Origin of the sequence: Nocardia sp. NPDC051833, from assembly GCF_040681225.1 — a bacterium.
Classification (GTDB): Bacteria; Actinomycetota; Actinomycetes; order Mycobacteriales; family Mycobacteriaceae; genus Nocardia.
In genome coordinates, this window is sequence record NZ_JBFAYK010000001.1 from 1,027,996 (window position 1) to 1,143,338 (window position 115,343).

Sequence of the window (115,343 nt, forward strand, 5' to 3'; positions counted from 1 at the left end):
CCGTCGTAGGAGTGGTGCGTGGAGTCCTCGGCGAACGGGATCGCCGGGTCGACCTCGTTGGGTGAGGCCTCGATGTCGACGACGATGTCCAGGCGGCCCAGGACGTGGCCCAGCTCGGCGTAGAAGTCGGCGACCGTGCGCGGGCGCAGGGCGACCATGGCGCGGCGGCCGTCGCTGGTGCGCAGCACGAGTTCATGGTCGACGAAGTCGAATTCGATGTCGAGCAGGCGGCCGTCGACGGGGATCGCCCCGGTCGCCAGCCCGCGCGCGGAGACCGCGAAGGTGACGTTCCACCAGTGGTTCACCAGCGGCGTGCCCGCCATCTTCAGCTTGCCGATGATCTGGGTCCACATGTGCAGGGTGTCGCGGGTGTCGCTCCAGGAGTCGACCCGCAGGGTCGGCCACACGGCTTTCGCGGGAGTCAGGGTCATCGTCGGTCCTCGCTCTCTCGGTGCACGACCGGCGCGGGCGCACCGTTCACTGGCAGCCAGGGAGCTGGCTGACTGGTCAACCGTCCGACACTTTCTGCGATGCCCCATGGTACGTCGACGCAGGTAACAGCCATGAAAAGCGGGAATCACGGACCCGCACAGTTGCCTGAGACTCCGAGTCCCATATAAAGTGAGAGCCGCGCCACCCCCGAAGGAGACACCGCCGATGCTGTCCACCACGCTCAAGAACACCGCGACCGATCCCGAGTACCACGAGATCCTGCGCAACCTGTCCGACGGTTCGGTGAACCGGCACTTCGACCCCTATGTCGATATCGACTGGGAGTCACCGGAGTTCGCCGTGCACTCCGACGATCCGCGCTGGATCATGCCCGACGAGGACCCGCTGGGCCGCCATCCCTGGTACAAGGCCCAGCCCGTCGACAAGCAGATCGCGATGGGGATGTGGCGTCAGGCCGGGATCGCCAAGGTCGGCCTGGATTTCGAGCAGCTGCTGATCCGCGGGCTGATGCAGTACCTGATCTCGGTGCCCAACGGTGACCCGGAGTTCCGCTACGTCACCCACGAGGCGGCCGAAGAGTGCAACCACACGATGATGTTCCAGGAGATGATCAACCGCATCGGCTACCGCGATGTGGTCGGCATGGGCACCATCGACCGCAAGCTGACCATGGCCATCTGGCCCGCCGTGAAGTACTTCCCCGAGCTGTTCTTCACGATGATCCTCGGCGGCGAGGAACCGATCGACCACCTGCAGAAGTCGCTGCTGCGCGCCGGGGTCGACCTGCATCCGATGGTGCAGCGCGTCATGCAGATCCACGTGGCCGAGGAGGCGCGGCACATCTCGTTCGCGCACGAGTACCTGCGCCGCAATGTGCCCGGCATGAACCCGGTCACGAAAGCCGTGCTGTCGGTGGCCTTCCCGATCGCGATGCGGGTCATGCTCGACATGATCATGACGCCGCCCAAGGAGTTCGTCGACAAGTTCGGCATCCCGGACGAGGTGATGCGCGAGGCGTACTGGGGCGGTGAGGAATCGCAGGTCACGATGCGCAATATCTTCGGTGACGTGCGCGCGCTGGCCACCAACAGCGGCCTGATGAACCCGGTCGCCAAGCTCACCTGGCGCCTGCTCGGCATCGACGGCCCGGTCACCCGGTACCGCAGCGAGCCCGCCCGCAAGGTCGCCTGAGCGTGCGTCGGCCCGCCGCGATCCGGCGGGCCGACGGTGGCGCCCCGCTCGACCGCGGATCGGGCGCCGCGACTGTACACACCGATGTACAGTGGACTATGGCCGATTACGAAACTGTGCCGTTGACCGAGTTGCGGGGGCAGCTCGGGAGCGTCTTCGACGGAGTGTCCGCCAGCGGACGACCGGTGATCGTCACCCGGGAGGGGAAGGAGTTGGTCGCGGTGGTTCCCGCCGAAATCCTGCGCCACGGGGCACTGCCCCCCGCGTACTTCAACGACGACCTGCGCGAGCAGATCCTGGGCGGCCTCGACGACCGCATCCAGCAGCACTCCCCCGCCGAGATCGCCGACGCGGAGGCGAAACTCGACAAACTCATGAGCGCCCTGGACGGCACCGACGCGGGCCGCCGGTGAGCGTCGCCGACCACACCGCGCTGACCTCGCTCGCCCTGTCCCCGCTGTTCGGGCAGGTGATCATGCGGCAGTTCACCCAGCAGCGCCGGATCATGGTGGTGCCGACGGTGAGCCTGATGGCCGCGATGCGGGCCGTCGACAACATCGACGAACTCGGCCGCCTGCTCGACAATCGCGTCGCCGTGCGCTGGGCCGAGCTGGACGCGGCCACCGCGATCCGCACCGGCACCACCGTCCCGATGGCCGACGACCACACCGAGTGGCCGCTCGTCGCGCCCGTCGTCTTCACCGCGCAGCACCTCGACATGCCGGTGCTCACCGCCAAGCCGGAGCTGTATCGCGGCTACAAGGTGCAGGTCGCCCCGATGCCGTGAGGCCGGGCCAGTGACGGCGGACACAGTCCGGGTCCGTTACGGTGCACGAGCGAACGATTCACCAGGGAAAGCAGTACCAGGAACACTCGAGGAGAGCTGGTTATGCATCAACTGAGTTTCATGCGTCGCTTCACCACCGCGGTCGCCGCCACCTCGGCCGCCGTCGCCGTCGTCTTCGCCGCCCCCGCGGCCGCCGACCCCGCGCCACAGAGCACCGTCGACGTGGCCGCGGCCGTCGCGAAGCTGCGCACCACGGTCGCGGGCAACCCGGGCGCCCTCGCCGCCCTGGATCAGCTGGTGGACAAGGGCACGGTCGACGTCGCGCTGCCCGCACAGCCCTTCCAGATCCCCGCGACCTCCGACATCGGCCAGAACGGCGGCGGCGCCGGGGTCTACGGCTCGGGCATCGCGCTCGACATCGACGGCTTCCGGCTCGGCTTCTTCGGCGGCCCCGGCACCATCTCGCCCAACCAGGGCGGCGCCAAGCTCGAGGTCATGTGGCTGAACCTGACCAGCGGCCAGAGCGGCACCGCCGTGCTCTCCGAGCACCAGGACGTGCCGGTCGACACCACCATCCGCACCGCCGCGCTGAACACCGGCGCGGGCCTGGTCGTCGCGGCGGTGTACGGCAACCTGTGGCACCGCTGGTCGGTGCCGGTCGACGAGGCGCACCCGGACGGGTACGCCTACCAGCTGGGCACCATCCAGCAGCCGACCTTCGGCGCCGTCACCCGGTAATTCCGCCCGGTCCCGTACCCCGGAATCGCCAGGGTTCCGGGGTGCGTCCGCGTTCGGCGGGAGCATTGCCGCGCAACAGGTCCGGGGTGGCGTAGGTTTGCCGCGTGGATCTGGTCGACCGTCTCGAAGAACTGGAACGGCGGGTTGCCGCCCTGGAGCACTCCGGAAGCGGTGACGCGCAACTGCCGTGGGCGGTCGCGCGCCTGCGGCAGGAGTTCGACGCCGCGGGGGTGCGCAACGGCGGCGTCCTGCTGGCCGGGGCACTGCAACTGCCCACCGGCGAGCGGCTGGACTGGCAGGCGCAGTTCGCCACCGACGCCATCGTGGACGACGTGTGGACCATCGAGACCGCCAATTGTCTTGCGGTCCTGGCTAATCCGGTACGGCTGCGCCTGCTGCGCGAGATCGTCTACGGTCGCCGCACCGCCGCCGACCTGGCCGCCATCGAGGAACTCGGCACCTCGGCCGAGATCTACCAGCATCTGCGCCAGCTGGCCGCGGTCGGCTGGCTGCAGACCGCGGGGCGCGGCCGGTTCGAAGTACCGGAGGGCAGGCTCGTCCCCTTGCTCGCGGCATTGGCCAGCGCGCAACGCTGATTGAGAATTGTCCTAATTGTCCGTTTAGAATTCTGTGATCCAGGGCACATCGACTGCTACCGTGAGCATCCAGGGATCGATGCTGTGGAGGTAGCCGAGTGAACGTGACCCATCTGCTCGAAAGCGTCAAGGCGCTCGGAGTGCTGCGCTCGCGCGGCGTCTCCGACCCGACCAAGCCGCTCGAGACCTTGCGGACCATGAAGGAATCCAAGATCTACGGCCCCCAGGCCACCTTGGTCCGGCACTCCGCCCGCGTCGCGCCCGAGCAGGTCGCGCTGGCCGACGAGCGCGGTGAGCTCACCTACCGCGAGCTCGACGACCAGTCCACGGCGATCGCGCGCGGGCTGCACGACGCGGGCATCACCCAGGGCATGGTCATCGCGGTGCTCGCGCGCGATCACCGCGGGCTGCTCATGTCGATGATCGCCGCGGGCAAGCTGGGCGCGCGGATCGCGCTGATGAACACCGGCTTCGCCAAGCCGCAGTTCGCCGAGGTGTGCGAGCGCGAGCAGGTTCGCGCCGTGTTGCACGACAGCGAGTTCATCGGCCTGCTCGACGCGCTGCCCGCCGAGCTGCCGCGCTTCCTCACCTGGGTAGACGAGGGCGCCGAACTACCCGAGGGCGCGACGACATTCGACGATCTCATCGCGGGCAACTCCACCGAGCCGCTGCCCCCGCCGAGCAAGCCGGGCGGCTTCATCATCCTCACCAGCGGCACGACCGGTCTGCCCAAGGGCGCGCCGCGCACCAAGGTGACCCCGATGGCGACCGCGCAGTTCGTCGACCGGGTCCCCTTCCCCAAGCGCGGCACCATGATGATCGTCTCGCCGATCTTCCACAGCACGGGTCTCGGCACCTGGCTGGTCGGCACGATCCTGTCGAACAAGATCGTGGTGCGCCGCCGCTTCGACGCCGAGGCCACCCTGGCCGCGATCGCCGAGCACAAGGTGGAGATGCTGGTCGCGGTGCCGACCATGCTGCACCGGCTCACCGAACTGCCCGCCGAGGTCAGGGCGAAGTACGACCTGTCCTCGCTGAAGGTGATCCTGTTCGCCGGGTCCGCGCTCTCGCCGGAGCTGTGCATCAAGGCCACCGAGGCGTTCGGACCGGTGCTCTACAACCTCTACGGCTCGACCGAGGTGGCCATCGCGACCATCGCCAACCCCGCCGAGCTCGCCGAGGCGCCGGGCACCTGTGGCCGGTCGCCGATCACCTGCGAGGTCCGCCTCTACGACGAGAACGACCAGCGGGTCGAGACGCCGGAGACCTCGGGCCGGATCTTCGTGCGCAGCGGCGCGCCCTTCGAGGGCTACACCGACGGCCGCAACAAGCAGATCATCGACGGCTTCATGTCCAGCGGCGACCTCGGGCACTTCACCGCCAGCGGCCTGCTCATGGTCGACGGCCGCGACGACGACATGATCGTCTCCGGCGGCGAGAACGTCTTCCCGCAGGAGGTGGAGAACCTCCTGGTGGAGCGCCCCGACGTGAACGACGTCGCGGTGGTCGGCGTGGACGACGTGGAATTCGGCAAGCGCCTGCGCGCCTTCGTGGTGCTCGAGGAGGGCCACAGCACCGGCGCCGCCGAGATCCAGGCGCACGTCAAGGAGAACCTGGCGCGCTACAAGGTGCCCCGCGAAGTGGTCTTCGTCGACGAACTCCCCCGTAACGCGACCGGCAAGATCCTGCGCCGCGTCCTCATCGATTATGAGGTGTCACAGTGAGGTCGGCGGGCTGAGAGACAGAGCACAACCGGCCCGAGATGCTTGCTATTGTTAGCACCAGCACTGGATCTCGATGACGCGGTCCGGCCCCACGGGGGTTCGTCGTGGGATCGGTCTGCCGGAAGGCTGTTCGATGTCTCTGTCTCTGCCCGCGCTCGGTGGAACCGCCCGGCGCGCCGGTGATTTCGCGCTCGGCGTCAAAGTGATGATGGATCGCAAGCTGTTCAATCCGCTGCGCCTGGATCACGCCGCTCGCTCGTTCTTCAACGTCTCCAAGTTCGGCCCGTTCGCCGGTGTGGTCATGCACGCCGCGCAGACCAGGCCGGACGCGGGCGCCATCGTCGACGAGCGCGGTGAACTCACCTTCGGGATGCTCGACGAGCAGTCCAACGCGCTGGCCCGCGGCCTGCGGGCGAGCGGGATCGCCGAGGGCGACGTGATCGCGGTGCTGGCCCGCGATCACCGTGGCATGGTGCTGAGCTTGCTCGCCGCGGGCAAGCTCGGCGTCCGCGCGGTCCTGATGAACACCGGCTTCGCCAAGCCGCAGTTCGCCGACGTGGCCGCGCGCGAGAAGGTCAAGGCGGTGCTGCACGACAGCGAGTTCGTCGACCTCATGAGCGCCATCCCCGCCGACATCCCGCGGGTGCTCACCTGGGTCGACGAGGCGCACGGCGTCGACCCGGCGATCCCGACCGTCGAGTCGGTCTCGGCCGGCCGCTCGGTGACGCCGCTGACCGCACCGAGCAAGCCGGGCGGCATGGTCATCCTGACCAGCGGCACCACCGGAACGCCGAAGGGCGCCCCGCGCGACAAAGTGAGCCCGTTCGCCTCCGCGCAGTTCATCGACCGGGTGCCGCTGCCCAACAACGGCACCATGATCATGGCGGCGCCGATCTTCCATGGCACCGGTCTGTCGCAGTTCACCCTCGGCCTGGCGCTGGGCAACCGGGTGATCTTCCAGCAGCGCCGGTTCGACCCGGAGAAGACGCTGGCCAATATCGTGCAGTACCAGGCGGATTCGCTGATCGTGGTGCCGACCATGCTGCAGCGCATCCTCGACCTGGACGAGCAGATCCTGGCGAAGTACGACCCGAAGACGATCAAGGTCATCTTCGCGGCCGGCTCGGCCATCGCGCCCGACGTGGTGACCCGCACGCTGGACTACTTCAACGACAGCCTCTACAACCTGTACGGCTCCACCGAGTGCGCCGTGATGACCGTGGCCACTCCCGCCGACCTGCGCAAGGCGCCGACCACCGCGGGCAAGGCCCCGGTCGGCATCCGGATCGTGCTGCTCGACGAGAACCGCAAGCCGGTCACCGCGCCGAACGTCACCGGAACCATCTTCGTGGACAACGGTTTCGCGTTCACCGGCTACACCGACGGCCGGACCAAGGAGATCGTCGACGGGATGATGTCCAGCGGTGACGTCGGCCATTTCGACGCCGACGGGCTGCTCTACATCGACGGCCGCGACGACGACATGATCGTCTCCGGCGGCGAGAACGTCTTCCCACTCGAGGTGGAGAACCTCATCGCGGGCCGGGCGGACGTGTTCGAGGCGGCCGTGGTCGGCGTCGACGACCGCGACTACGGCAAGCGGTTGCGCGCGATCGTCGTCCCCGGTCCGGAGTCGGCGCGCGACCCGCAGGAGATCAAGGACTACGTCCGCGAGAACCTGGCCCGCTACAAGGTCCCGCGCGAGGTCATCTTCGTCGACGAGCTGCCCCGTAACGCGACCGGCAAGCTGCTGCGCAAGCCGCTGATCGAGATGGACGCCGAGCAGGCGTGAGCCCGGCCGTTCGATCCTGGTCGGCCGCCCCATACCGGTCGACTATCATCAGCGCGTGATCATCGAGTTCGCGCGGACGTCCGCGCCGTCGCGTGCCGTCGGCGCGCGGCTGCGCGGCGCCTGCGCGGGCTCGATGTCGGGCGCGCTGTCGCTGGCCGCACACGGGCTGGCCTCCGGCGGCGCGCTGCCGGGCAGCACCACGGTCGTGCTGCTCGCCGCGGTCTCGGCCGTGGTCGGCGCGCTGGTCGCCGGCATCGGCTCGCTGCGCGACGGTGCGGTCGGGCTGGCCGCCGTCCTGCTGGGCGGTCAGCTGCTCGGCCACACGACCATGAGCTGGTCGGGGCACGCCCATCACGGTGACGATTCGCTGGGCCTGGGCATGCTCACCGCGCACGCCGTCGCCGCGGTCCTCGCCGCCGTGATCATCCTCGGCGCCGAGGCCGCCTACCGGATCGGCAGCGCCGTGCTGGCGCGCATCCTGCCGCTGCGCTACCGCGCTCCCCGTATTCCCGACCCGGCGCCGCTGCGCCTGGTCCACCGTGACCGCGTCATCCTGCGGATCTTCGCCGCGCAGTCGCTGCGCACCCGCGGTCCGCCGCTCGCGATTCCTTTCTGACTCTTCCTTCACCCGGTGCACGAGCGATTTTCGCCGTGCGCTGTTCGCGCGTCGACGCCAGGAACGCTCCGACCAGAGCGGTACGCACCACGGTGCTGCCGGTCCACGGTCGGCGCTTCGCCATGGCCGCGCGCCGGGTTTCCACACTCCAGAAACGAATCACCATGAGCATCACGGACACCCGTCCGGCCGAGGAACCCACCTCGGCGACCGCCACTGCGGCGGACCGTCCACGCGCCGGCACCCGCCGGGGCTTCCGTCTCTATCCCCTGGCCATGCGCCTGCACTTCTACGCGGGGATCTTCGTCGCCCCGTTCATCCTGATCGCGGCCCTCACCGGAGCGCTGTACGCGATCGCCCCGACCATCGAGGGGATCGTCTCCCGCGATCTGCTCCAGGTCGACACCACCGGCCCCGATCAGCCGCTCACGGCGCAGGTCGGCGCGGCCGTCGCGGCCCGGCCCGACCTGACCCTCGTCGCCGTCGCGCCCGCGCCGGGCGAGGGCGAGACCACCCGCGTGCTGTTCAACGACCCGACGCTCGGTGATTCCGAGCGGCTCTCGGTGTTCGTCGACCCGCACACCGCCCAGCCGGTCGGCGAGGCCGTGGTCTACGGCAGCGCGGGCGCGCTGCCCTTGCGGACCTGGCTCAGCGAGTTCCACCGCAGCCTGCACCTGGGCGAGCCCGGCAGGCTCTACAGCGAGCTGGCGGCCTCGTGGCTGTGGGTGATCGCCCTGTTCGGCCTCGTCCTGTGGGTGCACCGGGTGCGCAAGCGCCGGTCCAAGCGCTCGGCGCAGTGGCTGCTGGCGCCGGATCTGTCCGAACCCAAGCGGCGCAAGCTCAACTGGCACGGCGCGATCGGTTTCTGGATCCTGCCGGTGGTGCTGCTGCTCTCGGCGACCGGTATGACCTGGTCGACCTACGCCGGTGACAATGTCACCAAGCTGCGCGAGGAACTGAGCTGGACCACCCCCGCGGTGAACGTGAAGCTGCCGGGCACGGCCGGTCCGGCCCAGTCCACGGGCGGCGACCATCACAGCGCCGGGCATACCGCGCCCGCCCCGGTCGACCCGGCTGCCCGGATCGCCCAGCTCGACAGCGTGTGGGAGATCGCCGAGGCCAACGGCATCACCCAGGCCGCCGAGATCACGATCCCCGCGACACCGGAGAAGGCGTTCGGCGTCAAGGAGTTGCGCAAGCCGGGCACCTACACCATCGACTCCGTCGCGATCGACGGTGCGACCGGCGCGGTCACCGATCAGCTGGCCTTCGCCGACTGGCCGCTGATGGCCAAGCTCACCAACTGGGGCATCGCCTTCCACATGGGCCTGCTGTTCGGCATCGCCAACCAGCTGCTGCTGCTCGCGGTGGCCCTGGGCCTGTGCGCGATGATCGTGCTCGGCTACCTGATGTGGTGGCGGCGGCGCCCGACCAGGGCGACGAGCCGGTTCGCGGTCGGCGCGCCCCCGCGCCGGGGCGTGCTGCGCAAGACCTCGCTGTGGATCACCGTCCCGCTCATCGCCGCGGCGGTGCTGGTCGGCTGGTTCATCCCGCTGATCGGCCTGAGCCTGCTCGGCTTCCTGCTCGTGGACGTCGCGCTCGGGCTCGCCGCCCGCGCCCAGCCCACGGCCTGACCGCACAGCCCCGCACGAGGCGAAACCGCCTCGCCCACACCTCTTTTCCCGTGCTCGGGTGCCGTCGCGATGACGCCTGCCCGCAGCCGCTCCATTCGATGAAGGACTCAGCTACCCCATGAAGACCACCAAGATCGCGCTCGCCGCTGCCGCCCTGCTCACCGTGGGCACCGTCGCCGCGGGCACCGTGCACGCGGCACCGGCCGCACCGGCGCCGATCACCTTCACCGCCGAAACCGTCGACAGCACCTCGCGCATCACCACCGACGCGGGTTCGCTGGTCGTCGAGGACGGCGTCTTCGAGGTCAAGGCCGCCGACGGCACCACCGTGGCCGCCACTCCCCTGCGGTTCCAGATCGACGATTTCGAGTTCCCGATCGCCGCCGAGATCACCGGCCGCACCGCCACCCTCACCCCGCAGCTGAGCATGGACAAAGCCGTCTACAAGCCGGTCGCCCTGCCGTTCGAGGACAAGGCACCCTGGAAGTCCGAATACGACCGCGAACAGGCCGCCTGGTCGCGGATGACCAGCACCATCTCCCTGGGCGCCTCGATCGGCACCCTCGTCGGTGGACTCGGCGGCGCGGCCGTCGGCTGCGTCCTCGGCGGCATCATCGGCGCCACCGTCGCCTCGGCCACCATCGTGGGACTGTTCGGCCCGTTCCTGCCCGCCGCCGCCGTCGGCTGCATCGGCGGTGTGCTGGCCATCGGAGCCCTGGGCACCGTGGCGGGACAGATCTTCGTGACCGCACCGGTCGCCCTCGGCGCGGCGATCCAGTACTTCACCACGATCAACCAGCCGTTCACCCCACCCGCCAAGTAGGCGAGGGTCCCGTGCAGGCCGGCGGCGTGATCGAGGTCGCGCCGACCCCGGCGGTGGCTCACCGTAGTGGCCACCGCCGGGGCTTCCCCGGCCGACCAGCCATCGCAGCTAGCGATCGGCGCGCTGGAACAAGAGCAGTACAGCGACGCCCGCGAGCACGATGCCCATCAGATTGACACTGAGCTGAGCGAGCGAGCTCAGCGCGATATGCCACTTACCCGCGAAGGCCGCGACGACGGCCAGACCGGCCGCAGGCACGGTCGTCACCGAAATGAACACCCCCACCAGGACCGCGGAGGTGGAGCTGACCACCGCGAGCATGCCCGCCGCACCTGCGAGCAATGCCACCACCAGCGAGAACGGCCCGACCTGATAGATGAAGTCGAAGGCGCGGGCGTCCTCGACATTCGCGACGCCGATCCACCCGAGGCGCACCCACAGCAGTGTCGCCAGCCAGGTGACGACCATCGCGACCGGAAACGAGATCGCCAGGGTGCGCACCGACGTGCGGATGAGCCGGGTGTCCCGGCGTACCAGGCCCACCGACAGCGCCGCCAACGGGAGGAACTCGGGCCCGACCACCATGGCGCCGACCAGCGTCAGCGGTGAGGCCGTCGTCACGCCTACCGCCGACAGCAGAATCGCGATCGCCAAGAACGTCAGGAATGTCGGCGTGAGCCGGGCACCTTCACGCATCTGGTCGAGCAACTGCGCCCACACCACAGTTCGGTCGCGCCGCTTCGGGGCCGCGGTGTCCGCCCGCTCCTTGGCATCGGAGATCACGGTGCCCGACGGCACGAACGAAATGCCGCCCGTCCGCGACAGATCCAGCGCGGTCAGCGCGGCGAGCACATCGTTCAGCGAGCCACGCGCCACCTCCGCCTGGATCACATCGCCGGGCGGGTCGACGGCGGCGGCGAGTCCGAGCGTCACATGGGTCGCACCGGGTTCCCCGCCCAGGATGCGCAGGACTTCGCCACTGCGCTCACTCGGGGAGATGACGCGTAGATGCAACACAGCAGAGTGCCTCCTTCGGCCGGGCAATGCGCTGAGGTTAGAGCAGACCGCGTGCGGCGGCCGGTAGGCCCGTCGATCCACACCCCCGTCGCGCGCCGGCGGGGAAACGGACAGAATCGAGGTGAACTCGGCATTCGGTGACGGTGAAAGGACGACAGGCGATGACGCTGTCCCGTCGGCAACTCCTGCGCTTCGGCGTGGCCGGCTCGGTCGCGGCCGCGGTGGGCGTGTCGGCGGTGAGCAGTGCCCGCTTCGCCGCGCCGCGCACGCTCGGCGAACCGTTCTCGCTCGGCGTCGCCTCCGGGGAGCCCACCGCCGACGGCGTGGTGCTGTGGACCCGGCTCGCGCCCGATCCACTGGCGCCCGACGGCTACGGCGGAATGCCGGTCGACCCGGTGACCGTCGACTACGAGGTCGCCGAGGACGAGCGGTTCACCAGGGTGGTGACCAGGGGTGCCGCCGTGGCGACCCGCGAGCTCGGCCACAGCGTGCATCCCGAGATCGCCGGGCTGGCACCGGATCGGTGGTACTACTACCGCTTCCGGGCAGGTTCGGCGATCTCGCCCGTCGGCCGTACCCGCACCGCACCGGCGGTGGGCGCTCCGACCAGCCGGATGCGCTTCGCCTTCGCCTCGTGCCAGTCCTGGAGCTCCGGGTACTACACCGCCTACGAGCATCTGCGCGAGGAGGACCTGGACCTGGTCGTGCACCTGGGCGACTACATCTACGAGTCGTCCTGGGTGGTCGCCCGGCGCGGCGCGACCCTGCTGCCCCAGCTCGAGGGTGAGGCGGTGAACCTGACGGGGTATCGGCTCAAGTACGCGCAAGCCAAGGCCGAGCTGCCGCTACAGGGCGCGCACGCGGCATTCCCCTGGCTGGTCACCTTCGACGACCACGAACTCGACAACAACTGGGCGGGCGCGCAGCCGGGCCTCGGCCTCGACGTGTACCGGCTGGCCCCGCTGTACCGGCGCCGCAAGGCCGCCGCGTTCCAGGCGATGTACGAGCACCAGCCGATGCGCCTGGCCCAGCTGCCCGCCGGACCGACCGTCCACCTGCACCGGCGGTACCGCTTCGGCGATCTGGCCGAGTTCACCATGATCGACACCAGGCAGTACCGCGACCCGCAGGCCTGCGGCGACGGCACCGCGGTCACCGGCTGCGCGGAACGCTTCGCCACCGACCGCACGATCCTCGGTGCGGCGCAACGAGACTGGCTCGTGGACGGCCTGTCCAGCTCGCCGACGCGCTGGCAGGTGCTGGGCAATCAGGTCGCGATGGCGCAATCCGACTACGACCCGGGACCGGAGCTGCTGCTCGGCACCGACGCCTGGGACGGCTATATCGCCGATCGCAATACGGTGCTCGGCGCGGCGTCCGCGCGCGCGGCGGGCAATCTCGTCGTGATCACCGGCGACCGCCACGAGAACTATGTCGCCGATCTGCGCGGGGACTACGCCGATCCCGAATCACCGGTGGTGGCCACCGAATTCACCGGCACCTCGATCACCACCGGCGGTGACGGCGCCGACCTCACCGACGGGGGCCGGGCGCTGCTCGCCGCCAATCCGGACATGAAGTTCTACAACCGGCAGCGCGGCTACACCCGCGTCGACCTCGACCACCGGGTGTGGCGCACCGACTTCCGGGTGCTGCCGTATGTCACCCGGCCGGGCGCACCGATCACCACCCGTGCGAGTTTCGTTGTCCAGGATGGTGTTCCGGGAGCCGAGCCCGCGTGAGAAGTTCACCGAGCCGAGGCGTCGCGGCGGCGGACACGAGGCTCACGGTACGGCGACCGGACGCAGGCAGCTCTGCAATGGCGTGACGATCGAGCACACCGCGGGTTTGCGGGTCGGGCGGTAGTCCGCCGCCACGCCGTTCGACGCGGTGACGGCCCGTAGCGCCGCCACCGCGTCGGTAGGCCGTCGAGTCAGGCTCGGATCGGTGGTCGCGTCCACCGTGTACAGGCCGAAACGCGGTGCGTAGCTGCCCCACTCGTAGTTGTCGGTGAGGCTCCAGTAGTTGTAGCCGATGACGTCGATACCGTCGAGCTCTGCGCGCTGGATCCAGTACACGGTGTCGCGCAGATGGTCGGCGCGGGTGTAGCCGTCGTGGCGCGGCGCGCCGTTCTCGGTCGGCAACCCGTTCTCCACCACGTAGATCGGCAGGCCGGGGAACTTCTCGGCGTAGGTGCGCAGGTCGTAGTAGATGCCCTCGGGTTCGATCGCGTTCTTCCACAGCTCGTCGCCGAGCAGCGCGGTGGTCGGCGGATGCTGGAGCGAGACACCGTAATAGAAGTCGATCCCGAGGTAGTCGAGCTTGTCCCGGACCCGGTCGACGAACAGCAGATCGGTCAGATTCTGCACGATCGGATACTGCGCCACATTGCTGGTCACCCGCGCACCCGGCTGGCGCTGGTGGATGTGGTCGTAGATCTCCCGGTGCGCCCGCACCAGCCGGTCGAACATCGGCAGGGCGTCGAGCGGCCCGATGTCGCCGATCTTGATCGACTGCGCCACGTATCCCATCGGTTCGTTGATCGTCACCCACAGCGGATCGAACCCCGCGTATCGATCGACGACGCGGCGCATATTGGCCAGCCAGTCGGCGACCATCCCCTGGTTCTTCCAGCCGCCCTTGTCCGCCGCCCAGCCCGGAATCACCCAGTGGTCAAGCGTCAGCATGGGCCGCATCCCGGCCGCCCGGATCTTCGCCAGGACCGCGTCGTAGAACCGGAAGTCGTTGTCGTCCCAGGTCCCGGCGCGCGGCTGTACCCGCGCCCACTCGATGCTGAGCCGGAAGACCCCTACTCCCAGCCCGGCCGCGAGGTCGATGTCTTCGGCATAGCGGCTGTAGAAGTCGACCGAATCGCCGTACCGGTCCCGCGCCTTCCCGGAGGCGGCGTACCGGCTCCAGTTGCTGTCCGGCGCATGGCCTTCGGACTGGAACCCGGACATCGAGACGCCCCACTGGAAATCGGCGCCGAGCGCGGGCACCCGCGTCGGTGCCGCCGACGCGCTGCCGGTACCGGACCCACCGGAGCTCCCCGCCCCACTGCCTGAACCCGAGCTGCCCGAACCCGAGCTCCCGGAACTCGCGCCGCCCTGATCGGCGGGCGCCGCCACCACCGCCCCCGCCCCGCCGCACACGAGGGCGATCGTCGACAGGATCGTGCACAAGATGCGCGTGCGTCTCATATCAGCAGGTACTCCCCAGGGTGTCGAGCGCGACCCGGTGCTGTGGGCCGACGATCCCGGACTTTACTGGTCACCTGTCCAATATGTGGCGGATTCCGCGAGCTACCGATCCGGCGTGAAATCCTCCAGGGTCAGCTCGGGTGTCTCGGGCACCTGGACCGGACGCAGGAACGCCCAGCCGACGAACACGACCGCGACCCCGAGCAGGCCGAGGCCCGCCCACAGATTCACGTCGATGCCCCCGGTCTTGGCCTCCTGGGCGGCGGGGTCCTGCACCAGCGAGGTGATCACCAGGACGACGCCGTAGCAGCCGAGCAGCGCGCCGATGATGGTGCGGATGTCGAAAAGCATGGCCCTGTCTCCTTATCCGACGACGATGTTGAGCGCGATCACCAGCACGAGCGCGATCCCCGCGAGCAGCACCGGGCGCTGGTACCAGGGCAGCGAGTCCGCGTCGGGATCGGTGCGCAGCGCCTTCGGGGTCTCGGAGTAGACCAGGCCGACCAGTTCCGCGGCGGGCTTGGGCCGGGTGACCAGGGTGACCGCCACGCTGACGGCGATGTCGACGACGAAGGCGACGCCCGCCGCGACGAAGCTCGTGCCCTGCCCGGACAGGTTCGTCACCCCGGTCTCGTTGAGCACGAACACGAACACCGCGGCCAGCGTGCCGCTGACCAGACCGACCCAGCCCGCGGTCGGTGTCATCCGTTTCCACAGCATGCCGAGGATGAAGGTCGCGAACAGCGGCGCGTTGAAGAAGCTGAACAGCGTCTGCAGGTAGTCCATCATGTTGCTGAACCCACCCGCGATGAACGCGGTGAAGATCGCCGCGATCGTCGCGCCGACCGTCGCCAGCCTGCCGATCCGCAGGTAGTAGCCGTCGGGCCTGCCCTTGCGGACGTACTGCTGCCACAGATCGAAGCTGAACACGGTGTTGAACGCGGAGACGTTGGCCGCCATGCCCGCCATGAACGCCGCGAGCAGACCGGCCAGGCCCACCCCGAGCAGCCCGTTCGGCAGGACCTCCTTCATCAGGAACAGCAGCGCCTGGTTGTAGGTGACATCGCTCTCGTAGTCGGGATTCGCGGTGACCTGCTGCTTGTACTCGATCATCTGCGGGACCAGCACCGCGCTGATCATGCCGGGGATGACCACGATCAACGGGATGAACATCTTCGGGTAGGCGCCGATGATGGGCGTGCGCTGCGCGGCCGAGATCGAGTGGGTGGCCAGCGCTCGCTGCACCTCGACGAAGTTCGTCGTCCAATAGCCGAAGGAGAGCACGAAGCCGAGGCCGAAGACGATGCCCATGATCGAGGCGAAGTTGTCGGTGAACCCGCTCATCGCGGTGCCCGGCCAGGTGCTCAGCTGATCGGCCCCGCCCGGCGAGGCGGTCACCCTGTCCTGCAAGCCTTCCCAGCCGCCGACCCGGTGCAGGCCGACCAGGGTCAGCGGCAGCAGGGCCGCCACGATCACGAAGAACTGCAGCACCTCGTTGTAGATCGCGGCCGAGAGCCCGCCCAGGGTGACATAGGACAGCACGATCGCCGCCGCCACGATCACCGAGATCCACAGCGGCCAGCCCAGCAGCACGTTGACGATGGTGCCGAGCAGATACAGGTTCACCCCGGCGATCAGCACCTGGGCCAGCGCGAAGCTCAGCGCGTTGACCAGGTGCGCGCCGGTGCCGAAGCGCCTGCGCATGAACTCCGGCACCGACCGGACCTTGGAGCCGTAGTAGAACGGCATCATCACCACGCCGAGGAACAGCATGGCAGGCACGGCACCGATCCAGAAGTAGTTGAACGTCGGGAAGCCGTATTGGGCGCCGTTGGCCGACATCCCCATGATCTCCACCGCGCCGAGGTTGGCGGAGATGAACGCCAGCCCGGTGACCCAGGCGGGCAGGGATCGACCGGAGAGGAAGAAGTCGACGCTGGAGGACACCCGGCGCCGGGCGATCAACCCGATGCCGAGCACGAAGACGAAGTACAGGGCGACGAGCGCGTAGTCGACGGGCGCGGCGTCGAGCCGCAAGGTCGACGACGCGTCGAGCGTGGTGGTGGAAACGGCAAGTGGCACAGCGTGTCCCTCCTGGCCTGGAGCCGGGCGGCGCACGGGCGTCGATGACGACGGCGCGGGCTGCGTCGCCCGCCGAACATTCTCGGATGGATCCACTGTGCGCGCTCGCGCGCCGCGTCACCCGCCGATTCGTTGATGAGTGAACTTTTGTTCAGTCCAGTCTCCGTGCCCCTGCGGCCGGTTCGACGGTGAAGATCCGCGGTGCGGCGAGATCCGCCGCGGCGAATTCCGCCTCGATTCGCGCGGTGACCCGGTCGGTCGCCGCGCGGTCGACCAGCGCCAGCACGCTGCCGCCGAAACCACCGCCGACCAGGCGCGCGCCGTGCGCGCCCGCCGCCAGCGCGGCGTCGACCGCGAGATCGAGGGCGGGCGCCGACACCGCGAAATCGTCGCGCAGCGACCGGTGCGAGGCGGTGAGCAGCGCACCGACGGCCCTGGGGTCGGCACCCGAGCGCAGCCGGTCCACAACGGCGAGCACGCGCGCGTTCTCGGTGACCACATGGGTCGCCCGGCGCCGCAGCACCGGATCGGTGAGCCGGGACAGCGCGGCGGTGGTGGCGTCGCGCAGGGCGGGCACCCCCAGCGCGGCGGCGGCCGCCTCGCACTGCGCCCGGCGTTCGGCGTACGCGCCGTCGGCGAGGTCGTGTGGGTGGCCGGTGTCGGCGACGAGCAGGGCCAGGTCCGCGGCCGGGAGATCGAACGGAATCTGTTCCACCGCACCCGGTTCCGGGCCGTCGGGCGCGGTGTAGGCGCGGACGTCGAGGAACAGCGCGTGACCCGCCGTGCACAGGATGGCGGCGGACTGGTCGAGCACCCCGGTCGGCACCCCGGCGAACTCGTTCTCCGCCGCGCGGGCGATCTCGACGACGGCGCGATCGGTGAGACCCGGCGCGAACAGATCCCGCAGCGCCACCGTCACCGCGCAGCACAGCGCCGCCGAGGACGACAGGCCAGCCCCGATCGGCACGGCGCCGTCGACATCGAGGCGCACCCCGGTGATCGGATGCCCACGGCGCGCGAACTCGACCACGACGCCGAGCGGATACCGCGCCCAGCCGGGCACCCGATCACGCTGCGCGGCAAGCTCGTCCACGGCGACCGCGACGACCTCGCCGGGACGCTGCGCCGAGGTGAGCCGGACCCGGCCGTCGGCGGTGGGCCCGGCCGCGCAGACGACCCCGAGCGACAGCGCGATGGGCAGCACGAACCCGTCGTTGTAGTCGGTGTGCTCACCGATGAGGTTGACCCGGCCCGGGGCGATCCACCTGTCCATCCTGCGGCTCCTCCGTACTCGTCGACGCTGCGGCGATCCCACCACACACCGCGCCGGCGCGGCGCCGGACATCGGGTACCGAATCGGTATCCGGCAATGCCGTCAAGGGCACGACAACCGGGGACCGGACGTGTCATGATCGACTGAGTTGTAAAGGTTTTGAGCGTCTCTCACGTTCGATCGGCGCTCGTCGCGTGCGCAGCAGGATCGAGGGGGGCCGATGACCATCAGCGAGACACGCCAGCGGAGCCCACGCTGGTACGCGCTCGTGCTCGGCGCGGCGGGGGCCGCGCTGCTCGCACCGCTGCTCGGCCCGCGGTCGCTGTCGTTCCTGCTGCTGGTCGTGATCGTCGCGGGCAGTCTGGCCATGATCGGCGTCGGGCTGTACAGCCACCGGCCCGCGCACCGGGTGCCCTGGTATCTGCTGGCCGCGTCCGTCCCGCTGTTCGCCTCGGGCACCGCGATACGCGAACTCGGTCTGCACGATACGTGGCATCCGATCGACGACCTGTGTACCGCTGCCGCCTACCTGTGCCTCGGCCTGGCGGCGGTGGGCTGGCTGCAACCGCGCCGGGTCGCGGGCGCCCGGGATCTGTGGCTGGACTCGATGCTGATCGGGCTCAGCGCGCTGCTGGCCTCGTGGACGTTCCTGATCTCCCCGATCCTGGCCGACCCCAACGGTTTCGACACCGTGCTGGCCGCGAGCTTTCCGGTGATCGACGCGCTGCTGCTCACCGTGCTCGCGCATTCGCTGGCCACCGTGGTCCGCAGCGAGACCGCGCTGCGGCTGTTGCAGGCCGCGCTGATCGCGGTCCTCGTCGGCGGCCTGCTGGAAAGTCTCACCGCCGCGGGCACGGTCCTGGTCGACAGCGGGTTCGCGCTGGTGCCCCAGCAGTGGGCGTACCTGCTGGCCGGACTGGCCGCGCTGCACCCGACCATGGGCGTGACCCACGTGGCCGACGACGCGCACCCGCACCGGTCCCGCAGGCGCGCCGGGGTGATCGCGGTGGCCCTGGTCGCCGCGTCGCTGGTGAGCGTGGTCGGCGCCGATCTCGGTCCGGGCGACCGGGTGGTGATCTGCCTGTTGCTCACCTCCCTGCTGGTCGGGGTGCTGGTGCGCAGTGAACGCGCGATCGCCCGCAGCCTGCGCAGCGAGCGCCGCGCCCAGTACCAGGCCGACCACGATCTGCTCACCGGGCTGTTCAACCGGGCCGCGCTGCTGCGGGCGCCGCACCGGCACCGCCGGGAGTGGGCCGGAAAACCGTTGTGCCTGTTGTTCATCGACCTCGACGGCTTCAAGATGGTCAACGACAGCTACGGGCACGCGGTGGGCGACGAGCTGATCGCCGAGGCCGCCGCCCGCATCCGCCGCACGGCCCGGCGCAGCGATGTGGCGGCCCGCTACGGCGGCGACGAGTTCGTCGTGCTCGCCGCCCGTGGGCGAGCCGAGGCGGCCGTGCTCGCCCAGCAGTTGCTCGGCGCGTTCGTCCGCCCGTTCGACCTGAGCTGCGGCGAGATCCCCATCACCGCGAGCATCGGCGTCGCCTGCGTGAGCACCCGGCCGACCGACTCCACGGTCTACGACCTCATCCGCGCCGCCGACGCCGCCATGTACCACGCCAAGGAGTACCGCCTCGGCCTCGCCTTCCACGACGGCCTGCGCCAGAACACCGGGCCCCGGGTCCTGCGCAGTACCGGAAACCCCACCAGCACAGCGGTATAGAGCTGTGCGGGCGGGACGGTGCTCAGTCTCCTAGTTCGGCGAGGAGCCTTTTGGCCGCCTCCAGTTCGGCCTGCAGCTGGGCGACCTTGGCCTGCTGCGCGCCGCGCGCGGCCTCCAGGATCCCCGCCACGACTTCCTCGACCTCCGGGTGCAGGATCTTGGCGGCCTGGGCGACGGCGCCACTACTCACCGCCAGTCCCTTCACGCTGCGCTTCTTGCCGTTGACCACGTCGACGGTCCACTCGCCGTCGGCGGAGCCGGTGAGGGTGACGGTCACCTCGGGCGCCTTGGGCTTGCGCGCGGCCGGGGTCTTCGCCGCCGCCGGACGCGGTGTCGCCGGCTTGGGCGCGGCGGACTCGTCGGGGACGGGCGCGAGCGACCGAGGAGCGGGCGGCGTCGGTGCGGCGCTCGGCAGGGTCGACGGCTGGGTCACAGTGTGGTCCTTTCGATTGCTCGGCTCGGGGACACTCTCCGGGCGGGTCCGCGAGGATCCGCCCGGCGCTACGGTAGTCGCGCGGGCCGGCTTGGTCAGCGTCACCTCGCTCGGTCCGAACGACAGCACATCTTTGGAGCCGGTGGGCTTCACCTGCAGGAAGTCGCCGTCGGCCGGGTCGCCGAGGGCGACGACCTTGCCCGACTTGCCCTCCGCGACACCGACGGCGGCGGCGGTGAACCACACCATCGGCGGTTTCCCGTCGGCCAGCTCACCCGCGATGCGCGCGAGCTCGGCCTCGGACAGTACCTGCGGGGCGGATCGGCGGGATGCGGACTTGGTGCTCGGCGAGGACATCGTGGACTCCGGAAGGTTGGTGCGTTCTACAGCGTGGTGTGCTGGAGATGATGCCGCACGCCACCGACATGTTCCGGGCGAGCCCACCGTCGCGGCCCGAAAACCCGTCCGATGACGGGCTTCCGGACCGTCCGCGATCAGCCGCGGGTGGCGTTGCCCGCGGTCGTCGGGCGGATGTTCGCGCGCACCGCGGCGACATCGGGATACCCGTTGACCGCCATCAGCAGATCCGCCTCGGCCGCGTAGCTGCGCAGCAGGTGCACCAGCCCGCGGACCCCGCCCAGCGCCAGCCCGTACACGTACGGCCTGCCGAGCCCGACCATGGTCGCGCCGAGGCCGAGCGCCTTGACCACGTCGGCGCCGGAACGCACGCCGGAGTCGAACAGCACCGGCACCCGGTCGTCACACGCCGCGACGACGCCGGGCAGCGTCTCCAGCGCGCTGAGCCCGCCGTTGGCCTGGCGCCCACCGTGATTGGAGCAGTAGATGCCGTCGGCGCCGAAGTCGATCGCCTTGCGCGCGTCCTCGGGATGCGAGATGCCCTTGAGGATGATCGGCAGATCGGTGAGCGAGCGCAGCCAGGTCAGGTCGTCCCAGGTCAGGGAATTGCCGAAGGTCGCGATCCAGTGCAGGACAATCAGCTTCGGGTCGTCGGAGCCGACCATCGCCTGGAACACCGGGTCGCTGGTGTAGTTCTTCAGCACGTGCCCGCGCAGCTGCGGGAAGTTGCCGCTGGACAGGTCACGCGGCCGCCAACCGGGCACCCAGGTGTCGAGGGTGACGGTGATGCCCGCGTACCCGGCGGCCTCGGCGCGACGCACCAGGCTCTCGGCCAGCTCCCGGTTCTTCGGCGTGTACAGCTGGAAGAACGACGGTGTGTCGCCCGCGTGCGGCCGCACGTCCTCGAGCGGGTCCTCCATCAGCGTCGAGAACATCGCGGGCACACCGGTTTTCGCCGACGCCTGCGCCACCGCGATGTCACCGTGGCCGTTCTCACCGACCAGCCCGATCACGCCGACCGGCGCCAGGAACAGCGGGCTGGCGAAGGTGTGCCCGAAGGCGGTGACGGTGAGGTCGCGCTCGGTCGCCCCGACCAGCATCCGGGGCACCAGGCCCCAGTCCGCGAAGGCCTCGGCGTTGCGGCGCTGGGTGAGCTCGTCGCCCGCGCCACCGGCGATGTAGTTCAGCAGGGTATCGGGCAACGCGGCGGTCGCCTTGCGCTCGAGCGTCGCGTAGTCCATGGGAAATTCGGGCAGGTTCCCACCGAGCGCGGCCAGGTAGATCTCGTTCTGATAGTCGGCGAACTGACTCATCGCTGAACTTTCGCATGCGAGCCGTGGTTCACAGAGCCCAGGGGGGATGTAAGGTGCGTCATACTCGTAAGTAGACAGCAGCGTACCCAGCAGCACGTTCCGAGATTGTGAGTGCCCCTGTCGTGACCCTCGTCGAACACTCGGCCGCACCCGCCGACCCGGACGTTCTCCTCGCTCAGCGCATCACCAACGGTGCCATCCGCTACCTGACCCTCCTCGCCTGTGGGCTCTCCCAGGACTCGATGGACCTGCTCACCTCGGTCACCGACCGACTACGGGCTGCCGAGGGTGCTTTACGCGATCCCCTCACCGCCGATCTCGGCTTCGACTGATCACCGCAGGCGCGCGGTGAGCGCGGCCAGGTCCGCCAGCCGGTGCGCACGTGCGATCTCGGCGGGCGTGAACGGTTCGTCGGGGCGGACGAACCCCCAGCGATCGTCGTCGCGTTCGAGTTCGAGCACGGTGCCCTCACCCACATCGCCCGCGTCGGGCGTGCCCGGCGCGAGATAGCGCGCACCGAGCAATTCGGCGACAGCCAAGGGTAATTCGTCCGGATCGCCCACTATGCGGGCCGCGATGGCCAGCGCCTTGGTCTGGCCGTCGATCAGCGACAGCACAGTGGCTGGCCAGACCCGCACGCCCGAACCACCCGCCTGCACCACCGCCGCGGTGAGGCTGTGCACGGTGACCCCCTCGGGCGCGGCGACGACGAGTTCGTCGAGCACCGCGTCCTCGAGTTGATGCACGTGCACGGTCAGGATGTTGGCCTCGCGATGGGCCAGGTGTTTGGCCAGTGTCTCCAGCGCGCCCGGCCGATCCGCCAGCCTGACCCGGATCCGCCACAGTGCCTGCGCCTCGTCGATCCGGTCCCGGTGCCGGAGTTCCGGGCCGTGCAGCCACCCGCCCAGCATGCGCATCGCGCCCGGTTCGACCACCCAGATGACCAGGATGGTGGTGGTGATCGTCAGCAGGGCGACGGTGAGCAGGTAGGGCGGGTGCAGGTGGATCACCAGCGCGTGCAGCGCCAGCTCCACCGGGAACACCGCCGCCAATTTGGCCAGCGCCAGCCGGGTGCGGCGTGGGTGCGGCAGCCGCCCGCACACCTCGCAGGCCAGGGCCGTGACACGGGGTCGCACTGCGATTCGCCACATGCGGGTCAGCGTCACCCGCGCACATGTCGATCTTCGACGTGACACGTAAACGGGGCGTGACAGCCACTCCGAAACCGCTTGACCTGCAACGTCTTCCACGGTGATACCCGCCACGCGCAGCGCGCGGATGTGACCGCGGGCACCTTCGGTCCGGCCGTGACCCGCGATAGGCGGCGACAACGATTGTGACTCGCCTCACTAAAAACGGTTGACAAAGCCACATAATCGGGCATAAAACAACATGAGTACACATTCACCGAAGCGGAGGAACCCATGTACGCCGAGGAACGGCAGCAGGCGATCGCGGCCCTGATCGGGCATCGCGGGCGGGTCTCCGTCGCCGAACTGGCCGACCAGTACGGGGTCACCACCGAGACCGTGCGGCGCGACCTCGCCGTGCTGGACCGGCTCGGCCTGATCCGGCGCGTGCACGGCGGCGCGGTCGGGGCGGGCGCGCTGACCACCATCGAGCTGGGCACCGCCGAACGCGACAGCACCCGCGCCGCCGAGAAGGACCGCATCGCCGTGCTGGCCCAGCGCTTCCTGCCCGCGTCCGGCGGCAGCGTGCTGTTCGACGCCGGCACGACGACGGCCAGGGTCGCCGCCGAGCTGCCCACCGATCTCGACCTCGTCGCGGTCACCAACTCGCTGCCGATCGCCACCCGGCTCACCGGCTTCGCCGGGGTGCGGGTGCATCTGCTCGGTGGGCGGGTGCGCGGGGTCACCCAGGCGGCCGTCGGCGCCGAGACGCTGCGCCTGCTCGGTGAGCTGCGCGTGGATGTCGCCTTCGTCGGCACCAACGCGCTCACCGTCCGGCACGGGCTGTCCACGCCCGACCCCGAGGAGGCCGCGGTGAAGCGCGCGATGATCGCCGCCGCCGACCGGGTCGTGGTGGTCGCCGACGCGGGCAAGGTCGGCCGGGAGGACTTCGTGCGCTTCGGCAGCACCGACGACATCGATGTACTGGTCACCGATACCGATATCCCGGCCACCGCGCACGCGGACCTGGTCGCGGCGGGTATCGAGGTGGTGCTCGCATGATCGTCACCCTGACCGCGAACCCGAGTGTGGACCGGACGGTCACGCTCACCGAGCCGTTGCGGCGCGGACAGGTGCATCGCGCCGCCGGGGTCACCACACAGCCCGGTGGCAAGGGCGTCAATGTCGCGCGGGTCGTCGCCGCCGGTGGCGCGCCGGTGGTGGCCGTGCTGCCCGGGGCCGAGGACGATCCGGTGGTGCGCGGATTGCGCACGGCGGGAATCGGTTTCCGCACGGTGCCGGTGCCGGGCGAACCGCGGGTGAATCTGACGATCGCCGAAACCGACGGCACCACCACCAAGATCAACGCACCCGGCCGCCCGCTGACCGGCCGCGAGCTGGCCGAGCTGACGTCGGTGCTGGTCGAGCTGAGCGCTGAGGCGGCGTGGATCGTGCTGTCCGGTTCGTTGCCGCCCGGGGTGCCGGTCGACTGGTACGCCGAACTGGTCGCCACGCTGTCGTCACTGGGCGCGAACGGGGCGGCCCGCACCCGGATCGCGGTCGACACCTCCGACGCGCCGCTGCTGGCCCTGTTCGCCGAATCAGTACGCACCGCACCCGATCTCATCAAGCCGAACTCCGACGAACTCGCCCAGCTGACCGGGCTCGACCCGGTCGAGCTCAACGACCCCGTAGCCGCCGCCACGGCCGCCGCGAGCCTGATCGATCGCGGAGTCGGCGCGGTGCTGGCGACCCTCGGCGCGGCAGGCGCGGTGCTGGTCACCGCCGAGGACGCCTGGTTCGCCGCGGCCCCGCCGATCGTGCCGCGCAGCACCGTCGGCGCGGGCGACTCCGCCCTGGCGGGCTATCTGCTCGCCGACCTGGCGGGCGCGGACCCGGCCGACCGGCTGCGCGCCGCCGTCGCCTACGGCAGCGCGGCCACCGCGCTGCCGGGCACCGAACTGCCCGGCCCGGCCGACATCGCGCCCGTCGCCGTCACCGCCCGCCCCTTGCCGACCAGCTGACCCGCTCCACCCCCACTCGCGAAAGACACCACGATGGCCGATTCGATCATCACCACCGACCTGATCACGCTCGACGCCGAGCTCGGCGCCGACAAGGACGCGGTGATCACCGCGCTCGCGGGCAAGCTCGCCGCGGTGGGCCGCGCGAGCGACGCCGCCGCCGTGAGCCGGGCGGCGCTGGACCGGGAAGCGCAGTCGGCCACCGGACTCCCCGGTGGCATCGCCATCCCGCACTGCCGATCGGCGGCCGTCACCAGCGCGTCCCTCGCCTTCGCCCGCCTCTCCCCCGGCGTCGACTTCGGTGCCCCCGACGGCCCCGCCGACCTGGTGTTCCTGATCGCCGCCCCCGAAGGTGCGGGCGCCGAACACATGAAGCTGCTGTCCTCCCTGGCCCGCGCGCTCGTCCGCCCCGCCTTCGTCGCCGACTTACGATCGGCGGCGACACCCGCCGACGTCGTCGCCTTGGTCGACAGCGTCATCAACCCACCGCCCGCCCCGGCCACCACGGCACAGCAACCCCCAGCGACCACAGCCGGTGTCGCGGCCGGTGTCGCGGCCGGTGGCGACGCAACGGCCGCTGGCTCCGCAGCGAAGGGCGCCGGCGAGGGAAGCGGTGTCGGCGCAGCTGACAGCGCCGGAGCCACCGAGGGCACGGCAACAACCGACACTGCACAGGCGAAGAGCCCGGCAGGAGCCGGGGCCGCGCCAGCAGGCAATGCCACTGCCATCGGTGCGGCTGCGGCCGACAGCGTTGCAGTGGGCGGGGGCGCAGCAACCACCAATGCCGCAGCCGCTGGTGAATCCGGAGCAGACGCCGATGCTCGCGGTGCGTCGACCACCCCGAGCTCCGCAGCCGGTGGTGTGGCGCAGGCAGGAACAGCTACGACTGCCGGAACAGGCAGTGCCGCAGAGACTTCCGTCGGAAGCGTGACCGGAGGACGGCGGCGGCGGATCGTCGCGGTGACCGCCTGTCCGACCGGCATCGCGCACACCTATATGGCCGCCGACTCCCTTGTCGCCGCCGGTGAGCGCGCCGGGGCCGACGTGGCCGTCGAGACCCAGGGGTCCAGTGGCGGCGACAAGCTGGACCCCGCCACGATCGCAGCGGCCGACGCGGTCATCTTCGCCACCGATGTGGGGGTGAAGGATCGGGGCAGGTTCGCGGGCAAGCCGGTCGTCGAGTCGGGCGTCAAGCGCGCCATCAACGAGCCGGACACGATGATCGCAGAGGCGGTCGCGGCGAGCACGGCCCCGGGTGCGGCGACGGTGGGCGGCGCGGCACCGGTCCCGGCGGCCTCGGCGGCCAAGGGCATCGGCTGGGGCACCCGGCTGCGGCAGATCCTGCTCACCGGGGTCAGCTACATGATCCCGTTCGTCGCGGCGGGCGGGCTGCTGATCGCGCTCAGCTTCCTGCTCGGCGGGTACGAGATCTCCGACAGCGCGAAGGACATCGTGCTGAACAACTCGATCACCGATCTGCCCGACGGTGGCCTCGGCACCTACTTCGGCGCGGTCCTGTTCCAGATCGGCGCGCTCGCGTTCGGCTTCCTGGTGCCCGCGCTGGCCGGGTACATCGCCTTCGCGATCGCCGACCGGCCCGGTCTCGCACCGGGTTTCACCGCGGGCGCCATCGCGGTGTTCGTCGGGGCGGGATTCCTGGGCGGTCTGGTCGGCGGGCTGGTCGCCGGGTTCGCGGCGCTGTGGGTCGGCAGGCTGCCGGTGCCGACGTGGGCGCGCGGCCTGATGCCGGTGGTCGTGATTCCGCTGCTCGCCTCGCTGATCGTCGGCGTGGCCATGTTCGTGCTGCTCGGCAAGCCGCTCGCGGCCGTGACCAGCGGACTCACCGACTGGCTCAACGGCCTGTCCGGCACCTCCGCGGTCGCGCTCGGTGTCATCCTGGGCGTGATGATGTGCTTCGACCTGGGCGGGCCCGTCAACAAGGCCGCGTACTCCTTCGCCGCGGCCGGCCTGTCGGTGACCGATCCCGCGACGCTGCGGATCATGGCCGCGGTGATGGCCGCGGGCATGGTGCCGCCGCTGGCGATGGCGCTGTCGACCACCGTGCGCCCGCGCCTCTACACCGAGGCCGAGCGGGAGAACGGCAAGGCCGCCTGGCTGCTGGGCGCCTCGTTCATCTCCGAGGGCGCGATCCCGTTCGCCGCGGCCGACCCGCTGCGCGTGCTGCCCTCGATGATGCTCGGCGGCGCGGTCACCGGCGGCCTGGTGATGGCCACCGGCGTGACGCTGAGCGCACCGCACGGCGGCATCTTCGTGTTCTTCGCGATCGGCCACCTCGGCTGGTTCGTGCTGGCGCTGCTGGCGGGCACCGTGGTCGCCGCGCTGAGCGTCACCCTCGCCAAGGAGTTCACCCGTACGCAGTCCGCGTCCCCCGTCCTAACCACCGCGTAACCCGTTCACACACAAGGAGATATCCCATGGCCAGCACCACCGTCACCGTCGGCTCCTCGGTCGGCCTGCACGCCCGTCCCGCCGCCCTGATCGCCGAGGCGGTCGGCGCGGCCGGGGTTCCGGTCACCATCGCGCTGGTCGGCGGCGACCCGGTCGACGCGGGTTCGGCGCTGATGATCATGACCCTCGGCGCCGGTCAGGGCGCCGAGGTGGTGATCACCAGCGACGACCAGCCGACCCTGGACAAGATCACCGAACTGGTCGCCAGCGACCTCGACGCCTGATCCCTCGCGGCCACCCGCGCGTCGGGTGGCCGCGGCGTGCGCCCGCCTTCGCCGACAGGCGTGATCGCGGGACCCCCGGGTACATTCGAGGAGCTCGTACTTCAGTTCTCTCGAAAGGCCCTCCGCCCTATGGGTACTCGCTGGCTACGTCGCCTTTCCCCCGCCCCCGGCGCGGAATCCCGGAAGTTGGTCTGCTTCCCGCACGCAGGCGGTTCGGCCCTCGCGTACGGGCCGCTGGCCAAGTCGATCGGCGCCGACTTCGACGTGCTCGCCGTGCAGTACCCCGGGCGGCAGGACCGGCGGCAGGAACCGCTGGTGGACAGCATCTCCGGCCTCGTCGACGGGCTGCTGCCCGAGCTGATCGAGGCGCTCGACGGCGACGAGAACTTCTTCGCCTTCGGCCACAGTATGGGCTCCGTGGTCGCCTTCGAGACCTGCCGGCGGCTGGAGCAGGCGGGCTCGACGGCGCGCGTGCTGTTCGCCTCCGGCCGCCGCGCCCCGTCGGCCCCGCAGCCGGGAACCGTGCATCTGCTGGGCGATCGGGAACTGGCCACGCAACTGCTCGAGTTCGGCGGCACTCCACCGGCGCTGCTCGCCGATCCCGAGTTCCGTCAGCTCATCCTCTCGATCACGCGCAACGACTACCGCGCCATCGAGACCTACACGTGCGCCACGGAGACCACGGTGGCCAGCCCGATCGTCGCGCTGGCGGGCGCGGACGACGCCGACGCCCAGCTCGCCGACATCCAGGCCTGGGGCACGCACACCACCGGCGACTTCACCGCGACCACGTTCCCCGGCGGCCACTTCTACCTCGACGCGAACCTCGACGGCATCGGCGGCCTGATCCGCGAGCACAGCGCACGGGCCCTGGCCCGCTAGCCGGGTGGCCGGGTGCGCACCGCGCTCACCCGGCCACCCGGTTCAGGACTCCAGCCAGTCCTCGATGGCGGCGGCCGCGTCGGCCGAACCGCTCTCCAGGACGGTGAAGTGGTCGGCCTCGACCGGCACCACCGTGTGCGCCGGGTCCCAGCCCCTGGCCTGCCAGTCCGGCCGCTGCGCCGGGTCCGCCAGGAACGACTGCGCGCACTGGACGAGCAGCGCCGGGGTGGTGACGGAACCGGGCACCATCTCCTGCATCAGCTGGACGTACCAGCCCATGCCGGACAGCCGGGCGGCGTCGAAGCGGCCGAACTCGGCCTCCCGCGACACCATGTGCTCGGCCATCTCCCGCAGCAGCCATTCGCCGCCGTCGTGCACCCGGTAGGTGTCGATCATGGCGACGCCCTCGGGCACCGGACCCTGGGCCGCTTCGAGGTACTCGGTGACGAGGTAGGCCAGCAGGCCACCCGAGGAGTACCCCAGCAGGACGAACGGTTCGCCCTGCGCGGCCTCGAGCACACCGCACGCCAGCGTTTCCAGTGCCGCCTCGGGCGTGGCGGGCAGTGGCTCGTCGGCCGCGAAGCCGATCGGCGGCAGCACCACGACCTCGCGGCCGGTCCGCAGGTGCGCGGTGACCCTGGCGTACTGGTGCGCGCCACCGGTGGCCAGTGGCGGGTTGACGCAGATGATCCGCGGGAGGTCGGACCCCGACGCGAGCCGGGTCGGCACCGGCAGCTCGTCCAGATCGGCCGCCGAGGCGAACCGCTCCCGCAGCTGCGCCGCGACCCGCAACAGGTCGAAGCCGGTGCGGGCGCGCCCGTTCTGCACCGCACCGCGGAACATCCCGTACAGCGACTCGTCGGTGCCCGATCGCTGCCCCGGCTGCGCGACCGCGGCGAGTTCCGCGCGCAGGTAGCGGGCCAGCCCGGCCGGTGTCTTCTGGTCGAAGATCGCGGCGGTCGGCAGGGTCAGCCCGGTGGAGGCGTTGAGCGTGGTGCGCAACTCCATCGCGGCCAGCGAGTCGAAGCCGGATTCGAGGAAGTCCCGCTCGGCGTCGAGCGCGTCGACGCTCTCGTGCCCGAGCAGCCGCGCCGCGGTCTCGAGGATGTGCGTCTGGAGCCACCGCTCCTGCTCCGCCTCGGACAGGTGTGCCAGCTGCCTGCGCACCGCGCCCGGGTCGGGCGCGCCGCTGCTCTGCCTGCGTCCGGCGCGCCGGACCAGGTCACCGAGCACCGGCGGCACCGACTCCCTGGTCCGCAGGACGGCCGCGTCGATCTCGACGAGCACCTGCGCCGGACGATCGGCCGCCACCGCGGCGTCGAACAGGGCCAGCGCCTTGTCCGCCGCCAGCGGTGGCAGGCCCTGGCGACGCATCCGCTGCCGGTCGGCCTCGCCGAGCCACTGCGCCATGCCGGTGTCGATGCCCCACAGCCCGTAGGCGAGGGAGGTGGCGGGCAGGCCGACGCCGTGGCGGTGTGCGGCGAGCGCGTCGAGGAACACATTGGCCGCCGCGTAGCCGCCCTGGCCCGCGGGCAGGATCGACCCGGCCACCGAGGAGATCAGCACGAAGGCCGACAGTTCGGTGTCGCGGGTCAGCTCGTGCAGATGCCAGGCGGCGTCGGCCTTGGCGCCGAGGGAGACATCGATCTGCGCGGGGGTCATGGCGTCGACGAGGCCGTTGTAGGCCGCGCCCGCCGCGTGCACGATCGCCCCGAGCGGACGCTCCGCCGGGATCGCGGCGAGCAGCTCGCGCAGGGCCGCCCGATCGGTGACATCGCAGGCGACGACCCGGGCCTGGGCGCCCAGGGCCGCGAGCTCGTCGACGAGTCCCGGCGCGGCGTCCGGTCCGCGCCTGCCGACCAGCAGCAGGTGCCGCACACCGTGTACCACCACCAGGTGTTCGGCCAGGAGACGGCCGATCCCGCCGGTGCCGCCGGTGATCAGGACGGTGCGGTCGGGATCCCACGGTGCCGTCCGGTCGCCGGTCGGGGCGACCGCGCGGACGAGCCGCGGCACCCACGTCCCGTCCGCGCGCACGGCCAGTTCGGGTTCGCCGGTCGCGACGGCGGCAACCAGCTGTTCGGCCGGCTGGTCGGCGGCGGCTTCGACGAGCACGATCCGACCCGGGTGCTCGGCCTGTGCCGCCCGCGCCAGACCCCAGACCGCGGCCGCGGCCGGATCGTCGGTGCTGTCGGTGACCAGCGCCAGCGTGCTGGCGGCGTACCGCTCGTCGCTCAGGAACTCCTGGACGACACCGAGCGTGCCGTGCAGCGCGACGCGCAGCCGCTCCGGCACCTCGGCCCGGTCGACCGTGACCCGGTGGACGACCACGGCAGCAGGCTGCTGCGCCTCCCACTCGGCCCAGGACGTGTCCGCGGCGCCCAGCGCCGGACCGGGTCGCCAGCTCAGCTCGTACCGCGCGTCGCGTGCACGGGACGGCGCGGAGAGCAGTTCGGCCGACATCGGGCGCAGGGCCAGCGACCCCACCGACAGCAGCGGAGCGCCACCGGCATCGGCCATGGTCAGGGTGACGGTGCCCTGGTTCAGCCAGCTCAGCCGAACCCGGACCCGCCGTGCGCCGTCGGCGTGTACCCGCACCGACGACCACGCGAACGGCACCAGTGTCGGGCGTTCGGCGGTCTCGTCCACGCCCTCGGGCAGCCCGAAGGACAGCGCGTGCATGGCCGCGTCGAGCAGCGCCGGGTGCACGCCGTAGCCCCGCGCCGAGGTCTGCTCGGGCAGGGCGACCTCGGCGAACAGATCCGCACCGCGCCGCCACAGCGACTCCAGCCCTTGGAAGGCGGGGCCGTAGTGGTAGCCGTGGTCGGCGAGTTCGGCATAGGCGCCGTCCAGCCGGACCTCGGTGACGTCGGCGGGTGGCCACTGGGCGAAGTCGGTCCAGTCCGGCTCTTCGCGGGTCTCGACGGCGGGGCGCACGGTGCCCTCCGCGTGGTGGGTCCACGGGACCGTCGGATCGTCGTCGTCGCCGCGCGAATAGACGTCGACTCGGCGGTGCCCGTTCTCGTCGCCGTCACCCACGATGACCTGGATGTGCGCGCCCGCGTGCCCGTCGAAGACCAGCGGGGACAGCAGCGTGAGTTCCGCCAGTTCCGGGCAGTCGACGAGATCGGCCGCGTAGGTGGCCAATTCGACGAAGCCGGTGCCGGGCAGCAGCACCACACCGAGCACGTCGTGGTCGGCCAGCCACGGGTGCGTGGCCGTGGACAGCCTGCCGGTGAGCCGGAGACCGCCGCTCTCGGGCTGCGCCACCAGCGCGCCCACCATGGCGTGTTCGGTGCCGCGCAGGCCGAGGGTGTTGGCCTCGCCGGTTCCCAGCGGGCTGGTGGCCCAGAACCGGCGGTGCTGGAAGTCGTAGGTCGGCAGCTCCGTCCGGGTCGCCCCGGTGCCGGCGAGGTAGCGCATCCAGTCGACGGTTCCGCCCGCGACGTGGAGCCGGGCCAGGCCGGTCACCAGGGTCGTGGGGTCTGCCTTGTCGCGCCGGGTCAGCGCGAGGGCGGTCGTGGTGTCCAGGGTCTGCGCGACCATCGGTGTCAGGACGGCGTCGGGGCCGACCTCGGCGAACCGGGCCACGCCCAGCTCCGCCATCGTGGTGACGGCATCGGCGAACCGCACCGTGGCCGCGACCTGTCGCACCCAGTACGCCGGATCCGACATCTCGTCGACGACCCGCGCTCCGGTCACCGTCGACACCAACGGCAGGCGCGGACGCTCGAAGGCCAGACCTTCGACCACCGAGCCGAATTCGGCCAGCATCGGGTCCATCAGCCCGGAATGGAACGCGTGCGAGACCCGCAGTCGGTGTGTGCGCCAACCGTTCTCGGCACACGCCTCGGCCACGGCCTGGACCGCCGCCTCGACACCAGAGAGCACCACCGACGACGGACCGTTCACCGCCGCGATCGACACCCCGTCGACGAGCAACGGCAGCACGTCCGCTTCCGGCGCGCCCACCGCGATCATCGCCCCGCCCGCAGGCAGCGCCTGCATCAACCGGCCACGCGCCGCCACCAGCACACACGCGTCATCGAGCGACAGCACACCCGCGACATGCGCGGCCGCGACCTCGCCGATCGAATGACCGGCCACCACGTCGGCCGTCACGCCCCACGACTCGAGCAGCCGGAACAGCGCCACCTCGTAGGCGAACAGCCCGGCCTGCGCGAAGACCGTCCGGTCGATCAGCGCGTCGTCGGCCAAGGCCGCCGTGAGCGGAACAGGCTGTCCGAGACGCGGTTCCAGCCGCGTGATGATGTCGTCGAACGAGTCGGCGAACACCGGGTACACCCGGAGCCCGGCGGCCATGTCCGCCCATTGCGCGCCCTGACCGGAGAACACGAGACCGGTCGACCCAGCGACCACTCGGCCGCTCACCACACCGGGAGCACCGTCGGCCACCGCCCGCGTGCCCGCGAGGAGCCTGTCGCGGTCGTCGGCGAGGACCACCGCGCGATGATCGAACACGCCCCGGGTGGCGACCAGGGAGAAGGCGACATCGAGCGGGTCCTGGCCGTGGTCGGCCACCTGGTCGGCCAGCCGGGCGGCCTGACCGGTGAGCGCCGCGCCACTGCGCGCCGACACCACCCACGGCACGACCCCGCCGACCGGCGCGGTCTTCACCGCAGGTGCCGAATCCGACACCGGCGGTGCCTGTTCCACGATGACGTGGGCGTTCGTCCCACTGATACCGAACGAGGACACGCCCGCACGCCGCGGCCGATCCACCTCCGGCCACGCCACGGCCTCGGACAGCAGCCGCACATTCCCCTGCGTCCAATCCACCTTGGTGCTGGGCTGATCCGCGTGCAGGGTGCGGGGCAGCACGCCGTGCCGCATCGCCATGATCATCTTGATCACGCCGCCCACACCGGCCGCCGCCTGCGCGTGCCCGATGTTCGACTTCAACGAGCCCAACCAGAGCGGACGGTCCTCGGCGCGATCCTGGCCATAGGTGGCCAGCAGTGCCTGCGCCTCGATCGGATCACCCAAAGTCGTTCCGGTGCCGTGCGCTTCGACGACATCCACCTCCGCCGGAGCGACCCCGGCATTGGCGAGGGCCTGCCGGATCACCCGGCGCTGCGACGGACCGTTCGGCGCGGTGAACCCGTTGGACGCGCCGTCCTGGTTGACCGCCGAACCCGCCAGCACCGCCAGCACCTGATGACCGTTGCGGCGGGCATCGGAGAGCCGTTCCAGCACGAGCACGCCCGCGCCCTCGGACCAGCCGACACCATCGGCGGTGTCGGAGAACGACTTGCATCGCCCGTCCGGCGACAAGCCGCGCTGCCTGCTGAACTCCACGAACGTCTCCGGGGTCGCCATGACGGCAACACCACCGGCCAGCGCCAGATCACACTCGCCCGAGCGCAGCGACTGCGCGGCCAGGTGCATCGCCACCAGCGACGACGAGCACGCCGTATCCACCGACACGGCGGGACCTTCCAGACCGAGCGTGTAGGAGATCCGGCCCGAGACGAGGCTGCCGGTGGCATTGCCGCCGTTGCCCTGCGCGTAGTCGTGGTACATCACGCCGGTGAACACCCCGGTCGAACTCCCGCGCAGCACAGCGGGATCGACCCCGGCGCGTTCGAGCGCCTCCCAGGATGTCTCCAGGAGCTGCCGCTGTTGCGGGTCCATCATCGTCGCCTCGTTGGGCCCGATGCCGAAGAAGTCGGCGTCGAAGTCGGCGGCGGTGTGCAGGAAGCCGCCCTCGCGGGTGTAGGACTTGCCCGCCCGGCCGGGTTCGGGATCGTAGAGCCCGGCGAGGTCCCAGCCACGGTCGGTGGGCAGCGGCGTGACCGCGTCCCCGCCGAGCCGGACCAGTTCCCAGAGGTCCTCGGGCGAGCGGACGCCGCCGGGGTAGCGGCACGCCATGCCGACGACGGCGATCGGGTCACCGTCGGCGGACCGGCTCGCGGTGACCGCCACGTCCTGACCGGTCCCGGCGAACTCCGCGGCCAGGTAGTCGGCCAGCGCCTGCGGCGTCGGGTAGTCGAACACCAGGGTGGCGGGCAACGGCAGACCCGTCACCGCCTTGAGGGCGTTGCGGAACTCGATCGCGGTGATCGAGTCGAAACCCAGGTCACCGAACGCCTTGTCGGCGGCGACCGCGTTCAGGTCCTGATGTCCGAGCACCGTGGCGACCTGGCCGCGCACGATCTCGACGAGCACACCCGCACGTTCGCCGTCGGGTGTGCCCGCCAACCGGGTACGCAGGGCGGTCGCGGCGCCGGAGGCCGCCTTGCGGCGGTGCGGGACCAGGCCGGTGAACAGGGCGGGCGTGGCGAATCCGGCGCCGCGCAGGGCATCCAGATCCACCCGCGCGAGAACCGGTGCGGCCGTGTCGGTCCGGAGGGCGGCGTCGAAGAGGGCCAGGCCCTGCTCCGCCGCCAGCGGCAGCAGGCCCGAGCGGGCGATGCGCTGCCGGTCGACCTGGCTGAGTTCCCCCGCCATGCCGCCGTCCCACATGCCCCAGGCCAGCGACGTCCCCGCCAGCCCGATGCCGCGGCGATGCGCGGCCAGCGCGTCGAGGACGGCATTGGCCGCGGCGTAGTTGCCCTGGCCCGGGTTGCCGAAGACTCCGGCCACCGAGCTGAACAGCACGAACGCCGTCAGCGGGAGATCAGCGGTCAGCTCGTGCAGGTGCAGGGCGGCGTCGACCTTGGGCCGCAGGACGGTGGCCATGCGGTCGGGGGTCAACGAGCCGATGGCACCGTCGTCGAGAACACCCGCCAGGTGGAACACGCCGGACAAGGGTTGTGCCGCGGGGATATCGGCGATAGCGGCGGCCAACGCGGCGCGGTCGGCGACATCACACGCGACGAACGAGACCTCGGCACCCGAATCCTCCAGCGCCGCCCGCAATTCGGCGGCACCCGGACCGGATTCGCCACGCCTGCTTAGCAAGAGCAGTCGACGGACACCGTGTTTGTCGACCAGGTGCCGGGCGAACAAGCCACCCAGCGCACCGCTCGCACCGGTGAGCAGAACCGTCTCCTCCGGCCCGAACAGCTCGTCCACGGTGGAAGTTCCTGCCGGAGGGGCGGATCGGGCGAGACGCGCGGCGTACACGGCACCGTCGCGCACCGCGACCTGCGGTTCACCGGCGACCAGGAGTCCGCCGATCAGACTGTCCGGCAGCGCATCGAGGGCGGCGGTGTCGACCAGAATGATCCGGCCCGGGTTCTCCGACTGCGCGGACCGCACCAGACCACCGATCGCGGCGCCGGCCAGGTTCGTGATGTCCTCGCCCGCCACCGAGATCGCGCCGCTGGTCCGGACGATCAGCACCGATTCCGCGTAGGCGGGCTCGGCGATCCAGGACTGGAGTACCCCGAGAACGTCCCGGGTGGCGGCGTGGATGACGGCGGGGTCGATGCCCACCGGGCAGTCCAGGATCACCGCCGGGGGCACCGGCTCCCCCAGTTCCGGCCAGGTGACCGTGGCGATTCCGGTGTCCGGCAGCGTGATCGGCGTCCATTCGACCCGGAACAGCGCCGACCGGGCGATCTCGGTGCCGGTGGTGAGCTGGGCGGGGTCGATCGGCCGGGAGGCGAGGTGCCGCACGGTCGCGACGGGCGCGCCGGTCGCGTCCGCGAGATCGATCGAGACCCCGCTCGTCCCGACCCGGACGAGGCGAACGCGCAGGGTGTCGGCCCCGTGCGCGTGGACGGTGACCCCCGACCACTCGAACGGCAGCGCGATGCCGGTGCCCGGCGAGGCCGGTTCGCCCGCGACGCGCAGGGCGTGCAGGGCGGCGTCGAGCAGTGCCGGGTGCAGCCCGAATCGCGGTGCCTCCGCGCGGGCCTGGTCGGGCAGTGCGAGTTCGGCGTAGATGCCCGCGTCGTCCCGCCAGGCGGCGGTGAGCCCGCGGAACACCGGTCCGTAGTGGTAGCCCTGCTCGTCGAGGGTGTCGTAGGCGCCGTCGAGGTCGACCACGGTGGCACCGGTCGGGGGCCACTGGGTGAGGTCCACCGGCACGGTGTCGCTGTCCGCCGCGAGCACGCCCTCGGCGTTCAGGGTCCACGACGCCGCGGCGCTGTCGGGGCGCGAGAAGATCCGCACGTCGCGGCGGCCCGGCTCGTCCTCGGCGCCGACGACGACGCGCACCGCGACGCCCGCCGGGTCCGGCAGCGTCAGCGGGGCGCGCAGGATCAGCTCGGCCAGGGTCGGGCAGCCGACCTCGGCACCCGCCTGCAGGGCGAGTTCGACGAACCCGGTGCCGGGGAACAGCACCGTGTCCAGCACGGCGTGGTCGGCCAGCCAGGGGTGCGTCCGCGCCGAGAGCCTGCCGCTCAGCGCGACGGCATCGGACTCGGGCTGGGCGACCACCGCCGAGACCAGCGGGTGGTCACTGGCGACGAAGCCGAGGGCGCGGGCGTCGCCACCGGCCGTGCTGTCCGTCAGCCAGTAGCGCTGCCGCTGGAAGGCGTAGGTGGGCAGGTCGACCCGGCGCGCGCCGGTCCCGGCGAACAGTGCCGCCCAGTCCAGGTCGGCGCCGGACACGGACAGCCCGGCCAGTCCGGCCGTCAGGGTCGGCGCGTCGGCGTTGTCCCGGCGGGCCAGCGCCACCATCGTGGTGGTCGTGTCTCCGGCCGCCTCGGTGATCTGGCTGATCATCGGGACGAGCACGGCGTCCGGCCCGACCTCGGCGAACCGGCTAACCCCCGCCTCGGTCATGGTGGCGACCGCGTCGGCGAAGCGCACGGTGCTGCGCACCTGACCGACCCAGTAGGCCGGATCGGACATCTCGTCCCCGACCCGGGCACCGGTCACCGTCGACACCAGCGCGAGGGTCGGACGCTCGAACGTCAGACCCGCGACCACCGCGGCGAATTCGTCCAGCATCGGCTCCATGAGCCCGGAATGGAACGCGTGCGAGACCCGCAAACGGTGTGTCCGCCAGCCCTGCTCGGCACATACCTCGGCCGTTGCCTGGACCGCCGCCTCGATACCGGAGAGCACCACCGACGACGGACCGTTCACCGCCGCGATCGACACCCCGTCGACGAGCAACGGCAGCACCTCGGCTTCCGGCGCACCCACGGCGACCATCGCGCCACCGGCGGGCAGCCCCTGCATCAACCGGCCACGGGCCGCCACCAGAACACACGCGTCATCGAGCGACAGCACACCCGCGACATGCGCGGCCGCGATCTCACCGATCGAATGACCGGCCACCACCTCGACCCGCACACCCCACGACTCGAGCAGCCGGAACAACGCCACCTCGAAGGCGAACAACCCGGCCTGCGCGAACACGGTGTCGTCGACCCGAGCGGGATCGGCGAGCGCGTCGGTCAGCGATACCGGCTGCTCCAGCAGCGGATCCAGCTGCGCGACAATCGCATCGAAGTGTTCGGCGAAGACCGGATACGGGCGCAGCCCGGCGGCCATCCCGGCCCACTGCGCCCCCTGACCGGAGAACACCACGCCCGTCGACCCGGCCACCACGCGACCGGTGACGACGCCCGCGCGGGTCTCGCCACGGCCCAGCGCCGCGGCATCGGCCAGCAGACCGTCCCGATCGGCGGCCAGCAGCACGGCCCGATGGTCGAATCCGGTGCGCGAGGTCACCAGCGAGTAGCCGATGTCGACCGCCGCCGAATCACGCGCTGTCACCAGCGACGCCAGGCGGCTCGCCTGATCCGCGAGCGCCGCTGCGCTCCGCGCCGACAGCACCCAGGGCAGCACACCACCGACGGGAGCCATCGGGTCCGTCGACGCGGGCGGCACCGGCGCGGCCTCCACGATGACGTGGGCATTGGTCCCGCTGATACCGAACGACGACACACCAGCCCGACGCGGCCGATCGACCTCCGGCCACGCGACCGCCTCGGTCAGCAGGCGCACATCGCCCTCGGCCCAATCCACCTTCGTGGAGGGCTCATCCACGTGCAGCGTCCGGGGCAGCACCCCGTGCCGCATCGCCATGATCATCTTGATCACGCCACCCACACCGGCCGCCGCCTGAGCATGACCGATATTGGACTTCAGCGAGCCCAGCCACAGCGGCCGGTCCTCGGCACGATCCTGACCGTAGGTGGCCAACAGGGCTTGCGCCTCGATCGGATCACCCAAAGTCGTTCCGGTGCCGTGCGCTTCGACCGCGTCGACCTCGGCCGGGGACACTCCGGCATTGGCCAGGGCCTGGCGGATCACCCGGCGCTGCGACGGACCGTTCGGCGCCATCAAACCGTTGGACGCGCCGTCCTGGTTGACCGCCGAACCGGCGAGCACCGCCAGCACCTGGTGCCCGTTGCGGCGGGCGTCGGAGAGCCGTTCCAGCACGAGCACACCCGCGCCCTCGGACCAGGCCACCCCGTCGGCCGCCTCCGCGAACGACTTGCACCGCCCGTCCGGCGACAGCCCACGCTGACGGCTGAACTCGATGAGCGTCTCCGGCGTCGCCATCACCGCGACACCACCGGCCAGCGCGAGATCGCACTCGCCCGACCGCAGCGACTGCGCCGCGAGATGCATCGCCACCAGCGACGACGAGCACGCCGTATCCACCGACACCGCGGGACCTTCCAGTCCCAGGGTGTAGGCGATCCGGCCCGAGACGAGGCTGCCGGTGACATTGCCGCCGTTGCCCTGCGCGTAGTCGTGGTACATCACGCCGGTGAACACACCGGTCGAACTCCCGCGCAGCGCAGGCGGATTCACTCCGGCGCGTTCGAGGGCCTCCCACGACACCTCCAGCAGCAGACGCTGCTGCGGATCCATGGCGGTGGCCTCGTTCGGGCTGATCCCGAAGAACTCGGCGTCGAACTCGGCGGCCTCGTAGAGGAATCCGCCGCGGCGGGTGTAGGTCTTGCCCGGCGTGCCGGGGACGGGATCGTAGATGCCGTCGATGTCCCAGCCGCGATCGTCCGGCAGTTCGCCGCTGGTGTCGGTGCCCGCGGTGACCAGGTCCCAGAGGTCCTCGGGCGAGGCGACACCACCGGGGTAGCGGCAGCTCATCGCGACCACGGCGATCGGATCGTCGCCGGCGGCCCGGCTGGCGGTGACCACGATGTCGTGGCCGGTCCCGGTGAACTCCTCGGCCAGATACCGGGCGAGGGCCTGCGGTGTCGGGTAGTCGAAGACGAGGGTGGCGGGCAGCGGCAGCCCCGTCGCGGCCTTGAGTCCGTTGCGGAACTCGATGGCGGTGATCGAGTCGAAACCGAGTTCGCTGAACGCCTTGTCGGCCGCGATGGCGGTCAGGTCCTGGTGCCCGAGGATCGCGGCGACCTGTCCGCGCACGATCTCCTCCAGCACGCCCAGCCGTTCGCTGTCGGGCGTGTTCGCCAGCCGGGTACGCAGCGCGGTCGCCGTCCCGGTGACGGCCCTGCGGCGCTGGGAGATCAGACCGGAGAACAGGGCGGGCAGGGCGATGCCGTGGCCGCGCAGCACCTCCAGGTCGAGCCGGGCGACCAGCGGTGCGGCGACATCGAGGCCGGTCACCGCGTCGAACAGCGCGAGGCCCTGGGCATCGGTCATCGGCAGCATGCCCGAGCGGACCATCCGCTGCCGCTCGGCCTCGCCGAGCTCGCCCGCCATGCCGCCTTCCCACATGCCCCACGCCACCGAGGTGCCGACCAGACCGGCGAACCGGCGGTGGGTGGCGAGCGCGTCGAGGACGGCATTGGCCGCGCCGTAGTTGCCCTGACCGGGGTTGCCGAAGGCCCCGGCCACCGAGCTGAACAGCACGAACGCCGTCAACGGGAGATCAGCGGTCAGCTCGTGCAGGTGCAGGGCGGCGTCGACCTTGGGCCGCAGGACGGCATCCATGCGGTCGGGAGTCAGTGCGGCGACGGCGCCGTCGTCGAGGACACCGGCGAGGTGGAACACACCCGACAGTGGTTGCGCCGCAGGGATATCGGCGATAGCGGCGGCCAGCGCCGCACGATCGGCGACATCGCACGCGACGAACGAGACCTCGGCACCCGAATCCTCCAGCGCCGCCCGCAATTCGGCGGCACCCGGACCGGATTCGCCACGCCTGCTCAGCAACAGCAGTCGACGGACACCGTGCTTGTCGACCAGGTGCCGGGCGAACAGTCCGCCCAGCGCACCGCTCGCACCGGTGAGCAAGACCGTCTCCTCCGGCCCGAACAGCTCTTCCACGGTGGACGCCGGGGCGGGGATTCGGGTGAGCCGTGCGGCGTGCACGACCCCGGCGCGAACCGCCACCTGCGGTTCGGCCGCCGCCAGGATTCCACCGACGGGGATGTCCGCGGAATCGGTGTCGAGCAGGACGATCCGACCCGGGCTCTCGGCCTGGGCGGCACGCACCAGGCCGCCGACGGCGGCACCGGCCAGGTTCGTGATGTCCTCGCCCGCGACCGACACCGCGCCGCCGGTCCGCACGATCAGCACGGAGTCGGCGAAACGCGCCTCGGCGGCCCAGGCTTGCAGCGCCTCGAGCACGCCGTGGGTAGCGGCGTGCACGGCGGCGGCATCGTTACCGCTCGGGCAGTCCAGAATCACCGCAGGGGGCACCTGGTCACCGAGGTCGGCCCACGTCGCCACATCGATCTCGGTGTCGGACAACGAGATCGGCGACCAGGTGACCTCGAACAGTGCCTGCGGAACGGTGGCCGAACCGGCCGTGAGCTGCGCGGGATCGATCGGCCGTGAGGCCAGGTGCCGGACCGTCGCGACGGGGGCGCCGGTCGGGTCCGTCAGCTCCAGCGCGACCCCGTGATCGCCGACCCGGGTGAGCCGCACGCGCAGCGCGTCGGCCCCACTCGCGTGCACGGTCACTCCGGACCACTCGAACGGCAGGGCCAGGCCGCCCGCCACCGTGGCGTCACCGGCCAGGCGCAGGGCGTGCAGGGCCGCGTCGAGCAGGGCCGGGTGCAGGCCGAACCGCTGGGCCTCGGCCCTGGCCTCCTCGGGCAGTTCGACCTCGGCGTAGAGCAGGCCGTCGGCGCCGCGCCAGGCCGAGCGCAGCGCCCGGAACATCGGGCCGTAGTGATAGCCCTGTTCGTCGAGGTCGTCGTAGACGCCCTCGATCGAGAGAGCGGTCGCGTCGGCGGGTGGCCACTGGGTGACCTCCGCCGGGGCGCTGTCGCCGTCCGGCGCCAGCACACCGTCGGCGTTGAGGGTCCAGGCGACGGCATCGTCGTCCTCGGGGCGGGAGAAGATCCGCACCGCCCGCCTGCCCGCCGCGTCCTGCGCGTCGACGACGACGCGGACCGCGAGTCCACCGGACCCCGTCAGCGCCAGGGGCGCCCGCAGCGCCAGCTCATCCAGGGTCGCGCAGCCGACCTGATCGCCCGCGTGCAGGGCGAGTTCGACGAATCCGGTGCCGGGGAACAGCACCGTGTCCATCACCCGGTGGTCGGCGATCCACGGCTGCGACTCGGTCGAGAGGCGGCCGGTGAGGGTCACCGCGTCGGAGTCCGGCTGCGCGACGACCACCGACGCCAGCGGGTGTCCGGTGGCGACGAGGCCGAGGGCTCTGGCGCCGGTTCCGGTGGTGCCTTCGGTCAGCCAGTAGCGGCGGCGCTGGAACGCGTAGGTGGGCAGGTCGACGCGACGGGCACCGGTTCCGGCGTACAGCGCGGCCCAGTCGACCTCGGCGCCAACGACATACAGTCCGGCGACCGCGCGCAGCACGGCGGCGGCATCGGCGGCATCGCGGCGGGCGGTCGCCACGACGGCGCCGTCCTCGACACTCTGGGTGATCATCGGCACGAGCACGGCGTCGGGTCCCACCTCGGCGAACCGGGTGACCCCCGCGGCGGCCATCGTGGCGACGGCGTCCGCGAAGCGCACGGTGTCGCGCACCTGGCCGACCCAGTAGGCCGGATCGGACATCTCGTCCCCGACCCGGGCACCGGTGACCGTCGACACCAGCGCGATGCTCGGTGCCCCGAAGGTCAGACCCTCGACCACCGTGGCGAATTCGGCCAGCATCGGCTCCATCAGCGCCGAGTGGAAGGCGTGCGAGACCCGCAAACGGTGTGTGCGCCAACCACGCTCGGCACACCCCTCGGCCACGGTCGCCACGGCCGCGCCGACGCCGGAGAGCACCACCGCGGACGGACCGTTCACCGCCGCGATCGACACCCCGTCGATCAGCAACGGCAGCACCTCGGCTTCCGGCGCACCCACGGCGACCATCGACCCGCCCGCGGGCAGCGCCTGCATCAACCGGCCCCGCGCCGCCACCAGAACACACGCGTCGGCGAGCGACAGCACACCTGCCACATGGGCGGCCGCGATCTCACCGATCGAGTGCCCGGCCACCACCTCCGCCCGCACACCCCAGGATTCCAGCAGCCGGAACACCGCCACCTCGAAGGCGAACAGCCCCGCCTGCGCGAACACGGTGTCGTCGATTCGGGTCTCGTCGGCCAACGCCTCGCTCAGCGATACCGGCTGTCCGAGCAGCGGTTCCAGCTGGGCGACGATGCCGTCGAAGTGTTCGGCGAACACCGGGAACGCGCGCAGTTCGGCGGCCATGCCCGCCCACTGCGCGCCCTGACCGGAGAACACCATGCCCGTCCGGCCCGCCACCACCCGGCCGGTCACCACGCCCGGCGCGGACTCGGCCCGGCCCAGCGCCCGCGCGCCGGCGAGCAGATCGGCCCGATCGGTCGCGAGCAGCACGGCCCGATGGTCGAACGCGACCCGGGCCGTCACCAGCGACGAGCCGACGTCGACCGCATCCGAATCATGTTCTGTCACCTGCGAGACGAGGTTCGCGGCCTGGTCGGCGAGTGCCGCCGCCGTCCGCGCGGACAGCACCCAGGGCAGCACGCCACCGGCCGGGGCAGTGGTCCGCACCGGCACCGAGTCCACCACGGGCGCCTGCTCGACGATGAGGTGCGCGTTGGTGCCGCTGAGCCCGAACGAGGACACACCCGCGCGACGCGGCCGATCCACCGCGGGCCACGGCGTGGCTTCGGTCAGCAGCCGGAGGTGGCCCTCGGACCAGTCGACCTTCGTACTCGGCCGGTCGATGTGCAGCGTCTGCGGCAGCACCCCGTGCCGCATCGCCATGATCATCTTGATCACACCGGCCACACCGGCCGCCGCCTGCGCGTGGCCGATATTGGATTTCAGCGAGCCCAGCCACAGCGGGCGGTCCTCGGCACGGTCCTGGCCATAGGTCGCCAGCAGGGCCTGCGCCTCGATCGGATCACCCAGAGTCGTTCCGGTACCGTGCGCTTCGACCGCGTCGACCTCGACCGGCGAGACCCCGGCATTGGCCAGCGCCTGCCGGATCACCCGGCGCTGTGACGGACCGTTGGGCGCCGTCCAGCCGTTCGAGGCACCGTCCTGGTTGACCGCCGATCCGGTGATCACGCCGAGCACCTGGTGACCGTTGCGCTGCGCGTCGGACAGTCGCTCCAGCACCAGCACACCGGCGCCCTCGGCCCACGCGACACCGTCGGCCCCGTCGGCGAAGGACCGGCACCGGCCGTCCGGCGACAGACCACGCTGACGGCTGAATTCGAGGAACATATCCGGGGTCGACATCACCGCCACACCACCGGCCAGCGCCAGATCGCACTCCCCCGACCGCAGCGACTGCGCGGCCAGATGCAGTGCCACCAGCGACGACGAGCACGCCGTATCGACCGTGACCGCGGGCCCTTCCAGCCCGAACACGTACGACACCCGGCCGGAGACCAGGCTGCCGCCCGCGCTGTTGCCGGTCCCGGCACCCTGCGCGTAGTCGTGGTACATCACGCCGGTGAACACCCCGGTGGCGCTGCCGCGCAGGGCGGCCGGGTCCAGCCCGGCGCGCTCGAGCGCCTCCCAGGAGACCTCGAGCAGCACGCGCTGCTGCGGGTCCATCGTCAATGCCTCGTTCGGGCTGATCCCGAAGAATTCGGCGTCGAATTCGCCTGCGGAATAGAGGAATCCGCCCTGCCGGGTGTAGGTCTTGCCCGCCTTGCCCGGCTCGGGATCGTAGATGTCGTCCAGGTCCCAGCCGCGATCGGCGGGCAGTCCGCCGGTGGCGTGGCCGCCCGAGACGACCAGTCGCCACAGGTCTTCCGGTGAGGTGACGTCACCCGGGTAGCGGCAGCCCATGGCGACCACCGCGATCGGCTCGGCGTCGACCGTCCTGGTCGCGGTGACCGCGACCTCCTGCACGTCACCGGTGAGCTGGGAGTCGACGAACTCGGCGACCGCCTGCGGGTTGGGGTGATCGAAGACGAGGGTGGCGGGCAGCCGCAGACCAGTCGCCGCGGTGAGTTTGTTGCGGAACTCGACGGCGCCGAGCGAATCGAAACCGAGCTGCTGGAAGGCCTGCTGCGGCGGGATCGTCTCGATCGTCGCGTGCCCGAGCACCTCGGCCGCGACGGTCTGCGCCAGCGTGAGCAGGGCCGCGCGGCGGTCGGCCTCGGACAGCCCGGCCAGCCGCTGCGCGAACGCCCGGCCCGCGGGCGTCCTGCCGGTACGGCGCACCGGGATCGGGGCGATGCCGCGCAGCAGCGCGGGCACCTGGTCACCCCGCGCGCGCAGCACCGCCGGATCGACCCGCGCCAGGACCAGCTGCGGGGTGTCGGTGGCGATCGCCGCGTCGAACAGGGCCAGCGCGTCGGACTCGGACAGCGGCGGGAAGCCCTGCTTGGCCATCCGCTCGAAGTCCTCGGCGGACAGGTCGGCGCCGAGGCCGCTGGCCCGCTCCCACAGTCCGTAGTCGAGCGAGGTCGCGGGCAGGCCGACGCTGTGCCGGTAGGCGGCCAGACCGTCGAGGAAGACATTGGCGGCGGCGTAGTTGGCCTGGCCCGCGGTGAGTACCAGACCGCCGACCGAGCCGAGCAGGACGAACAGCGACAGCGGCCGGTCCCTGGTGAGTTCGTGCAGGTGCCAGCCCGCGTCGACCTTCGGACGGAACACCCGGTCGAACCGCTGCGGGGTCATCGACTCGAGCACGCCGTGATCGGCGACGGCCGCCGAATGCACCACCCCGACGAGCGGCCGGTCGGCCGGGATGCCGTCCAGCAGGGCCGCGAGCGCGGCCCGGTCGGACACGTCGCAGGCGGCGAGGGTGACCTCGGCGCCGAGGTCACGCAGTTGCTCGGCCAGCTCGGTGGCGCCGGGGGCGTCCGCGCCGCGCCGGGAGGTCAGCAGCAGGTGCCGCGCGCCGTGCGCGGTGACCAGATGCCGCGCGACGACCGCGCCGATGCCCGCGGTGCCACCGGTCACCAGGACCGTGCCCGCCGCGATCGAGCGCACCAGCGCGCCGGGCGCGTGCCGGGTCAGCCTAGGCACAAGCAGGGTCTCCCCCCGCAGCGCCGCCTCGGGTTCCGCCGCGGCGGCGAAGGCGGCCAGGGCACGCGGCTCGCGCGCGGTGTCGACGTCGAGCAGCTGGAACCGGCCGGGATGCTCGGCCTGGGCGGCACGCAGCAGACCCCACACGGGCGCCTGCGCGGTGTCGACCTGGTCGGTGTCGCCGGTCCGCACGGCCGAGTGGGTGAGGACCACCAGCCGGGCGGCGGTGAGGCGCGGTTCGGCCGACCAGCGCTGGACGGTGGCGAGCACCTCGGCGAGCACGTGGCGGGCGGCGACGGGCGGCGCGGCCTCGGGGGCGACGCAGTCGAACAGGACCAGGTCGGGGGCAGGGTCGTCGCCCAGATCAGCGAGCAGCGCGTCGATGTCGGCGAAGACAGGTGTGTCACCGGTGTTTTCGGAGGTTCCGAGCACCACCACGGAGCCGGGGTGGGCCGTGGGCGGCGCGATGGTGTTCCACTCGATGCCGAACAGCGCGTCGGCGATGCCGTCCGCACCGAGCCGGTCCGCCGAGACGGGCCGGGACACCAGGGCGCCCACCGACAGCACCGGGTTGCCGTCGGTGTCGGCGATCTGCACCACGTGCCGACCCTGCTGCCTGGCGATCCTGACCCGGACCTCGGCGGCGCCGGGCGCGTGGATCTGCACCTGGTTCCAGCTGAACGGCAGTTCCGGCGCGTCGATTTCGCCCTGCCTGCGGGCCTGGAGGATGCCGACGTGCAGGGCCGAGTCGAACAGGGCGGGGTGGATGCCGAAGCCCTGCGCGTCACGCCGCTCGGGCAGGGCCACCTCGGCGAACAACTCGTCACCGCGCTGCCAGGCGGCCTGCATGCCCTGGAAGAAGGGGCCGTATTCGTAACCGGCGTCGAGCAATTCGTCGTAGGCGCTGTCGATGGGCAGGGCGACGGCGCCGACCGGCGGCCACGCGGCGAGCTCCATCGGGGCGGCCGGTTCGGCGGGCGCGAGCAGGCCCTCGGCGTGGATGGCCCACGGGCCGCCCGCGATCTGGCGGGAGTGCACGCTGAGCCTGCGGCGGCCGGTCTGGTCGACCGCGCCGACCATCACCTGGACCGAGACGCTGCCCTCGACGGGCAGGGTCAGCGGGGTGTGCAGGATCAGCTCGTCGACCATCGGGCAGCCGACCAGGGCACCGACCCGGCAGGCCAGTTCCACGTACCCGGTGCCGGGCAGCAGCATGACGCCGAAGACGCTGTGGTCGGCCATCCACGGCACGGTGTCCACCGACCAGCGGCCGGTGAAACTCACCGCGTCCGATTCCGGGTGCGGCACCACGGCGCCGAGCAGCGGATGGTCGACGCTGTCGAGCCCGACCGAGGTCACGCCACCGAGTTCGGCACCCAGCCACGACCGGGCCAGCACCTCCTTGGCGTCGAGCCAGTAGCGGACGTGCTGGAAGGCGTAGGTGGGCAGGTCGACCCGCCGGCCGCCGCCGGCGACGGCCGCCCACTCCACGGGCGTGCCCGCCACGAACAACCCGGCCACCGCGGCCAGCAGCGCGGCCGGGCTCGCCTGGTCCTTGCGCGCCATCGGCACGATCACCGGCGCGGGGCCCTGCGGGTCGGCGGTCGCGTCGACGATCTGGGCGATCATCGGGGTGAGGACGGCGTCGGGGCCGATCTCGGCGAAGCGGGTGACGCCCAGCTCGGCCATGGTGGCGATGGTGTCGGCGAAGCGGACGGTGCCGCGCACCTGGCCCGGCCAGTAGACCGGATCGGTCATCTCGTCGGTGACGCGGGCGCCGGTCACCGACGACACCAGCGGCAGGCTCGGCCGGTGCAGCGTCAAACCCCGCACCACCGTGGCGAATTCGGCGAGCATCGGGTCCATCAGCGCCGAGTGCGACGCGATGGAGATCCGCAGCCGGTGGGTGCGCAGCCCGCGCTCGCGGCACGCCTCGACCACGGCGAGCACCGCGTCCTCGACCCCTGACAGCACCACCGACGCCGGGCCGTTGACCGCCGCGATCGCGACCTGCCCGGCGCTGTCGAGCGCGTCGATCACGGAGCGCGCGTCGGCCTCGGTCGTGCCGACCGCGACCATCGCCCCGCCCGGCGGCAGCGCCTCCATCAGGCGGCCGCGGGCGGCCACCAGCGCGCAGGCGTCGGCCAGGTTCAGCACGCCCGCGACGTGCGCGGCGCCGACCTCGCCGATGGAGTGGCCGGTCACCACATCGGCGCGCACACCCCAGGATTCGAGCAGGCGGTACAGCGCCACCTCGAAGGCGAACACGCCTGCCTGGGTGAACACGGTCCGGGCCAGCACCTCGTCGTCGGTCAGCGCCTCGGTGAACGAGACCGGCTGTCCCAGCAGCGGTTCCAGCTCGGCGACGATGGCGTCGAAGTGTTCGGCGAAGACCGGGTACCCGCGCAGTTCGTCGGCCATGCCCGCCCACTGCGAGCCCTGGCCGGTGAAGACGAAGCCGGTCGAACCGGGCACCACCCGGCCGGTCACCACCCCGGGCGCGGCGGTGTCGGCGGCGAGGGCGCGCGCGCCGGCCAGCAGGGCGGCACCGTCGGTGCCGAGGAGCACGGCGCGCTGATCGAACAGGGTGCGGGTCGTCGCCAGGGAGAACCCGACATCCCGTGCGTCCGTATCGTTCTCGGTGACGTGGGCGGCGAGCCGGTCGGCCTGCTCGGCGAGTGCCTCGGCGCCGCGCGCCGACACCACCCACGGCAGCACGCCGCCCACCGGGGCCGCGTCCGGTTCCGGTTCGGGGTCGGCGGGCGCCTGTTCCACGATGAGGTGCACATTGGTGCCCGCGACGCCGAACGAGGACACCCCGGCGCGGCGCGGCCGATCCACCGCGGGCCACGGCGTCGGTTCGGTCAGCAGCCGCACGTGGCCTGCCGACCAGTCGACCTTGGTGGTCGGGGCGTCCACGTGCAGCGTCTTCGGCAGCAGGCCGTGGCGGATCGCCAGCACCATCTTGATCACGCCGCCCACACCGGCGGCGGCCTGCGAGTGCCCGATATTGGACTTCAGTGAGCCGAGCCAGAGGGGCCGGTCGGCGTCGTGTTCCCGGCCGTAGGTGGCCAGCAGGGCCTGGGCCTCGATGGGGTCGCCCAGGGTGGTGCCGGTGCCGTGCGCCTCGACGGCGTCCACGTCGGCCGCGGTGATGCCCGCGTTGGTCAGCGCCTGCTGGATGACCCGCTGCTGCGAGGGCCCGTTGGGCGCGGTCAGGCCGTTGGACGCGCCGTCCTGGTTCACCGCGGAGCCGGTGATCACTGCCAGCACCGGGTGTCCGTTGCGTCGGGCGTCGGACAGCCGCTCCAGCACCAGCACACCGGCGCCCTCGGCCCAGCCGAGACCGTCGGCGGCATCGGCGAACGCCTTGCTGCGCCCGTCGCGCGCCATACCGCGCTGCTTGCTGAATTCCACCAGGGTCTCCGGCGACCCCATCACCGCGACACCACCGGCCAGCGCCAGATCCGATTCGCCCGCCCGCAGCGACTGCGCGGCGGCGTGCAGCGCGACCAGCGACGAGGAGCAGGCGGTGTCGACGGTGACCGACGGCCCCTCCAGGCCGAGCACATAGGAGATGCGCCCGGAGGCGACCGCGCCGGAGTTCGCGTTGGCCGGATAGTCGTGATACATCATGCCGACGTAGACGCCGGTCCGGCTGCCGCGCAGCGAGGCGGGTGCCACCCCGGCGCGTTCCAGTGCCTCCCATGAGGTTTCGAGCAGCAGGAACTGCTGCGGGTCCATCGTCGAGGCCTCGTTGGGGCTGATCCCGAAGAAGCCGGGATCGAATTCGCCCGCCGAGTGCAGGAATCCGCCCTCGCGGGTGTAGATGCTGTTGGGCGCCTCCCCCGTCGGGTCGTAGAGGCGATCAGCGTCCCAGCCGCGGTTGACCGGCAGCTCCGACACCGCGTCGACGCCCTCGGCGACCAGCCGCCACAGATCCTCGGGCGAGCCGACCCCGCCCGGATACCGGCACGCCATCCCGACGATCGCGATCGGCTCCCGCTGGGCGGCGTCGAGCTGACGGTTGCGGGTGCGCAACCGCTCGGTCTCCTTGAGCGAGCTGCGGAGCGCCTCGGTGAGCTTCTGGATTTTGGCGTCGGGCTGGGTCATGCGTCTATCGCTTCCTGCGGTCGCCGGAACACTCCGGCGAAATGTCTATCGGGAGGCTGTCTTTCGATGCGGGTTACATCTCGGTCAGTCCTCCGAGTGGAAGGCCAGCTCGATCAGATCGTCGAGGTCGAGATCGTCGATCGCGTCGGCCGGGTCGGCCGGGTCGTCGCCGCCGGGGTCGTCCGGTCCCTGCGTCAGCTGGAGCAGGGCGTCGAGCAAGCCCGCCTCGCGCAGCCGCGCGAGCGGGATGGTCTGCAGGGCGCGGCGGATCTCGTCGTCCGGCTGGTCGGCCCCGGGGTCAGCGGCCGGGTGGTCGGTGAGTTCCGCGTGCAGGTACTCGGCCAGCGCGGCCGGTGTCGGATAGTCGAAGACCAGCGTGGCCGGTAGGGCCAGTCCGGTCGCGGCTTGCACGCTGTTGCGGAATTCGAGCGCGGTGATCGAGTCGAAACCCAGATCGCTGAACGCCTTGTCGGGATCGATCACGGTCCCGTTCCGGTGCCCGAGGGTCGCCGCGCCCCGGTCGCGCACGAGCTCGACCAGCACCCCGAGCCGTTCCCCGGCCGGAGTGCCGGCCAGGCGGGCGCGCAGCGCGGCGGCGGTGCCGTCGGCCGCCTTGCGGCGCGGCGTGGTCAGCCCGGCCAGTAGCGCGGGCGCGAAGCCCGCGTCGCGCATGACGTCGAGGTTCATCCTGGCCAGGATCGGCGCCGCGATGTCGAGCTGGGCCGCGGCGTCGAACAGCGCGAGACCGTGGGCCCGCGAGAGCGGCAGCATGCCGGTGCGGGTCATCCGGAGCCGGTCGACGTCGCCGAGTTCCCCGGCCATGCCGCCGTCCCACAGACCCCAGGCCAGCGACTGCCCCGGCAGGCCCGCCGCCCTGCGCCGGGCGGCGAGCGCGTCCAGGCAGGCGTTGGCGGCCGCGTAGTTGCCCTGGCCGGTATTGCCGAAAGCGCCCGCTGCCGAACTGAACAGCACGAACGCCCGCAGCGGCCGGTCGGCGGTCAGCTCGTCCAGGTGCAGGGCCGCGTCGACCTTGGGGCCGAGGACCGTGTCGAGCCGGTCCGGGGTCAGCGAGGCGATGGCGCCGTCGTCGAGCACACCGGCCAGGTGGTACACCCCGGCCAGCGGATGCCCGGCCGGGATGTCGGCGAGCACGCGGGCCAGGGCGTCCCGATCGGCGACATCGCAGGCGGCGAAGTACACCTCGGCACCGGATTCGGCCAGCTCCGCGCGCAATTCGGCGGTGCCGGGCGCGGTTTCGCCCCGCCTGCTCAGCAACAGCAGCCGCCGGACGCCGTGCGTGGCGACCAGGTGCCGGGCGAACATTCCGCCGAGCAGACCACCGGCGCCGGTGATCAGCACGGTCTCCGCCGGGTCGTAGGCCGGGGCCTGCGCGGAACCGAGGGCGGTGGTGGCGATGCGGCGCAGCCGCGCGGCATGCACCGTCGCGCCGCGCACGGCGACCTGCGGTTCGCCGGTGGCGAGGATGCCTCCGAGCAACGGGCCGGGGTCGGTGTCACTGTCGACCAGGACGATCCGGCCCTGGCTCTCGGACTGCGCGGCCCGCACCAGGCCACCGACGGCGGCGCCCGCCAGGTCGACGCGGTCCGTGTCGGCGACGGCGGCGGCACCGGTGGTGCGCACGACGAGGACCGAGTCGGCGAATCGCGCGTCGGCCAGCCAGGACTGCACTGCGTGCAGCACCCGATGGGTCGCGGCCCGCACCGTGGCGGGATCGTCGCCCGCCGGGCAGTCCAGGAGCACCGCGGGCGGGACGGTCGCGCCGAGCCGTTCCCACGCCACCGTCTCGATCGTGTTCTCCGCCACCGTGATCGGCGTCCAGCCGACATCGAACAGCGCGGACCCGACGACGGAGGCACCGGCGACGAGTTGCGCCGGGTCCATCGGCCGGGACGCGAGCCTGCGCACCGTGGCGACGGGGGCACCCGACGGGTCGGCGAGGTCGAGCACCACACCGTGGTCGCCGACCCGGGTCATCCGCACCCGCAGCGCGGTGGCGCCCGCGGCGTGCACGGTGACACCGGACCAGTCGAACGGCAACGCGAGCGCCGCTCCCGCCGTGGGCAATTCCCCGGCGAGCAGCAGCGCGTGCAGCGCCGAGTCGAACAGGGCGGGGTGGAGGCCGAACCCGTCGGCGAGCCGGGGTTCGGGCAGGGCGACCTCGGCGAACACCTCGTCGCCGCGGAGCCACGCCGCCCGCAGGCCCTGGAAGACCGGGCCGTAGCCGTACCCTGCCGCGCGCAGTCCGTCGTAGCCGTCGTCGATCGGCAGCGGCAGCGCGCCCGCGGGCGGCCACGCGGCGAGGTCGGCACCGGGCGTGCTCGGGTCCGTGCCGACGGTGCCTTCGGCGTTCAGGGTCCACACCGTGTCGCCGTCGTCCGGGCTGGAGTAGATCCGGATCGGGCGACGGCCGGTGTCGTCCCGGTCGCCGACGACGACGCGCAGCGCCGCGCCACCGGACTCCGGCAGCACCAGCGGCGCCCGCAGCACCAGCTCGTCCAGGGTTGTGCCGCCGACCCGGTCGGCGGCGTGCAGGGCGAGTTCGACCAGGCCGGTCCCGGGGAACAGCACGGCGTCGTGCACCCGGTGATCGGCCAGCCACGGCTGGGTGGCGGTCGACAGGCGGCCGGTGAGCAGCACCGTGTCGGAGTCCGGCTGGGCGATCACCGCCGAGATCAGCGGATGCCCGGTGGACACCAGGCCCATCGATCGTGCGTCACCACCGCCGGTCGACCCTTCGGTCAGCCAGTACCGACGGCGCTGGAAGGCGTAGGTGGGCAGGTCGACCCGGCGCGCCCCGGTCCCGGCGTACAGGCGGGCCCAGTCCACTGTCGTGCCCGTCACGAACAGCCGGGCGAGGCCGGTCAGCAGGGTCGCGGGCGTCCCGTCGCCACGCACGGTCAGCGCGACCGCCGTCGCGGTGTCGAGGGTCTGGGCGACCATCGGCGTGAGGGCGGCGTCGGGCCCGACCTCGGCGAAGCGGCTCACCCCGAGCGTGGCCATGGTGGTCACCGCGTCGGCGAAGCGCACGGTGTCGCGCACCTGACGCACCCAGTAGGCGGGATCGGTCATCTCGTCGGTGACCCTGGTACCGGTCACCGTGGAGACCAGCGTCAGCGTGGGCTTGCCGAAGCTCAACCCCGCGACGACAGCGCCGAATTCGGCGAGCATCGGTTCCATCAGCGCCGAGTGGAAGGCGTGTGACACCGTGAGCCGGTGGGTGCGCCACCCCTGCTCCACGCAGCGTTCGACCACGGCGGTGACCTCGGCGTCGCCGCCGGACAGCACCACCGAGGCCGGTCCGTTGACCGCCGCGATCGACACCTTCGCATCGAGCCGCGCGGCCACGTCCAGCACCTCGGCCTCCGCCGCGCCGACGGCCACCATGGCGCCACCGGCGGGCAGCGCCTGCATCAACCGGCCCCGCGCCGCGACCAGCACACACGCGTCGTCGAGCGACAGCCCGCCAGCCACGTGCGCGGCGGCGATCTCGCCGATCGAGTGACCGGCCACCACCTCGGCTCGCACACCCCACGATTCGACCAGCCGGAACAGCGCCACCTCGAAGGCGAACACGCCCGCCTGGGTGAACACCGTCCTGGCGAGCAGATCTCCGTCGCCGAGGGCGTTGGCCAGCGACTCCGACTGTCCCAGTAGCGGTTCCATCCGGTCGACGATGCCGTCGAAGTGCTCCGCGAAGATCGGGTAGGCCGCGCGCAGCCCGGTGGCCATGTCCGCCCACTGCGCGCCTTGACCGGAGAAGACGAAGCCCGTCGACCCAGGTATCACCTTGCCGTGCACCATGTTCAGCGTCTCGATGCCGTCGGCCAGTGCCCGTAGCTCCGCCGACCGGTCGCCGGTCAGGACGACGGCCCGGTGCTCGAAGACGCTCCGCGTCGCCAGCGAGAAGCCGAGATCGATCGGGTCGAGGTCGCCGACCGGGGCCGCCAGCAGTGCGGCCTGATCGGCCAGCGCCGCGCCGCTGCGGGCGGACAACACCCACGGGGTCGACTCGCCGAGCGGTGCGATCGGGGTGGGCGAATCCGGTACCGGCGGTGCCTGTTCCACGACGACGTGGGCGTTCGTCCCACTGATGCCGAACGAGGACACACCCGCACGCCGCGGCCGATCCACCTCCGGCCACGCGACCGATTCCGTCAGCAGTCGGACATGGCCCTCGGACCAATCCACCTTCGTACTGGGCTGATCCGCGTGCAGGGTCCGCGGCAGCACCCCGTGCCGCATCGCCATGATCATCTTGATCACGCCACCCACACCGGCCGCCGCCTGCGCATGACCGATATTGGACTTCAGCGAACCCAGCCACAGCGGACGATCCTCAGCCCGTTCCTGACCGTAGGTGGCCAGCAGGGCCTGTGCCTCGATCGGATCACCCAAAGTCGTTCCGGTACCGTGCGCTTCGACCGCGTCGACCTCCACCGCCGTCACCCCCGCATTGGCGAGCGCCTGGCGAATCACCCGTTGCTGCGACGGACCATTGGGTGCGGTGAACCCGTTGGACGCACCGTCCTGATTCACCGCCGACCCCGCCAGCACCGCCAGCACCTGATGACCATTGCGGCGGGCATCGGAGAGCCGTTCCAGCACCAGCACGCCCGCACCCTCGGACCAGCCGACACCATCGGCGCTGTCGGAGAACGATTTACACCTTCCGTCGGGCGAGAGCCCGCGCTGACGACCGAATTCGAGGAACATGTCCGGCGTCGCCATCACGGCCACACCCCCGGCCAGGGCGAGTTCGCACTCCCCCGAGCGCAGCGACTGCGCGGCCAGATGCAGCGCCACCAGCGACGACGAGCACGCCGTATCCACCGTGACCGACGGACCCTCGAGCCCGAACACGTACGACACCCGGCCGGAGACCAGGCTGCCCGCGGCGCTGCTGCCGGTCCCGGAGCCCTGCGCGTAGTCGTGGTACATCACGCCGGTGAACACACCGGTCGAACTCCCGCGCAGCACCGCCGGATCCAGACCGGCCCGCTCCAGCGCCTCCCAGGAGACCTCGAGCAGCACGCGCTGCTGCGGGTCCATGACGGTCGCCTCGTTCGGGCTGATGCCGAAGAAGTCCGCGTCGAATTCGGCGGCCTCGTAGAGGAATCCGCCGCGCCGGGTGTAGGTCTTGCCCGCCCTGCCGGGTTCGGGATCGTAGATGCCGTCCAGGTCCCAGCCGCGATCGCGCGGCATGTCCCCCGTGGTGTCCCCACCCGAGGTCACCAGCTGCCACAGGTCCTCCGGCGAGGCGACGCCGCCCGGGTAACGGCAGCTCATGGCCACCACCGCGATCGGATCGTCGTCGGCGCGGACCCGGCCGACCACCCGCTCCTCGGTCGTCACCGTGCCGGTGAGCTGGGAATCGAGGAACTCCGCGACGATCCCCGGGGTGGGGTAGTCGAAGATGAGGGTGGCGGGCAGGTGCAGACCGGTCGCGGTGTTGAGCTTGTTGCGGAACTCCACGGCGCCGAGCGAGTCGAAGCCGAGCTGCTGGAACGGCCGATCGGCGACGACGGAGTCGGCCGAGGCGTGGCCGAGGATGTCGGCGGCCACCGATCGGACCAGCTCGAGCAGCGCACCGCCGCGGTCGGCGTCGGACAGCCCGGCCAGCTTGCGCAGGAACGCCTGGCCCGCCGCCGTCCGGGTGGGACGACGCGCCGGTGCCGGGGCGATCGCGCGCAGCAGCGCGGGGATCTGCGCACCACGGGTCCGCAGCACGGCCGGGTCGACCCGCAGCGGCACCAGCTGGGCCGCGTCGGTGGCGATGGCCGCGTCGAACAGCGCCAGCCCCTCCGCCTCGGTCAACGGCGGGAAGCCCTGCCTGCGCATCCGGTCGAAGTCGGCTTCCGACAACTCGGTGCCCAGGCCGGTGGCCCGCGCCCACATGCCGTAGTCGAGCGCGGTCGCCGGCAGTCCGAGCCGGTGCCGGTGCGCGGCGAGGGCGTCGAGGAAGACATTGGCCGCCGCGTAGTTCGCCTGACCTGCCGGCAGGACCAGGCCACCCGCCGAGGACACCAGGACGAACAGCGACAGCGCGGACGGCGCGGTGAGTTCGTGCAGATGCCAGGCGGCGTCGGCCTTCGGCCGCAAGACCTGTTCGATCCGCTCCGGGGTGAGCGCCTCGATCAACCCGTTGTCGGCGGTGCCCGCCGCGTGCACCACACCGACCAGCGGATGCTCGGCGGGCACGGTGGCGAGCAGGGCGGCCAGCGCGGCACGATCGGACACATCGCACGCGGCGATGGTCACCTCGGCGCCGAGTTCGGCTAGCTCGGAACGCAATTCGGCCGCACCGGTCGCGGCCGCGCCACGCCGGGAGGTCAGCAGCAGCCGACGGACGCCGTGCGCGGTCACCAGGTGCCGCGCGAACACCGCGCCCAGACCGCCGGTGCCACCGGTGATCAGGACCGTACCGGTGTCGATCGACCGCGCGACCGTGCCGGGCGTGGCCCTGGTCAGGCGCGGGACGAGCAGGTCCGAACCGCGCAGCGCCGCCTCGGGTTCCCCTGCTGCCACGGCCGACGCGATCCGGATCGGATCGGGCTCGGCGTCCAGGTCGAGGAGCTGGACGCGGCCCGGGTGCTCGGCCTGCGCGGCGCGCAGCAACCCCCACACCGGCGCCTGCGCCAGGTTCACCTCGTCGGCGTGCACCGCGTGCCTGGTGATCACGACCAAACGCGCACCGTCCCAGCGCGGATCGGCCAGCCATCGCTGCACCGAGTCGAGGACCTCGGCGAGCACATCGCGGGCCGCTTCCGGCACCGCGCCCGGGTGATCCGGCGCGACGAGCAGAACGACATCGGGGATCACCGGCTCCGGGGTCGCCTCGAGGTCGGCGACCAGGGCCGCCAGATCCGCGTACCCGGGCACCTCGCCCGCGCCCGCGGCACCGACCAGCGCGATGCGGACCGGCTCGACCACCGCCGCCTGCGCCGCCACGGGCACCCAGTCGATCGCGAACAGCGACTCCGCGATCCGGTCCGCGCCCAGCCGTTCGGCCGAGACGGGCCGCGAGACCAGCGCGCCCACCGACAGCACCGGCTGCCCCTGGTCATCGGCGAGCTGGAGGGCATACCTGGTGCCCTCCAGCACGATCCGGACGCGCACGGCGGCGGCGCCCGGCGCGTGCACGACGACCTGGTTCCAGGTGAACGGCAGCGCCGGGAAGCCTTCGACACCACCACGCAGCCCGTGGATGATCCCGGCGTGCAGGGCCGAGTCGAACAGCGCGGGATGGATGCCGAAGCCCTCGGCATCGCGCGGATCGGGCAGCGCCACTTCCGCGAACAGTTCGTCGCCACGCTGCCAGGCCGCCTGCAAACCCTGGAAGAACGGGCCGTATCCGTACCCGACATCGAGCAATTCGTCGTAGGCGCTGTCGACGTCGATCGGCTCCGCGCCGGCCGGTGGCCAGGCGGTCAGCTCGAAGTCGGCGGGGGTCGCGGTCGGCGCGAGCACACCTTCGGCGTGCAGGGCCCAGGGTCCGTCGGCGGTCTGCTGGGAGTGCACGCCGAGCCGCCGGCGACCGGCGTCATCGGGGGCGGCCACCACGACCTGGACCGCGACACCGCCGTCGGACGGCACCGTCAGCGGCGTGTGCAGGACGAGTTCGTCCACCATCGGGCAGCCGAGCAGACCGCCGACATACCCGGCCAGTTCCACGAAGCCGGTGCCCGGCAGCAGCACCACGCCGAGCACGCTGTGATCGGCCAGCCACGACACGGTGTCCACGGACCAGCGGCCGGTGAAGCTGACCCCACCCGACTCCGGGTGCGGGACAACGGCACCGAGCAGCGGATGGTCGACCGCGTCGAGGCCGACCGCGGTGACGCCGCCCAGCTCGGCACCGAGCCACGACTTCGCCAGCGCCTGTTTGGCGTCGAGCCAGAACCGCTCGTGCTGGAAGGCGTAGGTGGGCAGGTCGACACGGCGCGCGCCGGGGAACAGCCCGGTCCAGTCCACGGCCGCGCCCGCGACGAACAGGCCGGCGACGCCGGTCAGCACCGACGACGCGTCGGCCCGGTCGCGACGGGCCAGCGCCACCACGGTCGCGGCGGGGTCGTCGATGATCTGGGTGATCATCGGGGTGAGGACGGCGTCGGGTCCCACCTCGGCGAACCGGGTCACGCCCAGTTCGGTCATGGTGGCGACCGCGTCGGCGAACCGCACCGTCGCCCTGACCTGGTCGACCCAGTAGGCCGGGTCCGACAGCTCGTTCTCGACCCGGCGGCCGGTGACCGTCGACACGAGGTCGATGCTCGGCCGCGTGAAGGTCAATTCGCCTACCACCGTAGCGAATTCGGCCAGCATCGGTTCCATCAGCGCCGAGTGGAAGGCATGCGAGACCCGCAGCCGATGGGTGCGCCGGCCACGCTCGGCACACACCTCGGTCACGGCCGTGACGGCGTCCTCGGGACCGGAAAGCACCACCGCCGCAGGGGCATTGACCGCGGCGATCGACACCGCGTCACCCAGCAGCGGCAGCACCTCGGCTTCCGGCGCACCCACCGCCACCATCGCGCCACCCGCGGGCAGCGCCTGCATCAACCGGCCGCGCGCCGCCACCAGGGCACACGCGTCACCCAGCGACAGCACCCCCGCGACATGAGCGGCGGCCACCTCACCGATCGAATGACCGGCCACCACGTCCGGACGCAGACCCCAGGATTCGAGCAGCCGGAACAGCGCCACCTCGAAGGCGAACAGGCCCGCCTGCGCGAACACCGTCCGGTCGACCGAGTCCGCGGCCGAGAGCGCCTCGCTCAGCGACACCGGCTGTCCCAGCAGCGGATCCAGCCCGGCCACGATCTCGTCGAAGGCCGTGGCGAACAGCGGATAGGTGGCGCGCAGCTCGGCCGCCATACCCGCCCACTGCGCGCCCTGACCGGAGAACACCAAGCCTGTCGTGCCCGCCACCGCCCGGCCGGTCACCACCTCGGGCGCCGCCGAACCGGCGGCCAGCGCCGCGATTCCCGCACGCAGGCGATCCGGGTCGCCGGCCAGGACCACGGCGCGGTGCTCGAAGACACCGCGCGTGGAGACCAGCGAGAATCCGACATCCCTCGACTCGACGGCGAATTCGCCGAGGTGCGTCTCCAGCCGTGCCGCTTGGGCGGCGAGGGCATCGTCACCGCGCGCCGACAACACCCACGGCAGCAGTCCCGTGTCGCCATCCGTCGGCGTCGAATCCGCGACAGGCGGCGCCTGTTCCACGATGACGTGCGCGTTCGTGCCACTGATGCCGAACGAGGACACCCCGGCGCGACGCGGCCGATCGACCTCAGGCCACGCGACGGCCTCGGTCAGCAAGCGGAGGTGTCCCGCGGACCAATCCACTTTGGTACTGGGCTGATCCACGTGCAGGGTGCGGGGCAGCACGCCGTGGTGCATGGCCATGATCATCTTGATCACGCCACCCACACCGGCCGCCGCCTGCGCGTGCCCGATATTGGACTTCAGCGAGCCCAACCACAGCGGGCGGTCCTCGGCACGGTCCTGGCCATACGTCGCCAGCAGGGCCTGCGCCTCGATCGGATCACCCAAAGTCGTTCCGGTACCGTGCGCTTCGACCGCGTCGACCTCGACCGGCGAGACCCCGGCATTGGCCAGCGCCTGCCGGATCACCCGGCGCTGCGACGGACCGTTCGGCGCGGTCAGACCGTTCGATGCGCCGTCCTGGTTGACCGCCGAGCCGGCGACGACCGCCAGCACCCGGTGACCATTGCGCTGGGCGTCGGACAACCGTTCCAGCACGAGCACGCCGACGCCCTCGGACCAGGCGACACCGTCGGCGGCATCGGCGAAGGACTTGCTGCGCCCGTCCGGTGCCAGCCCGCGCTGACGGCTGAACTCCACGAAGGTCTCCGGGGTCGCCATCACGGCCACACCACCGGCCAGTGCCAGATCGCTCTCCCCCGAGCGCAGCGACTGCGCGGCCAGATGCAGGGCGACCAGCGACGACGAGCACGCGGTGTCGACGGTGACCGACGGCCCCTCCAGACCGAAGACATAGGACACCCGCCCGGAGGCGATGGAGCCGGAGTTCGCGTTGACCGGATAGTCGTGATACATCATGCCGGTGAAGACGCCGGTCGCGCTGCCGCGCAGCGTCGCCGGGTCCACGCCCGCCCGCTCGAAGGCCTCCCACGAACTCTCCAACAGCAGGAACTGCTGCGGGTCCATCGCGGCGGCCTCGTTGGGGCTGATGCCGAAGAACGCGGGGTCGAATTCGCCCGCGTCGTGCAGGAATCCACCCTCGCGCGTGTAGGTGGTGTTCGGTTTCTCGCCGGTGGGGTCGTAGATCCGCGCGGTATCCCAACCGCGGTTCACCGGGAACTCCGAGGCCGCGTCGACGCCGTCGGCGACCAGCCGCCACAGGTCCTCGGGCGTGCTGACGCCGCCCGGGTACCGGCAGGCCATGCCGACGATCGCGATCGGATCGCCGTCGACCGCGCGTCCCGCCACGACGTCGATATCGGTGGCCGTGCCGAGGAACTCGTCGGCCAGGTGCTCGGCCAGCGCCTGCGGTGTCGGGTAGTCGAAGACGACCGTGGCGGGCAGGGCGAGACCGGTGACGGTCTTGAGCCGGTTGCGCAGCTCGACCGCGCTCAGCGAATCGAAGCCGAGATCCTGGAAGGCGCGAGCGGGATCGATCGCGGACACACTGTCGTGCCCGAGCACGGCCGCGATGTGGGTGCGCACGGTGTCGAGCACCAGCTGCCGCCTGCGGTCGGCGTCCACGCCCGCGAGCCGAATCCGCAAGTCCGACACCACTGTCGAGGTGGCGGTCCGGCGGGTCGCGGGCGCCAGGTCACGCAGCAGTGGCGGCAGCAGTCCGGCCTCGGCCTGGGCCCGGATCGCGGCGGTGTCGAGAACGGCGATCACGGCGTGCGGGGTGCCGTGGACGAGGGCCGCGTCCCAGCCCGCGAGCGCCTGTTCGTCCGGCATGGCGGTGAATCCGGTGCGGCGCATCCTGGCCACGTCGGTGTCATCGAGCTGTCCGGACATCCCGCTGGAGCGAGCCCACAGACCCCACGCGAGCGACTGACCCGCCAGCCCGGTGGCTCGGCGATGCGCCACGAGCGCGTCGAGGAAGGTGTTGGCGGCGGCGTAGTTGCCCTGCCCGGGACCGCCGACGGTGCCCGACGCGGAGGAGAACACCACGAACGCCGACAGATCCAGGTGGGCGGTCGCCTCGTGCAGATACCAGGCGGCATCGGCCTTCGGCGCCAGCACACTGGCGATCCGCTCGGGGGTCAACGAGCCGATGACCCCGTCGTCGAGCACACCGGCGGCATGGATCACCCCGGTCAGCGGCGATTGCTCGGGCACCTCGGCCAGCAGCGCGGTCACCGCGGCGGCATCGGTGACGTCAGCCGCCACCACCCGCACCCGCGCACCGGACTCGGCCAGCTCGGCGACCAGCGCGTCCACGCCTTCGGCCCGCGGACCCCGGCGACTCACCAGCAGCAGTGACCGCACCCCGTACCCGGCCACGAGGTGCCGAGCGATCACCCCGCCCAGACCACCGGTACCACCCGTGATCAGGACAGTCCCGTCCCCGAAGCCCGCGGCCGCGGTCGAGTCGGTGACCGCAGCGTTCGCTCCGGGAGCGCCGACTCCTGCTCCGGGAGCCGCAGCACCTGTGCTGACGGCGGCAGCATCCGCACCAGTACCCGCAGCGCCCGCACCCGTAGTGGCAGCCCCCGCGAGGCCGGCGGTAGCCCCCGTGCGGCTGTCCGGGCGAGTAAGGCGGGCGGTGTGAATGACACCGTCGCGGACGAGGACCTGCGGTTCGCCCACGGCCAGAACGATGGCCGCCAGGCTCGGGTCGACGGCGGCGTCGGTGTCGACCAGGACGATGCGGCCCGGGTCCTCGGACTGGGCGGAACGCACCAGGCCCCAGACGGCGGCACCGGGGAGGTCGTCGCCGGGGAGCGCGACCGCGCCCCGGGTGGCGATGAGCAGGGTGCTGGTGGCGAAGCGCTCCTGCGCCAGCCACTGCTGGATCACGGTGAGAACGCGGGTGACCTCGGCGTGGGTGGTGGCCACCACGTCCGGGTCGGTGGTCGCGGTCCAGCCGGATCCGGCCTCGACGACGACCACCGGCGGTACCGAGGACTCCGCGTCCAGGTCCTCCCACCGGCCGAGGGCCGGGAGCGCCGTGGCGGGTTCGGTCGTGACCGGTGACCAGGTCAGTGCGAGCAGTGGCGCGGCGGGCTTCGCCACGCCGGCGGTGAGCTGGTCGAGTGGCGTTCGCCGGGTCGTCAGCGTGCCCGACAGCACCGGTCGGCCCTGGTCGTCGGTCGCGGTGCAGGAGACCGACGACCCCGTCGAGGCCAGCCGCACGCGCAGGACGGACGCTCCGGCGGCGTGCAGCGCGACCGACTCCCAGGAGAAGGGCAGCACCACCTGTCCGGCCGGGATGGTGAACGGTGACTCCGGCGCGCCGTCCAGCACACCGGCGAGCAGACCGGCCTGCATGGCCGCGTCCAGCAGGGCCGGATGGATACCGAATCCTTCGGCCCGGACACCGGTTTCGGTGTCGAGCGCGACCTCGGCGAACACCTCGGCGCCGCGTCGCCACAGCGCTCGGACACCCTGGAAGGCGGGACCGTAGTCGTAGCCGCGGGCCAGCAGCGCCGTGTAGGCGGCCGCGACATCGATGCCGGTCGCGGCGGGCGGCCAGGTCTGCGGGGCGGCGTCGAGCGCCGCGGACTCCCCGGCGAGCAGACCGCGCGCGTGCAACAGCCACTGACCGTCGCGGTCGTGTTCGCCACGCGAGTAGATCGCGACCGACCGGCGCAGCGCGTCGTCGCCGGTCCCGCCGACCACCACCTGGATCTGCACCCCACCCGCGGCGGGCAGGAGCAGCGGCGCCTGCAAGGTCAATTCCTCGACCACCGGATACCCGGCCTCGGCACCCGCGCGCAACGCCAGCTCGACGAACCCGGTGCCCGGCAGCAGGACCACACCCGCGACCACGTGGTCGGCCAGCCACGGCTGGGTCGCGACCGACAGCCGTCCCGTCAGCAGGACACCGCCGGACTCCGGTTCCGACACCACCGCACCCAGCAGCGGATGCCGCGCCGCGCCCAGCCCGGCCCACTCGACATCGGCGGCGCCGACGGAGGTCTCGAGCCAGTAGCGACGGCGCTGGAAGGCGTAGGTGGGCAGCGGCACCCGGGCGACCGGCCGCGAGGCGAAGAACGCCGCCCAGTCGACCTCGACCCCGGCCACCTCGGCGGCGACGACGCACCGCACGAACTGCTCGACCTCGGCCTGCCCGCGCCGCGCGCCCGCGACCACCAGCGACTGCGCCTCGATCTCGTCCGGCAGGCACTGCCGCGTCATCGCGGACAACACCGCGTCCGGACCGATCTCGACGAACCGGCGCACACCCGAGGCCACGAGCGTGTCAACGCCACGGGCGAACCGCACGGCCTCCCGGACCTGCCGCACCCAGTAGGCGGGGTCCAGCAGCTCGTCGCCTGCGAGCTCACCGGACAGGTTCGAGACCAGTGGGAGCTGCGGACGCTGGTAGGTCACCTCCCTGGCGACGGACTCGAACTCGGCCAGCATCGCGTCCATCCGGTGCGAGTGGAACGCGTGCGACACCGTCAACCGCGAGGTCTTGCCGCCGCGCTCGGTGAACAGCCGCTCCAGCGCCGTGACCGCGTCCTCGTCACCGGAAACCACCACGGAGGTCGGCGAATTCACCGCGGCGATCGACACCGTGCCCAGGTGCTCCGCGAGCGCCTCGGTGACCTCGGCCTCGCTCGCCGCGACCGCCAGCATCGCGCCGCCTTCGGGCAGCTGACCCATGAGGCGGCCGCGCGCCGCCACCAGCCGGCACGCGTCCGGCAGCGACCACACGCCGGCCAGATACGCGGCGGCCAGCTCACCGATCGAATGGCCGAGCAGGACATCCGCTGTCACACCGAACGATTCCCACAGCCGGTACTGCGCGACCTCGTAGGCGAACAGGGCGGGCTGGGTGTACTCCGTGCGGTGCAGCGCGGCGTCGCCGCCGTCGAACATCAGCTGCCGCAGCGAGATGCCAAGCAGCGGGTCGAACTGCGCGCAGACTTCGTCCAGCGCGGCCGCGAACACCGGGAACGCCGCGGACAACGCGCGTCCCATGCCGTGCTGCTGCGCGCCCTGGCCGGTGCACAGGAACGCGGTCTTGCGCAGCACCGCCTGGCCCGTGGTCACCCCACCGGCGGGCGACGACTCCGCCAGGGCGGTAAGCCCGGCGAGCAGTCCGTCCCGGTCGGCGGCCACGAACGCACCGCGCCACTCCAGCCGGGCACGCGTGGTCGACAACGAATAGCCGATGTCGTCGACGCCGAGTTCGGGGTGGCCGGTCACCCACCGCAGCACCTTGGCGGCCTGATCCCGCAGGCCCGCTTCGGTTTTCGCGGAGACAAGCACCGGGGCGATGCCGAGCGCCACGGCCGGCGGCGCGTCGTCATCCTGCGGTGCGGCGGCCTCGACCGCGGCCGGGGCTTCCTCGAGAATGACGTGGGTGTTGGTGCCGCTGGCGCCGAACGAGGACACACCCGCCCGGCGCACCCGCTCGCCCGCGGGCCACGGCTCCGCCTCGGTGAGCACCCGCACCGTGCCCGCCGACCAGTCCACATGCGGGGTCGGGGCATCGACATGCAGTGTCGCGGGCAGTGTTTCGTGGCGCAGCGCCTGCACCATCTTGATCACGCCGCCGACGCCCGCCGCGGCGGAGGTGTGACCGATGTTCGACTTGAGCGACCCGATGCGCAGCGGGGCACCGGTGCGGTCCCGGCCGTACGCGGCGATCAGGGCCTGCGCCTCGATCGGGTCGCCGAGGGTGGTTCCGGTGCCGTGCGCCTCGACGGCGTCGATATCGGCGGGCGTCAGACCGGCATTGGCCAGCGCCTGCGCGATCACCATCTCCTGCGAGGGACCGTTGGGCGCGGTCAGCCTGCTGCTGGCACCGTCCTGATTGACGGCCGTACCGCGCACCACCGCGAGGATCGGGTGGCCGTTGCGGCGCGCGTCCGAGAGCCGCTCGACCACCAGCATGCCGAGACCCTCGGAGAAGCCGGTGCCGTTCGCCCCGGCCGCGAACGCCTTGCACCGGGCATCCGGCGACAGCGCGCGCTGGCGGCCGAAGGCGATCAGCAGGGTGGGATCCGACATCACGGTCACGCCGCCGACCAGGGCGAGCGAGGTATCCCCCTGGCGCAGCGCCTGGCACGCCAGGTGCAGGGCGACCAGCGAGGACGAGCAGGCGGTATCCACCGACAGCGCCGGGCCCTTGAGGCCGAACGTGAACGACACCCGTCCGGACAGCACACTGGCCGAAACGCCGGGGTAGGCATGGCCTTCGGCCTCTGCGGTCAGGCCGGGCGAGCCGACGCGCGGCCCGTAGTCCTGATGGATCACGCCCGCGAACACTCCGGTGTCGCTGCCGCGCAACGACACCGGGTCGATGCCCGCGTCCTCCAGTGCCTCCCACGCGGCTTCCAGGAACAACCGCTGCTGCGGGTCCATCGCCTCGGCGGCGCGCGGCCCGATCCCGAAGAACGCCGCGTCGAAATCGCCTGCCGCGTCCAGGAACCCGCCCTCGCGGGTATAGATCGCGCCCGCCGCGTCGGGGTCGGGATCGAACAGGCGCTCGAGGTCCCAGCCGCGGTCGGCCGGGAACGGGCCGACCGCGTCGGTGCCGGTCGCGACCAGATCCCACAGCTGGGCCGGGGTCTCGACGCCACCGGGATACCGGCAGCTCATGCCGACGATCGCGATCGGCTCGGCGGCCCGCTCCTCGAGCTGGTCGATGTGCTTCTTGGCGGCGCGGAGGTCTCCGGTGAGCTTGCGCAGATACCGGCTGAGTCGTTCCTCGTTACTGGTGCCGGGGTTGCTCATGCTGGGCCAAACTCCTCGTCGATCAAATCCAAGAGCTCACTGCCGGAGGGCAGGTCGAGATCGTCGTACTCGCTGTCGGGCCAGCGGCCGGACAGGTAGGTGCGCAGGCGGTTGTTGACGCCGCGCAGGCCGGCGACGGTGTCGTCGTCATCGCCCGCGGTGGCGATGATCCGGTCGAGCAGCGATTCCAGCCGGGCGATGTCGTCGGGTGTCACCGCCGGGGTGGCCGGTGCGACGACGGTGGTCCGCGCCAGCAGGTAGTCGGCGAGGTCACCGGCGGTCGGGTAGTCGAACGCCAGGGTCGACGGCAGCGACAGGCCCGTCAGGGTCGAGAGACGGTTGCGGAACTCGACGGCGCCGAGCGAATCGAAGCCGAGTTCGTCGAAGCCGCGATCGGGGGCGATGTCGTCGGCCGAGCCGTAGCCGAGCACGGCGGCGACGGTGTCGCGCACCAGGTCCAGGACCAGACCGCGCCGCTTCGGCTCGGCCACGCCGTGCAGGCGCTCGCCGAGCGAGGGTTCGTTGCTCGGGGCCGCGCCCGCCCGGTCCCTGGTGCGGACGAAGCCGCGCAGGGCACCGGGCACCGGGCCGGTGTGCGCTTCGACGCGGAGCTTGTCAGTGTCCAGGTGGACCAGGGCCTGCACCGGGTCGGCGGTGGTCAGCGCGTCGTCGAACAGGCGCAGGCCGTCGGCGCGGTCCAGCGGAGCGAGGCCGAGTCGCTCCATCCGGCTCAGGGCGAGCCGGTCCACGGTGCCGGTCATGCCGATGTCTTGCTGCCACGGACCCCAGGCCAGCGACAGCGCGGGCAGTCCTTCGGCCCGGCGCCGAATCGCCAGCGCGTCCAGGAAGCTGTTCGCGGCGGCGTAGTTCGCCTGTCCGGCCGAGCCGAGCACGCCGGCGATCGAGGAGAACAGGACGAACGCGGACAGGTCGAGATCGCGGGTGAGCTCGTGCAGGTGCCAGGCCGCCTCGGCCTTCGGCGCGAACACCCGATCGACCTGCTCGGCGGTGAGGGCGTGGAAAGTACTGTCCGCCAACAGCCCCGCGGTGTGCACGACGCCGGTCAGCGGATGCTCCGCCGGGACCTCGAGCAGCAGGTCACGGAGTGCGTCCCGGTCGGTGACATCGCACGCGGCGATCCGCACCTCGGCCCCGAGCCCGGTCAGCGCCTCGGCGAGTTCCGCCGCGCCGTCGGCGCTCGCGCCGCGCCGCGACACCAGCAGGAGCTGCCGCACGCCGTGGGCGGTCACCAGATGCCGGGCCAGCAGGGCACCCAATCCGCCGGTGCCGCCGGTGATCAGCACCGTGCCCCCGCCGAAGGCGACGGGGTGGGTGACCGCGGTGGTCACCGGCTCGAGACGCGGGGACAGGACGCGGTCGCCGCGCACCGCCACCTGCGGCTCACCGGTCGCGATGGCGGGACGGATCGCCTCCGCCGACACGGGCGTCGCGTCGGCGTCGACCAGCACGATCCGTCCGGGGTACTCGGTCTGCGCGCTGCGGATCAGACCGGTGACCGCCGCCGCCGCGACATCCGGCGTCTCCTCGGGCAGTCCGGCCGCGCGCCGGGTGACCACGACCAGTCGCGATCGGGCGAACCGGTCGTCGGCCAGCCAGCCGCGCACCGTCGCCAGCGCGGTCTTCACCCGATCCCCCGGCGACGACTCCTGGTGCGGTGCCGCGGCTTCGGACCAGACGACGAGGTCGGGCACCGAGCCCGCCGCCAGTGCCGCCAGATCCGGGTGGTGCTCATCGATCCCGAGGACCGGGGCGGCGCCGAGGACGGCGGCGCTGCCCGCCTGCGCGAGCCCGTCCGGCGTGCCGACCGCCGTCCAGCGCACCCCGTAGCGGGCCGCGCGGCCACCGGCCAGATTGGCGCGGAACTGCTGGACGTCGTAGGAGCGCATGACCACTTCGTCGATGGAGACGACCGGGTTGCCGTCCTGGTCGACGGCAACGACCGTGATGGTCTCGCTGTCGCGCTGAATGGCCATCACCCGCAGCGAGGTCACCTTCGCGGTGGTGTGGAAGCGGGTCGCGCCCCAGCGGAACAGCAGCTTGCCCTCGGCCGGGTTGTTCGCTTCGTCGGACCAGATCAGGCAGACCAGTCCGGCGTGCATCACCATGTCGAACAGCGCCGGATGCAGCTGGAACCGGTCGGCGGGCACCTCCTGGCTCAGCGTGACCTCGGAGAAGATCGTGTCGCCGGTGCGCCACGCGCCGTCGATGCCGTAGAAGGACGGCCCGTATTCCAGTCCGGCCACCCGGCCCACCTGGGCGGGAATCCAGGCGGGATCGACCGGTGCCGCGCCGACCGGCGGCCACGGCTCGGCGCGCAGCATCTCCATCAGCCCGATATCGGTGAGCTGATGACCGCTCAGCACGCCGCTGGCATTGCGCGTCCACTCGGTGTCGGCCGCGTCGGCGAGCCGGTAGTGGAAGGTGAACGACCGGCGCCCCGCGGCATCCGGTTCCCGGACCAGGACCTGGAGTTCCACCGCGCCCTCCGGGGGCGGGAGGATCGGCGACTCGAGGGTGAGCTCCTCGACCGCGCCGCACCCGATGCGCGCGCCCGCGACCAGCAGCATCTCCATGAGCGCCGCGCTCGGGACGAGCACGACGCCGTAGGTCATGTGGTCGGCGATCCACGGATGGGTGCGCAGCGACAAGCGACCGGTGAACAGCCACTCGTCCCGGTCGGCCACCCGCACCACGTCGGTGAGCAGCGGATGTTCCGCCGAGGTCGCGCCGGTGCCGACCGGCGCGGCGTCGAGCCAGAACCGCCGGTGCTCGAAGGCGTAGGTGGGCAGGCCGACTCGCGCCACCCGGCCCGCGGCGAACAGCCCGGTCCAGTCCAGCGTCGCTCCGGCGGTGTGCGCGGTGGCGAGCATGGTCAGGAACTGGGCGACCTCGTCGTGGTCGCGGCGGGCCGCGGCGGCGACCGTGGATCGCTCCTCGATCTCGGCGGGCAGGGTCTGGCGCGTCAGCGCCGCGAGGACCGCGTCGGGACCGATCTCCAGGAATCGGCGCACACCCGAGGCCACCAGGGTCTCGATGCCCGGCGCGAACCGGACCGCGCCACGCACCTGCGCGACCCAATACGCCGGAGCGAGGATCTCGTCACCGGCGACCGCACCGGAAACGTTGGACACCAAGGGAATTCGTGGGGCGTGATAGGTGACGCCCGCCGCCACCGCCTCGAACTCGGCCAGCATGGGCTCCATCCGGTGCGAGTGGAACGCGTGCGAGACCCGCAGCCTGCTGGTCTTGCGGCCCTGCTCGGCGAACCGCCGATCGAGCGCGTCGACGGCGTCCTCGTCGCCGGAGATCACCACGGCGGCGGGCGCGTTCACCGCGGCCACCGACACCCGATCGGCGAATTCCGTGACGGCCGTGGTGACTTCGGCCTCGGTGGCGGCGACGGCCAGCATCGCGCCGCCTGCGGGCAGCGCGTCCATCAGCGCGCCGCGCGCGGCGACCAGGCGGCAGGCGTCGTCCAGGGACCACACACCCGCGACGTGCGCCGCGGCCAGTTCACCGATGGAGTGCCCGATCACCAGATCCGGGACGAGCCCGAACGATTCCACCAACCGGTACAGCGCCACCTCGAAGGCGAACAGCGCGGGCTGGGTCAGCCGGGTGCGGTCCAGGATCCCGTCCGCCGCGACGCCCTGATCGTCGAGCAGGTGTCCGGTGACTATCGCCTGCTTCAGCGAACAGCCCAGCAGCGGGTCGAACCGGGCGCACACCTCGTCGAGGGCCGTCGCGAAGACCGGGAAGGCGTGCGCCAGCTCGGCACCCATCCCGACCCGCTGCGCGCCCTGGCCGGTGAACAGGAACGCGGTCTTGCCGGAGCCCACCGTCCCGGACACCACGCCGGTCGACGGGGTCCCGGCGGCCAGCTTGCCCAACCGGTCCAGCAGGTCGTCGCGGTCGCCGCCGAGCACCGCCGCGCGGTATTCGTGCTGCGCGCGGCTCGTCGCGAGCGAGTACGCCACATCGGCCGCATCGGCATCGGGGTGGTCGAGCAGCCAGGTCCGCAGGCGCGCCGCCTGGGCCGCGAGCGCGGTCCGGCTCTTGGCCGACACCAGCAGCGGCACCGTGCGCGGACCGTCGGCGGCCCGCTCCGCGACGACCGATCGGGCGGCGGGCGCTTCCTCGAGGATGGCGTGCGCGTTGGTGCCGCTGACACCGAACGACGACACACCCGCCCGGCGCACCGGCCCACCCGCGCGCCACGGTTCCGGCTCGGTCAGCAGGCGCACCGACCCCGCCGACCAATCCACGTGCGGGGACGGCACTTCGGCGTGCAGCGTCGCGGGCAGGGTCTCGTGGCGCAATGCCTGCACCATCTTGATGACGCCACCGACCCCGGCCGCCGCGACCGTGTGCCCGATATTCGATTTGATCGAGCCGATGCGCAGCGGTTCGCGCTCGCCGCGATCCTGGCCGTAGGCGGCGATCAGCGCGTTGGCCTCGATGGGGTCACCCAGCGGGGTGCCGGTGCCGTGCGCTTCCACCGCGTCCACGTCGGCGGGGGTGAGTCCGGCGCTCGCCAGCGCCTGGGCGATCACCCGCTCCTGGGACGGGCCGTTCGGCGCGGTCAGCCCGTTGCTCGCGCCGTCCTGGTTGACGGCCGTGCCGCGCACCAGGGCCAGCACGTCGTGTCCGAGGCGGCGGGCGTCGGAGAGCCGTTCCAGCACCAGCACGCCGACGCCCTCGGCGAAGGCGACGCCGTCGGCCGCGTCGGAGAACGCCTTGCAGCGCCCGTCCGGCGAGAGGCCGCGCTGCCGGGCGAAGTCGACGTAGAGGTAGGGACTCGCCGCGACGGTGACACCGCTGGCCAGCGCCAGCGAGCTCTCGCCCTGCCGCAGCGCCTGGCAGGCCAGGTGCAGGGACACCAGCGACGACGAGCACGCGGTGTCCACGGTGACCGCTGGACCTTCCAGCCCGAGGACGTAGGCCACGCGCCCGGAGATCACGCTGCTGGTGGTGCCGGTGAGCCGATAGCCCTCCAGGTCACCGACCACGCGATCGACATAGCCCGAGGCGCCCGCGCCGGCGAACACACCGGTATCACTGCCGCGCAACGAGATCGGGTCGATGCCCGCGTCCTCCAGCGCCTCCCACGACACCTCGAGCAGCAACCGCTGCTGCGGGTCCATCGCCGATGCCTCGCGCGGGCTGATCCCGAAGAAGCCGGGATCGAAATCGCCCGCGTCGTAGAGGAATCCGCCGCGATTGGTGTACACGGTCCCCGGCTTGTCGGGGTCCGCGTCGAACAGGCGGGGCAGATCCCAGCTTCGATCGGCGGGGAACTCGCCGGTCGCGTCGACCCCGGCGGCGACGAGATCCCAGAGCTGCTGCGGTGATTCGACGCCGCCGGGGAACCGGCAGGCCATGCCGACGATCGCGATCGGCTCGTCGGCCCTGACCCGGCGCACGGTCTTGGTGACGGGCGCACCGGTCGCCGGGGTGACGCGCGACTGCACCAGCGCGGCCACCGCCGCCGGGGTCGGATGGTCGAACACCAGGGTCGACGGCAGTTGCAGGCCGGTGGCCTTGCCGAGCCGGTTGCGGAACTCCACGCCACCGAGGGAGTCGAAGCCGATCTCGTCGAAGCGCTGGTCGGGCCGGATATCGCTGCCCGACTCGTGGCCGAGCACCGCGGCGGCCTGGGCCAGCACCACGTCCAGGATCAGTTCGGCGCGACGTGCCTCGGGGACCTCGGCCAGCTGGGCACCGAGGGAGCCCACCGGCGCCGCGGTCGCCGCGTGCGCCGGGCGGGTCGAGCGGCGCACGTAGCCGCGCAGGACGGCGGGAACTGCGGCGGGATCGGTCTCCCGGCGCAGCGCGCCCGCGTCGAACACGGTCGGCGCCAGGCACGCCGCCGGGTGGGCGAGCGCCTCGTCGAACAGGCGCAGGCCGTCGGCGTTCGCGAGTGGGCTCGTGCCCAGCCGGTCCCAGCGGGCGAGGGCGGCGCGATCCAGGCCACCGGTCATGCCGCTGCCCTGGTTCCACGGCCCCCAGGCCAGGGAGGTGGCGGCCAGCCCGGCGGTCCGGCGACGCCGGGCGAGCGCGTCGAGGACACCGTTGGCGGCGGCGTAGTTGCCCTGCCCGGCCGTGCCGAGCACGGTCGCGATCGAGGAGAACAGCACGAACGCCGACAGCGTCCGGTCCATGGTCAGCTCGTGCAGATGCCAGGCGCCGTCGACCTTCGGGGCCAGGACCCGGTCCACCTGGTCGTCGGTCAGCGTGGCGACGGTGCCGTCCGCGAGCACCCCGGCGGTGTGCACGACGGCGGTGAGCCCGGTGCCGATGCCGTCGAGAAGCGCGCGCACCGCGTCCCGGTCGGCCACATCGCAGGCCACCACGCGCGCCGCGGCACCCAGCCGCGCGAGCTCGGCCACCAGTTCGGCGGCGCCCGGTGCCTCGGGGCCACGACGGGAGGTCAGCACCAGCTCGCGGACGCCGTGCGCGGTGACGAGGTGGCGGGCGAACAGGGCACCGAGCCCACCGGTGCCGCCGGTGATCAGCACGGTTCCGTCGCCGACGGACATCGGTGCCGGGTCGGCGGTGGCCGCGCGCACCAGTCGCGGTGTCAGCAGCCGGTCACCGCGGATCGCGACCTGCGGTTCGCCGGAGCGCACCGCGGCCGCGATCCGGTCGGAGTCGAGTGGTGTGGCCGGGTCCTCGTCGATCAGGACGAAGCGATCGGGGTGCTCCGACTGCGCGCTCCGCACCAGACCCCAGATCGCGGCGGCGGCGAGATCGGGTGTCTCACCGGGCATTCCCACGCCGTCCGTGGTCACGACGAGCAGCCGGGTAGCGGCCAGCCGTTCCTCGGCGAGCCAGTGCTTCAGCGTGGCCGAGGTCTCGTGGACAGCCGTGCGCACCACTTCCGGGCCCTCCGCGCCCCGCGCACCGGGTCGCCACACCACGACGGGCGGAACAGATTCCGCCGCACCGAGATCCGCGACCGACGCGAACGCGAGGTCGATCCCCGGCACGATCGTGGCCGCGAGGGTGGCCGTCGCCGCCGCGGTGGCGGGCCCGGCGGTGTCCGTGGCCGGCTCCCAGCGCACCTCGTAGAGGCTCGCCTCGGCACCGGCGACCGTGCTCCGGAACTCCTTGACGTCGTAGGGACGCATCACGACCGCGTCGACCGAGATGATCGGCGCGCCTTCGGAATCGATCGCCGCGACCGAGAGGGTCTCCGGGCCGGACGCGACCGCGACGACCCGCAGCGAGGTCACCTCCGGTGGCACCTTCCCCGGTGTGTGGAAGCGCGCACCGCCCCACCGGAACAGCAGCCGGCCCGTGTCCGGATCGGGATTGCCCTCGCCCCAGAGCAACTGGGCGAATCCCGCGTGCATGACCATGTCCAGCAGGGCCGGGTGCAGCTCGTGGCGGCCTGCTTCGGGTGCCGCGTCGAGGTTCAGGGCGATCTCGGAGAAGACGGCGTCGTCGCGCTGCCACACGGCGCGGACGCCGAGGAACGCCGGACCGTACTCGAGCCCCGCGGCCCGGGAGATCCGCCCCGGAAGTCCGTCGCTGTCAACTGTTTCGGCATCGGCGGGCGGCCAGTCCTCGTCGCGCAGCCGCTCCATCAGGGCCGCGTCGCCGTCCCAGCGGGCGGCCAGCGCGCCGGTGGCGTTGTGCACCCACTCCGACTCGGGCGAGGTCCGGAAGTAGAACTCGAACGGGCGACGTCCCGCCGCGTCGGCGGCCTGGACCAGGACCTGGAGCTCGATCTCGGTGTCGGCGGTCGGCAGGATCGGCGCCTGCAAGGTGAGTTCGTCGACGACCTCGCAGCCGATCCGCGTGCCCGCGGCGAGCAGGAACTCGATCAGGGTCGCGCTCGGCACGACCACCACGCCGTAGGTCATGTGATCGGCGATCCACGGCTGGGTCCGCAGCGAGAGCCTGCCGGTGAGCAGCCATTCGTCGGTGCCCGCCACCCCGACCACGCCCGTCAGGATCGGATGATCCGAGGCACCGGTCGATGCGCCGTGGTCCGGTTGCAGCCAGTGACGCCGACGCTGGAAGGCATAGGTGGGCAACGGGATCCGAGGTACGGGCCGATCCGCGAACAGCGGTGCCCACGTCACCGGCACACCCGCGACCTGCAACCGGGCCAGCGCGGTGACGAACTGCGTCACCGCGTCGACGGACCGCCGCGACAACGCCACCACCGTCGACACCGACTCGATCTCCGGTGTCTCGGCCAGGCACTCCCCGGTCATGACCGTGAGCACCGCGTCCGGGCCCAGCTCGACGAACCGCCGCGCGCCCGCCGCGACCAGGGCGGCCACGCCCGGCGCGAACCGCACGCAGCCACGCACCTGCCGCACCCAGTACTCGGGATCGGTCACCGTCGCGTCCGCGAGCTCGCCGGACTCGTTCGACACGATCGGCACCCGCGGCAACGCGTAGGTGATACCGGTTGCCACCGTGCGGAATTCGGCCAGCATCGGCTCCATCCGCGCCGAATGGAAGGCATGGCTGACCCGCAACCGGCTCGTCCGCACCCCCTCGGCGGTGAGCTGCCGCTCGATCTCCTCGATCGCGTCGGCCTCCCCGGACAGCACCGAGGACGACGGACCGTTCACCGCCGCGATCGACACCCGGGTACCGAGACCCGCGACGATCTCGCCCGCGCGCTCGGCGGTGACCGCCACCGCGAGCATCGCGCCGCCCACCGGCAGCGCGCCCATCAGCCTGCCCCGCGCCGCCACCAGCGCGCACGCGTCCGGCAGCGACCACACCCCGGCCACGTACGCGGCCGCCAGCTCGCCGATCGAATGGCCGATCAGGAAATCCGTTGTCACACCGAAGGATTCGACCAGCCGGCACATCGCCACCTCGAAGGCGAACAGGGCGGGCTGGGTGAACTCGGTGCGGTCGAGCAGACCGTCGGCGTCGGTGAACATCACCTCGCGCAGCGACCGCCCGAGCAGCGGATCGAAGACGGCGCACAGCTCGTCCAGCGCCGCAGCGAACACCGGGAACGCGCGGTACAGGTCCGCGCCCATGCCGACGCGCTGCGCGCCCTGACCGGTGCATAGGAAGGCCGTGCGCTCCGCGGTCGCCGTCGCCGTCAGCGCGCCGGGCGCGCCCGGCGCCAGCTCGGCCAGCCCGGCGAGCAGTTCGTCGCGGTCCCGGCCGACGACCGCGCCGCGCCACTCCAGCAGGGCCCGCGAGGTCGTCAACGCGTGCGCCACCTCCCGGACATCGCGGTCGGGATGGCCGATCAGCCACTGCCGCAGGCGATCCGCCTGGGCGCGCAGGGCGTCGCCGGACTTGCCGGACAGGATCAGCGGCACGACCTCCGGCCCGACCGGGGTCGCGACCGGCGCGGCCTCGTCGTCGACCGGCTCGGCGGGCGCTTCCTCGAGGATGAGGTGCGCGTTGGTGCCGCTGGCCCCGAACGACGACACCCCGGCCCGCCGGGTCCGCTCCCCCGCGGGCCACGGCGCGTTGTCCCGCAGCAGCTCGACGGTGCCCGCCGACCAATCCACGTGCGGTGTGGGCGCGTCCACGTGCAGGGTCTTCGGCAGGACACCGTGGCGCAGGGCCTGCACCATCTTGATCACGCCGCCGACACCGGCCGCCGCCGAGGTGTGCCCGACATTCGATTTGAGCGACCCCAGCCGCAGCGGCGCGCCCGCGCGCCGCGCGCCGTAGACGCTGATCAGCGCCCGCGCCTCGATCGGATCGCCGAGCATCGTGCCGGTCCCGTGCGCCTCGACGGCGTCGATGTCGGCGGGCTCGAGACCCGCGTTCGCCAGCGCCTGCGCGATGACCCGCTCCTGCGACGGACCGTTGGGCGCGGTCAGGCCGTTGCTCGCGCCGTCCTGGTTGACCGCGCTGCCACGCACCACGGCCAGCACCGGGTGTCCGAGGCGCCGCGCGTCCGACAGCCGCTCCAGCACCAGCACGCCGAGGCCCTCGGAGAAGCCCGTCCCGTCCGCGGCGGCCGCGAACGCCTTGCAGCGCGCGTCCGGGGACAGGGCGCGCTGCCGCGCGAACGCGATCAGCAGGGAGGGATCCGACATCACGGTGACGCCACCGGCCAGCGCGAGGGTGGCATCACCCTGACGCAGGGCCTGGCAGGCCAGATGCAGGGCCACCAGTGAGGACGAGCAGGCGGTGTCGACCGAGATGGCCGGGCCCTTGAAGCCGAACGAGTACGCGATCCGCCCGGACAGCACACTGTTCGAGACACCGAGGTAGGCATGGCCTTCCGTCTCGGCGCTGATGGCCGCCGAGCCGATGCGCGGCCCGTAGTGCTGGTGGATGACACCCGCGAAGACTCCGGTATCGCTGCCGCGCAAGGACACCGGGTCGATCCCCGCGTCCTCGAGCGCCTCCCAGGACGCCTCGAGCATCAGCCGCTGCTGCGGGTCCATCGCGGCCGCCTCACGCGGCCCGATCCCGAAGAACGCCGCGTCGAAGTCACCGATGGCGTCGAGGAATCCGCCGTCGCGGGTGTAGACGGTGCCGGGCGCGTCCGGGTCGGTGTCGAAGAGGCGCTCCAGGTCCCAGCCACGATCGTCCGGGTAGGCCCCGACCGCGTCCACCCCGTCCGCGGTCACCCGCCACAGGTCCTCGGGTGACCGCACGCCGCCGGGGTACCGGCAGGCCATGCCGACGATGGCGATCGGCTCCTGCGACCGATCGGTGAGCTCACGGAGCTGCTGCTTGGTCTCGTACAGCTCTTTCGCGGTCTTCTTCAGATACCGGCGTAGCTCGTCGTTGTCGGCCATCGGTGGAACTCCTGCTCGTTCAGCTCAGCTGAGGTTGTCGATGAAGTCGAATAGCTCGCGGTCGTCCGCGTCGTCGAGACCGTCGAGGTCGATCTCGCCGGGGTCTCGGTCCGCGAGCCTGCGCACCAGGGCGGCCAGCTTGTCGGCGATGCCGGACCGGTCCGCGGCGGACAGGTCGGCCGCGTCGAAGCTGCGGGCGAGTGCGTCGACCTCGTCGGCGATCCGCCGCGCTGGGTCGTCGACCGGGGCGATCTCCCGGCGGACGAACCCGGCCAGCGCCTCCGGCGTGGGGTGGTCGAACATGGCGGTCGCGGGCAGCTGCAGGCCGACAGCGGATTTCAGCCGGTTGCGGAATTCCATGACGCCGAGCGAATCGAACCCGAGATCACTGAACGGCTTGTCCGGTGCCGTCGCGTCCGCGCTCGCGTGGCCGAGAACGGCCGCGGCCTGGGCCCGGATCACGTCGAGGACGAGCCGGTCCTGCTCGGCGACCGTGCGGCCGACCAGGCGTGCCGCCAGGGACGCGGCGTCGGACGACGTCGTCGCCCCGGTGGCTTCGCCCGCCCGCCGCCGGGCAGGCCGGGCCAGGGCCCGCATGACCGGCCGGACGTCGGTGGGATCGACCTCGCCGAGCGCGGCCGGGTCGACCCGCACGGCGACGAACGCGGACCGGCCGCCCGTCAGTGCCGCGTCGAACAGCGCCATGCCGTCCTCGGCGCCCAGCGGGAGCAGACCTTCGCGCCGCAGGCGGACGAGGTCGGCCGCACCGAGGCCGCTGGTCATGCCGCTGCCCTGCTGCCACGGCCCCCACGCGACCGAGGTCGCGGGCAGGCCGCGCACCTGCCGGTGCTGGGCCAGCGCGTCGAGGAAGACGTTGGCGGCGGCGTAGTTGGCCTGCCCCGGGTTGCCGATCACGCCGGAGACGGAGGAGTAGAGCACGAACGCCGACAGGTCCAGGTGGGCGGTCGCCTCGTGCAGGTTCCACGCCGCGTCCACCTTCGGCCGCAGCACCTGGGCGAACTGGTCGGCGGTCATGGTGGCCAGGAGACCGTCGGCCAGGACGCCGGCGGAGTGGACGACGGCGGTCAGCGGATGGTCGGCCGGGATCGCCGCCAGCACCGCGTCCAGGGCGGCGCGGTCGGCCGCGTCGCAGGCGACCACGTCGACGTGCGCGCCGAGTTCGGTGAGCTCGGCGACGAGTTCGGCCGCGCCGGGCGCGTCCGAGCCACGCCTGCCCGCGAGGACGAGCCTGCGCGCACCGTGCGTGGTGACGAGGTGGCGGGCCGTCACCGCACCGAGTCCACCGGTGCCGCCGGTGATCAGGACGGTGCCCTCGGGCCGCAGCGGTGTCGGCACGGCGAGGACGTTCTTGCCGATTCCCCGGGCCTGGCTGAGGTACCGGAACGCCTCCGGTGCCCGGCGCAGGTCCCACGCGGTGGTCGCGGTCGGCGTCAGCGCGCCGCGATCGAACAGGTCGACGAGCGCGGCCAGGATCTCCCGGAGCCGGTCCGGTCCCGCCTCCATGAGCATGAAGCTCGCGTACCGCACGCCCGGGTGGGCGGCCGCCACGGCGGCGGGGTCGCGACGATCGATCATGCCCATCTCGACGAACCGCCCGCCGCGCGGCAACAACCGCAGCGACGCGTCGACGAAATCGCCCGCCAGCGAGTCGAGCACGATATCGGCGCCGCGACCGCCGGTGCCGGCGTGGAACTTCCGTTCGAAGTCCAGGGTGCGCGAATCACCGATCTGTTCGTCGTCGAAACCCAGCTCCCGGAGCACATTCCACTTGGGCCTGCTGGCGGTGACCAGCAGCCGCAGGTCGAGGTGCCGCGCGAGCTGGATCGCCGCCATGCCGACGCCGCCGGTGGCCGCGTGCAGCAGCAGGGTCTCCCCCGGCTGCGCGGCGGCCAGGTCGACGAGACCGTAGTAGGCCGTCGCGTAGACGATCGGCACGGCCGCGGCCTGGGTGAACGACCAGCCGCGCGGCATCGGCGCGAGCAGCCGCTGATCGGTCACCGCGACCGAGGCGACGCCGGGGGTGAAGCCGAACACCCGGTCGCCCGGCGCGAAGGCGGTGACGTCGGGCGCGACCTCGACGACGATGCCCGCGCCCTCACCGCCGATGCGGCCGTTCGGGTCCGGGTAGGTGCCCAGTGCCATGAGCACGTCCCGGAAGTTGAGTCCGGCCGCCCGCATGCTCACCCGCACCTGGCCCGGAGCGAGCGCGGTGCCCGGGCGCTCGACCAGCGCGAAATTGTCGCTGGACAGCGTGCCCTTGTCGAGCGGGGTCAGCGCCCACTCGGCGGCGTGCGACGGTGCCACGAGCGCGCCCGCGCTGGGGTTCAGCCGGGGCAGGTAGGCGGTTCCGCGCCGGACGGCCACCTGGGATTCGCCCGCGATCGCCAAGGCCGAGGCCACGGCGGCCCGGTAGTCGGCCCAGGAATCGGTGTCGACCAGCACGATCCGGTCCGGGTTCTCGCTCTGCGCGGTGCGCAGGAGTCCCCAGGCGGCCGCCGCCGACAGATCCACCGGCTCGCCGGGATGGGTGGCGACGGCATGGCCGGTGACGACGACGATGCGCCCGTCGTCGGCCAGCAGCCGCCGCACGCGGGAGGCCAGTGCTGTCACCGAAGTACGCACCGCGGCGGGCAGATCGGCGTCGGTCGAGGTGTCGTCGAGGCGTACCACCGTGGTGGTGCGGCCGTCGATCGTGACGGTGTCACCGTCGGCGCCGGGGCGCCAGTCGTCGACGGTGATGTCGCCGGTGGGCTCGGCGGCGGTGATCCAGTCGAGCTCGTAGCCGAGGCCGACCCGGCGCCGGCCCGCGCCGAGCGCGTCCGTCGACAGGGATCGCAGCGTCAGAACGCCCACGTCCGCCACGGGCGCGCCGGTCCGGTCGGCGAGGGTCAGCGCGATTCGCGTACCGCCGGACCCGGTGCCGGTCGAGGTGGCCCGCACGCGCAGTGCGGTCGCACCGGCGGCGCGCAGGACGACGTTCTCCCAGGCGAACGGCACGGCCACGGTACCGGCGGACTGGTCGGGCACCAGGCCGCCGAGCAGGATCGCGTGCAGCGCGGCATCGAGCAGGGCGGGATGCAGGCCGAACGACCCGGCGTCCGCGCGTACCGACTCGGGCAGGACGACCTCGGCGAATACCTCGCCCTCGCCGACCCACAGGGCGGTGAGTCCCTGGAAGGCCGGGCCGTACCCGTAGCCACGCTCGGCCAAGCCCGGGTAGGCGTCCGCGAGCGCGATCGGGGTGGTGTTCGGGGGCGGCCAGGCCACCAGATCGGCTCCGGCGGTGGTGTCCCCGGCGGTCATCGTCGCGACCGCGTGCCGGGTCCACCGGTCCGCGTCGTCGCCGGTCGCCCGCGAGTACACCGAGATCGTGCGGGCGCCCGCGTCATCCGGTCCGCCCGCCACCACGCGCAGTTCGGCGGCGGAGTCCGCCGAGATCGGCAGTGGCGCCTCGATCACCAGCTCAGCCAGCACCGGGCACGCCACCACGGTTCCCACGTGCAGGGCCAGCTCCACCAGTGCGGCGCCGGGCAGCAGCGCCACCCCGGCGACGGCGTGATCGGCCAGCCAGGGGTGCGCGGACGGCGACAGCCTGCCGGTGAACACCACCTCCGCGGAATCCGGCAGGCGCACCATCGCACTCAGCAGCGGGTGGGCCGCGTCGTCGAGGCCCGACTGCCGGACATCGGCGGCCTCGACCGGCCGCACCCAGTACCGCTGATGCTGGAAGGCGTAGGTAGGCAGGGTCACTCGCCGAGGGGTGTGCCCGGCGAACACCGGCGTCCAGTCCACCGGCAGACCCGCCGTGTGGGCCTGGGCCAGCGCCGTGACGAATCCGGCCGTCTCCGCGACGGAGCGCCGCGACGACGCCAGCACGGTCGACTTCGCCTCGAGCTCAGGGTGTTCGGCGAGGCAGGACCGGGTCATCGCGGTGAGCACCGCGTCGGGACCCACCTCAACGAACCTGCGCACCCCGGATTCGATCAGCGTGGTCACCCCGGGCGCGAATCGCACGCACCCGCGCACCTGCGTCACCCAGTACTCCGGGTCGAGGACCGCGTCGCCCGCCGGGGCACCGGTCACGTTCGACACGATCGGCAGCAGCGGCGCTCGATACGTCAAACCTTCTGCAACGGTGCGGAACTCGTCGAGCATGGGGTCCATCCGGGCCGAATGGAACGCGTGGCTGACGCGCAACCGGTGCGTCCGGCCGCCGCGCTCGGCGACCCGTCGCGCGAGCTCGTCGACGGCGTCCTCGTCGCCCGAGAACACCACCGCCTCCGGGCCGTTCACGGCGGCCACCGCGAGGCGATCGCCGTAGCCTGCCACCAGTTCCCGCGCCTCGTCTTCGGACACCGCGACCGCCAGCATCGCGCCGCCCTCGGGCAGCGCGCCCATCAACCGGCCGCGCGCCGCCACCAGCGCACACGCGTCCGCGAGGGACCAGACCCCCGATACGTAGGCCGCCGCCAGCTCGCCGATCGAGTGACCGGCGACGACATCCGGGACGACACCGCATGATTCGAGCAGGCGGAACATCGCCACCTCGAACGCGAACAGCGCGGGCTGGGTGAACTCGGTCCGGCTCAGCCCCGCTTCGGGGGCGTCGAACAGCACCGTGCGCAGCGATCCGCCGAGGTGGCGATCGAGCTCGGCGCAGACCTCGTCCAGCGCCGCCGCGAACACCGGGAAGTCCCGGTACAGCTCGGCACCCATGCCGGGACGCTGCGCGCCCTGCCCGGTGAACAGGAAGGCGGTCTTCCCCTGTCCGGCAATGCCTTCGACCACCGAGGACGAGCCGGTCCCGGCGGCGAGGGCGGCCAGTCCGGCCAGCAGCTCGGCCCGGTCACCGCCCAGCGCGCCGCCGCGCCACTCCAGCAGCGCCCTGGTCTCGAGCAGCGCCGCCGCCACGTCCAGCGGGTCCACCGCCGGATGGTCGATCAGCCACTGCCGCAGCCGATCCGCCTGCGCCCGCAGCGCCTGCTCGGACTTCGCCGACACCAGCAGCGGGACGGTCCCGGCAGGAGCGGTCACCGCGGGCGCGGCAGGAGCCGCCACGGGTGGCTCCTCGAGGATCACGTGCGCGTTCGTGCCGCTGATCCCGAACGAGGACACGCCCGCGCGCCGTGGCCGCGCACCGGCGGGCCACCGTTCCGCCTCCGACAGCACCCGCACCGCCCCGGCCGACCAGTCCACATGCGGCGACAGGGCATCCACGTGCAAGGTCTTCGGCAGGGTGGCGTGGCGCATGGCCTGCACCATCTTGATCACGCCGCCCACGCCGGACGCGGCCTGCGAGTGTCCGATATTCGACTTGAGCGAGCCGATGCGCAGTGGCTCGTCCCGCTCCTGACCGTAGGCCGCGATCAGGGCCTGCGCCTCGATCGGATCGCCGAGGGTGGTGCCGGTGCCGTGCGCTTCGACGACATCCACGTCGGCCGGGGTCAGGCCCGCGTCGGCCAGCGCCGCCGCGATCACCCGCTCCTGCGACGGACCGTTGGGCGCGGTCAGGCCATTGCTGGCACCGTCCTGGTTGACGCCGGTCCCCCGCACGACGGCGAGGACATTGTGCCCGAGCCGCTGGGCGTCCGAGAGCCGCTCCACGACCAGCACGGCCGCGCCCTCCGACCACGACACACCGTCGGCGGCCGCCGAGAACGACTTGCACCGTCCGTCCGAGGCCAGCCCGCGATTGCGGGAGAACTCCAGGAACACCATCGGCGTCGCCATCACGGTCGCGCCGCCGACCAGCGCCAGCGAACTCTCCCCCTGGCGCAGGGCCCGGCACGCCACGTGCAGGGCCACCAGCGAGGACGAGCACGCGGTGTCCACCGTCATCGCCGGGCCCTCCAGACCCAGCGCGTAGGACACCCGGCCGGAGGCCACACTGCCCACGGCCCCGGTCACCACATAGCCCTCGACCTCGGGGGTCTGCCGGGTCAGCGTCTCGTAGTCCTGGTACATCACGCCCGAGTAGACGCCGGTATCGGTGCCGCGCAACGACATCGGATCGATGCCCGCGTGTTCGAGCGCCTCCCACGACACCTCGAGCAGCAGGCGCTGCTGCGGGTCCATCGCGATCGCCTCGCGCGGCGCGATCCCGAAGAATCCCGCGTCGAAGTCGGCCGCCTGGGTGAGGAAGCCGCCCTTGCCGGAGTAGGTCGTGCCGACACGATCGGGGTCGGGATCGATCAGCCGATCCAGCGCCCACCCGCGATCGGACGGGAAATCGCTGATGGCGTCGGTGCCCGCGGACACCAGCTCCCACAGCTCGTCGGCGGAGCCGACACCACCGGGGTACCGGCAGGCCATACCGACGATGGCGATCGGCTCGTCCGCCCGCACGCGCCGGACCGGCCGCGCGGACGGCGCGCCCGCCGCCGTCGGCGCGACCCGCGCCTGCACCAGTGCCGCCACGGCCGCCGGGGTCGGATGGTCGAAGACCAGGGTCGACGGCAGGGTCAGGCCGGTGGCCTTGCCCAGTCGATTGCGGAATTCCACCGCGCCGAGCGAGTCGAAACCCAACTCCCGGAACGGCTTCCCCGCGTCGACCGACTCGCCCGAATCGTGGCCGAGGACCGCGGCCACCTGGTCGCGGACCACCGCCAGCACCACGGCGGCGCGTTGCGCTTCGGGCACGCCCGCCAGTCGTGCCGCCAGCGAACCCGCGGGCTGCGTGGTCGGCACGGTGACCGGCGCCGGGCGACGGAGGTAACCGCGCAGTACCCCGGGGATCGTGTCGACGTCGGTTTCGCGACGCAGGACGGTCGCGTCGAACCGGATCGGGACGAGTCGCGCGTCCGGACGGGCGAGCGCGGCGTCGAACAGGCGCAGGCCCTCGTCGTCGCCGAGCTGCCCCAGGCCCAGCCGATCCCAGCGCGCGACGGCGACGCGATCCAGCGCGCCGGTCATCCCGCCCGCCTGGTTCCACGGACCCCAGGCCAGCGCGGTCGCGGGCAGGCCCGCCGCCCGTCGCTGTTCGGCCAGGGCGTCCAGGACGCCGTTCGCGGCCGCGTAGTTGCCCTGTCCGGCCGTGCCGAGCACGCCGGACACCGAGGAGAAGACGATGAAGGCCGACAGCTCGCCGGTCAGCTCGTGCAGGTGCCACGCGCCGTCGACCTTGGGCGCCAGGACCCGGTCGACCTGGGCGTCGGTCATCGACTCGACGATGCCGTCGTCGAGGACGCCCGCGGTGTGCACGACGGCGGTCAGCGGGCCGTCGGCGGCGATGGTGTCGAGCAGGAACCTGACCTCGTCGCGGTCGGCGACATCGCAGGCCACGACCCGCACGTCGGCGCCCGCGCGGGTCAGCTCGTCGGCCAGGGCGGCCGCGCCGGGCGCCGCGAGCCCCCGGCGGGAGGTGAGCACCAGGCTGCGCACCGCGTGCGCGGTCACCAGGTGGCGGGCGAACAGCGCGCCGAGGCCACCGGTGCCGCCGGTGATCAGCACCGTGCCGTCGCCGAACGACGGGGTGGCGGTGGTCGCCGGTGCGGACGCGCGCGTCAGCCGGGGTACCAGGAGTTCCGGGCCGCGCACCGCGACCTGGGGCTCCGTCGTCCGGATGACGGCGGCGATCCGGTCCGCGTCCAGTGACGCGGCGGGATCCTCGTCGACGAGGACGAATCGCCCCGGGTTCTCCGACTGCGCGCTGCGCACCAGACCCCACACGGCGGCGGCGACGAGATCGGGCGCCGCGCCCGGGAGCGCGGCACCGCCGGTCGTGAGCACCGCCAGCCGGGGCAGTTGTTCGTGGGCGAGCCAGGACTTCAGCACCGCCAAGGTGTCCAGGACACCGCTGCGCACGGCCTCGGGGGTCGTGCCGGTGGGCACCCGCCACACCACCACGTCCGGAACCTGTTCAGCGACAGCCAGATCGGCCACCGTGGTGGCGGCGTCGATCCCCGGCACCACGGTGTCGGCGAGGACTGCCATGGACGGGGTCGCGCCGCCGGGGACCACGGTGGGTTCCCAACGCAGTTCGAACAGCTGCGCGGCGTCGGCCAGGGAGTTCCGGAACGCCGTGACGTCGTAGGGACGCATCACCACCGCGTCGACCGACAGGACCGGGGTGCCGTCCGGCGCGACGGCGGCGACGGACACCGCGTCCGGGCCGGTCGCGACGGCGAGGACGCGCAGCGACGGGAACTCGGGCGCGCTGTCGACGGTATGGAGACGAACCCCGCCCCAGCGGAACAGCAGCTTGCCGGTGGCCGGGTCGGCGGCGGCATCGCGCCACACCAGCTGGGCGAGTCCGGCGTGCAGGGTCATGTCCAGCAGCGTGGGATGCAGGACGTAGCGTCCCGATTCCGCCGCCGGATCGGTCACGAGGGCGATCTCGGCGAAGACCGCGTCATCGCGCAGCCACGCGGCGCGCACGCCGGTGAACGCCGGGCCGTACTCGAGGCCCGATCCGTTCGACATCCGCACCGGAATATCTTCGGCCACAACGGCTTCCGCGCCCTGCGGAGGCCATGGTTCGTCACGCAGACGCGCCAGCAACGCCGACTCGCCGGACCCCGCCGACAGCGCGCCGGTCGCGTTGCGCGCCCAGTCCGCATCCGGTGCGGTCCGGAAGGAGACCTCGAACGGACGCGACCCCGACGCGTCGGGTGCCCGCACGAGCACCTGCAGCTCGACCTCGTCCGTACCGGACGGCAGGATCGGCGCCTGCAGGGTGAGTTCTTCCACCACCCCGCAACCGATCCGGGCACCGGCGGCGAGCAGGAACTCGACCAGGGCCGCGCTGGGCACGACCACCACGCCGTAGGAGGTGTGATCGGCGATCCACGGCTGCGCGCGCAGGGACAGACGACCGGTGACCAGCCACTCGTCGGTCCCCGCCAGGCCGACCACCTCCGTGCGGACCGGATGATCCGCGGGGGCGCCGGGCGCATCCTCGACCGGCCGCAACCAGAACCGGCGATGCTGGAAGGCATAGGTGGGCAGCGGAATCCGGCGTGCAGCGCGGCCCGCGAACATCGGCGACCAATCCACGCGCACACCGGCGACATGCGCCTGCGCCAGCCCGGTGACGAACTGCGTCACCTCGTCGGCCGCCCGCCGGGAGGTGGCGACCACCGTCGACTCCGGTTCGATGTCCGGGTGCTCGGCCAGGCTGGTGCGGGTCAGTGCCGACAGCACCGCGTCCGGACCGACCTCGACGAACCGGCGCACGCCACCCAGGGCGAGGGCGTCCACGCCCGGCGCGAACCGCACACAGCCCCGGACCTGACGCACCCAGTACTCCGGGTCGGTGACCTCGGCGCCGGCGATCGCACCGGTCAGGTTCGACACGATCGGCGTGCGCGGCGACGCGTAGGCGATACCCGCTGCCACGGCACGGAATTCGTCCAGCATGGGTTCCATGCGGGCCGAATGGAAGGCATGGCTGACGCGCAGCCTGCTGGTCTTGACCTCGGCGGCCGCGAGTCGCCGCTCGATCTCCTCGATCGCGTCGTCGTCGCCGGACAGCACCGTCGACGACGGGCCGTTCACCGCCGCGACCGCGACCCGATCGCCGAACTCCGCGGCGATCTCGAGCGCCCGCGCTTCGTCGATCGCCACGGCCAGCATCGCCCCGCCCGTGGGCAGGGCGCCCATCAACCGCCCGCGCGCCGCCACCAGCGCGCAGGCGTCCGGCAGCGTCCACACTCCGGTCACATAGGCGGCGGCGAGCTCACCGATCGAGTGGCCGATCACCACATCCGGTGTCACACCGAAGGATTCGAGCAGCCGGTACAGCGCCACCTCGAACGCGAACAGGGCGGGCTGGGTGATCTCGGTCCGATCCAGCACCGCGGGGTCGCCATCGAACATCACCTCGCGGAGCGCGAGGTCGAAATGCGCTGACACCGTGTCGATCTCGGTCGCGAAGACCGGAAACGTCTCGTACAGACCGGCGCCCATGCCGATCCGCTGCGCGCCCTGTCCGGTGAACAGGAACGCCGTTCGTCCCGCACCGGCGACGCCCTCGATCACGCCGGCGCCGGATCCCGATTCGGCAAGGTCGGCCAGCCGGGCGAGGATCTCGTCGCGGTCGCGTCCGAGCACCACGCCCCGCGAATCATGCTGCGCGCGTGTCGATATCAGCGCATGCGCAACGTCGGAGAGGTCGACCTCGGGATGTTCCGACAGCCACCCGCGCAGTCGCGCGGCCTGCGCGCGCAGGCCCGGTTCGCCCTTGCCCGACACCAGCACCGGGGTCAACGTCGTCGGCCGCGCTGGCGCGTCGTCGATGTCCTGGGCGACAGGCGCTTCCTCGAGAACGACGTGCGCGTTGGTGCCGCTGATCCCGAAGGAGGACACCCCCGCCCGCCGGACCCGCTCCCCGGCGGTCCACGGTTCCGGTTCGGTCAGCAGACGCACCGCGCCCGCCGACCAATCCACATGCGGTGACGGCGAATCGAGGTGCAGGGTGCGCGGCAACCGCTCGTGCCGCATCGCCTGCACCATCTTGATCACCCCGGCCACACCGGCGGCGGCCACGGTATGACCGATGTTCGACTTCAGCGCACCGATCCGCAGCGGCTCCCGGTCACCCTGGCCGTAGGCGGCGATCAGCGCCTGCGCCTCGATCGGATCACCGAGGGCCGTGCCGGTTCCGTGCGCTTCGACGACATCCACGTCGGCCGCGGTGATGCCCGCGTTGGCCAGTGCCTGCGCGATCACCCGCTCCTGCGAGGGTCCGTTCGGCGCGGTCAGCCCGTTGCTCGCGCCGTCCTGGTTCACGGCGCTGCCGCGCACGACCGCCAGCACCCGGTGACCGAGTCGCTGGGCGTCCGAAAGACGTTCCAGTACGAGCACACCCGAGCCCTCAGACCACGCCACGCCGTCGGCGGCGGCCGAGAAGGGCTTGCACCGGCCGTCCGGTGCCAGGCCGCGCTGACGGGCGAAGTCGACGTGCAGGGTGGGGCTGGCCGCGACGGTGACGCCGCCGGCGAGCACCAGCGAGCTGTCCCCCTGGCGCAGCGCCTGGCACGCCAGATGCAGCGCCACCAGCGAGGACGAGCAGGCCGTATCCACTGTGACCGCTGGCCCTTCCAGGCCGAACACGTAGGCGATCCGGCCCGAGATGACGCTGTGCGAGGTTCCGGTGAGCCGGAATCCCTCCAGCTCACCGGTCACCCGACCGGCGTAGCCCGACTCGCAGGCGCCGACGAAGACGCCGGCGTCACCGCCACGCAGCGAGGTCGGGTCGATGCCCGCGTCCTCCAGCGCTTCCCACGCGGTCTCGAGCAGCACCCGCTGCTGGGGGTCCATCGCCAGCGCTTCGCGCGGACTGATGCCGAAGAAGCCGGCGTCGAAATCGCCCGCGCCGTCGAGGAATCCGCCGTGCCGGGTGTAGACCGTGCCCGGGGTGCCGGGGTCCGGGTCGTACAGCCCGGCGAGATCCCAGCCGCGATCGGTGGGGAACTCGCCGATCGCGTCCCGCCCGGCGATCATCAGGTCCCACAGGTCCTCGGCGGACGCCACGCCACCGGGGAACCGCGCGCCGATACCGACGATCGCGATCGGCTCGTCGGTGGTCGCCCGCCGCGTCACCCGGCGCTGCTCCCGACCGCCGCCGGACACCCGCGCCCGCAGCAGTGCCGCCACCGCCGTCGCGGTCGGATAGTCGAAGACGAGGGTGTCGGGCAGCGTGACACCGGTGACCTTGGTCAGCCGGTTCCGCAGCTCCACACCGCTGATCGAGTCGAAACCGCCATCGGTGAACGGCTGGTCGGCATGAACCGCTGCCGCCGAGTCATGACCGAGGACGGCGGCGGCTTGCTCCCGCACGAGGTCGAGAACTATGGCGTCGCGCTGGAATTCGGGCGCTTCCGCGAGCACCCGAGCCAGGTCGCTGTCAGCCCGGAGACCGATCTGACCCGGGTCACCGTGCTCCTCGGCGCCACTGGCCGCGAAGTCGCCGTCTGCATGGCTGTGCTGCGCGGCAACCTGCGCCGCGGGGTCGAACACCGTCGTGTTACGCCCACCGCCGCTGCGCTGCGTGGCGCCGTGCCCCGGTCCCCTGAGCGGCGTGACTCCGCGTCCTGCGGCACCGAACTCCTCGGCATCGCGACCATCTGCGCTGACCTGTGTGGCATCGTGCCCCGCTGCGTCGGCGTCGGTGGCATCGTGACCATCGCCGCCGTGCCGCGATGCACCGCGCTCCGCACCGCTGAGCGCCGCGACTTCGTGTGCTGCGGCGCCGGAATCGATGGTGGTGGGGAAGGTGGCCTCGGCCAGGGCTGTCGGCGTGCCGGTCCAGAAGTCGCGGCGCTGGAATGCGTACGGCGGCAGGTCGACCCGCGCGCCGCCGGTGACGAGCGCGTCCGGGCGGACCGGCAGACCGGCGCAGTAGGCCTGGGCGAGCGAGGCGACGAACCAGTCCGGACCGTCCTCGCCGAGACGGCGCGATCCGATGACCGTGACACCGTCCGATGCGGCCGCGGCGAGGTCCGGGGTGAGCACCGGGTGGGGGCTCATCTCGACGAATCCGGTGATGCCGTCGTCGATCAGCGCGGTCACCATGTCGGCGAACCGCGCGGTCTCCGGCTGCGGGCGATGCCAGTAGTCGGCGTCGAGTCGCGCGGTGTCGACGCGGTCGGCGGACACCGTCGAGAAGAACGGCACCGACCCCGAGCGCGGTCGGATCGCCGCCAGATCGTGCTCGGAGCCGAAACGCCCTCCACCACGGCCCGATCGGCCGCTGCCCTCGGCCGCGCTCCGTGAAAGAGCGGCCACCACCCGCGCCGCGTCGGCCAGCGACAGTCCACCGGCGATGTACGCGGCGGCGATCTCGCCCAGCCCGTCACCGATCACCAGGTCCGGTACGACACCGGCGGCCTGCCACCGCCGGGCCATGGACACCATGACCGCGAACAGCACCGGTGCCGCCACATCCAGACGATCCGCCGACGGCGCGTCCTCGTCACCACGCAGCACCGCGTCCAGCGACCAGTCCACGTACGGCGCCAGCGCCTGCGCGCACTCCGCGATCGACTCGGCGAACGCCGCGTCCGACGCCAGCAGCCCCAGCGCCAGACCGGCCCAGCGGCTCCCCCGCCCGGGGAAGACGAACGCGACCCGGCGCGGCGCCGCCCGCCCGACCGTCGACCCGGGTGCGGCCACGGCCGCCAACGCGGTCAGCAACTCCACACGATCGCGTCCGGCGGCATAGCCGCGCCATTCCATGGGTACTCGCGTGGTCAGCAGCGACTGCGCGACATCGACGACACCCACATCCGGACGCCCGACCATCCACTCCCGCAACCGCGCAGCCTGCGCGCGCACACCGTTCTCGCTGCGTGCCGAGAGCACCAGCGGCACCACACCGACACGATCGGGCCCGGGGCGCGCGGCGGCAGCCGAACGTACGGGAGAGGTAGACCGGTCGCCTCGACCGATCGCGGCGGGCTCGCCGTCCACAGCCCCTGCCGCGACACCGAGAACGGGAGGTGCGATCCCTGCCGGCCCACCATGACCATCGGGCGCCGACACCGCCGCGCCAGCGCGAACGACAGCCGCAGCGCCATCAACGGCAGGCCGGCCACCGTGAACGGCTGGCTCAGCCCCGCCCGACGCGGCAGGGGCAACGCCGACAGGCGCCTGCTCCAGGATTACGTGGGCGTTCGAACCACCCATGCCGAACGAGGACACCCCGGCCCGGCGCACCGTCTCCGCCGACCATTCCTCGACGCCGGTGACGACACGTAGACCCAGGTCGTCGAGCGGAATCCGAGGGTTCGGAGCCTGGAAGTTCAGGCTGGGCACCAGACCACCGCGACGCAGGCAGAGCGCGGTCTTGATCAGGCCCGCGATCCCCGCGGCGCCCTCCAGATGCCCGATGTTCGTCTTGACCGAGCCGACGGCCAGTGGCGCGCCCGGCGCCCGGTCGACGCCGTAGCTGTCGCCCAGCGCCGCCGCCTCCACCGGATCACCCGCGGGCGTTCCGGTGCCGTGCAACTCGACATACTGCACCGACGACGCCTCGACCCCGGCCGCATGCAACGCCGCCGTGATCGCCGCCGCCTGCGCCGCCCGGCTCGGCGCACTGAGCACCCGGCGTTCGTTGCCGGTGGTGACCGCGCTGCCCCGGATCACGGCATGGATCCGGTCCCCGTCGGCCATCGCTCGGTCCAGTGGTTTCAGCACCACCATGCCGCCGCCCTCGCCGCGCACGAACCCGTCGGCCCTGGCGTCGAAGGTGTAGCAGGCGCCCAGCGCCGACTGCGCGCCGAACTGTTCGATCCGCGCACCGCTGGACGGTGACAGGATCAGGTTCAGGCCGCCGGCCAGCGCCACCTCGCTCTCGCCGCTGCGCAGGCTCTCGCACGCCAGGTGCACCGCGACGAGCGAGGACGCCTGGGCGCTGTCGACGACGAGACTAGGTCCGCCGAAACCGAAGTGGTTGGAGACCCGGTTGGCGATGATGCCGCGCCCGGCACCCCACAGCGAGTGCCTGCTGACGCCGGGACCACCGCGCGAGGCCATCAGCTCGGCGAAATCGCTACCGGTGCTGCCGAGGAAGACGCCGTACCGCCGCGGCTCGTCCGCCGCAGCCGCCAGCCCGGCATCCTCGAGCGCTTCCCAGCTCAGCTCCAGCGCCAGCAGCTGCTGCGGATCGACCGCGCGCGCTTCGACGGGCGAGACCCCGAAGAAGTCGGCATCGAAAGCACCGACAGTGTCGAGGAATCCGGCCCGCTCGGTGATCCCGTCGCGCCCGGCCGGCGCGGTGCCGATCGCGGCGCGCCCGGAACTGAGCAGCTGCCAGAAACCCTCGAGATCGGCGGCACCCGGCAATCTGCAGGACATACCGACAATCGCGACATCGAACGTCGAACCGGTCACCTCTGAACATCCTTCCGCGAAGCACGTTATTTCCCCCCGTAGCCCCCTACCGAGTGAATGTCGGGGTTACCAGAGCGCGGAGCTGGTCATGTCACCATCGATTCGTAGTGCTGACTGATGAGGTCGACGACTCAGACGATTCGTGCGTCAACACAACGAATCTCGATGCGGTCGAGCAGAGGGGTGCGGAATATCGTCCGCGGATAGCCGTAGCCGCGCAGTCGGGGCGGGCCGGGCGCGGCGGGAGTCAGCCGTTCGGCCGGAAAGCTGACGCGCTACGTCGCCATTCCGGCGGCCAGAGGCGCGGGTCTGAGGGCGTCTCGACCGGGCGAACCGGCGCGGCGATCCCTCTCGAAAGGTTCGAACGGCAGAACAGGACTCATTGAACTGCACAGTATTTGGGGTATCTCGAGCTTGTCAACCGTCCGGTTTCTTCCCATTCATCGTGCTGATTACTCACAAAGCTTCCCACGTTCCTGGCCGCTTCGCAGTGTTCGGTGGCTGGGATGTTGCCCGGTGCTGGTACCGTTCGACCGTTCCGCGCCGGTCGCGCGTCAACCCCGCATCGACCCCGCCGATCGCGCTCGTGCTCCGCCGGGGCCCCACCGCCCTCTCGATGTCGCATTGCCCTGCGTATTCCGGGCTTCGTGCCCGATGGATGGAAGGTGTGATCACTGATGCGTCGAGCCTGGTCCGGACTGGTCGCGGCAGCACTGACCGCGGCGACCGTCGCCACGAGCAGTCCCGCCGTGGCCGACGAGTGGTGGCCGTTCGGCGTCCTGCCCGAGGGGCTCAGCTGCGCGGCGCTCACCCTGCCCGGCCGGGCGGGAGCTTGGCCGCTACCGATGCACTTCCCCTCCGTCGGGATCGGTTTGCTGACGATGCCGTTCGCGCCCGCGGGCATCGTCGATCGGCTCCCCGCCCGCGTCGAGTTGCGGACGCCGCGGACCGGTTTCAACGAGGCCTGGCAGTTCGCGCTGCTCGACGGCAACCTCTACCTGAAGGCTGCGGTGGGCGAATCCGGCTGGCGGACAGCGCCACTGCCGAACTGCCTGCGCGGGCAGATCTCGGCGATCTCGGTGGATCGGAGCAGGTTGGTCGCGCTGGTGCCGGGCGGGCGGGTGTTCACGCTGGAGTCGGCCGACCAGACGCCCGAACTGTGGTGGTGGACGGCACGATTCGGGTCCCCGATCTGGCTGGACCCGACCGGGACGAGGGTCCGGCCCGCGTCCAGGGCGTGGAGCCTGTCCTGGCTCGACCCGGAGTACGTGCAGCTGATCCCGTTCCGGCAGCAGGGCTTCTGGACCGATCCGACGGGCAAGCAGCAGCCGGTCGGCGGCGCCGGGGTGACGACGGTGTTCGTCCTCTCGCCGGAGGGCAACCGGATCGTCATCCTCGATCCCTGGCTGCCCGGCAGCGATCCGCTGAAGATCAGCGATCCCGAGTTCGCCGACGACTACAGCTACGAGCTGCCCGGTCCACTCGACGGGCGTTTCCAGTCGATCAATCTCAGCGCCTCGGGCTCGACGACCTTTCTGATCAACGAGTACGGCGACATGTACACCCGGCTCTGGGACTTCGACATCTCCGGCGCCGACACCCTGTTCTTTTCCTATACCTATGGCGACAAGCCCGATCTCGCCGAGGCGCCGACCAACTTCGACGCCTGGGTCGGCCAGTTCGAGTTCCTGCGCCCGTTCTTCCCGCAGTACACCGGCATCCATCTGCCGTCGCCCGCGTGGGTGCGTCAGCCCAAGATCCCGGGCGAGATCACCTCGACGATCAGCATCCACACCACGGGCGGCCGGTCCGAGCAGCGGGAGCTGCGCGTGGAGGGGCGCCACGGCGGCCGGACCGGCTTCTGGCACAAGCCCGTCGAGGCCGGCGACTGGTCCTTCACCGTCAACGACCGTCCGCTGACCGCCGAGGTGCTCGACAATCGTCCCGGCGACACGTCAGCCCTGACGATGGTCGGCGCGACCGGCGTCGACTACGACTACCGTGATCCGGCCGGCTGGACGATGGGCCTGCGCGACTACGACTACGCCGACGATGTGATGCCGGTCCGCGTCTGCACGGCCGACAACGCCTGCACCGACCTGAGCCTGTTCCTCGCGAGCACCCCGCGCTTCGGTTGGCAGCCCGAGGGCCTGTCCGCGACGCCACGCACCTATCACGGTCTGCTGCAATCCCCCGAGTCCGACTGGAACGCCATGCCCGCGGGGGTGCGCGCCGTCGTCGAGCGCATCACCGGCGCCGATCGCGCCGCCAATGTCGTCGCCACCTCGAACACCGGTGAGTTCACGCTGAGCACCACCGAGGGCTTCCAGGTCGTCCTCCGGCGCTCCTGAGCGGGCAACGCGGGAGGACGTCACGCCGGGGCGGGCCGCGGGGCGGAGGTCGCGGAGGTGGTGGCGAGGTGGCGGGCGACCAGCATCGCGGCGAAGGCCGTCACGAGCATGGCGATCAGGACGGCGATCGAGGCCCAGAACATGGTGTCGTAGAGGGCGATGTCGGCGCGGATGACGACACGGCGGGCGAAGGTCATCGGGGCGATGTCGGTGAAGGGACGGAACGCGGGCGGGGTCGTGCCCGCGGGGAAAACCCCGCCGAAGGCGAAGATCTGGAACATGTAGAAGGCGAAGGCGGCGATCGAGCCCGTGACGCGGCCGAACACCACGATGAACAGCTGCGTGGTGACCGCGGCCACCGCGCCGACCAGGACGATCACGGCCGCCATGACCGGCCACTGCTCGGGCGACCAGCCCGCCGAACTGCCGTAGCCGGCGGCCAGCGCGGTCAGGACGACGACGCCGACCACGCCGACCGCGGAGCCGCGCAGCAGCGGTACGGCGGTGCGCCGCCACAGCGTGGTCCCGCTCGCGGCGCCACGCCACGGGCGCACCAGCATCCAGAGCACGATGGCGGCCAGGAACGCCCCCATGACCACCAGGACGGGGCCCGCGCCGCCGGCGATCTCCTTGGTGCTGCGGTCACCGCCGCGTACCAGCTGGCTCGGCTCCTGGTTGCGGACATCCATGGCGACGGGCTGGGCGATCACGTCCGCGGAGGCGGTGGGGTCGGTGATGTGCGGGGCGGCGGTGGCGCCGTCGCGGAGCCCGCTGTCGAGCTGTGCCGCACCGTCGTCCAGCTGGGTGGCGCCGTCGCGGAGTTCACGGCCACCGGCGGCGAGCTGACCGAGGCCGGTGGAGAGTTCGGCGGCGCCTGCGCCGAGTTGGCCCGCGCCGTCGCGGAGTTGTCCGGAGCCGTCGGCGAGGGCCAGGACACCGGCGCGGTATTCGGCCGTGGGGTCGGTCAGCTGGCGAGCCAGTTCCGCGGTGCCGTCGCGCAATTGGGCGAGCTGGCCGACCAGCGAATCGGGGTCGGTGGGGCCGACCTGCCCGAGCAGGTCCTTCAGCTGGACAGCGGCGTCGGCCAGGGCCGGGTCGGCGTTCCTGCTCAGCTCGTCGAGCAGCGGGTTCAGCTGGGTCGCGAGTTGTCCGGCGGGCGCGAGAGCGTCGAGCAGGGGCGTGATGATCTGGTCGACGCCGTCGCGGATCTGGGTCGCGCCGGTGCCGAGCTGGTCGGTGCCGGTCACCAATTCGTCGGCACCGCCGGCGAGTTGCACGGTGCCCGCGTGGAGTTCGCGGGCGCCAGCCACCAGCTGGGACGCGCCGAGGGCGGCCTCGTCGAGACCGGCCGAGAGTTGGCCGGAGCCGTCGGCGAGCTGGGCGGTGCCCTGCGCCAGCTGCGTCGCGCCCTGCGACGCCTCACCGATGCCCGCGCCCAGACTGTTGACGCCGACCAGGACCTGCGAGGCGTAGCCGCGGCCGATGGTGGCGGCGATCTGGTGCCGGGCGTCGGCGATCACGCTGTTGGCGACGGCGGGACCGAGGGTTCCGTTGAAATCGTTGTACCAGACCGCGATTCGGGCACGCTGCGGCACGGGGTCGGTCACGCTCAGCACATTGCGGGTGAAGTCCGCGGGGATGACGACGGAGAAGGCGTAGCGGCTCTCGCGCAGGCCCTGCACGGCTTCGGCGCTGCTGACCCGATGGAACTTCAGCTCGCCGCCGGACACCAGGGTATCGAGGATCTCGGTACCCATGTTCTGGGCCTTGCCGTCGGAGACGCCGCCGACGTCGTCGCTGGCGACGGCCACCGGGATCTGCTTCAGATACAGCTCCGGGTCCCACATGATCCACATGTAGACCGCCGAGATCAGCGTCGGCACCACCAGGAACAGCACGACGAGCACGCGCAGCGGTCCCGCAGCCCGGCGCGAGCGGAGCAGCTCGCCGACGCGAGTGCGAAGGGATGTCGATCTGTCTGCCATGGCGGAACCCCGATACTGCCCAGTGAACGTTGGCGCCCAAGCTAGTTGGTCACCCGTCCAGCATGGGCGGAATCGGGCAAATTGTCCTGCCGAGTCGGCGCATCGCCGCATCACCCCCGCCCGGCGCCGCCGCGCGAGAGCACCCCGGCCGCACCGAGACCGCACGCCTAGAAGGCCGGGATCGACCGATGCGCGACCAGCCCCCGCAGGCAACGCAAAAGGCCCGGAACCTGATGGTTCCGGGCCTTTTCTTTGTAGCGGGGACAGGATTTGAACCTGCGACCTCTGGGTTATGAGCCCAGCGAGCTACCGAGCTGCTCCACCCCGCGTCGGTGAATACAACATTACACACGGGTTAGCTCGGATGCCAAATCGTCAGGTCAGTGCCGGTTTTCGGGGAGTTGCCCGCGATCTTCGGCAACGGCCGGAGCGACGCGGAACCCAGAGGTGTGACCGGCGTCATACCCACGCGCCACCCGGCACGGCGGGCCGAATTCCCGTGACGGGGGTCACTATTTCGACGTGATCTCACGCACATAACGGACCAATAACAGACCGACCGGGATCTAGGCATTCCCCCGCGCTATGCAGCGTAAACATTGGTAAGACGGCTATTTCATTCATACAATTGTCTCGTTATCAAGATGTGATCGTCATGGATTTCTTGGTTAGCGTCTCCCCCATGACTGAGACCCGGAAATTCCGCACCCGTGCCCTTGGCGTCGCCGCCATCACCGGCGCCCTGGTTGCCGTTCCGTTCAGCCTGGCCACCGGCACCGCCTCCGCCGCGACCCACAACTGGGACGGTGTCGCGCAGTGCGAGAGCGGTGGCAACTGGGGTATCAACACCGGTAACGGCTACTACGGTGGCCTGCAGTTCTCGCAGAGCACCTGGGCCGCCAACGGTGGCCAGGGGTCGGCGCACAACGCCAGCAAGGAAGAGCAGATCCGCGTCGCGGAGAACGTGCTCGCCAGCCAGGGTGTCGGCGCGTGGCCGCACTGCGGCCGCTACCTGCAGGCCGGCACCTCCGAGCCCGAGCCCGCCGTGGTCGAGGAGCCCGCCGTCGAGCTGCCCGCGCAGACCGATACCGAGGTACAGTCCGCCGTCGACCAGGCCAAGGCCGCTGGTCAGGCCCTGGCCGAGCAGTACGGCGTCGCGGGTCAGTACCAGGACCTGCTCAACGCCAGTGCCCCGCTGATCGCCTCGATCGGCGGCTGATCCACCGTTCCCCCTGCACGAGAAAGGCCCCGCCGTCCGGCGGGGCCTTTCTTGTGCAGTCGTACCGTCGGCTACCGGCCGCCGGCGTCCTGGTACGCCTTCACCGCGGCGTCCAGTTCCTCGAGCGCCCTACCGAAATCGGTGAAGTTGCCCGTCCGCATCGCCGTGCGGACCGCCTCGATCTTGCGGCTGAGCTCGGCGGCCGCGGCCTCCTGGGCGGTCGACCCCGGCGGGGTGGTTGTCCCGGCGGGCGGGGTCGTGCTGCCGTTCGGCGGCGTGGTGGTGCCCTGGTCGACCGGCGGGGTGACGCCCGGCTTCGGCTTGACCGCCGGATCGCCACCGAACGGCGTCGCCAGCGCGCCGGCACCCGGCATGACCTGGTTCAGCGCCTCGGCCAGCGTCGCCGCGTAGCCGACCTTCACGCTGCCCGCCGCGTCGCGGTAGCTCACCAGCACGCGCAGCAGCTGCGGGAACGTCGATGACCCGGTGTTGCGTTCGTTGTAGAACGGCTCCACGTAGAGGATGCCGCCGTCGGCCACCGGCAGCGTGAGCAGATTGCCGTAGCGGATCTTGTTGGAGTTCGACAGCAGGGTCTTCTCCCGCGACACCGCGTCGGCGGTGGTCATCGAGTTCTGCGTCTGCTGCGGACCCTGGGTCTGCGTCTCCACCGGCAGCTGCAACACGGTGAACTTGCCGTACCCGTCGGGGTCGGAGCGCACCGAGATGTAGGCCGACAGGAACTGCCGGTTGTAGCCGACCATCGCCGAGGTCAGGTTGAACACCGGCTTGTTCGTCTTCGGATCACCCAGCAGCACGTAGTACGGCGGCTGGTTGAAGGTGCCGCCCTCGATCGTGGGATCGCTGGGAACCGACCAGAACGCGTTGTTGGTGAAGAACTCGCGCGGGTTGTCCACGTGGTACTTGGTGAGCATGTCGCGCTGGACCTTGAACAGGTCCTCCGGGTAGCGGAAGTGCGCCCGCAGCTCCGGCGAGATGTCGCTCTGCGGCTTCACCGCGTTCGGGAACACTCCGCGCCAGGCCTTGAGGACCGGGTCGGTGGTGTCGGTCTCGTACAGGGTGACGGTGCCGTCGTAGGCGTCGACGGTGGCCTTCACCGAGTTGCGGATGTAGCTGACCTCCTTGCGCGGGATGACGCGCCCGGTCTTCTTATCGATGCTGTCCTCGACCGCGCCGTCGAGCGAGGTCGGCTGGGCGTAGGGGTACTTGTCCAGCGTGGTGTACGCGTCGACGATCCAGACGATGCGCTTGTCGATGACCGCCGGGTAGGCATTGCCGTCGGTGGTCAGCCACGGCGCGACCTTCTGCACCCGCTCGCGCGGACCGCGGTTGAACAGGATCTTGGAGTCGTCGCTGATCGCCGAGGAGAACAGGATGTTGCGCTCGGCGTACTTGGCCGCGAAGGCCAGGCGGTTGAACCAGTTGCCGATCGGCACGCCGCCGCTGCCCTCATAGGTGTAGGAGGCCTGGTCGGAGTCGTACTCACGCGGCGCCTGGCCGTCGGCGGCGCCGACGATGGCGTAGTCGGGATCGGACTGGGCGATCAGCTCGCCGTAGTAGATGCGCGGCTGGTCGACCTTGATCTGCTGGTCGTCCACCTTGGTGAACAGGTCGCTCACCATGAACAGCGGATAGCCGGAGTCGCTGCCGCCGACCACGCTCGGCGCGTCGGACTGCGGCTTGTTCACCCGGTTGGCGGGCGCGGCGACGAAGCCGTTGCCGTGGGTGTAGACGGTGTGCTGGTTGATCCAGTCCTTCTGGTTGCCCGAGAGCGCTTCCGGATGCAGCTCGCGCGCGGCGACGATGTAGTCCTGGGTGTCGCCGCCGAGGGTGTAGCGGTCGATGTCGAGCGACTCGGGGAAGCCGTAGAAGTTCTTCCGCTGCTGCAGCTGGGTGAAGGTGGGCGAGAGGATGTTCGGGTCGAGCAGCCGGGCGTTGCCGATGGTCGCCGCGTCCGCGGGCACCTCGAGCGGGCTCTTCTTGCTCTCGCCCTGATAGTCCTGATATTCGACCTTGTCGTCGGTGATGCCGTACGCCTGGCGCGTCGCCAGGATGTTGCGCTCGATATAGGGGCTCTCCTTGTCGGCGGCGTTCGGGCGCACCGAGAACTGCTCGACCACCATCGGCCACACCGCGCCGACCAGGATCGAGGAGAGCACCAGCAGGGCGGCCGCCATCGCGGGCACCCGCAGATCACGCAGCACGATGCCGGCGAAGAACGCGATCGCGCAGATCACCGCGATCGAGAGCAGGATCAGCTTGGCGGGCAGCACCGCGTTGATGTCGGTGTACGACGGGCCGCCGAAGGTCGGCTCCTTGCGGGTGCTCGACAGCAGGTCGTAGCGGTCGAACCAGTACGCGACCGCCTTGAGCAGCACGAAGATTCCGGCGATGACGGCGAGCTGCACGCGCGCGGCCCTGGTCAGCGTGCCCTCACGCCCGGCCAGCCGCAGCCCGCCGAACACGTAGTGGGTCACCAGGTTCGCGAAGAAGGCGATCACCACGGCGACGAACAGCCAGTTCAGCACCATCCGGTAGAACGGCAGATCGAAGGTGTAGAAGCCGATGTCGAGATGGAACTGCGGGTCCTGCTGGCCGAACTCACCGCCGTGCAGGAACAGCTGCACGGTCGCCCAATTCGACTGCGCGACCAGGCCCGACAGCAGACCGAGCAGCACCGGGATGCCGACGCCGAACAGCCGCAGCCTGCCCATCACGGTGGTGCGGTAGCGCGCGATCGGATCGTTGGGCCCGGCGACGGGCACGAACACCGGCCGTGACCGGTAGGCCAGCAGCAGCGCGGCCCACACCACGAGGCCGACGAACACCGCGACCACGACGAACAGGATCAACCGCGTGCGCAGCACACCCAGGTACACGCTGCGGTAGCCGACCTCACCGAACCACAGCCAGTTGGTGTAGGCGTCGGTGAGCCGTGGCCCGAGCAGCAGCAGCGCCGCGAGGACGACTGCTGTCACCAGCAGCACCCGGCTGCGTCGGGACAACGAAGGTAAACCGGTGGGGGGCCGCATGCCCACGGTGCCACTCTCCAAGGGTCCGGCGGCTACCACGCCGGTGATCGGCGCAGCACCGCAGTCCGATGTTGCGGATGGTCCGTTGCCGGACCGTTGGCGCCCACTCTACGGAAATCGGACACCGTGCAAGCGTCTGGGCCGAAAATGATTGGATGGGCGGGTGACCGATGACCAGCACGCCGAAGTCGTCCTCGCCCGCTGTGTGCGCGAGGTCGTCGAGTTCGCCGACGCCGAGGGCTGGGGTAACCCGCCGCAGATGTTCGCCCTGGTGCCGACCGCCGACCTGGTCGCGGCCGAACCCGACCTCGAGGATCAGCTCGACGACGGCAGCGAGCTCACCCCCATCGCGCAGGAAGCCTTCCCCGACGACATCACCGGCGGGTCGATGGCGCTCGACGAATTCCTCGCGACCACCACCTGGCCGCCCGCCGTCGAGGGCTGCGTGCTCGTCCAGGAGATCGTGGTGCTCCCGCCGGACGCCGAGAGCGATCTCGACGAAGCGCTCGTCCCGCTGCTCGCCGACGACGACGCCGCCGACGCGGCCGGGCGCGCCGCGGCGCACGCCCACCCCGGTCGCCGCGACGCCCGGCTCATCGCCGGTGTGCTGCGCCAGGGCACGTCGCTGTGCCTGCTGCAGATCCGCCCCGAGGACGACGACGGCTTCGGCGATCTCGACCTGCGCACGTACCCGAATCTGGCACCGGGCCTGGTCGAGGCCCTGCACCACACGCTGGAGTGATCAGCCGCAGCTGACGGCCTCGCGGCCTGCGTCGATGTCGGCCAGCGAGGTCACCGCGCTGTCGAGCGTGTCGACCCGCACCAGGCGCAGCCCCTCCGGCGCCCGCTGCCTGGCCTCGTTGCAGTTGTCGGCCGGGACCAGAAAGGTCTCGGCACCCGCCTCGCGGGCGGCGATCATCTTGTACTGGATGCCGCCGATCGGACCGACCTTGCCCTCCTGGTCGATGGTGCCGGTCCCGGCGACGAACCGGCCGCCGTTGAGTTCACCGGGCGAGAGCTTGTCGATCAGGGCCAGGCTGAACATCAGGCCGGCCGACGGCCCACCGATATCGGCGAGGTTGAACTCGACCTGCAGCGGCGGACGACCGCCCTCACCGGGCGTGATGCCGAGGTAGCCCTTGGTCGAGTCGTCGGGGCGGGGCGCGAGGGTGATCGGCGTGGTCTGCTGCGCGTCGCCACGGCGGTAGACGACGGTGATGGTGGTGCCCGGCCCCTTGGTGGAGACCAGGTCGATGACGTCCTTGGGCGTGGTGATCGGCGTGCCGTCGATGCTGATCAGCTCGTCGCCGACCTGCAGCACGTCCTTGGCCGGGCCGTTCTCGCCGAGTCCGCGCACCAGCACGACCGTCGGCAGCTTCAGGTAGTGCAGCGCGGCGACCTCGGCGTTGCTCTCGGAGTCCTTGAAGTCCTGCTGGTTGGACTTGTCGACCTCCTCGCGCGACACACCGGGCGGGTAGACCTCGGCGCGCGGGACAAGGCCGTGCTCGCCGCTGACCCAGAAGCCGAACGCCTCGAACAGGTTCAGCCCGTCGCGGACCGAGACCGTCGTCATATTGAGGTGCCCGCTCGTCGGATCCAGGGGTGCGCCCGTGACGTCCACCACCTGCTTGCCGTCGACCTCGCCGAGGGTGTCGAAGGTCGGCCCCGGCCCGAGCGCGACGAACGGCACGGTGACCACGCTGCCGACCACACCGAGCACGAGCACGGGTACCAGGGCCACGATCAGGGTGAGGATCCGACGATTCACTCCGACCACAGTAGTGATCACCGGCCGCCACCGACGGCAGTGGCACGCTTTTACCGGGTGTGCGGCCGGATCGATTTCGCGATGCGCGAACACCGTGGCCCCCTGGTGTCCGCGTAACGTATGAGGTATGAGCGATCTCCCCTTCGGCTTCTCGAACCGCGACGACGACGAGTCCGGCAAGCGGCGCGACGAGGCGAACGGCCCCGGCGGAAACGATCCGTTCGGGTTCGCAGCTGCGGGCGCGGGCGGTTTCGACCCGTCGCAGCTGGGGCAGATGCTGACCCAGCTCGGGCAGATGATCAGCGGCATGGGCCAGGCGGGCCCCGGCGGTGCGCAGGCCGGGCCGGTCAACTACGACGTGGCCAAGCGGCTGGCCCGCCAGCAGCTGGGCGCCACCGTCACGCCGATCACGGCGAAGACGACCTCCGCGGTGACCGACGCGGCGCACCTGGCCGAGCTGTGGCTCGACGGCGCCACCACGCTGCCCGCCGGCGCGACCAGGACCGTCGCCTGGACGGCCAACGACTGGATCGAAGAGACCCTGCCCACCTGGAAGCGCCTGTGCGACCCGGTGGCCGAGCAGATCTCGGGCATGTGGACCGCGCAGCTGCCGGAGGAGGCCAAGCAGTTCGCCGGGCCGATGGTCGGCATGCTCGGGCAGATGGGCGGGCTGGCGTTCGGCTCCCAGCTCGGTCAGGCGCTCGGTCAGCTGGCCAAGGAGGTGCTGACCTCCACCGACATCGGCCTGCCGCTCGGCCCGGCCGGTACCGCCGCGCTGCTGCCGACCGCGATCTCGGCGTTCAGCGAGGGGCTCGAGCAGCCCGAGAGCGAGATCATGGTCTTCCTGGCGGCCAGGGAGGCCGCCCACCAGCGGCTGTTCGCGCACGTGCCGTGGCTGCGCCCGCAGGTGCTCGGCGCCGTCGAGGACTACGCGCGCGGCATCAAGATGGACTTCTCCGCGCTGGAGGAAGCCGCGCAGAACATCGACCCGATGTCGCTGAGCGACCCGTCCAAGCTCGAGGAACTGCTGTCGCAGGGCACCTTCGAGCCGCAGACCACGCCCGAGCAGAAGCAGGCACTCGAGCGCCTGGAAACCCTGCTCGCGCTGATCGAGGGCTGGGTCGACGTGGTGGTCACCGACGCCGTCGGCGAGCGGCTGCCCGGCGCGGGCGCGCTCTCGGAGACGCTGCGCCGCCGCCGCGCCACCGGCGGGCCCGCCGAGCAGACCTTCGCCACCCTGGTCGGCCTGGAGCTGCGCCCGCGCAAAGTCCGCGAGGCCGCGGCGCTGTGGCGGCGCCTCACCACCGACGCGGGCATGGAACGCCGCGACGGCGTGTGGGCGCACCCCGACCTGCTCCCCGACTCCAGCGACCTCGACTCCCCCGCCGGATTCATCGACTCCGTACTCGGCGGCGGCACCGGCGCTTTCGACGATCCGCTGGCCCAGCTGGCCGAGACCGAGGCCCGCGAGCGCGACGAGGCCGAGCGCGGCAAGACCGATCCCGACGCCGATCAGTCCTGATCTGAGCTCTCGCGCCACCACGACCGCGGAAAATCTGCGAATCGTGGTGGCGCGACACGCTTTCCGGAGTGTCGCGCTCCGGGAAACCCCGTCGCGACCTGCGGGACGCGAGTTGTCCACAGGCTGATTCCATATTCGCGACACGCCGAAAACCTGTGGATAACCAGGCTTTCCACGCCCGGTCGGCCGTCGGCGCGAGCCGATACTTGCGCCATGACGACCACGACGCCACTGCGCGGACCGATGTTGCACCCGCGGGTGATCACCCTGGTTCGGCCCTCCGGGACCGTGCAGCTGGGGTGGGACCCGGAACGAGCGCTGCTGCTCGAGACCACCGAACTCGACACCGGCACCGTCCTGGCCTTCCTTCGCCTGCTCGACGGCTTGCAGTCGCTGCCCCAGATCGTCTGGCGGGCGGGCGAATTCGGTATCGCGCCCGCGCGTACCGTCGCCCTGGTCAGCGCGATCGACGAGGCCGGGCTGCTGCTGCAACCGGAGCGCAAACAGGGCACGGTGCGCGGTGTCGCCGTGCACGGGCTCGGACCACTGTCGGACGCGGTGACGATCGGTTTGCGGCGCATGGGCATCCGGCCGGCCCGATCCCGGGAGTACCGGCCGGGCACCGCGGTCGGGGCGGGGTGCAACCTGGTGGTCCTCACCGACGCGCTGATGGTCGACCCGCGCCTGTCGGTGGACCTGGTGCTGCGCCGGGTACCGCACCTGCAGGTCCGGATCCGCGACGGCATCGGCGTGGTCGGCCCGCTGGTCCTGCCGGGCCGGACCAGTTGCCTGCGCTGCGCCGATCTCACCCGCACCGGGTTCGACGCCGACTGGCCGCACCTGGCCGCCCAGCTGCTCGGCCGCACCGGGCACGCCTCACCGGCCGGGATCGCCGCCACCACCGCGCTGGCACTGGGCGAGCTGGAGACGATCGTCGCCTGTTCACCCCGCCAGGACCCGGGCACCCTCGACGCCACGATGGAGCTGAACCTCGACACCCACGAGGTGCACCGACGCCCCTGGCCACCGCATCCCGACTGCGGCTGCCGCACCATGGCCACACCGGAATCGGACGCGGGCCGGTGAGTACTCACACCGCACGGTGTGAGCATTCTTATGGCACACCAGCGGCAAGTTCGGCCATGATGGGTAGCGTGTCCGAGATCGTGCGCCGCAGTTCCAGCCGCAATGCCAAGTTGGCCAAGATTCCGCTCGGTATTGCCGGACGAGCCGCCGTCGGTTTCGGCAAGAAGCTGGTCGGGGGTGACAAGCAGCAGATCAACGCCACGCTGAACCAGAAGGCCGCCGAACAGCTGTTCACCGTGCTCGGCGAGCTCAAGGGCGGCGCGATGAAGTTCGGCCAGGCGCTGAGCGTGATGGAGGCCGCGGTCCCGGAGGAGTTCGGCGAGCACTACCGCGAGGCACTCACCAAGCTGCAGGCCGCCGCGCCGCCGATGCCCGCCGAGACGGTGCACCGGGTGTTGGACCAGCAGCTCGGCACCAAATGGCGCGAGCGCTTCCAGTCCTTCGACGACACCCCGGCCGCCTCGGCCAGCATCGGCCAGGTGCACCGGGCGGTGTGGTCGGACGGACGCGCGGTCGCGGTGAAGGTGCAGTACCCCGGCGCCGACGAGGCGCTGCGCGCCGATCTCAAGACCCTGTCGCGGATGACCGGTCTGCTGTCCTCGGTGATCCCCGGCGCCGATGTCAAGCCGCTGCTCGCCGAGATCACCGAACGCACCGAGGAGGAGCTCGACTACCGCATCGAGGCCGCCAACCAGCGCCGCTTCGCCGCCGCCTTCGACGGCCACGCGCAGATCGTGGTGCCGCGGGTGGTCGCGGGTGCCCCGAAGGTGATCGTCACCGAATGGCTCGACGGCACCCCGGTCTCGGCGCTCATCGCCGCGGGCGCGGCCGACCCGGACGGCACACGGACGCAGCGCAACCGGATCGCCGAACTGATGGGCACCTTCCACTTCTCCTCCCCGGAGCGGGTCGGCCTGCTGCACGGCGACCCACACCCCGGCAATTTCCTCGTGCTCACCGACGGCAGGCTCGCCGTGCTCGATTTCGGCGCCTGCGCGCCGATGCCGGACGGGTTCCCCGAGGTCCTGGGCCGGATGCTGGCCCTGGCCGTCGCGGAGGACCACGCCGAGCTCACCGAACTGCTCTACGAGCACGGCTGGGTGATCCCGGGCCGCACGGTCACCCACGAGGAGATCGAGGCGTACCTGCGCCCGTTCAGCGACCCGATCCGCACCGACACCTTCCACTTCACCCGCTCCTGGATGCAGCGGGTCGCGGGCAAAGCCTCGGAGTTCACCAGCCCCGAGATGAAAACCGCACGCGCCCTCCAGCTTCCGGCCGAATACCTGACGATCTTCCGGGTGCTCGGCGGTTCCGTCGGCATCCTGGCCCAGCTCGACGCGGAACTCGGTTTCATGAACCTGGTCCGCACCTGGGTCCCCGGTTTCCGCGCCGAACGCGCGTCCTAGCCCCGGCCCGCACCCGAACAACCGCGAAAGACAAACGAACCGCTCACCAGGACTCGGTGAGCGGTTCGTTTGCGGTACAGGCCTTTTCCGGGGTTCATGCCGGGATCGCGACCTTGCGCGGACGGCCACGCGGGCGCTTGCGGGCGATCACGACACCCTGGTCGAAGATCTCGCCACCCCAGACACCCCACGGCTCGGCGCGGTCGATGGCCGCGGTCAGGCAGCCCTTGCGGATCGGGCAGGACGCGCACAGTTGCTTGGCCTGCTCGAGGTCGTTCGGGCTCTCGGCGAACCACAGATCAGGGTTTCCGGCCCGGCAGGGCAGGGACGCCACGGTTCGGCATGTCACGTCAGCAGTGGCCGTCGGCCATTCCTGGGCGGTGAACACGTCGTTCTCCTTCAGCTCGTTTGCAGCGGTTGTTCGTTCGGTGTGCGAACCCGGTGCCAACGGCTGAGGAGCCGAAAGAAAATGGCCACGGATTTCGCTTCTCGCGATCCGTGGCCAGGAGGTCTGGGAGGAGTTTCCCTACCTAGTTCGACATCTCTGCCGAGACCTGATCACGGTCGCTGGGTGGACACGGAGGCGGATTGCGCCGGCGAATTCGGGTGCGTATCCGAAATCGACGGCCGGTGCTGCCGGGGCCTCGATGGCCGTCGGCTGCCAACCCACGCTGGGCTTGTCCTGGAGACGAATCGGGGTGTGCTGATGGACGACAGTCATCGGCACAGCGGTGGTATCGACGCCGGACAGACCGGTCCCCTGCAGAGCGAGGACCCCCCGGGAGGCGGACACCATGGACGCGTTCACCAGGACGCGATTGCCCATCGCGTCGAACGTGGTGTTGCTGTTCATCTGACTGCCTCCCTCCTGAACTCGTGTGCTGATAGAAACCCGCGCCGAGATCACTCTCGGTGCGTGTTCTCCACCATAGGCAATGATCGAGAACCGAACAACCTATTTTCTACCTGCGGTTTTGTGTCGTGGCCCGCATTCGGGACGCGACGATGGCGAGCACGTCCGCGCCGTACTGCTCGATCTTCTTCGGGCCGATGCCCGCGATCGCGCCCAGCGCCGCGTCGTCGGCGGGCAGCTGCTCGGCGATCGCGGTGAGCGTCGTGTCGGTGAAGACGACGAAGTCGCGCACCCGCAGGACCTCGGCCTTCTCCGCCCGCCACTCCTTCAGCGCGTCCAGCAGCTGCGGGTCGAGTTCGGCCGGGCAGCGGCGGCACCGGCCGAGCATGGTGGCGTAGGTGCCGATCAGCGGTTTCGCGCAGACCCGGCACAGCGGGCGCTTGCCGTCGGTGTCCTTCGGACCGGTCGCGGTGGCGGCGATCCGGGAGGCGGGCGAGTCGTCGGGGACCAGGCCGTTGAGGAACCGTGAGCGCCTGCGCACCCGCCTGCCGCCCTCGGTCCGCGCCAGCGCCCAGGACACGGCGAGATGTTCGCGCGCCCGGGTGACACCGACATAGAGCAGCCTGCGCTCCTCTTCCAGCGCCGCCTGATCGGACGGGCTGCCGTCGTCTCCGAGGACGTGCTGGATCGGCAGCGTGCCGTCGGCGACGCCGACCAGGAACACCGCGTCCCATTCCAGGCCCTTGGCCGCGTGCAGCGAGGCCAGGGTGACGCCGTCGACGGTCGGCGGGTGCTTGGCCTCGGCCCTGGTCGCGAGCTCGCGCAGCAGTCCGGTGAGGTCGATCTCCTCGTCGTGGCCGACCAGTTCCTCGGTGAGCTGCACGAGCGCCAGCAGCGAGGACCAGCGTTCCTTGGCCTGAGCGCCCGCCGGTTCCTCGGCGGTGAGCCCGACCGGGGCGAGCACGGCGCGCACCAGCGTGATCAGCTCGGCGCCGCTGCGCGATTCGTCGGGCAGGTCGTCGCGCGCGTCGGCCTGGCGCAGCGCCTGCACCGCCTGGCGCACCTCCTGCCGCTGGAAGAAGCCCTCGCCGCCGCGCACCTGGAAGGGGATGTCACGGGCGTTGAGTGCCTGCTCGAACGGTTCGGACTGGGCGTTGATCCGGTACAGCACGGCGATCTCGGCGGCGGGGGTGCCCGCGGCGATCAGCTTCTTGATCCGGCCCGCCACGGCCGCCGCTTCGGCGGGCACGTCGGGGTATTCGGCGAACTCGGGTTCGGGCCCGTCGGGCCGCTGGCCGATCAGCGCGAGTCTGGTCCCGGCGATCCGGCCGCGCGCGGCGCCGATCACCCGGTTGGCCAGCGACACCACCTGCGGGGTGGAGCGGTAGTCGCGTTCGAGCCGGATGACGGTGGCGTCGGGGAAGCGGCGGGAGAAGTCGAGCAGGTAGTTCGGGGTGGCGCCGGTGAAGGAGTAGATGGTCTGGTTGGCGTCGCCGACGACGGTGAGGTCGTCGCGTTCGCCGAGCCAGGCGTCGAGCACCCGCTGCTGCAGCGGGGTGACGTCCTGGTATTCGTCGACCACGAAACTGCGGTAGCGCCCACGGAATTCGTCGGCGACGGCCGGATAGTCCTCGAGCGCGGCGGCGGTGTGCAGCAGCAGGTCGTCGAAGTCGAGCAGCAGGCCGTCGGCGGAGGTCTTCATCGATTCGTAGCCCGCGTAGACCTGGGCCACCCTGGTCACCTCTACTGGCGCGTCCCGGTGGTGCCTGGCCGCGGCGGCGGGATAGTCCTCCGGCGCGATCAGCGACGCCTTGGCCCATTCGATCTCGCTGAGCAGGTCGCGGATCAGTTCGGTCGAGGTGCCCAGGCCCGCCCGGTGCGCGGCCTGCGACACCACCGGGAACTTGCTGTCGAGCAGCCGCCAGGGCACGTCACCGACGACCTGCGGCCAGAAGTACCGCAGCTGCCGCAGCGCCGCGGCGTGGAAGGTGCGGGCCTGGACCTGCCCAGCCTCGCCACCGAGCCCCATCGAGCGCAGCCGGTTGCGCATCTCCCCCGCCGCCCTGGCGGTGAAGGTCACCGCCAGCACCTGGTCGGCCTTGACGTGCCCGCCCGCGATCAGGTGCGCGATGCGGTGGGTGATCGTCCTGGTCTTGCCGGTGCCCGCACCGGCTAGCACGCACACCGGACCCCGTGGCGCCCGCACCGCGGCGGCCTGTTCCGGGTCGAGGGCGGTGAGATCGAGTGCTGGCACGGGCACCATCATGACAGCGCCCGCCGACAACCGGACCCGACGGCCGCCGACCTGGGCTTACGGCGCGCCGTCGCGCAGCGAGCACAGCGCGCGGGCGAAGCCACCGACGCCGGCGCCCAGCGGCCCGAAGAACGTCCGGTCGCACGCCTCCACGGCCACGACGGCGCGGTTCGCCAGCGCTACGCCGTCGGCGGTGGCCACCAGGGCCCTTGCCCTGCGGTCGTGCGGGTGCTCGCGCCGCTCGATCAGGCCCTTCTGTTCCAGCGCGCGCAGCACCTGCGAGGTCATCATCGGGTCGGTGGCGGCGTGTTCGGCCAGCTCACGCTGCATCACCGGTTCCGCGCCGCGGTGCCCGAGGTAGGTCAGCGAGGCGAGCAGCACGAACTGCACATGGGTGAGGTCGAACGGCGCCAGGGCGGCCCGCTGCGCCGCCTGCCAGCGGTTGGTCACCTGCCACAGCAGCAGGCCGGGGCTTTCCTGCGCGTCGCCGAATTCGGTGCGCAGGCCCTCGCTCACGCGCGGCCCGCGGTCGCGGCGTCCCTGGCCTCGGCGCGCGCGATCAGCGCGGCCAGGTCGGGCCGGACCGACTTCGCGATGTCGGTGCCGAGGATCAGGTTCCACAGCGGCCGCAACGGCCCGGTCAGCTCCACCCGCACGCCGACCGACACCCGGCCGTCGGCGACCGGGGTGACGGTGTGCGCGAAGGTCAGCCTCGCCCCGAGCAGGCGCGAGACGTCGTCGAACTCGGTCGCGGTGAGCTTGGCGACCTCGAACCGCACCGCCGGGCCGCCCTTGGGCTTGAGCTTGCCCGTCACACCCTGCGCGAAAGGGCCGTCCAGGCGGACCCAGGCGGTGTCGGCGTTCCATTCGGGCCAGCTCTCCATCTCACCCCAGATAGCGAACAGCGTGGCGGGCGCGGCAACGGTCTCGGCGGAAGCCTCGGCGAGAATCATGAATAAAGTATGCGCGCTTACTACTTGTCGTGCAACCGGGCCAGGAACACCACGCCCACCTCCGACGTTGCACATCCCGTGACTGAAGCAACCACTGATCTGACGATGTACTCGACCACCTGGTGCGGCTACTGCCGTCGCCTCAAGACCCAGCTCGACGAGGCGGGCATCACCTACACCGTGATCGACATCGAGGACGACCCCGCTTCGGCCGAATTCGTCGGCAGCGTGAACAACGGCAACCACGTCGTGCCGACCATCAAGTTCCGCGACGGCTCGACGGCGACCAACCCGTCGCTGTCGCAGGTCAAGCAGGCTCTGGCCGCGCTGGCCTGAGCTCAGCGCGCCGGCTACTCGGCCCAGGATTCGATGATCGTGCGAGCGATCGAGATGGACCCGGGCACCAGTAGCCGCGCGCCCTGCTCGCGGGCCGCCGCCCAGTCGCCCGCCCGCAACGCCGCGCGGACCTCGTCGCGGGTGAACCAGTGCGCCTCGGCGATCTCGCCGTCGGAGAACACCAGCTCCTGCTCCGGATCGCCGACAGCGGCGAAGCCGACCATCAGCGAGCGCGGGAACGGCCACGGCTGACTGCCGAGGTAGGTGACCTCGCGCACGTCGACGCCCACTTCCTCGCGGATCTCCCGCTCGACACAGTGCTCGAGCGACTCGCCCGCCTCCACGAAACCGGCCAGCAGCGAGAACATGGTCTCGGGCCAGCTGTGCTGCCGGGCCAGCAGCACCCGGTCGGCGCCGTCGTGCACCAGGCAGATGATGGCGGGGTCGATCCGGGGGAACTCCTCCTCGCCGCTGGCGGTCAGCCGAGACCAGCCCCCTCGCGACGAGGTGGTCGAGGTGCCGTCGCTGCCGTGGAACCCGGCCCGGTCGTGCCAGTTGAGCAGCGCGTAGGCGGTGGCGAGCAGGTCGGCGGTGAAGTCGTCGACGGCGCCGAGCGCGCGCAGATCCTTCAGTGTCCCGTCGAGCTCGGGCTCGCGCACGGCCCACAGGTGACTGTCCTCGGCGACGCCGAGGAACACCGCGCCCGCCCCCGGCTCGGCGGCGATCGTGACGGCCGCGTCCAGCACGACGCCCGCGTTCTCCACCCGCACCCGGCCGCGCGCGTCGACCCGCAGGACCTTGGCCTTGCCCCAGCCCTCGCGCAGGGCGTCGGGATCGAGCCGGACGTGCTCGGCTCGATCGATCGTGGAACGCGACAGCAGCGGAACGTCTTTCAACCGGAACGACACACGACCGAGCCTAGCCGGTCGACGAGTCCCGGATCACTTGCCGGTGTGCCGGATGTAGAGCAGCTTGTCGGCGGCCTCGAGCGCGTCGACCTCGGGTTCGCCCACCCGGATCAGGTTCCCGTCGCGCACCACGCCGAGCACGATGTCGCTCAGATGCCGCGGCGAGCCACCGATCTCACCCGGTTCGACCTCGCGTTCGGCGACGGCGAAGCCCTGCTCGGGCGTGAGCAGATCCTCCATGATCTCCACGACGGTGGGCGTCGTGGTCGCGATGCCGAGCAAACGGCCCGCGGTCTCCGACGACACCACGACCGAGTCGGCGCCGGACTGGCGCACCAGGTGGGTGTTCTCCGCCTCGCGGATGGCAACCACGATCTTGGCGGTCTTGTTCAGTTCGCGGGCGGTGAGCGTCACCAGGGTGGCGGTGTCGTCCCGGTTGGTGGCGACGATGACCGAGGCGGCCCGCTGCACGCCGGTCAGCCGCAGCACATCGGACTTGGTCGCCGAACCGTGCACGGTGACCAGGCCCGCGCTCGCCGCCGCTTCCAGCGCGACCGCGTCGGTGTCGACGACGACGATGTCGGCCTGCTGCGCGCCGTCGGCCAGCATGGCGTCGATCGCGGTGCGCCCCTTGGTGCCGTAGCCGACGACGACGGTGTGATTGCGCACGGTGTGCCTCCATCGCTGAATCTTGAACGCCTGCCGCGACCGTTCGGTGAGCACGCTGAGGGTGGTGCCGACCAGCACGATCAGGAACAGGACACGCAGTGGCGTGATGACGATCGTGTTGATCAGCCGCGCCGAGGGAGTGATCGGCGCGATGTCGCCGTAACCGGTGGTCGAGAGCGAGACCGTGGCGTAGTACATCGCGTCCAGGAACGACAGCTCGTCGCCGGAGTTGTCGCGGTAGCCGTCACGGCCGATGTACACCACGGTCGCCGCGGCGAACAGCAGCGCGATCGCGAACAGGACGCGGCGGGTGAGCGATACCCACGGACTGGTCTGCACCGCGGGGATCCGCAAGAGACCGACCAGCGCGTAGTCCGGGCTGCTGCTGAGCCCGACCGGGCCACGTGTGTCCCCTGGCATCGCCCCCTCCTTTCGCTCGGCCCGGCACCGAGTCCACCGGCTCCGGCACAAACCGGGAGCCTACTGCGTGCGCGCGTCGCGGGCTCATTCGACATCCGGGACCGGAGCCGCGTCGCGCAGGAGCTGTTCCAGTTCGCGCGGACCGGCCAGGTCGGTGGGCGCGATGGTGCGTCCCGACCGGACGTAATGGAATGCCGCGCCGACCCGTTCGAGCATCCGAGCCTCGTCGGTGCCGGTGCGCGCGGCCATCAGCCGTGCCCAGGCGAGCCGGTAGACGGCCAGCTGCACCGCCACGGCGGCTTCGTCGGCGGGGCCGGGCTCGGCGCCGGTCTTCCAGTCGACCACCACCCAGCGGTCACCGGGTTCGGCGAAGACGGCGTCCATCCGGCCGCGGATGACGGTGCCCGCGATGCTCGTCTCGAACGGCACCTCGACGTCGATCGGGTTGCGATGCGCCCACGGGGAGCGGCGGAACGCGGCCTGCATGGCGGCGAGTTCACGATCGGCCCGGCCCTGCTCGGTGCCGCTGTCGGCGGCGCCGGGCAGTTCGTCGAGGCCGAGCAGCTGTTCGGTGCCGAACCAGGACTGCACCCAGGCGTGGAAGGCGGTGCCGCGCCGGGCCATCGGGTTCGGCGGGTACGGCAGGGGACGGCGCAGCCGGGCCGCCAGCCGGGTCGGATCGGCGCGCAATTCCACCAGCGCGGTGGCGGGCAGCTGGCCGGGCAGTTCCACCTGCTGGTCGGCGAGTTCGGCCGCGGTGAATTCGGCGAGCAGGGCGTCGACGTCGGTGGCCCAGCCCTCCGGGTCGTCCTCGTCGTCGGTCGGCTCGGGATCGGCCGGGCGGGAGCGCAATCGCTCCAGCGCGGTGCGCACCAGCGCCGCGCCCTGTTCGATCGGGTCGCGGCGGCCGCCGAGCGGGTCGCGCGGCCAGGGGGCGGTGGGCGGGTTGTCGGCGAACGGGTTGACGGCATCAGGCGGCGGCTGCTCGTCCCAGCGGGCGATGGTCGCGACGCCGAAGGCCGCGCTGTCCCGGTCCTCGTTCGCCAGTTTCAGTTCGAGCAGGAACTCCGACGGGCCCTTCGGCGCGGTGCCGGTCTCGGGCCAGTAGTAGGCCGAAACCAGCAGCACCCGTTCGGTTCTGGTGAGGGCCACATAGAACAGGCGGCGTTCCTCGTCGAGGCGGCGGCTCTTGAGCGCGTCCTTGTGGTCGACGAGGGCGCGTTCGAGTTCGGCGCGGTCGCCGATCCGGCTCAGGTCCAGGACCGGCACGCCCTCGGACGCGTCGGGCTGGGCGCGGTCGCCGCGCAGGGTGGTGGGCAGTTCGGTGAGCGCGCCGAGCCAGGTGCTCAGCGCGGTTGTCGACGGGAACACCGACGCGCTCACGTGCGGCACCGCGACGACCTCCCACTCCAGGCCCTTGGCCGCGTGCACGGTGAGCACCTGCACGCGATCGCGCGCGACCTCCACTTCGCCCGGTTCCAGGCCGTTCTCGACGGATTCGGCCGCGGTGAAGAAGGCCAGCAGCCCGCTCAGTGAGGCGCGCGTGTCGGCCGCGTACCCGGCCACCACCTCGGCGAACGCGTCGAGGTGCTCGCGGCCCGCGCCGCCGCCGGCGATGGCCCGCCTGGCCTGGGTCTCCACGCCGACACCGATGGTGCGTTCGACATCGGCGACCAGCTCGACCAGTGGCTGTCCGCTGCGCTCGCGCAGCGCGGTCAGCTCCTCGCCGAGCGCGCGGATGCGGGTGAATCCGGCCTCCGAATACTGGTCGGGCGCACCGGGATCGGCGATGGCGTCGGCCAGACCCGCCTGCTCGGTGGGCTCCGGCGCGACCTCACGCAACGCGCTCGCCAGTCCGGCGGCGTCGGTGATGGCGGCGGACGCGTCGCCGGACAGGCTGCCGATCGACAGCATTCGCGCGCGCCGGGCCAGGGCGGCGAGATCGGCGACGCCGAGCCGCCAGCGCGCGCCGGTGAGAACGCGAACGGCGGCGCTGCCGGTACCCGGCTCGGCGATCAGCCGCAGGGTGGCGACGATGTCGGCGACCTCCGGCGTCGCGAGCAGCCCACCGAGGCCGACGATCTCGACCGGCAGTCCCTGCTCACGCAGGGCCTCGGCGAGCGGCGCCGCGTCGGCGTTGCGCCGGATCAGCACCGCCGAGGTGGGGGGCGGCTGGTCGGCCGCCCTGGCCGCCGACCATTCCCCGGCGATGCGCTCGGCGATCCAGTCCCGTTCCTGCGCCACGGTTTCGGTGAGGGCCAGCTCCACTGTCCCCGGCTGTGCCTCGGGCTTGGCCCGCAGCGCGTCGACGGTCGCGCCGCCCGCGGCCTTGGCCCGCAGCCGCAGCGGATCGGCGACCAGGTTCGCCAGGGCGAGGGCTTCCGGCGGGTTCCGCCAGCTGGTCAGCAGCGGCAGGATCGGCGCGGGCACGCCGGGCGCCGCGGGGAAGTCGGTCGCGAAGCGCGGGAGGTTGGCGGCCGAGGCGCCGCGCCAGCCGTAGATCGACTGCATCGGGTCACCGACCGCGGTCACGGCCAGAGCTCTTCCACCCGAGCCGGTTTCGCCCGTCTCCCGAACGTCGCCCGACCCGCTGTCAGCGCCACGATCGGCGCGCCTGCCGGGATCGCTGTCCTGTCGACGGCCAGCTGCACCGGCATTCGCGCGATCCGCCGCACCCCGACCGACATCGCTGTCGGCTCCGAGCAGGTGACCCGCAGGGTCGCCTGCGCGACCGAGATGGTCTGGATCCCACAGCATCTCCGGTTCCTGTGCCGGTGCTGCCGGCGCGCCACCCCGGACCCGCACCGGCCGCGGCCGATCCTGGCGGACCGCGTCGGCATCGCCGAACAGCGCCGACAGCAGCACCCGCTGCGCGTGCCCGGTGTCCTGGTACTCGTCGAGCAGGACCAGCTTGAACCGGGCGCGTTCGGCGGCGGCCACCTCCGGATGGTCGACGGCCAGCTGCGCGGCCAGCGACATCTGCGAGCCGAAATCGAGGGCGCCACGGCGGTTCAGCGCCTCGGCGAGCTGCCGGACCAGCGGCAGCAGCGCGACGCGCTCCCGTTGCGCGTCGACGACGGCGGTGAGCGTTTTGCTCGGCCCGCCCCGCTGACGCGGACCGGCGGGCAAGGTGTACACCAGTTTCTCCAGCTCGGCGTGCGCCTCGGCGA

General features: G+C 71.7%; 49 protein-coding genes and 1 tRNA gene (2 of these 50 only partly in view). 25 read left to right on the forward strand and 25 right to left on the reverse strand.

Translation table 11 applies throughout. The features are described 5' to 3' along the window. A protein-coding gene (locus AB0L91_RS04710) for a DUF5996 family protein (protein WP_365007268.1) crosses the window boundary here: on the reverse strand, positions 1-431 show its 5' end (the start). 529 nt of this gene lie to the left of the window's left edge; 431 of the gene's 960 nt are visible here — the first part of the coding sequence; the start codon lies at positions 429-431; its stop codon lies beyond the left edge, outside the window. A 226-nt stretch (positions 432-657) separates the two neighbouring features. Between AB0L91_RS04710 and AB0L91_RS04715 the strand changes: the two genes are divergently transcribed. From AB0L91_RS04715 to AB0L91_RS04760, 10 genes are all read left to right on the forward strand, one after another. Then, positions 658-1,644 carry a diiron oxygenase gene (locus AB0L91_RS04715; RefSeq protein ID WP_365007269.1) on the forward strand — a complete coding sequence of 329 codons (987 nt, stop codon included), beginning with the start codon at positions 658-660 and terminating at the stop codon, positions 1,642-1,644. Between the two features lie 98 nt (positions 1,645-1,742). Further along, entirely contained in the window at positions 1,743-2,057 is a 315-nt protein-coding gene (locus AB0L91_RS04720; protein ID WP_355280820.1) for a type II toxin-antitoxin system Phd/YefM family antitoxin, read from the forward strand. Next, positions 2,054-2,431, forward strand: a complete 378-nt coding sequence (locus AB0L91_RS04725; RefSeq protein ID WP_355280818.1) for a hypothetical protein — start codon at positions 2,054-2,056, stop codon at positions 2,429-2,431. The genes AB0L91_RS04720 and AB0L91_RS04725 overlap by 4 nt, the downstream gene beginning before the upstream one ends. A 102-nt stretch (positions 2,432-2,533) precedes the next feature. Beyond that, on the forward strand, positions 2,534-3,169 hold the full coding sequence (locus tag AB0L91_RS04730) for a hypothetical protein (RefSeq protein WP_365007270.1): 636 nt from the start codon (positions 2,534-2,536) through the stop codon (positions 3,167-3,169). Positions 3,170-3,273: 104 nt separating this feature from the next. Then, positions 3,274-3,765, forward strand: a complete 492-nt coding sequence (locus tag AB0L91_RS04735) for a winged helix-turn-helix domain-containing protein (protein ID WP_355280815.1) — start codon at positions 3,274-3,276, stop codon at positions 3,763-3,765. A gap of 98 nt (positions 3,766-3,863) precedes the next feature. Continuing rightward, positions 3,864-5,489, forward strand: coding sequence for an acyl-CoA synthetase (locus AB0L91_RS04740; RefSeq protein ID WP_355280813.1), 1,626 nt, complete (start codon positions 3,864-3,866; stop codon positions 5,487-5,489). Positions 5,490-5,622: 133 nt separating this feature from the next. Then, a complete protein-coding gene (locus tag AB0L91_RS04745; protein ID WP_365007271.1) occupies positions 5,623-7,281 on the forward strand; it encodes an acyl-CoA synthetase in 1,659 nt (552 codons plus the stop codon). A gap of 55 nt (positions 7,282-7,336) precedes the next feature. Then, positions 7,337-7,897: a hypothetical protein gene (locus AB0L91_RS04750; RefSeq protein WP_365007272.1), complete on the forward strand. Its 561-nt coding sequence runs from the start codon at positions 7,337-7,339 to the stop codon at positions 7,895-7,897. A 164-nt stretch (positions 7,898-8,061) separates the two neighbouring features. Beyond that, positions 8,062-9,531, forward strand: a complete 1,470-nt coding sequence (locus AB0L91_RS04755; protein WP_365007273.1) for a PepSY domain-containing protein — start codon at positions 8,062-8,064, stop codon at positions 9,529-9,531. Between the two features lie 118 nt (positions 9,532-9,649). Beyond that, positions 9,650-10,354, forward strand: a complete 705-nt coding sequence (locus AB0L91_RS04760; protein WP_365007274.1) for a hypothetical protein — start codon at positions 9,650-9,652, stop codon at positions 10,352-10,354. Between the two features lie 108 nt (positions 10,355-10,462). Here the strand turns inward: AB0L91_RS04760 and AB0L91_RS04765 are convergent, their stop codons facing one another. Further along, on the reverse strand, positions 10,463-11,371 hold the full coding sequence (locus tag AB0L91_RS04765) for a DUF389 domain-containing protein (RefSeq protein ID WP_365007275.1): 909 nt from the start codon (positions 11,369-11,371) through the stop codon (positions 10,463-10,465). Positions 11,372-11,532: 161 nt separating this feature from the next. Between AB0L91_RS04765 and AB0L91_RS04770 the strand changes: the two genes are divergently transcribed. Beyond that, positions 11,533-13,113: an alkaline phosphatase D family protein gene (locus AB0L91_RS04770; protein ID WP_365007276.1), complete on the forward strand. Its 1,581-nt coding sequence runs from the start codon at positions 11,533-11,535 to the stop codon at positions 13,111-13,113. A gap of 42 nt (positions 13,114-13,155) precedes the next feature. Here the strand turns inward: AB0L91_RS04770 and AB0L91_RS04775 are convergent, their stop codons facing one another. From AB0L91_RS04775 to galK, 4 genes are all read right to left on the reverse strand, one after another. After that, positions 13,156-14,571, reverse strand: coding sequence for a family 1 glycosylhydrolase (locus AB0L91_RS04775; protein WP_365007277.1), 1,416 nt, complete (start codon positions 14,569-14,571; stop codon positions 13,156-13,158). Between the two features lie 102 nt (positions 14,572-14,673). Continuing rightward, a complete protein-coding gene (locus tag AB0L91_RS04780; RefSeq protein ID WP_365007278.1) occupies positions 14,674-14,922 on the reverse strand; it encodes a hypothetical protein in 249 nt (82 codons plus the stop codon). 12 nt (positions 14,923-14,934) lie between these two features. Then, a complete protein-coding gene (locus AB0L91_RS04785; protein WP_357343656.1) occupies positions 14,935-16,653 on the reverse strand; it encodes a sodium:solute symporter family protein in 1,719 nt (572 codons plus the stop codon). 151 nt (positions 16,654-16,804) lie between these two features. Further along, the gene (gene galK / locus AB0L91_RS04790) at positions 16,805-17,926 is read right to left on the reverse strand and encodes a galactokinase (RefSeq protein WP_365007279.1); all 1,122 of its coding nucleotides are present in this window, start codon (positions 17,924-17,926) and stop codon (positions 16,805-16,807) included. 220 nt (positions 17,927-18,146) lie between these two features. Between galK and AB0L91_RS04795 the strand changes: the two genes are divergently transcribed. After that, positions 18,147-19,649 (forward strand): GGDEF domain-containing protein, encoded by a 1,503-nt coding sequence (locus AB0L91_RS04795; RefSeq protein WP_365007280.1) that lies wholly within the window; start codon positions 18,147-18,149, stop codon positions 19,647-19,649. A 22-nt stretch (positions 19,650-19,671) separates the two neighbouring features. Here AB0L91_RS04795 and AB0L91_RS04800 read toward each other — a convergent pair whose 3' ends face one another. Next, positions 19,672-20,439, reverse strand: coding sequence for a DUF6319 family protein (locus AB0L91_RS04800; RefSeq protein ID WP_355280796.1), 768 nt, complete (start codon positions 20,437-20,439; stop codon positions 19,672-19,674). Positions 20,440-20,576: 137 nt separating this feature from the next. Beyond that, the gene (locus AB0L91_RS04805; protein ID WP_357343649.1) at positions 20,577-21,752 is read right to left on the reverse strand and encodes an alpha-hydroxy-acid oxidizing protein; all 1,176 of its coding nucleotides are present in this window, start codon (positions 21,750-21,752) and stop codon (positions 20,577-20,579) included. Positions 21,753-21,859: 107 nt separating this feature from the next. On the opposite strand from AB0L91_RS04805, the gene AB0L91_RS04810 reads away from it, so the two are divergent. Then, positions 21,860-22,084, forward strand: a complete 225-nt coding sequence (locus tag AB0L91_RS04810) for a hypothetical protein (RefSeq protein WP_355280793.1) — start codon at positions 21,860-21,862, stop codon at positions 22,082-22,084. Here AB0L91_RS04810 and AB0L91_RS04815 read toward each other — a convergent pair whose 3' ends face one another. Next, entirely contained in the window at positions 22,085-22,903 is an 819-nt protein-coding gene (locus tag AB0L91_RS04815; RefSeq protein WP_365007281.1) for an amino acid-binding protein, read from the reverse strand. A gap of 273 nt (positions 22,904-23,176) precedes the next feature. On the opposite strand from AB0L91_RS04815, the gene AB0L91_RS04820 reads away from it, so the two are divergent. The 5 genes from AB0L91_RS04820 (at position 23,177) to AB0L91_RS04840 (ending at position 28,481) form a co-directional block, all read left to right on the forward strand. Further along, positions 23,177-23,944, forward strand: coding sequence for a DeoR/GlpR family DNA-binding transcription regulator (locus AB0L91_RS04820; RefSeq protein WP_365007282.1), 768 nt, complete (start codon positions 23,177-23,179; stop codon positions 23,942-23,944). Next, positions 23,941-24,906, forward strand: coding sequence for a 1-phosphofructokinase family hexose kinase (locus AB0L91_RS04825; RefSeq protein ID WP_365007283.1), 966 nt, complete (start codon positions 23,941-23,943; stop codon positions 24,904-24,906). The genes AB0L91_RS04820 and AB0L91_RS04825 overlap by 4 nt, the downstream gene beginning before the upstream one ends. A 33-nt stretch (positions 24,907-24,939) precedes the next feature. Next, positions 24,940-27,315 carry a fructose-specific PTS transporter subunit EIIC gene (locus tag AB0L91_RS04830; RefSeq protein WP_365007284.1) on the forward strand — a complete coding sequence of 792 codons (2,376 nt, stop codon included), beginning with the start codon at positions 24,940-24,942 and terminating at the stop codon, positions 27,313-27,315. Positions 27,316-27,341: 26 nt separating this feature from the next. Then, positions 27,342-27,599 (forward strand): HPr family phosphocarrier protein, encoded by a 258-nt coding sequence (locus tag AB0L91_RS04835; protein ID WP_355280786.1) that lies wholly within the window; start codon positions 27,342-27,344, stop codon positions 27,597-27,599. 129 nt (positions 27,600-27,728) lie between these two features. Beyond that, entirely contained in the window at positions 27,729-28,481 is a 753-nt protein-coding gene (locus AB0L91_RS04840) for an alpha/beta fold hydrolase (protein ID WP_365007285.1), read from the forward strand. Positions 28,482-28,523: 42 nt separating this feature from the next. Here the strand turns inward: AB0L91_RS04840 and AB0L91_RS04845 are convergent, their stop codons facing one another. The 4 genes from AB0L91_RS04845 to AB0L91_RS04860 all read right to left on the reverse strand — a co-directional run bounded on the left by AB0L91_RS04845 (position 28,524) and on the right by AB0L91_RS04860 (position 91,390). Beyond that, positions 28,524-49,835 (reverse strand): SDR family NAD(P)-dependent oxidoreductase, encoded by a 21,312-nt coding sequence (locus AB0L91_RS04845; protein WP_365007286.1) that lies wholly within the window; start codon positions 49,833-49,835, stop codon positions 28,524-28,526. Between the two features lie 84 nt (positions 49,836-49,919). Next, entirely contained in the window at positions 49,920-65,768 is a 15,849-nt protein-coding gene (locus AB0L91_RS04850; protein WP_365007287.1) for a type I polyketide synthase, read from the reverse strand. Then, positions 65,765-76,537 (reverse strand): type I polyketide synthase, encoded by a 10,773-nt coding sequence (locus AB0L91_RS04855; protein ID WP_365007288.1) that lies wholly within the window; start codon positions 76,535-76,537, stop codon positions 65,765-65,767. Before AB0L91_RS04855 ends, AB0L91_RS04850 begins: the two co-directional genes overlap by 4 nt. A gap of 24 nt (positions 76,538-76,561) precedes the next feature. Beyond that, positions 76,562-91,390 carry an SDR family NAD(P)-dependent oxidoreductase gene (locus AB0L91_RS04860; RefSeq protein WP_365007289.1) on the reverse strand — a complete coding sequence of 4,943 codons (14,829 nt, stop codon included), beginning with the start codon at positions 91,388-91,390 and terminating at the stop codon, positions 76,562-76,564. Positions 91,391-92,067: 677 nt separating this feature from the next. On the opposite strand from AB0L91_RS04860, the gene AB0L91_RS04865 reads away from it, so the two are divergent. Further along, on the forward strand, positions 92,068-93,741 hold the full coding sequence (locus AB0L91_RS04865) for a hypothetical protein (protein ID WP_365007290.1): 1,674 nt from the start codon (positions 92,068-92,070) through the stop codon (positions 93,739-93,741). Positions 93,742-93,761: 20 nt separating this feature from the next. On the opposite strand, the gene AB0L91_RS04870 is transcribed toward AB0L91_RS04865, so the two are convergent. Beyond that, a complete protein-coding gene (locus AB0L91_RS04870) occupies positions 93,762-95,726 on the reverse strand; it encodes a YhgE/Pip family protein (protein ID WP_365007291.1) in 1,965 nt (654 codons plus the stop codon). Between the two features lie 255 nt (positions 95,727-95,981). Then, a tRNA-Met gene (locus AB0L91_RS04875) sits at positions 95,982-96,055 on the reverse strand. Between the two features lie 353 nt (positions 96,056-96,408). Here AB0L91_RS04875 and AB0L91_RS04880 point away from each other — a divergent pair. After that, entirely contained in the window at positions 96,409-96,945 is a 537-nt protein-coding gene (locus tag AB0L91_RS04880) for a transglycosylase family protein (RefSeq protein ID WP_365007292.1), read from the forward strand. 71 nt (positions 96,946-97,016) lie between these two features. Here the strand turns inward: AB0L91_RS04880 and AB0L91_RS04885 are convergent, their stop codons facing one another. Then, the gene (locus tag AB0L91_RS04885) at positions 97,017-100,001 is read right to left on the reverse strand and encodes a UPF0182 family protein (RefSeq protein WP_365007293.1); all 2,985 of its coding nucleotides are present in this window, start codon (positions 99,999-100,001) and stop codon (positions 97,017-97,019) included. 157 nt (positions 100,002-100,158) lie between these two features. On the opposite strand from AB0L91_RS04885, the gene AB0L91_RS04890 reads away from it, so the two are divergent. After that, positions 100,159-100,737, forward strand: coding sequence for a PPA1309 family protein (locus AB0L91_RS04890; RefSeq protein ID WP_355280770.1), 579 nt, complete (start codon positions 100,159-100,161; stop codon positions 100,735-100,737). On the opposite strand, the gene AB0L91_RS04895 is transcribed toward AB0L91_RS04890, so the two are convergent. Next, positions 100,738-101,763: a PDZ domain-containing protein gene (locus tag AB0L91_RS04895; protein ID WP_365007294.1), complete on the reverse strand. Its 1,026-nt coding sequence runs from the start codon at positions 101,761-101,763 to the stop codon at positions 100,738-100,740. A 127-nt stretch (positions 101,764-101,890) separates the two neighbouring features. Between AB0L91_RS04895 and AB0L91_RS04900 the strand changes: the two genes are divergently transcribed. From AB0L91_RS04900 to AB0L91_RS04910, 3 genes are all read left to right on the forward strand, one after another. Next, positions 101,891-103,285, forward strand: coding sequence for a zinc-dependent metalloprotease (locus tag AB0L91_RS04900; protein WP_365007295.1), 1,395 nt, complete (start codon positions 101,891-101,893; stop codon positions 103,283-103,285). Positions 103,286-103,498: 213 nt separating this feature from the next. Continuing rightward, positions 103,499-104,371 (forward strand): TOMM precursor leader peptide-binding protein, encoded by an 873-nt coding sequence (locus AB0L91_RS04905; protein WP_365007296.1) that lies wholly within the window; start codon positions 103,499-103,501, stop codon positions 104,369-104,371. A gap of 56 nt (positions 104,372-104,427) precedes the next feature. Continuing rightward, positions 104,428-105,780 carry an AarF/UbiB family protein gene (locus tag AB0L91_RS04910; protein WP_365007297.1) on the forward strand — a complete coding sequence of 451 codons (1,353 nt, stop codon included), beginning with the start codon at positions 104,428-104,430 and terminating at the stop codon, positions 105,778-105,780. 94 nt (positions 105,781-105,874) lie between these two features. Here AB0L91_RS04910 and AB0L91_RS04915 read toward each other — a convergent pair whose 3' ends face one another. The 5 genes from AB0L91_RS04915 to AB0L91_RS04935 form a co-directional block, all read right to left on the reverse strand. Next, positions 105,875-106,129: a WhiB family transcriptional regulator gene (locus AB0L91_RS04915; RefSeq protein ID WP_189027533.1), complete on the reverse strand. Its 255-nt coding sequence runs from the start codon at positions 106,127-106,129 to the stop codon at positions 105,875-105,877. A 177-nt stretch (positions 106,130-106,306) separates the two neighbouring features. After that, a complete protein-coding gene (locus AB0L91_RS04920) occupies positions 106,307-106,633 on the reverse strand; it encodes a hypothetical protein (protein WP_365007298.1) in 327 nt (108 codons plus the stop codon). Between the two features lie 109 nt (positions 106,634-106,742). After that, a complete protein-coding gene (locus AB0L91_RS04925) occupies positions 106,743-108,899 on the reverse strand; it encodes an ATP-dependent DNA helicase UvrD2 (protein ID WP_355280760.1) in 2,157 nt (718 codons plus the stop codon). A 45-nt stretch (positions 108,900-108,944) separates the two neighbouring features. Next, the gene (locus tag AB0L91_RS04930) at positions 108,945-109,403 is read right to left on the reverse strand and encodes a MarR family winged helix-turn-helix transcriptional regulator (RefSeq protein ID WP_365007299.1); all 459 of its coding nucleotides are present in this window, start codon (positions 109,401-109,403) and stop codon (positions 108,945-108,947) included. Beyond that, a complete protein-coding gene (locus AB0L91_RS04935; protein ID WP_365007300.1) occupies positions 109,400-109,840 on the reverse strand; it encodes an SRPBCC family protein in 441 nt (146 codons plus the stop codon). Before AB0L91_RS04935 ends, AB0L91_RS04930 begins: the two co-directional genes overlap by 4 nt. Positions 109,841-109,945: 105 nt before the next feature. Here AB0L91_RS04935 and AB0L91_RS04940 point away from each other — a divergent pair, with 105 nt between their 5' ends. Further along, positions 109,946-110,176 carry a mycoredoxin gene (locus AB0L91_RS04940; RefSeq protein ID WP_189027531.1) on the forward strand — a complete coding sequence of 77 codons (231 nt, stop codon included), beginning with the start codon at positions 109,946-109,948 and terminating at the stop codon, positions 110,174-110,176. Between the two features lie 14 nt (positions 110,177-110,190). Here AB0L91_RS04940 and nudC read toward each other — a convergent pair whose 3' ends face one another. From nudC to AB0L91_RS04955, 3 genes are all read right to left on the reverse strand, one after another. After that, the gene (nudC, locus tag AB0L91_RS04945; RefSeq protein ID WP_365007301.1) at positions 110,191-111,084 is read right to left on the reverse strand and encodes an NAD(+) diphosphatase; all 894 of its coding nucleotides are present in this window, start codon (positions 111,082-111,084) and stop codon (positions 110,191-110,193) included. A 33-nt stretch (positions 111,085-111,117) separates the two neighbouring features. Then, entirely contained in the window at positions 111,118-112,173 is a 1,056-nt protein-coding gene (locus AB0L91_RS04950; RefSeq protein ID WP_365007302.1) for a potassium channel family protein, read from the reverse strand. 84 nt (positions 112,174-112,257) lie between these two features. Then, on the reverse strand, positions 112,258-115,343 hold the 3' portion of the coding sequence (locus AB0L91_RS04955) for a UvrD-helicase domain-containing protein (protein ID WP_365007303.1). 580 nt of this gene lie beyond the right edge of the window; only the last 3,086 of its 3,666 coding nucleotides appear in the window; the start codon falls outside the window, past its right edge; it ends in the stop codon at positions 112,258-112,260.

Bases quoted from the DNA above. Each gene is read 5' to 3' on its own strand.
- AB0L91_RS04715 (WP_365007269.1), top strand. From the start codon at position 658: ATGCTGTCCACCACGCTCAAGAACACCGCGACCGATCCCGAGTACCAC.
- AB0L91_RS04720 (WP_355280820.1), top strand. From the start codon at position 1,743: ATGGCCGATTACGAAACTGTGCCGTTGACCGAGTTGCGGGGGCAGCTC.
- AB0L91_RS04730 (WP_365007270.1), top strand. From the start codon at position 2,534: ATGCATCAACTGAGTTTCATGCGTCGCTTCACCACCGCGGTCGCCGCC.
- AB0L91_RS04745 (WP_365007271.1), top strand. From the start codon at position 5,623: ATGTCTCTGTCTCTGCCCGCGCTCGGTGGAACCGCCCGGCGCGCCGGT.
- AB0L91_RS04755 (WP_365007273.1), top strand. From the start codon at position 8,062: ATGAGCATCACGGACACCCGTCCGGCCGAGGAACCCACCTCGGCGACC.
- AB0L91_RS04760 (WP_365007274.1), top strand. From the start codon at position 9,650: ATGAAGACCACCAAGATCGCGCTCGCCGCTGCCGCCCTGCTCACCGTG.
- AB0L91_RS04770 (WP_365007276.1), top strand. From the start codon at position 11,533: ATGACGCTGTCCCGTCGGCAACTCCTGCGCTTCGGCGTGGCCGGCTCG.
- AB0L91_RS04775 (WP_365007277.1), bottom strand. From the start codon at position 14,571: ATGAGACGCACGCGCATCTTGTGCACGATCCTGTCGACGATCGCCCTC.
- AB0L91_RS04780 (WP_365007278.1), bottom strand. From the start codon at position 14,922: ATGCTTTTCGACATCCGCACCATCATCGGCGCGCTGCTCGGCTGCTAC.
- galK (WP_365007279.1), bottom strand. From the start codon at position 17,926: ATGGACAGGTGGATCGCCCCGGGCCGGGTCAACCTCATCGGTGAGCAC.
- AB0L91_RS04795 (WP_365007280.1), top strand. From the start codon at position 18,147: ATGACCATCAGCGAGACACGCCAGCGGAGCCCACGCTGGTACGCGCTC.
- AB0L91_RS04800 (WP_355280796.1), bottom strand. From the start codon at position 20,439: ATGTCCTCGCCGAGCACCAAGTCCGCATCCCGCCGATCCGCCCCGCAG.
- AB0L91_RS04805 (WP_357343649.1), bottom strand. From the start codon at position 21,752: ATGAGTCAGTTCGCCGACTATCAGAACGAGATCTACCTGGCCGCGCTC.
- AB0L91_RS04815 (WP_365007281.1), bottom strand. From the start codon at position 22,903: ATGTGGCGAATCGCAGTGCGACCCCGTGTCACGGCCCTGGCCTGCGAG.
- AB0L91_RS04820 (WP_365007282.1), top strand. From the start codon at position 23,177: ATGTACGCCGAGGAACGGCAGCAGGCGATCGCGGCCCTGATCGGGCAT.
- AB0L91_RS04825 (WP_365007283.1), top strand. From the start codon at position 23,941: ATGATCGTCACCCTGACCGCGAACCCGAGTGTGGACCGGACGGTCACG.
- AB0L91_RS04830 (WP_365007284.1), top strand. From the start codon at position 24,940: ATGGCCGATTCGATCATCACCACCGACCTGATCACGCTCGACGCCGAG.
- AB0L91_RS04835 (WP_355280786.1), top strand. From the start codon at position 27,342: ATGGCCAGCACCACCGTCACCGTCGGCTCCTCGGTCGGCCTGCACGCC.
- AB0L91_RS04840 (WP_365007285.1), top strand. From the start codon at position 27,729: ATGGGTACTCGCTGGCTACGTCGCCTTTCCCCCGCCCCCGGCGCGGAA.
- AB0L91_RS04845 (WP_365007286.1), bottom strand. From the start codon at position 49,835: ATGACCCAGCCCGACGCCAAAATCCAGAAGCTCACCGAGGCGCTCCGC.
- AB0L91_RS04850 (WP_365007287.1), bottom strand. From the start codon at position 65,768: ATGAGCAACCCCGGCACCAGTAACGAGGAACGACTCAGCCGGTATCTG.
- AB0L91_RS04855 (WP_365007288.1), bottom strand. From the start codon at position 76,537: ATGGCCGACAACGACGAGCTACGCCGGTATCTGAAGAAGACCGCGAAA.
- AB0L91_RS04865 (WP_365007290.1), top strand. From the start codon at position 92,068: ATGCGTCGAGCCTGGTCCGGACTGGTCGCGGCAGCACTGACCGCGGCG.
- AB0L91_RS04870 (WP_365007291.1), bottom strand. From the start codon at position 95,726: ATGGCAGACAGATCGACATCCCTTCGCACTCGCGTCGGCGAGCTGCTC.
- AB0L91_RS04880 (WP_365007292.1), top strand. From the start codon at position 96,409: ATGACTGAGACCCGGAAATTCCGCACCCGTGCCCTTGGCGTCGCCGCC.
- AB0L91_RS04900 (WP_365007295.1), top strand. From the start codon at position 101,891: ATGAGCGATCTCCCCTTCGGCTTCTCGAACCGCGACGACGACGAGTCC.
- AB0L91_RS04905 (WP_365007296.1), top strand. From the start codon at position 103,499: ATGACGACCACGACGCCACTGCGCGGACCGATGTTGCACCCGCGGGTG.
- AB0L91_RS04910 (WP_365007297.1), top strand. From the start codon at position 104,428: ATGATGGGTAGCGTGTCCGAGATCGTGCGCCGCAGTTCCAGCCGCAAT.
- AB0L91_RS04920 (WP_365007298.1), bottom strand. From the start codon at position 106,633: ATGAACAGCAACACCACGTTCGACGCGATGGGCAATCGCGTCCTGGTG.
- AB0L91_RS04925 (WP_355280760.1), bottom strand. From the start codon at position 108,899: ATGATGGTGCCCGTGCCAGCACTCGATCTCACCGCCCTCGACCCGGAA.
- AB0L91_RS04935 (WP_365007300.1), bottom strand. From the start codon at position 109,840: ATGATTCTCGCCGAGGCTTCCGCCGAGACCGTTGCCGCGCCCGCCACG.
- AB0L91_RS04940 (WP_189027531.1), top strand. From the start codon at position 109,946: ATGTACTCGACCACCTGGTGCGGCTACTGCCGTCGCCTCAAGACCCAG.
- AB0L91_RS04950 (WP_365007302.1), bottom strand. From the start codon at position 112,173: ATGCCAGGGGACACACGTGGCCCGGTCGGGCTCAGCAGCAGCCCGGAC.